This is a genomic window from Pseudomonas sp. GZJR-8, assembly GCF_002916705.1.
Classification (GTDB): domain Bacteria; phylum Pseudomonadota; class Gammaproteobacteria; order Pseudomonadales; family Pseudomonadaceae; genus Aquipseudomonas; species Aquipseudomonas synxantha_A.
Genome location: NZ_JXSI01000004.1, coordinates 454,953 through 566,880, shown reverse-complemented (window position 1 = coordinate 566,880; position 111,928 = coordinate 454,953). Strand labels below are relative to the sequence as shown.

Below are 111,928 nucleotides of genomic sequence, written 5' to 3'. Positions count from 1 at the left end.
GCCTGGTTGGCGAAGCGCCAGTTGAGCTCGGCCTTGCTATCGCAGGTCCAGGTGGTCCACTTGTCGGCAGGCTCTGCGGCCTTGCTGAACATGTTCATGCTGCTGCAACCGGCCAACAGGGCCAGGGCTGCCAGGGCGAAAACGCCTTTCATTGCCAATCCTCGCAGGGCGACCTGGGGCCGCCGTTGCTGTTGGTTAGTGGATCAGACCCGTCAAGGGCAACCCTGTTCCTGACCGTTGGGCGCGGAGTCGTATTTCTCCAGCCGTTCGTTGCCGATGCGCTTGTTGATCACCGGCATGGTCTCGGCTTGCCAGTCAGCCTGGTAACAGCTTTTGTTCAACGGAGCCTTGGCGTTGTCCGCCTCCGGCGCCGCGCTGGGTGTGCCGCTGCAGCCGGCCAACAAGCCCGCTGCGATCACCAGTGCCAACGACTTGATCATGGGAACACTCCTTTTCCTGATCACGCGAGCCTTAGCCCTTGGCTCGGGTTTCCAGCACTTCCACGGCTGGCAAAACCTTGCCCTCGACGAATTCGAGGAAGGCGCCGCCACCGGTAGAAATGTAGGAGATCTGATCAGCAACGCCATATTTATCGATGGCCGCCAAGGTGTCACCGCCGCCGGCGATGGAGAAGGCCGAGCTTTCAGCAATAGCTTTGGCCAGCACTTTGGTGCCGTTGCCGAACTGGTCGAACTCGAACACGCCTACCGGGCCATTCCACAGGATAGTCTGGGATGCCTTGAGCAGTTCGGCGAAGTTGGCCGCAGTTTGCGGGCCGATGTCCAGGATCATGTCGTCAGCGGCCACGTCAGCGATGAGCTTGACGGTGGCTTCGGCGCTTTCAGCGAACTCTTTGGCAACGACCACGTCCACCGGCAATGGCACGCTGACTTTGGCGGCGATGGCGCGCGCGGTATCCAGCAGGTCCGGTTCGTACAGGGACTTGCCCACCGGGTGGCCGGCTGCGGCCAGGAAGGTGTTGGCGATGCCGCCGCCGACGATCAACTGGTTGCAGATCTGGCTGAGGCTATTGAGTACATCCAGCTTGGTGGAGACCTTGGAGCCGGCAACGATGGCCGCCATTGGCTGGGCCGGAGCGCCCAGGGCCTTGCCCAACGCATCCAGCTCAGCAGCCAGCAGTGGGCCGGCAGCGGCAACCTTGGCGAACTTGGCCACACCGTGGGTCGAACCTTCAGCGCGGTGAGCAGTGCCGAAAGCGTCCATCACGAACACATCGCACAAGGCAGCATATTGCTGGGCCAGTTCGTCGCTGTTCTTTTTCTCGCCCTTGTTGAAGCGCACGTTTTCGAACAGCACGATGTCGCCGGCCTTCACATCTACGCCGCCCAGGTAATCCGCGACCAACGGAACGTCACGGCCCAGGGCATTGCTCAGGTACTCGGCGACAGGCTTGAGGCTGTTTTCGGCAGAGAACTCACCTTCGGTCGGGCGACCCAGGTGGGAGCAGACCATCACGGCCGCGCCTTTTTCCAGGGCCAGCTTGATGGTCGGCAGCGAGGCCAGGATTCGCGCATCGCTGGTGACAACACCGTCCTTGACTGGGACGTTGAGGTCTTCGCGGATCAGTACGCGTTTACCTTGCAGATCGAGGTCGGTCATCTTCAACACGGTCATGGGTCGCAGTTCCTGAATTACTGTTGAGGTTGTTTAGAGGCGATGTGCAGATAATGTTCCGCAACATCCAGCATTCGGTTGGCAAAACCCCATTCGTTGTCGAACCAGGCCAGGATATTCACCAGCCTGGGGCCGGAAACGCGGGTCTGGCTGGCATCGACAATCGCCGAATGCGGGTCATGGTTGAAATCGCAACTGGCGTGGGGCAGCTCGGTGTAGGCCAGCAAGCCTTTGAGCGGGCCGCTGGTGGCGGCGTCACGCAGTATCCGGTTGACCTCCGTCGCATCAGTGTCGCTGACGGTTTGCATGGTGATATCCAGGCAAGACACATTCACCGTCGGCACCCGTACGGCTTTGGCCTGGATTCGCCCGGCAAGTTCCGGCAACAGCCGCTCGATGCCGCGAGCTAAGCCTGTGGACACCGGAATCACTGACTGGAACGCCGAACGCGTGCGGCGCAGGTCTTCGTGGTGATAGGCGTCGATCACCGGCTGGTCGTTCATCGCCGAGTGAATCGTGGTGATCGACACATAATCCAGGCCGATCGCCTGATCCAGCAGGCGCAACAATGGCACGCTGCAGTTGGTGGTACACGAAGCGTTGGACACCAGCAGCTCATCACCGGTCAGGCAATCCTGGTTGATGCCATAGACAATGGTGGCGTCGACATCCGCCTCGCTGGCCATCGGCTGTGAAAACAGCACACGCGGCGCACCGGCGTCGAGAAAACGCTGGCCATCGGCACGGGTGTTATAGACACCGGAGCATTCCAGCACCAGGTCGACGCCCAGTGCTTTCCAGTCGATGCCTTCGGGGGTGGCACTGCGCAACACTTGTACGCAGTTGCCATTGATATGCAGACAATCGCCGTCGACTCGCACTTCGCCGGGAAAGCGGCCGTGGGTGGAGTCAAAGCGTGTCAGGTATTCGATGCTGGCCATGTCGGCCAGATCGTTGATTGCAACAATTTCAAACCCGGCTGCCGCCCCTCGCTCGAACAGAGCACGCAAGACGCAACGACCAATGCGGCCGTAGCCGTTGAGTGCAACTTTGTAGGGACGCGGTTGGGGCATGGGGTTCTCGATCAAGGTTAGTGCGGTGTTGAATGTTCTGACGCCATCGCGGGCAAGCCCACTCCCACATTAGACCGCGATCCAAATGTGGGAGCGGGCTTGCCCGCGATAGCGCCAGTGCAGACAACGCAGACTGACTTAGTCTTCCAGCAACTCTTCAGCCTGACCCAGGATGTTTTCCAGGGTGAAACCGAACTCTTCGAACAACGCCGGCGCCGGCGCCGACTCACCATAGGTGGTCATGCCGATCACGCGGCCTTCCAGGCCCACGTACTTGTACCAGTAGTCAGCGTGAGCCGCTTCGATGGCGATACGTGCGCTGACCTGCAACGGCAATACCGATTGCTTGTAGCCGGCGTCCTGGGCTTCGAACACGCTGGTGCACGGCATGGATACAACGCGAACGTTGCGGCCCTGCGCGGTCAGCTTGTCGTAGGCCTGAACGGTCAGGCCCACTTCGGAACCGGTGGAGATCAGGATCAGCTCCGGCTCGCCGATGCAGTCCTTGAGCACATAACCACCACGGCTGATGTCGGCGATCTGCGCGTCGGTACGCACCTGGTGTTGCAGGTTCTGACGCGAGAAGATCAGCGCCGAAGGGCCGTCCTTGCGCTCGATGGCGTGCTTCCAGGCCACGGCGGATTCGACCGCGTCGGCTGGGCGCCAGCAGTCCAGGTTCGGCGTGGTACGCAGGCTGGTCAGTTGCTCGACCGGCTGGTGCGTCGGGCCGTCTTCACCCAGGCCGATGGAGTCGTGGGTGTACACATGGATCACACGCTTCTTCATCAGCGCAGCCATGCGCACGGCGTTACGTGCGTACTCCATGAACATCAGGAACGTCGCGCCGTAAGGCACCAGGCCGCCGTGCAAGGACACGCCGTTCATGATGGCGCTCATGCCGAACTCGCGCACGCCGTAGTACATGTAGTTGCCGCTGGCGTCTTCGGCCGAGACACCTTTGCAGCCTTTCCACAGAGTCAGGTTGGAACCGGCCAGGTCAGCCGAACCGCCGAGGATCTCAGGCAGCAGCGGGCCAAAGGCGTTCAGGGTGTTCTGGCTGGCTTTACGGCTGGCGATGGTCTCGCCCTTGGCCGCGACTTCGGCGATGTAGGCCGAGGCTTTTGCCGAGAAGTCGGCAGGCAGGTCACCGGCCAGGCGACGAACCAGTTCGTTGGCAAGCTCCGGGAATTCGGCGGAGTAGGCCGCGAAACGCTGGTCCCACTCGGCTTCGGTGGCCAGGCCTTTTTCCTTGGCGTCCCATTCGGCATAGATGTCGGCCGGGATTTCAAACGGGCCGTGATTCCACTTCAGCGCTTCACGGGTCAGGGCGATTTCCGCGTCACCCAGTGGGGCGCCGTGGCAGTCTTCTTTACCTTGCTTGTTCGGCGAGCCGAAACCGATGGTGGTCTTGCAGCAGATCAGGGTTGGCTGCGCGCTCTTGCGAGCGGTGTCGATGGCGATCTTGATTTCTTCCGGATCGTGGCCGTCGACGTTGCGGATCACCTGCCAGTTGTAGGCTTCGAAACGCTTGGGGGTGTCATCGGTGAACCAGCCTTCGACTTCGCCGTCGATGGAAATGCCGTTGTCATCGTAGAAGGCAATCAGCTTGCCCAGGCCAAGGGTGCCGGCCAGGGAGGCGACTTCGTGGGAGATGCCTTCCATCATGCAGCCATCACCCAGGAACACATAGGTGTGGTGGTCGACGATGTCGTGGCCAGGGCGGTTGAATTGCGCGCCCAGAACTTTTTCAGCCAGCGCGAAGCCGACAGCGTTGGCCAGGCCCTGACCCAGGGGACCGGTAGTGGTCTCCACGCCTGGGGTGTAGCCGAATTCCGGGTGACCGGGGGTGCGGCTGTGCAGCTGACGGAAGCTCTTGAGGTCGTCGATGGTGACGTCGTAGCCGGTCAGGTGCAGCAGCGAATAGATCAGCATCGAGCCGTGGCCGTTGGACAGCACGAAGCGGTCACGGTCGGCGAACGACGGGTTGCTCGGGTTGTGTTTCAGGTAGTCACGCCAAAGTACCTCGGCGATATCCGCCATGCCCATCGGGGCACCGGGATGGCCGCTGTTGGCTTTTTGCACGGCATCCATGCTGAGGGCACGAATGGCGTTGGCACGCTCACGACGGCTGGGCATCGCTGATCTCCTGGAGTTTACTTATAAAGAAACGGAAAAAAGGACCGGCATTTTCCCTCAGCCACCGCCTGCGGGCAATGACAGATAGTCACTTGAGGGTGTTTTTCCTGTGGTTTGGACGGCAATAGGTTGCAGAAACCTTTAACTGGTTCGTCTAAAGGTTATAGCGGCGGCTTATAACCGCCACTTATCGATCAATATCAAAACTTTTTGATATTGACCTTGCAGGGATTTACACCCGTCACTAGACTGCTGGCCTTATGAACCTACCCGTGCCCTCCCTGCGTCCTGACGACGGCGATGAACTGGCAGCCCTTTGCAAGGCTGCAGGTGATCCGTTGCGCCTGAACGTATTGCGCGCACTGGCCAACGATTCGTTCGGGGTGCTGGAACTGGCGCAGATCTTCGCCATCGGCCAATCCGGCATGAGCCACCACTTGAAGGTGCTGGCCCAGGCCGACCTGGTCGCCACGCGCCGCGAAGGTAATGCGATTTTTTACCGCCGCGCCCTGCCCCATACCGAACAGCTGGGCGGCAAACTGCACGCCGCCTTGCTTGAGGAAGTGGATAACCTGGGCCTGCCGAGCGACGTACAGTCGCGCATCGGCCAGGTCCACGGGCAACGCGCCGCCGCCAGCCAGGACTTTTTCTCCCGGGTTGCCGACAAGTTTCGCGCCCAGCAGGACCTGATCGCCGGCTTGCCCCAGTACCGCGAAAGCGTACTGGCGCTGTTGGACAAGCTGAGCTTCAGTACTGAGGCAACGGCCGTGGAAGTCGGCCCTGGCGATGGCGGCTTTCTGCCGGACCTGGCACGGCGTTTCGGGCAGGTGACGGCGCTGGACAACAGCCCGGCAATGCTTGAACTGGCGCGCCAACTCTGTGAACGCGAAGCCCTGGGCAATGTGCGCCTGCAGTTGGCTGACGCCTTGAATGACACCAGCCTGCGGGCCGATTGCGTGGTGCTGAACATGGTCTTGCACCATTTCGCCGCCCCCGCCGACGCCCTCAAGCAAATGGCCGGGTTACTGCACCCCGGCGGTAGCCTGCTGGTTACGGATTTATGCAGCCACAACCAGAATTGGGCCAAGGAGGCCTGCGGTGATCTCTGGCTGGGTTTTGAACAGGACGATCTGGCCCGTTGGGCCACCGCTGCGGGACTCGTTCCCGGGGAAAGCCTCTATGTAGGTTTACGTAATGGTTTCCAGATTCAGGTCCGCCATTTTCAGCGACCGGCTGGCGACACTCACCATCGGTAAATATCAGGAAAACATCGAGATGAGCGAATACTCCCTTTTCACCTCCGAGTCCGTGTCTGAAGGGCATCCGGACAAAATCGCCGACCAGATTTCTGACGCGGTGCTGGACGCTATCATCGCTGAAGACAAGTTCGCCCGTGTGGCGTGCGAGACGCTGGTGAAAACGGGCGTGGCGATCATCGCCGGCGAAGTCACCACTACAGCCTGGGTCGACCTGGAGCAGATCGTTCGTGACGTGATCACCGACATTGGCTACAACAGCTCCGACGTCGGCTTCGACGGCGCGACCTGCGGCGTGATGAACATCATCGGCAAGCAATCGCCTGACATCAACCAGGGTGTAGACCGTGCCAAGCCTGAAGACCAGGGCGCCGGCGACCAGGGCCTGATGTTCGGCTACGCCAGCAATGAAACCGACGTGCTGATGCCGGCGCCGATCACCTTCTCGCACCAGTTGGTGCAACGCCAGGCCGAAGCACGTAAATCCGGGGTATTGCCTTGGCTGCGCCCGGACGCCAAGTCCCAGGTGACCTGCCGTTACGAAGGCGGCAAAGTCGTGGGTATCGACGCCGTTGTGCTGTCGACCCAGCACAACCCGGACGTGTCCTACGCCGACCTGCGCGAAGGCGTGATGGAGCTGATCGTCAAGCACGTGCTGCCTGCCGAGTTGCTGACCAAGGACACCCAGTTCCACATCAACCCGACCGGACAGTTCATCATCGGCGGCCCCGTGGGCGACTGCGGCCTGACCGGTCGCAAGATCATCGTCGACAGCTACGGCGGCATGGCCCGTCACGGCGGTGGCGCGTTCTCGGGTAAAGACCCGTCCAAGGTTGACCGTTCGGCCGCTTATGCCGGTCGTTATGTGGCCAAGAACATCGTGGCTGCCGGCCTGGCCGAGCGCTGCGAAATTCAGGTTTCCTACGCTATTGGCGTGGCGCAGCCTACGTCGATCTCGCTGAACACCTTCGGCACCGGCAAGATCAGCGACGAGAAAATCGTCAAGCTGGTGCGTGAAATCTTCGACCTGCGCCCCTACGCAATCACCACCATGCTCGACCTGCTGCACCCGATGTATCAGGAAACCGCAGCCTACGGCCACTTCGGCCGTACCCCTGCGCAGAAGACTGTTGGCGATGACACCTTCAGCACCTTCACCTGGGAAAAAACCGACCGAGCCAACGACCTGCGTATCGCTGCCGGCCTGTAAGCGTTCGCGCTGTATACAGAAACACCCGGTAAAAAGCCCCGAGCAATCGGGGCTTTTTTGTGGGCGCCTGGATGACTTAGGCTGGGCTCCCTTTTCGAGCAAGGATGCTCATGATGCATAAGTTCATGGCTTTTTTTCTCAGTGTTTTATCCAGCTGGACGTGGGCAGAAACGTGCCCCGATCACGCTCACCTGCAACTCGACAGCTTGGCCAGGCAGATCAGCCAGTGGGACGACAGTTACCACCGCCAGGGCCAATCCCCCATCAGTGACGAACTCTACGACCAGGCCCGCCAGCGCCTGGCGCAATGGCGTGAATGCACACGCCAAGCCACGCCGAAAGCGGACAACCCGCTGGCCAGTTCACGCGGCACGTTACGGCACCCAGTCGCGCACACCGGCCTGGAAAAGCTGCCGGACGAACCGGCAGTCAAGAAGTGGCTCAGCACCCGCCAGGACGTATGGATCCAACCCAAGGTCGATGGGGTGGCGGTGACGCTCGTCTATCGCGAGGGCCGCTTGCAGCAACTCATCAGCCGAGGCGATGGCGTGCTGGGCCACGATTGGTCGGCCTCGGCCGCCAGGATCCCCGGTATCGTCCAACAGCTGCCAGACGCGATTGATGTGGTGCTGCAAGGCGAACTTTACTGGCGCCTTGATCACCATGTGCAAGCGATAAACGGTGGGCTCAATGCGCGCAGCAAAGTGGCCGGCCTGATGAACCGGCGACAATTGAGCGACGCTGAGGCGGCAGGCATCGGCTTGTTCGTCTGGGCCTGGCCTGACGGTCCGGCGGACTTCACCGAGCGCCTGGCCACCCTGACGCGCTGGGGCTTCAGCGATACACAGCGTTATAGCCACCCCATTGCGCACATCAGCGAAGCCACTCATTGGCGCACGCATTGGTACAACGCACCGCTGCCCTTCGCCAGCGATGGCGTGGTGCTGCACCAGGCTGCACGGGCACCCGCCGAGCGCTGGCAAGCCAGTGCGCCTTATTGGATGGTCGCCTGGAAGTACCCAACCATCAAAGCCCTGGCACTGGTGCGCAAGGTGCAATTCAGGATCGGTCGCACCGGGCGCATCACCCCCATCCTCGAACTGGAACCCGTGTGGCTGGATGATCGGCAGATCAGCCGGGTCAGCGCCGGCTCCCTGAAACGCTGGCAAGCCCTGGATATCCGCCCCGGCGACCATGTGTCGATCAGCCTGGCGGGCCAGGTCATTCCCCGACTGGACGAGGTGATCCTGCGCAACGAAACCCGTGTGGACATGCAGCTACCCAACCCTCGCGATTTTCACGCCCTGAGTTGCTGGCAAATGGAGCCCGGCTGCGAAGATCAATTACTCGCCCGCCTCACCTGGCTGAGCGGCAAACAGGGCCTGGCCTTGCCACATATGGGCCGTGAAACCTGGAACATATTGATCCAGGCCGGTCTAATCGCAGGCTTTCTCGATTGGTTAACCCTGGATGCGGCGCAGCTTGCTACCATTGAGGGCTTCGGTGATCGCACTCGTGAGCGAGTGCTCGACAGTTTTAACAACGCCCGGCAACGCCCTTTTTCACAATGGCTCAAGGCCTTGGGCGTACCGCCAGCGGCGCGCAACAACCTGGAGGGCGACTGGCAGACGCTGGCCGCCAAAGACACCCAAGCCTGGCTGGCCTCAGACGGCATCGGCCCGGGTCGTGCAGCGCAACTGAGCGCGTTTTTTCGCGACCCGCAGGTGCAAGCCTTGGCTGAAACATTACGCGAGGCCGGGATAGATGGGTTTTGAACGCCACCCGGCCACCTGATTGCGACCTTGGAGCTTTATAGATGAAATTTCTCGCCCCCTTTGCCTTGCTGACCCTCGCAAGTTTCACAACCATGCCACTGCTGGCCGCCGAAGAAGCGCAACCGCTCACCGGCTGCGCCGCCAAGCGCCAGGCCATCAGCAGCCAGATCGAACAAGCCAAGGCCCACGGTAACAGCGCCCAACAGGCCGGCCTGGAAAAAGCCCTGAGCGAAGTCACCGCCAACTGCACCGACGCCACCTTGAAAAAAGAACGTGAAAACAAAGTGCTCGACGCCAAGCACGAAGTCTCCCGCCGTCAGGCCGACCTCGACAAGGCCATGAAAAAAGGCGATCCGGACAAGATCAACAAGCGTAAGGACAAACTGGCCGAGTCGCGCAAAGAACTACAGGACGCGGTGGAAGAACTCGACCAGTAAAAACGATCAGTGATCGCGGAACTGTTTATGGCAGGCGCTACAGGCGTCTTCGACTTTTTGCACCGCCGGCTGAAGGTTACTGGCCTTGTAGGGTTGCACTTGGCTGGCGATCACCAATTCACCGGTGGCCGCCTCAAGGTCGCGGGCCAGTTGCTGGAACTGCGCCTGTTTCTGCCACACGTCGTCCCTGGCGCTCGTGTGATCTTCTTCGCGCACGCTTGGGAAGTGCTTCCACGGCTCATGGGACAACGCATCCAGCTTGACCGCGCCTTCTGCAAACCTGGCACCGTCGAACGGGATACGCCCGCGCAACATCCCGCCCAGGTCTTCGCCGGTCTTGAGCATCTGCTTGAAGATCGCCTTGCGTTGGCCCAGTGGGGAATTGGGGTCAACACCGCCACAGGCGGACAAGGCCAGGCAGGCCAGCAGTACAACGGTCAGTTTTTTTAGAATCATGATGGCTTCAGGTCACGGGAAACGGCGGCCAGTATCCTCGCCCCGCCCGCAAAGACCAATAGCCCTATTAATAATAAGGGTTGCCCGAATGCAATGAAGCATGGGTAATCGCTTCAGGAAATGCTTACATGAATATCACCGCGAAACCCTGGAGCCGCCGACTCGCGTGGGCTCTGCCAATGATCGCACTGCTGGCCGGCTGCGATGCAGGTAAAGATTCCGGCAAAGAGGTCGCCAAAGAAGAAGCCAAACCCCATGCGGTCGCCACCTATGTGAGTGCACCCTGGGAAGCCTTGCCGGTGGTCTCCGACAGCGATTTGCTGGCCGGTTTTGAATCCTGGCGCAGCGCCTGCCAGCGCCTCAAAGCCGACCCGATATGGGGCACCACCTGCGCGGCAGCGGCCAGCGTACCGGGCGATGCCGTGGCGGTTCGCGGCTTTCTCAAGGAACACCTCGATGTCTTCGGCTTGCGTTCGGCCAACAACACACCCAATGGTTTGATCACCGGTTATTACGAGCCGGTCTACCCCGGCAGCCTGACCAAAACCGCTACCGCCCATGTGCCGGTCTACGGCGTGCCGGATGACTTGATTATCGTCAACCTCGAAAGCATCTACCCGGAGCTTAAAGGCAAGCGCCTGCGTGGACGCCTGGAAGGTCGGGTACTCAAGCCTTATGACGACGCCAGCACCGTCAACAGCCAGGGCTCCACTGCCAAGCCGATCGCCTGGCTGACCGACCCAATGGACCTGCAATTCCTGCAAATCCAGGGCTCAGGGCGTATCCAACTGGCGGGAGGGCGCCAACTGCGCGTAGGTTACGGCGACCAGAACGGCTACCCGTACCGCCCAATCGGCCGTTGGCTGGTAGAGCAAGGCGAGCTGAAAAAAGAAGAGGTGACCATGGGCGCCATCAGCGCCTGGGCCAAGGCACATCCGCAGCGCATTCCCGAACTGCTGGCGAGCAACCCCAGCTACGTATTCTTCAGCGCACGCCCCGACAGTAACGAAGGCCCACGCGGTTCGCTGAACGTGCCATTGACCGCCGGCTACAGCGTGGCGGTGGACCGCAAGGTCATCCCGCTGGGTAGCCTATTGTGGTTGTCGACCACCAAACCCGATGGTTCATCGATCACCAGACCTGTCGCGGCCCAGGACACCGGCGGCGCAATCACCGGCGAAGTACGGGCAGACTTGTTCTGGGGCACAGGTGATGCGGCGGGAGAGCTGGCAGGAAATATGAAACAACAAGGGCAAATCTGGATGCTGTGGCCCAAAGGCGCGGCGCTGCCGCAAGTACCCGATGCCCCCGCCGGCACCTGACAGACGCTGATAATGAAATGTGGGAGGGGCGGTGCGACGATTCGCCTTGCCCCTCTCCCACAAAGGATTTGCATCAGGCGTTAGATCGAGACAAAGAAGAAACTCGCAATCAACGCCATTCCCACGGCCCACACCAGCGAACGCAAAATCGCCCAATCGGCCAGGTAGCAAATGATGTACAGCAGGCGGCTGGTGATAAACAGCACCGCCAGCACATTGATCGTCACCAGTTCGGCGTTGCCGGCCATGTGCGCAATGACCACCGCCGCGGCAAACGCCGGGGTCACTTCAAAGCTGTTGAGTTGCGCATTGTTGGCGCGCTTGGCGACGCCCTCAACGGTATCGAGGAAAGCACGCGGGTCGTGGTTGTGCCGAGCTCCGAACTTGCCCGTGCTGAACTTGGCGACACCCGTGCATAGATAGGGCAGAAAAATTGCGATCAACACACACCAGAAAGCGACTGTCATCACTCATTCCTTTTTTGGATTTATCCGACGGTTAGAGTTTCATCACGAACATGCCGATCAGCACCAACCCACAAGCTATGAGCCGTGGCCGGCCAAAAGGTTCTTTCAAGTAACACATGCCGAACAGCACCACCAGGATCACGCTGACTTCCCGCAACGCCACCGCCTCGGCAATCGAGTCCAACTGCATGGCCCAAAGCACCAAAGCGTAGCTCAACAACACGCACAATCCCACGCTCAGGCCCAACCGCCATTGAGTGCGCCAGAACAGGCTGAAGGCCGCACGCTTGCGCACCAGCGCCAGCAACGGAAATGGCCAGGCACTGATCAATGTCAGCCACACCAGGTAATCCAGCGGGTGCGACCAGCACCAGGGCTGTCGCTACCACCAGAACCTCCTCAATTGATTCGTGATGTAACTTCACCTGTTTATACTAAACACCACCTCGGCGCCCCCCATGCGCCTACATTTCCCTGCTCCAAGGACCCCGGATGCTCGAACTTGTCGCCGCCTTCATTTGCCTCACCACCCTGCTCACCTATGTGAACTACCGCTTTATCGGCCTGCCGCCGACCATCGGTGTAATGGTCACTGCGCTGCTTTTTTCCCTGATCCTGCAGGGCCTGAGCTTTATCGGCTATCCCGGCCTGGAAGAGCGCATCCAGCAACTGATAGGCCAGATCGACTTCGGCGATTTGCTGATGAACTGGATGCTCTCGTTCCTGCTGTTCGCTGGCGCCTTGCACGTCAACTTGAACGACTTGCGCAGTTACCGCTGGCCCATCGGCCTGCTGGCCACCTTTGGGGTGTTGATCGCCACCGTGGTGATCGGCAGCCTGGCCTATTACATCTTCGCCCTGTTCGGCTGGCACGTGAGCTTCCTCTACTGCCTGCTGTTCGGCGCGCTGATTTCGCCTACAGACCCGATTGCGGTGCTCGGCGTGCTGCGTACCGCCAATGCGTCGAAACCACTGAAGACCACCATTGTCGGCGAGTCGCTGTTCAATGATGGCACCGCCGTGGTGGTGTTTACCGTGCTGTTGGGTATCGCGCAGTTGGGCGAGACGCCCACCGTGGGCGCCACTGCCCTGCTGTTTGCCCACGAGGCCATAGGCGGCGTGGTATTCGGCGGGCTGATCGGCTACCTCGTGTACCTGATGATCAAGAGTATCGAACAGCACCAGATCGAAGTGATGCTGACCCTTGCCCTGGTGATCGGCGGTTCGGCCATGGCTTCGCAACTGCACGTGTCCGCACCGATTGCAATGGTGGTCGCGGGGCTGATCATCGGCAACCTGGGACGCAACCTGGCGATGAACGACATGACGCGTCGCTACTTGGATGGTTTCTGGGAACTGCTTGATGACATGCTCAACGCCTTGCTGTTTGCGCTGATCGGCATGGAGTTGCTGCTGTTGCCATTCAACTGGCTGCACGTATTCGCGGCCAGTTTGCTCGCCGTGGCGATCCTGCTCTCGCGCCTGTTGACGGTGGCCCCGGCGATCTTGCTGCTGCGGCGCTGGCGCACGGTACCGCGCGGTACTATCCGCATCCTGACCTGGGGTGGTTTGCGTGGCGGTGTCTCGGTGGCCTTGGCCTTGGCGCTGCCCCTGGGTCCGGAGCGCGACTTGTTGCTGAGCATCACCTACATCGTGGTGCTGTCATCGATCCTGTTGCAGGGGTTGAGCATCGGCAAGCTGGTCAAACACGTGACCCGGGGCGAACCCCAGGCCACGCCTGAACATCACTGATCTTTTCTAGTCGGCTGCGGATGCCGAGGGTCCGCAGCAGCTTTGCCTGGCAGGCTGCTCTCACTGCGAATCTGCGCATGGCTGATCAGGGCGAAGATAAAACTGCCGCCGATGATATTGCCCGCCAGGGTCGGTCCGGCAAACACCAGCCAGAAATCCTTCCACGGCAGCTCGCCGGCAAACACCAGGTATGACACTTCCGCCGAACCAACGACGATATGCGTGAAGTCACCCAGGGCCATCAGGTATGTGATCAGGATAATGATCCACATCTTTGCGCTTTCCATTGATGGGATCATCCACACCATGGTGGCGATCATCCAGCCGGAAACGATGCCCTTGGCAAACATCTGGCCAGAATCGTTCTCCATGATCTTGCGTCCGATTTCAAGAAAGGCCAGGTCGGTCTTGGTATCGAAAATCGGTAAATGCAACATCACGTAAGCCACCAGCAAAGTGCCGCACAGATTACCTACCAGCACGACTGTCCATAGTCGTAGCAGACGTGCAGCATTGCCCAGAGTGGGCTTGCTCATGACCGGCAGCACCGCGGTCAGGGTGTTTTCGGTGAACAGTTGCTGGCGTGCGAGGATCACCGCCAGAAACCCCGCGCAATAGCCAAAACTGGCTATCACCTTGAAGCCCTCGGCGTCCGGCAGGCGTGAATTGAGCAAACCCATCGCCATCAACGACAGGCCCATGGTGAGTCCGGCGGCCAGTGCCGACCACCATAAGGCGGCGACACTGCGCTCCAGCTCCTGGTCGCCCTGGGTACGGATGATTTCGTGAAGAACCGCCGCACGGGGCGGCTGGTTCTTGTCGACGTCCTGCTGCTCTTCCTGCGACAGGTTGGGGGTCTTGCCGTCTGCTTGAGTGGCCATGATGTACCAAAGTCCGAGGGGTGCCTGAAGCTACGACATGCCGCGACGATGGCTGTTCAATGGCCCGGCAATTAAACCGGAATGCGCCACGCCTTGGCCTGTTCCACGGTGGTGGAACTCACGGGTTTGCTCCAGGGTTTATTGCGCGCTTGATAGTATTTGATGATGCCATCGAGCACGCTATTGAAGTCTTGTGGCGTCTTCGCCTCTTTTAAGTCACGCACCGCACGTTGCAGCAGCTCAACGTTGGATGCCGGCTGGCCAGGACGGTACAGCGATGGGTAGATGACCTCCCGCGTAAAGTTTTCAGCTTTCACCCCGATATCCCGACTTTGCATCTCGGCGACCGCACTGCTCAATACCTTGGACATACTTGGCACACTGCCCGATTTTTGCTTGGCGCCCACCTGTAAAAGCTGCTGGAAATTACGCTGGCCCGGCGTATTCAGACGTTTGCCCAACCACTCGATGTGCTCGGGCCTGCTGGCGAGAGAGTCCAGGTTGCGTAAGGCCGCAGCAATCTTCGGAGTAATCTTCAGGGACGTGTCGGATTGGTTGGCTTCGGTAATTGCACTGTCCAACGCCTCCAACGCCTGTTTCGCCTCATCGCGAAACCGCAGTGCGTCTGCGCTGGCGGGGTCCTTGCGCAATTCACCCTGCACGCTGGCAAGCATTTGATCATCCATCGCCAACACAGCATCGTCCAGGGAGGCGAACTCATGGCGCTCACGTGTCAGTTCACGCTTTTGCAGGTGGCTCGACACCGATTGGCGAGCCTGGGCCTGCAAATGCTGTTTCTGTTCAAGCGTCATGGTGAAGTTGACGGTGCCGTTGAGCAGGCCGCGAAAATCGCCTTTGTTCGAGTTCAACGGCAATGTCACCGTTTGATCCGAAAACGCCTTGAGCCGGTCATCTTGGTAGGTTTCAGCCGCGGTATGCGGCGTGCCTGTGAACTTGTCAGCCAAATGGCTGAAAAAGCCACCGCTCTGGCGCGGTGGTGAACTCTGCTCGGATTCGAACTTGACGATCAGCGATTCGTCCTTGCCCAAAGGGCTCTCCGGAAACGAACGTTCAATGACACCGGGGGCGGGGGTATTGAGGAGCAGCCCTCCGTCTTGAAACGCCGTAACCTCTGCATCCGCCTGAAACCCATGGCCCTGTTCGGACGGGCTCTTGAACAGGCCCGGCAACGCCCCCGAAATAAGCGCAGCACGGGCGATGTCCATATCTGGCGTCAGGCTGGCATTGAACACCACCAACTGTGGACGACCGTCGAACATGCCTGTGCCCGTGATGTTCAGTTGCTTGATCGCCGGAATATGGCGGCTCAACACCTCCAGGTCGCGAAAGGTGGGCCCGGCTCCGGCTTTGAGCCGGTCGGCGATTTGCGTGACTTCAGGCGGGCGGTCCGCCTTAGGCATACGCTCGATATGGGCAAGAATCGATTGACGTGACTGGTTGCGAATCAATTCTTCCAGGGGCTGCCCCTCGGTTTGCAGGCGCGGCAGCAGGGTCAGCAGCAGTTGCGAAATATTGCCGCCCGGGCCAGGTAGATTGCCCGCAAGCTTGCCAAGTTTGGAACTTGCATCCTGCAGCCAGGCCAGGATCGGATCTTTGCTATTGAGCAGGCTGGGCAAGTCGAGGCTGTTCGACAACTGCGTGAACGCCTTCGCGTCCATGCCACTGGCGAGTAACGCTGCAGAAATCGCACCGGCAGACGAGCCCGACACCACCTTGACGCCTTTGAGTTTGTCGGCGTCTTCAAGCGCCTGCACCATCCCGGGAAAGGCAATGCCCTTGGCGCCACCGCCACTGAGCACCAAGTGAGCGGGCGGCGGCGGTGACAGCACCACCTCGACGCGGCCATCGCTATGCCGATAAATACTCAGGTTGCGCTCGCCCACGCCCTTGACCAAAGGCGTCTTCACGTCCTGGCTGAAGGTTTGAGACGAAAGAGGCTTATTTTCTACAACAGAACTGGAGACTTTCATACATGAGGCTCTCTCTACAGGGTGTAGGCCTGAGTGATGAGAGAGCCTCGGAAGGATCCACACGGAATGATTTGGTAACGCAAATCACGTCGCGCAGGTGTTACTCAGAAAGACCGTCGTCCTGGAACTGGTCCTTCACATACTTGATTTCGGTACGGCCATGGGGCGCCGGCAAACCGTCTTCGCCCAGGTTGACGAAGACCATTTTTTCCACCGTCAGGATACTTTTGCGGGTGATCTTGTTGCGCACTTCACAGGTCAGAGTGATGGAGGTGCGGCCGAACTCAGTGGCGGTGATACCCAGTTCAATGATGTCGCCCTGGCGCGAGGCGCTGACAAAGTTGATTTCGGAGATGTATTTGGTCACCACGCGCTGGTTGCCCAATTGGACAATCGCGTAAATGGCTGCTTCTTCATCGATCCAGCGCAGCAGGCTGCCACCGAACAGGGTGCCGTTGGGGTTGAGGTCTTCGGGTTTTACCCATTTGCGGGTGTGGAAGTTCATGATCACTCCAAAGCGTCTTGCCAAATGATGGGCAACATCATGGCAGAGCCAGGGCCCAAGCTCTATGAGCCATTGCCTATCGCCCCCATGCGCGATCTTCATGCCGCCGACAGAAAGGCTTGGGAAGTGCCACATACACGGCTATAATCGCCTCCGTTTCAAAACGGTCATCTTCGATTGATACCGTTCTCCCGCCACCTGTCCGAGGGGCGCTGCAGCAGGTTCAACCTGTCAGGCTCGGATGGGGCGTTGTCCGGCCTGGTTGCCCTGGCCTGATACTAAACGCACAACGGCGCCCATTCGCACACTACGAATGGAGGCTCTCTATGAGCGCTGTAATGACGCCTGCAGATTTCAACGACTACAAAGTCGCCGACATGTCCCTCGCTGCCTGGGGCCGTCGCGAAACCTTTATCGCCGAATCCGAAATGCCGGCCCTGATGGGCCTGCGTCGCAAGTACGCCGCTGAACAGCCGCTCAAGGGCGCGAAGATTCTGGGCTGCATCCACATGACCATCCAGACCGCCGTACTGATCGAAACCCTGGTTGCCCTGGGTGCCGAAGTGCGTTGGTCCTCGTGCAACATCTTCTCGACTCAGGACCAGGCCGCCGCCGCTATCGCTGCCGCCGGTATCCCGGTATTTGCCTGGAAGGGCGAAACCGAAGAAGAGTACGAGTGGTGCCTGGAGCAAACCATCCTCAAGGATGGCGCGCCATGGGATGCCAACATGATCCTCGACGACGGCGGCGACCTGACCGAACTGCTGCACAAGAAGTACCCGCAGATCCTCGACCGCGTCCACGGCGTGACCGAAGAAACCACCACTGGCGTGCACCGCCTGCTGGATATGCTGGCCAAGGGCGAGCTGAAGATCCCGGCCATCAACGTCAACGACTCGGTGACCAAGAGCAAGAACGACAACAAGTACGGCTGCCGTCACAGCCTGAACGATGCGATCAAGCGTGGCACAGACCACCTGCTGTCGGGCAAGCAAGCCCTGGTGATCGGCTACGGTGACGTGGGCAAGGGTTCGTCCCAGTCCCTGCGTCAGGAAGGCATGATCGTCAAGGTCTCCGAAGTTGACCCGATCTGTGCCATGCAAGCCTGCATGGACGGTTTCGAAGTGGTTTCGCCGTTCATCGACGGTATCAACGACGGTACCGAAGCAAGCATCGACAAGGCCCTGCTGGGCAAGATCGACCTGATCGTCACCACCACCGGTAACGTGAATGTGTGCGATGCGAACATGCTCAAGGCCCTGAAGAAGCGCGCCGTTGTCTGCAACATCGGCCACTTCGACAACGAGATCGACACCGCATTCATGCGCAAGAACTGGGCATGGGAAGAAGTGAAACCGCAGGTGCACAAGGTTCACCGTACCGGCGCCGGCAATTTCGACCCGCAGAACGATGACTACCTGATCCTGCTGGCCGAAGGCCGCCTGGTTAACCTGGGCAACGCCACCGGTCACCCAAGCCGCATCATGGACGGCTCGTTCGCCAACCAGGTACTGGCGCAGATCTTCCTGTTCGAACAGAAGTACGCCGACCTGTCGCCAGCCCAGAAAGCCGAGCGCCTGACCGTTGAAGTACTGCCCAAGAAACTCGACGAAGAAGTGGCCCTGGAAATGGTCCGCGGCTTCGGCGGCGTCGTGACTCAACTGACCAAGACCCAGGCCGACTACATCGGTGTGACGGTTGAAGGTCCGTTCAAGCCGCACGCTTACCGCTACTGATACACCTGCTGCCCACTCTCCCTGTGGGGGAACGGGCTTTAATGTGGGAGGGGGCTTGCTCCCGATGGCGGTGGGTCAGTCAATATATTTATTAACTGACACTCCGCCATCGGGAGCAAGCCCCCTCCCACATCGACGGTGTACACACTCCGCAATTCTGGGTTTCAAAGGGTATGACCATGTCCCAAGACCGTCGCTACAGCTTCGAGTTTTTCCCGACCAAGACCGATGCTGGGCATGAAAAGCTGATGGCCACTGCCAAGGTGCTGGCCAGCTACAACCCCGACTTCTTCTCCTGCACCTACGGCGCCGGCGGTTCGACCCGCGACCGCACGATCAACACCGTGTTGCAGCTGGAAAGCGAAGTCAAAATTCCCGCCGCTCCGCACTTGTCGTGCGTGGGCGACAGCAAGGCCGACCTGCGTGGTCTGCTGACCCAATACAAAGCTGCCGGCATCAAGCGTATCGTCGCCTTGCGTGGCGACCTGCCGTCCGGCATGGGCATGGCCAGCGGTGAGCTGCGCTACGCCAATGACCTGGTGAGTTTCATCCGCGAAGAAAGCGGCGATCACTTCCATATCGAAGTGGCCGCTTACCCGGAGATGCACCCCCAGGCGCGCAATTTCGAAGACGATTTGCAGAACTTCGTGCGCAAGGCTAATGCCGGCGCCAACAGTGCGATCACCCAGTACTTCTTCAACGCCGACAGCTACTTCTACTTCGTCGAGCGTGTACAAGCGATGGGTGTGAATATCCCGATCGTGCCGGGTATCATGCCGATCACCAACTACAGCAAGCTGGCACGTTTCTCCGACGCCTGCGGTGCCGAAATCCCCCGCTGGGTGCGCAAGCAACTGGAAGCCTATGGCGACGACGTCAAAAGCATCCAGGCCTTCGGCGAGCAGGTCATCACCGAGATGTGTGAGCAATTGTTGCAGGGTGGTGCGCCAGGGTTGCATTTCTATACCCTGAACCAATCTGAACCCAGTCTTGCTGTCTGGAACAACCTCAAGCTGCCACGCTGAGGTCTGTTCGGTTGTACCAAGGCCCTCAGACGAGGGCCTTTGTCGTTTTACGTGACCCACGGAACCCCGCAGTCCATGAATACAGTGTCCCCGACTTCCCGCCCGCAACTGGTCTATCTGGTCTTCGGTGCCCAGACCTACCACCAGGAAGCGGTATTCAGCATCGCCAGCGCACTGGCGTTCCTGCAGGACACCCCGGACGCGAACGTGGACATCCAGGTGTTCACCGACAATCCCGAGCCTTATCACCTGCTGCCGGTACGCGTGCGTCCACTGGACGAGGCCACTCGCAAACGCTGGAGCGAGCCCCACGGTTATCATTTCCGCACCAAACACGTGGTACTGCGCCAGGTACTGGAAGAGTCGGAGGTGGCGCTGCTGATCGACACCGACACGTTCTTCCACCATTCGCCCATGGCCCTGTTCGAGCGCGTGCAGCCCGGCACCCTGCTGTGCAACGCCTTCTACACCAAGTACGGCGACAACCACGAAAGCATCCTCTACACCGCCCTGCACCAGCGCCTGCTGGAGATGGGCGTGGCCGACGATGACATGATGACCCTCAATTCCGGGGTCATGGGCCTGACCCAACAGGATGCACACATCCTCGACCGCTCCATCGAATTGATGGATGAACTGTTCCCCCACGCCCAGGGCGCCTACACCCTGGAAGAGTTCTGCCTGTCCATCGCCGCCTACCGCACCGTCAACGTGCGCGAATGCCCGGACCTGATCCACCATTACTGGAGCCGCAAACAGCTGTTCCGGGCCAAGGTCAAGGCGTGGATCGCCAAACACGCCAGTGCCCCAACCAGTGCGCAGGCCCTGGCCGATACCCGCCAGGTCTCCTCGCACCTGCCGCGCCCGCCGCGCTTGCAGCGCTTGATGTACAAGCTGATCACCCTGCTGCTGCCCAAGCACCAGCAACAGTTCATTCGTGAAATCCTCTATGGTTGCTACGAGCACGAAAACGAATTCGATCAGGCCTGCGGCCCGGTTTGGTGGGACAAGGCACGACAAAACCAGGAAGAACGCCAGAAGCGCCCACTGGATGCCCACCAACTGGAACACTGGTTCGCCAACCCCGTGGTGCGGCTGATACTGGGCGAGCGTCGCGCCGCGATCCACGAACACTTGCTGGACGCTCCGGCGAAATAACACCGCCCGCCAATGCGCGTGGTAGAGCTTCTCTTTCTGTCGGGAGCGTCGTAACCTCAAGGTATGCCCGCCATTTTCAAGCTACTGACCGCCGTGCTTTTTTCTTGCCTGAGCCTGGTCGCTCATGGCGAGAAACTGCGCATTGTCACCGAGCCCTGGGCGCCCTATGTCTACGACGATAACGGCACCAGGGCCGGCCTGGATTACGAAACCACAGTGACTGTGTTCCAACGTCTGGGCGTGGAAGTGCAATGGCAATTCCTGCCCTGGAAGCGCTGCCTGGCGATGCTCGAGCAGGGTCACGCCGATGGCGCGCTGGATATTTTCCACAGCCATGAACGCGACGCCCAGTTGCTCTACCCCAGTGAACCCTTGTCGGAAGTCGAATTCGTCCTGTTCTACGCCAATGATCGCCCTCACCCCGCCACAACCCTCGATGAGCTGCGTGGCCTGACTGTCGGCATCTCACCCGGCTACCTCTATGGCGAGACGTTCAGTGGGTCCAGCGCATTCGAGCGCGAGCCTGCCCCCAGCCATGAAGCCAATTTCGGCAAGCTGATGCTCGGACGCATCGACATGGTCGTGACTGACCGGCGAGTGGGGCAGCACATCATCAAGACCCTGGGCCTTGAGGGCAAAGTCAGCCAGGCGGCAGTGGTGGTCAGCCGCCAACAACAATTTCTCGCGGTGCGCCGTGGAGCCGGCATGGACCTGTTGGTACAGCGCTTTGCCGCCGAGCTCAAGCGCTTCAAGCAAGAGCCGGCCTATGCCGCCTTGAGCGCCAAATATGGTGGGATGCAGGCGCAAACCTCCCCGATATCAGCCTCCGGACACGCCGTTGAGCAGCAGGAAAGCAGCGCGCCGTGATTGCTCTGTTATACTCCGGCCTTTCCGCCAGGCTTACGCCCGGCCGCTCGGGTCTTGAAAAAGGCACCCAACCCAGCTACTGCGCAGCTTTGCAGCCCGCGCGAGCCGGTGGAGTGCCCGCCAGACACAGCAGGACCGGACGGGATTGCGCTCCCCTAAGCGCCATTCACGCCCGGCAAGATTATCCCTTTGGGCCAAGCCCTAACTAAAACAGGATTACTCATGTCCTTTGCTTCCCTCGGTCTCTCCGAGGCTTTAGTCCGCGCCATCGAGGCAGCGGGCTATACCGAGCCTACTCCGGTGCAACAGCGGGCCATTCCCGCCGTGTTGCAAGGTCGCGACCTGATGGTCGCGGCTCAGACAGGTACCGGTAAAACCGGTGGTTTCGCCCTCCCGATTCTGGAGCGGTTGTTTCCCAACGGTCACCCGGACAAATCCCAGCGTCACGGCCCGCGCCAACCGCGTGTACTGGTCCTGACCCCTACCCGCGAACTCGCAGCCCAGGTCCACGACAGCTTCAAGCTGTACGCCCGCGACCTGAAGTTCGTCAGCGCCTGCATCTTCGGCGGCGTCGGCATGAACCCACAGGTTCAGGCCATGTCCCGTGGCGTTGACGTACTGGTCGCTTGCCCGGGTCGTTTGCTCGACCTGTGCGGCCAGGGCAGCGTCGATTTGTCCCACGTGGAAATCCTCGTGCTGGACGAAGCCGACCGTATGCTCGACATGGGCTTTGTCCATGACGTGAAAAAGGTCCTCGCACGCCTGCCGGCCAAACGTCAGAACCTGCTGTTTTCGGCAACGTTCTCCCAGGACATCACGGCCCTGGCCGGCAAGCTGCTGCACAACCCGGAGCGCATCGAAGTCACGCCACCGAACACCACGGTCGAGCGTATCGAGCAACGCGTATTCCGCCTCGCCGCCAGCCACAAGCGCTCGCTGCTGGCGCACCTGATCACCCACGGCGCGTGGGAACAGGTGCTGGTCTTCACCCGCACCAAGCACGGCGCCAACCGCCTGGCCGAGTACCTGGACAAACACGGCCTCACCGCTGTTGCCATCCACGGTAACAAGAGCCAGAACGCTCGCACCAAAGCCCTGGCCGACTTCAAGGCCGGCACTGTGCGCATCCTGGTCGCCACCGATATCGCCGCCCGCGGCCTGGATATCGACCAGTTGCCACACGTAGTCAACTTCGAGCTGCCGAACGTCGATGAAGACTATGTGCACCGTATCGGCCGTACTGGCCGTGCCGGTCGTTCGGGCGAGGCCATTTCCCTGGTCGCACCGGACGAAGAAAAACTGCTGAAAAGCATCGAACGCATGACCAAGCAGAAAATCGCCGACGGCGACCTGATGGGCTTCGATGCCAGCGCCGTGGAGGCCGAGAAACCTGAAGCCCGCGAGCGTCCGGATGTGCGTAACCCGCGCAACCCACGCGGTCCGAAGGGCGATGGCCCGAACGGCGGCGGTGGTGGCGGTGGTCGTCGCGACAAAGGCAAGGACAAGGGCAAGGAAAAGTCCGCCACCAGCAGCCGAGGTGAACGCCCGGCCCGTGAGCAAAAGCCACGTGAAGGCACCCCGGCCCGCGAACAGCGCCAGCCGAGCCAGCCGCCACGCGCCGCCGCTGACCGTGCCCCGGACGAGTTCCTCGACGACGATGTGGATAACTTCGGTAACCGCGTCGACTACGTGCCCCAGGCCAAGCCGGCCCAGGGCCGTGGCCGTCGTCCAGGTGCCCCGGCACAAGGCGCCGGTGCGGGTGCTCCCCGTGGCGGCCAGCCACAGGGTGGCCGTCAGAACGGCCCGCGCAACAGCAGCGGCGGCAGCACCGGTACTCCGCCTGCCAAGCGCAGCGGCCCGCGTAATGGTGCACCGCGTGACGGCCAGGCGCGTCGCGAAGATTCGCGCAGCAACAACCGCCGCCCGGCCCGTGACGACCAGCCACGCCTGTCCGAGCCAGCGGTGCAAAACCCGCGTGGTGGCCCGGCGCCGAAGATCATCCACAAGGAGTCGAAAGCTGATCGCTTCCCGACACCCGAGCAGTTGGACCAACTGCCAGGCCGTCCTCGTGGTGAGAAACCGGCGCTGCTGACCCGCAACCGCTGAGTTCCAAAGCCATAGGCGTTGACTGTTACAACGCCATCGCGGGCAAGCCCACTCCCACAAGGGAATGCATTTCAATTGTGGGAGCTGGCTTGCCTGCGATGAGGCCCGGCTAGGCAACACGAATCGTCAGCCAAAAAAATGCCCCGCATCTTTCGATGCAGGGCATTTTTTATGTGCGGCGAAAATTACTTCGCTTTCACACCTTCAAACGTGATGTACAGCTGAACGTTGTCAGACTGTGGACCTACATCCATACCGTCTTTGTTGAATTCCTTGCGGCTGATGTTGGTGGTGCCTTCAAAGCCGGCACGGTAGCCGCCCCATGGATCCTTGCCTTCGCCCAGGAACGTGGCTTTGACCAGGATCGGCTTGGTCACACCGTGGAAGGTCAGGTCGCCGGTCACATCAGCAGTCAGCTTGCCATCAGCATTTTTGCCAGTTGGCTTGACGCTGGTGGAGACGAACTTGGCATCAGGGAATTTGCCCGACTCCAGGAAGTCCTTGCTGTTGACGTGCTTGTCGCGCTCGGCGTGGTTGGAGAACACGCTGGCAGTACGCACGTTAACTTCAATCTTGGCGTCTTCCGGCTTGGCGGCGTCAAAGCTGAACTTGCCGTCCAGGTCCTTGAAGGTACCGGTAATGTAGCTGTAGCCCAGGTGGCTGATCTTGAAATCGACGAAGGCGTGCTGGCCTTCCTTGTCGATCACGTAGTCAGCGGCCATCGCCGAACCTGCGGACAGCAGAGCAGAACCGATTGCCAGCGCAGCGAGTGTTTTTTTCAACATGCTTTCTATTCCTTGTGAGTCGAGGTTGAACATCAGGCTTTGCGCCCCAGCATTCGTGTCAGGGTCGCATCACGATCGATAAAGTGGTGTTTCAATGCAGCCACGCCATGCAAACCGGCGAAGACCACCAACACCCAGGCCAGGTACAGATGCACCCAACCGGCTGTGTCTGCCTGGTCCGGTAGACCGGAAACCACGGCAGGAATTTCAAACAGGCCAAACACCGGAATACCGACACCGTCGGCGGTGGAAATCAGGTAACCGGCAATCATCACGGCAAACAGCCCCAGATACAGAAACGCATGGCCAAATGCAGCACCGATCCGCGTCATACGGCTATAGCTGGCCAGCGGCGGTGGCGGCGGGCTGACCAGACGCCAGACGATACGCACCAGCATGATGGCAAACAGCGTGATGCCAATGCTCTTGTGCAAGTCGGGCGCATCTTTGCGCCAGGCGCTGTAGTAGTCGAGGCCGACCATCCACAGGCCCAATGCGAATAAACCAAACACCACCAAGGCGACGCCCCAGTGTAGAACCATGCTGACCCAGCCGTACCGGGCGGGAGAATTGCGTAGCTGCATGTACTTAATCCCGTAAGAACTGTGCCCAAGACTAGCGTTTTACCTATCGAATTAAAGCGGAAAATTTCGCTTTGAAATATCGAGAAATACGATGAAGAGGCTAGGTATCATAAATTAACAAGGGATTAAGACTATTCCCAAGAAACGCGACAGACCGTCCTGCATTTACCGCCAATTGCCCCACAATGGCTTGTGACACGCGCCACCATTGCATAGGCTTGCGCGATTGTTTCGCCTGCGCGCGCCGCAGGATCGCTTCGAGGAGATCACCGATGGGCTTGAACAACCAGTGGATGCAACGCGACCTCGCGGTGCTGTGGCATCCCTGCACCCAGATGAAAGACCACCAGCAACTTCCGCTGGTCCCGATCAAGCGCGGTGAAGGCGTATGGCTGGAAGACTTCGAAGGCAAACGCTACCTCGACGCCGTCAGCTCCTGGTGGGTCAACGTGTTCGGCCACGCCAACCCGCGCATCAACCAGCGCATCAAGGACCAGGTCGATCAGTTGGAGCATGTGATCCTCGCCGGTTTCAGCCACCAGCCAGTGATCGAGTTGTCCGAGCGCCTCGTGCAGATGACGCCTGAAGGCCTGACGCGCTGCTTCTACGCCGATAACGGTTCATCCTGTATCGAAGTCGCATTGAAGATGAGCTTTCACTACTGGCTCAACCGTGGCCTGCCGAACAAGAAGCGCTTCGTCACCCTGACCAACAGCTACCACGGCGAAACCATCGCCGCGATGTCGGTAGGCGACGTGCCGTTGTTTACCGAGACCTACAAGGCGCTGCTGCTCGACACCATCAAAGTGCCAAGCCCCGATTGCTACCTGCGCCCCAACGGCATGAGCTGGGAAGAACACTCGCGCACCATGTTCCTGGCCATGGAACAGACCCTGGCTGACCACCACGATACCGTTGCCGCGGTGATCGTCGAGCCACTGATCCAGGGCGCCGGCGGCATGAGGATGTACCACCCGGTGTACCTCAAGCTGCTGCGCGAAGCCTGCGACCGCTACGGCGTGCACTTGATCCACGACGAAATCGCCGTCGGCTTCGGCCGCACCGGCAGCATGTTCGCCTGTGAACAAGCCGGCATCCGCCCGGACTTCCTGTGCCTGTCCAAGGCCCTCACCGGCGGCTACTTGCCGCTGGCCGCCGTGGTCACCACCGAAGATGTCTACAGTGCCTTCTACGACGACTACCCTACCCTGCGCGCCTTCCTGCACTCCCACAGCTACACCGGCAACCCGCTGGCGTGCGCGGCAGCCTTGGCGACGCTGGATATCTTTGAAGAAGACAACGTCATCGAAAACAACAAGGCCCTGGCCCAGCGCATGGCGACCGCCACCGCGCACCTGGTGGACCATCCTCACGTTTCGGAAGTGCGCCAGACGGGCATGGTGCTGGCGATCGAGATGGTGCAGGACAAAGCCACCAAGGCCGCCTACCCGTGGCAGGAACGCCGTGGCTTGAAGGTATTCGAACACGCACTGGAGCGCGGCGCGCTGTTGCGGCCACTGGGCAGCGTGGTGTATTTCCTGCCGCCCTATGTGATTACACCGGAGCAGATCGACTTCCTGGCCGAAGTGGCCAGCGAGGGGATTGATATCGCCACTAACAGCAACGTCAGTGTGGCGGTACCCAAAGATTTCCATCCAGGCTTTCGTGACCCGGGTTGATACCACCCCCTGTAAGAACCGACTTGCCACAGCAAGCTCGCTCCTGCATACACCTCTTCAGAGAACAGAAATGAGACTGTCCCGCTTTTTCACCGACACCCCGCTGAGCCTCGGCGATCATGAACTTCCTGAAGCCCAGGCGCATTACATCAGCCGTGTGTTGCGCATGGGTGAAGGCGATGCCGTGCAGCTGTTCGACGGCTCTGGCCAGGAGTTCAGTGGCACGCTGCTGGAAGTCGGTAAAAAACGCGTCACCGTGCAACTGACGCAAAGCTTTGCCGGCCAAGATGAATCGCCGCTGCATATCCACCTCGGCCAGGGCCTGTCCCGGGGTGAGCGCATGGATTGGGCGATCCAGAAGGCCACTGAACTGGGCGTCAATGCGATCACACCGATCTTCAGCGAGCGCTGCGAGGTGCGCCTCAAGGACGAACGCGCCGACAAACGCCTGCTGCACTGGCGTCAGGTTGCCGTCAGCGCGTGCGAGCAGTGTGGGCGTTCAACGGTGCCGGTGATTCACGCACCGGTGTTGCTGGCCGACTGGCTGAAGCAAACCGAGGCCGACCTGAAACTGGTGCTGCACCCAGTCGCCGAGCCGATGATCAGTCACGCGAAGCCTTCGAGCCTGGCGTTTCTGATCGGGCCGGAAGGTGGCTTGACCGACGGCGAAGTCGACACCGCCCAAGGCGCTGGCTTCCATGCTGCGCGGTTGGGGCCACGGGTATTACGTACCGAAACCGCGCCCGTGGTGGCGCTGTCGGTCGCCCAGCAACTCTGGGGTGATTTCTAAACGGAGCGATCACTCCACCGGATCACTCACCGGCTTGGCAATGATCGCCTTCAACTCGCTGGTCATTGGGAATTCCAGGTTCAGGCCCTTCGGCGGGATCGGCTGCTCAAACCAGCGCTGGTAAATCCCGTTGATCTCTCCCGAACGGTACAGATCACCCAAAGTCTCGTTGACCACGGCGAGAAACTGCGGGTCGTCTTTGCGCACCATGCAGCTGTAGATCTCCCGCGACTGCTCCTCGCCCACCACCACCCAGTGGTGCGGGTCCCTGGCCTTGGCGCGCTCGCCGTAGAGCAACGCATCATCCATATAGAACGCTACCGCACGGCCGGTCTCGAGCATCTTGAAAGCCTCGCCATGGTCTTTGGCGCTGATCACGAACATATTGGCTTTGTGTTCAGCATTGTAACTTTTGAGGAAGCGTTCATTGGTAGTACCGGCAGTGGTCACCACGTTTTTGCCCTTGAGGTCGGCAAAGCCTTTGATCCCGCTGTCCTTGGCCGTTAGCAACTGCCCCTTCACGTAAATGAACCCGTAGGAAAATGCCACCTGCTTCTGCCGCTCGGCGGTCACGCCGGTGGAGCCGCACTCCAGGTCGACGGTGCCGTTCTGCACCAGCGGAATACGGGTTTGAGAAGTCACCAGGTTGTATTTCACCTTGAGCTCACTCACCCCGATTTTCTGCTGGATGCGCTCGACAATCTTGCTCGCCAGGTCCACCGAGTAGCCCATCGGCTTGCCACTGTTATCCCCAATGTAGGAAAACGGCACCGACGCATCGCGATACCCCAGGGTGATGGCCTTGGCGCTGGCGATCTTGCTCAAGGTGCCCTCCAGAGGCGCTTCGGTCGCATGGGCGTTTGCGCTCAAAAATAGTCCAAGAGCGCAGCCGGTCAACAGGATTTTTTTCATTGTTATTCTCCGTTGGTAGATCGGTTATTTACGTACTGCAATCACGCTGATTTCCACCAGTACACTCGGTCGCGCCAGCTCTGCTTGCAGGGTGGTACGGGTGGGCGCCATGCCTGGCGAAAGCCATGCAGACCAGGCTTCATTCATCGGCTTAAAACCGGTACTGATGTCCTTCAGGTAAATCGTCGCGTTGAGCAGGTGATCCTTGTCACTGCCCGCCTCGGCCAACAGCGCGTCGATCCTGGCCAACACTTCTCGGGTTTGGCTGCCTACGTCCTGGCCATCGCCCGGTACCTGGCCCGAGAGAAACACCAAATCCTTGAAGGTCACGGCAGCGCTAAGACGCTCGTTGCTGTTGATTCGGGTGATAGTCATGGCTGCATCCTCAAGCGGCGCGGGGCGCCAGGCCCTGCATATCAATGGAAGGAACATGCTGGCTGATCAACTCAGCCAATAGCTGGCCACTGCCACAGGCCAGGGTAAAACCAAGCGCGCCATGCCCCAGGTTCAGCCACAAGTTGCGGTAGGCGCTGGCACCGATCAATGGCACGCCCGTCGGTGTTGCCGGGCGCATACCGGCCCACTCGACCGCGTGGGCGTAGTCACCGGCCAAGGGAAACGTCTCCAGCGCCTGGCGCTTTATCAAGGCCAGGCGCTTGGGCTCAAGACGAGCATCAAAGCCGACAATATCCACCATGGCCGCGATCCGCAGTTGCTCACCAATGCGCGCGTAGACGATCTTGCGGTCATAGTCGGTGATGCTCACGTTCGGCGCCTTGTGCTGCGCGCCGATCGGCACGCTCAGGCTGTAGCCCTTGAGCGGGTACAGCGGCAGCGACAAGCGCGGCAACGCCAACTCGGCGCTGCGATGCCCGGCAGCCAGCACCAACTGTTCGACCGGCATCACGTCATGGCCCATTTCGATGGCCTGCACCGCACCGTCGGCGTGACGAATCCCGGTAACCTTGCGACCCAGCAAAAATGTACAGCGCCCTGAAGCCTTTAACCGAGCTGCCAGCCGTTGGCAAAAAGCATGACAGTCCGCCACTTCCTCATTCGGGGTATAGATGCCGCCGACAAACCCACCTGCCGCCAACGCCGGTTCCAGGTGCGTACAATCCACTGCAGACAGCACCTGCTGCTGCAGGACGTCGGTGACCTTGCTGCGTGCACGCTCAAACGTCTCGGCATTGCGAAAGGTCACCAGCTTGCCGTTGCGCCGCCAGTCGAAGCCGTCCAGGCGATCATCGACACGCCATTGCTGCAAGGTGTCTTGGCTCAGGCTCGCCAGCCGCAGCAAGTGGGCAGCGTTGCGCTTGTTCACCGATCCCCGGCAGGCACCGATGAACGCTGCCATCCAGCGCCATTGCTGGAGGTCAAGCCGTGGGCGCAGCTTCAGCGGCGAGTCGCCGCGCAACAGCCACCCAATCGCCTGCAGCGGCACGCCCGCGTCGGCCAATGGCGCAACATAGCGATAGGACAGCTGCCCACCGTTGGCGAAACTGGTTTCGCTGCCCAAGGTATCGCGGGCGTCGATCACCGTTACCTCATGGCCAGCCCGTACCAAAGCATAAGCACTGGCCAAGCCGATAACCCCACCACCGATGATGCAAACCTGCCTGGCCATCCCAGCCCCCGACCGTTGATTAACTGAAGACCAAGCGTAGGCGCAGGTGACAGGCCACCGACAATGAATAAAGATGGGTCACCTATAAACAAAGGTTATGGACTTGCCATGCGCTTGCGTCATATCGAAATCTTCCAGGCCATTCGCCAGACTGGCTCGATCAGTGCTGCCGCGCAGTTGCTGCACGTCTCGCAACCAGCGGTGACCAAAGTGTTGCAGCACGCCGAATTGCAGCTGGGCTTTGCGCTGTTTCTGCGGGTGCGCGGCAAATTGCAGCCCACGCCGGAAGCCCTGGCACTGGAAAGCGAAGTCGAGAAAGTCACCGAGAGCTTGCAAGGTGTAAGGCGTCTAGCCAAGAGCCTGCGCCGCGCCCCAGGGCAAAGCGTGCGCATTGGTGCGATTCCGGCGTTGGCCTTGTCGCTGCTGCCTCCGGCGATTCTGGAATGGAAGCGCGAATACCCCGACATGGCTTGCGAGCTGTCCAGCGACCATAGCCGTGAGCTGGTCCAGAAGCTGCTGATGCGCGAAATCGACCTGGCGCTGACCCTCAACTTTTCCGGCCATCCTGGGTTGACCACCCAGGTGCTGGCCAATGGCGTGCTGGTTGCATTGGCGTCCAAGGGCTATTGGTCGGCGGCTGAAATCAACCAGCCATTGCCGCTGAGCGAACTGGCGGGCGCGCCATTGATCGGGCTTTCCAGTGCTGATCCGCTGGCGACCAAGCTGGACAGCTACCTGGAGAACGTCGATCCACCGCCACGCGTGACCATCTCGGTACAAACCTATTCCCTGGCCCGGGCGATGGTGGAGTCCGGCGCCGGTTTGACGGTCATTGACCCCTTTACCGCCCTCGGCGCATCGACGGCAACCACCTGCATCCGCACCCTCACGCCACCCCTGCCGATCACCCTCTACGCCCTGACCCGTGGCGATGAACCACCGCCGCATATGCTCGCCAAGCTGCTGCAGATCTTCGGCATTCGTGCCTGTGAGCTACTGGCACGTCTCTAATACCACCGAAGCCCCCTCCCACATTCAGAGCACGTAATGCATGATCGCCACAAAATGCAGGAGGCTGCCGCCAATCACAAACAAATGCCAGATCCCATGGGAATGGCGCAGGCGATCTTCCAGGGCAAAAAAGATGATGCCCACGGTGTACAACACGCCGCCCGACGCCAACCAGATAAACCCTGCCGTGCCCAGCGCCGCTATCAGCGGCTTGACTGCCACGAGTACGATCCAGCCCATCACCGCGTAGATCACGATGGACAGAATCCGCGCCTCCGAGCGCGGCTTGATCTCTTGCAGGATGCCGATCACCGCCAGCCCCCACACAATCCCGAACAGCGTCCAGCCCCAGGGCCCGCGCAGAGTCACCAGGCAGAACGGTGTGTAGCTGCCGGCGATCAACAGGTAGATCGAAAAGTGATCGACCTTTTGCATGATCTCTTTTCGCCGCCCCCGCACGCTGTGGTAGACGGTCGACGCGCTGTACAGCACCATCAGGGTAAAGCCATAAATCGCCACGCTGACGATCTTCCAGGGGCTGCCGTCCAGGCTCGCCACCACCAACATCCACACGGCGCCAATACACGCCGCGACTGCACCGAGCAAATGGCTCCAGGCGTTGAACCGTTCCCCGTGATACATCTATCGTTAACCTCCCCTCATCGTTGACGACTGGCGGCAAGCCTCCAGCCTTGCGCATAAGAGTGCAAGCAGCGTGTGACGTTCCAGCGACGAGGGCTGCGTTTGCAGGCACAATCGAGCGCAATCGAACAAGAGCCCACGGCCATGCTGATCGACGAAGAGTTCACCCTCAAGAAGCTGGAAATCTTCCTGGCGTTCATGCGCACCGGCAACCTGGCCCGCGCCGCCGCCGAACTGCAAACCAGCAACGTCAGCGTGCACCGCGCCATCCACTCCCTGGAAAGTGCCTTGCGCTGCCCGCTGTTCAAGCATGAAGGGCGCAACCTCACCCCGCTGGAAAGCGCCTACGTGCTCGAAGAGCGTGCGCAAAAGCTGATAGCCGATGTGGTCGAGGGAGTGCGCCTGACCCGCGAAGCCGCCGGCTTCTGCGCCGAACGCTTCAAGCTCGGCTCGCTGTACTCGCTGACGGTCAAGACCGTGCCGCAACTGATCATGGGCCTGAAGATCCGCCGCAGCGAACTCAATATCGACCTGATCCTGGGCTCCAATTTCGACCTGTTCTACAAGCTCAAGAACATGGAGGTGGATGCGATCCTCATCTCTCTGGACGATCACGCCACCGATCCGGACTGTGAGCAGATCGCGCTGTTCAGCGATGACATCTTCCTTGCCACACCGGCCGATTCCCCCCTGGACCGTCATCAGGAAATCGACCTGGCCGACGTGCGTGACGCCACCTTTATCACCCTCACCCAGGGCTTCGCCACGCACCAGGACGGCAACCGGGTGTTCAAGCAGGCGGGGTTCGAACCGAAGGTGGCGATGCAGGTGAACGATATATTTACCTTGCTGAGCATGGTCAGCTCGGGGGTGGGTTATGCGCTGCTGCCTGGGCGGATTGCGGCGGTGTATGAGAACCGCGTGAAGCTGATACCGCTGCAACCCAGGTATCGGTTGCAGCAGCAGATCGGCGTGGTGTTCTTGAAGGCCAAGGAGCGTGACCCGAACCTGCTGGCGTTGTTGGCGGAGTGTCGGATGTATGCCAATCGCCAGGCTTGAGAATGCCATCGGGGGCAAGTCGAATCGTCGCATCGCCCCTCCCACACTTGACCGCATTCCAACCTGAGAATGCGGTCAAAATGTGGGAGGGGCGGTGCGACGATTCGACTTGCCCCCGATTGCGCCAGACCAGACAGCGAAAATCCCCAGTCAGCCCACCAACCCCCTCATCACCAAAAACAACAACGACGGCCCCAACAAACACCCCAGCGCTGTATAGAACGCCGCGGTCAAACACCCATAAGGCACCAACTTCGGATCAGTCGCCGCCAACCCGCCCGCCACGCCGCTGGAAGTGCCCATCAAGCCACCGAAGATCACCGCACTACGTGGATTGTTCAGCCCGATCAGCGGGGCCACGAACGGTGTCATTACCATCACCAAAATAGCCTTGATCAACCCTGCGGCAATCGACAGCGCCATCACCTCGGAACTGGCCCCAATCGCCGCCCCGGTAACCGGGCCAACGATATAGGTCACGGCACCGGCGCCGATGGTGGTGAGGCTCACCGCATCGGTATAACCAAACGCCATTGCCACCCCTACCCCGGCAACAAACGACGAGCCCACACCGACAAACAGAGCCAGCACGCCGACGTATCCGGCGCGCTTCAACTCATCGACACTCACGCCAAACGCCGTGGCTACAATAGCGAAGTCCCGCAGCATCGCGCCGCCCAACAGGCCAATGCCTGACAACAGTGGAATATCCACCACGCCCTTGGAGCCGCCAGTAAAAGCGCCTCCCACATACGACAACACCAGGCCCAACAGAATGGCAATGGCCGAGCCATGCAGGCGGCCTTTGGTAAAAGTGTCAGAGATCCAGTAGGAAACCCACATGGTCAGGCCGATCACGGCAAAACCACTGATCAATCCGTACCCGGTGATCACTTTCATCATCGATTCGTACATGGCGATCACCCGGCGTCTTTGGTCGGAACAGCTGCAACCGGCTCGCGGTTACCGATACGCACCAGCACCGGTACCAGGGCAAAGCCGAGCACCACGGCGAGGGTCCCGGCCAGAATCGCCATGGGCCCACCACTGATGGCGCCATACACGTTTTGCTGGGCGGCCATCGCCACCACAATCGGGATATAAATCGCAGCCCAGAAGCTCACGCCCTGCTCCGACTTGCCGGTAAACAAGCCACGCTTGCCGAGGTAACTGCCCAGGCCAATCAGCAGCAACATGGCGATACCCACCCCGCCGACGTTAGCCGGGATACCCATCCATTTGCCCAGCAGTTCACCGACAAACAGGCCGGCCAACGTGCACAGCGCCAGAAACGCCACACCGTAGATAATCATGATTGTTGTCCTCAAAGTGCTCGTTCGAAATTGTTGTTGTTGTGCTTCGAAAGCCTTGGGTGTTGCTTTATCGGTGGCGGCGCTCCTCCTCTTGCAGCAGGGCCTGCAAGGTGTCCAGGCGTGCGCCTTCGCAGGCGATCACCGTGCCTTGTTCGAACACGCGGCGTGACAGACCAGTGAGCACCGCGCACGGGGGCAGTTCGATTTGCAGGCGTACGCCACGCTCGTAGGCGCCTTGCACGGTGCCGCGCCAGTCGACGACGCGGCACATGTTGAAGGCCAGGTCATCGCGCAGTTGCTCAGGGTTGTGGATAGGTCGCGCGCGGGTGCTGCTCAGGTAGGTGATGCGCGGCGCCTTGAGTGGGACGAACGCTTGGGCAAGCACCTTGGCCGGCGCTTCCAGCAGCGCACAGTGGGACGGCACGCTCACTGCCAGACGCTTGGCGACGCCGTTGCCTTTGATGCGCTCGGCGACACGCTGCATCGCTTCATTGCTGCCGGCGATCACGGTCTGGTTGTCGGCGTTGATATTGGCCAGATACACCGGAGTTGCGGCGCTGTGGATATCTGCCAGCAAGGCTTCAACCGTGGATAAATCGGGGCCGATCAGGGCGGTCATGCCGTAGCCTTGTGGATAAGCCTGTTGCATCAGCTCGCCACGCAGGCTGACCAGTTTCAGCGCATCGGCGAAGTCCAGGGCGCCGGCGATGACGGCGGCCGGGTAGGCGCCGATCGACAGGCCCGCCACGTAGTCAGGCGTATGGTGCAACTGCTGGGCATGGGCAACGCCGACGATCAGCAGGCACAGTTGCACCGCACGCGTGCTCGCCAAGGCTTGCGCCGAATCGAGCCGACGAACATCTTCACCCAAGGCATCACTGGCTTCTTCCAGAACCTGGGCCGATAGCGCCTGGAGCATGCCCACGCGCTGGGCGCCCTGCCCCGGAAACACCAACAAGCTGCTCATGCCACGGCCTGCCAGGGGTCAAGTACAAGGTGCGCGCCGCCAGTGGTTTTGAGCAGTACGCGGCGTGAGCCTGTGGCCCATTCGCGCAAGGCAACAGCGCCAAACGGGGTTTGCAGTTGCAGGTCCACGGCGCACGGTGCGGTGTCGAATTTCGCCAGCAATGCACGCGCCGCGTTGCGATCAAGCGGTTCGGGAGTGCGCAGGATCAAATCCAGATCACTCATGGCATGCAACGCTTCGACGCCGCTCGCCAATTCAAATCCGGCGCTGCCGCTGACGCCCCAGTGATACTGCGCCAACACTGGCCGCAGTTGATCGAGCGCCCGCAGCGCCGGTAAATCCCGTGGCGAGATCACCTGGCGCAAGTCTTCGGGCGCCACGCGCCGTTGCACCGCAGCAACAGGCATCACCGCCCCATAACGCTGCTCACGCAGACGCCCACGTACGCCAACCGCCACTTGACCTGCTTCGGTAATGGCGCGCCGCACCACTACTGGATGGCCGGCGCTCAGCGCGTCCCGCGCCCAGGCCGGAGCATCCGCAGGCAGGTGCGCCGGGGTCATGCCCCAGAGCAAGTCATGGGCGTTCACCATTGTTCCCGCAGCAGTTGGCGTACATGGCTTGAGGCGGTGCGATTAGTCGCACCGAGACGTCCTTTTAAATCGGGTTGCACGACATCTTTGATCGCCTGCACCAGGCAATCGCTGACCCGCGCCACATCGTCCGTTGTCGGCTGTTCAATCTGGCTCACCGACAAGGTCTCCCAGAGCAAACCCAGGCTGGCATAACTGTCGATGTCATAGGCCATCGGCGGCACACTGGCGGCCAGGGCTTCCAATTCTTCGACGCTACGCAGGGTCACCCGCGCAGCCGAAGCCTTGCCCATGGCATGCACCATCACCCCAGGGTCGCGCAGGGCGATCAAGCGATTGGCCTGGTAACCGTGGGCCAGGAATGCGCCAGACATGGCCTTGCCCACCAGCAGTGCAATCACCGGGTGGCCGGCCAGGCGTGCGCGAGCGTAGCTGTCGGCAGCGGCGGCCAGGGCCTGGTGAATGCCGAGGGCTTCTTCACGACGGCCATAGGCTTGGCTGGGCACATCGACGATGGCGATCAGCGGGCGTTTGTCACCCCTTTCGATGGCTTCATCGACGGCCTTGGCTAGCCCCCAACCTTCCAGCAACCCGACTTCGCCATTGCGCGCACGCGGGAAGCGGTTATTCGGGTCGGTGACCACGGCGATAAAGCGCACCGCCTGTTCACCCAATACGCCGTCTGCGACTTTCAATGAGTCCGGCAAGCCCTCTACGGGTGCTGCGCCAGCGCTCAATGCATTGAACCACTGTAACCCTCTCATGGGCGTTCTCCCTGATACAGAGCGCGAACCGTCGCGGGCTCGATTTGCGCCGCTGTGTCGAGTTCGGCCAGCCGCGCCAGGTAGAAGTCAGCGCGCCGGCTGCGGGGTTGTTCGGGCGCCCCGTGTTGCAACAGCGCGCTCACGGTCTGCTGGATCTGCACCACATCGTCCGCCACGTAACGGTCGGCCAAGCCACTGTTAAAACGTTGTTCGCCGCCCGTAAGGCTCCAGATGAAAGGCCGGTCGCGGGAGTCGTATTCTTCCAGGCCGGCCTCCTGCTCGATCACTTGCGGGCCATTCAAACCCAGGCGCGCTTCGCGGGTGACCACCAGGTAACTGCACAGTCCGGCAGCGATGGACATACCGCCAAAACAACCGACACTGCCCGCCACCACACCGACCACCGGCTGGTACTGGCGCAGGTCGACAATCGCAGCATGGATATCAGCAATCGCGGCCAGCCCCAGATTGGCTTCCTGCAAGCGCACCCCACCGGTCTCCAGCAGCAGCACGGCGCGGGTCGGTATGGCGTTGCGGTTGTCTTCGGCGGCCAGTTCCAGTGCCCCCGCGATTTTTGCGCCACCGACTTCACCGAGGCTGCCGCCTTGGAAATTGCCCTCGATAGCGGCGACCACCACCGGCAAACCGCCGATGCTGCCCTTGGCAATCACCACACCGTCATCCGCCTGGGGCACTACGCCCTGGCGGCTGAGCCACGGCGACATGACCCGTTGGAACGGGTCGATCAGTTCACGATAAGTGCCAGCATCCAACAACGCCTTGGCGCGCTGCCGCGCACCGAGTTCGACGAAGCTGTGTTTGTTGAGCAAATCAGTCATGGCCGACCTCCTCGAAACCTTGCTCCAGGCGCAAACGCACCACGCCGGGGGTGGCGCCGAAATCGTGGATATCGATGTTCAAGGCAGGTGGCGTCTGCTCCTGGAAGATGCGTTCGAACAGGTGCTGCCAACGTTGCTCGGCGCCGTTGACCGAGGTCTGCACTTGGATGGTCAGCGTGCCGGGAGTGCCCGGCTCCAGCAGCACTTCGAGGTCGCCCGAACCGACGCAACCCACCAGCGCGCGGCCTTTTGGCGGCTGGCCCGCGGGGAATTCAAAGGATAAGGTTTCCATCACAACGCTCCGTCGAGGCGGTCGATAAACAGGCAGGCGGCGAGCAAGTCGGCAGCGCCGCCAGGGGAGGCATTCAGGGCCAGGAGTTGCTGGTCCAGTGCGTGCAGTTGGCGACGGCCCGCGAGGGTTGCGCTACCGCCAGCGTCGAGCACGGCCTGGGCGCCTTGCTGCATGGCTTGGAGGCCTTCAGTGCCGGCGCGGTAGAGCACGCAGGTGTCGGCCAGCTCGGTCATGATCGCGAGCAAGGCATCCAGGCGGGCATTCTGCTCACCGGCGTTTTGCCCGCGGCTTTTATGCAGTTGCGGCAGGCCGCGTTGCATCACAGCGGGGAAGCCCAGTTGCGCTTCTTCACGGGCACCGCGTGCGCCGTAGCGCTGGGCGACCTGTGCGCCGTGGCTCAGCGGTTGCGGCGCGAAGCGGTCTTCGAGCAGAGCTAGTTTGGCCGCGGTCAGGGTTACGGCGCGTGGTTGCAGGGCCGCTGCTGCGGTGAGCAAACCAAGAGCCCAGATTGCGCCGCGATGGGTATTTACGCCGTTGGTAGTGATGAGCATCGCTTGCTCGCCTTCGCGGCCAAGACGGCCGAGTGCTTCACGCAAGGGCACACCGACTTCACCGAATTCAAGGGCAGCCTCGGCCATTTCCTTGAACATCGGCCACAGCGACAGCGCCGAGGCGTGCATCAGGCCCAGGTGCAAATCACTGTGGGCGCCGTTGCCGCGCCGGTCTACCAAGGCGGGTTTAGGCGACAAATCCGCTTCATCGATCAGCGCGTCGACGGCCATATCCGCCAGGCGATCAGCCAGGCTCAGTTCATGCTGTTTGAGAGCGTGCATTTACCAGCTCCTGAATTTGGCAGGCGGGTTGTACAAGCCGCCGGACCATTCCACCAGGTCGGCTACGCTCTTGGCAGCCAGCAACTCGCGGGTGGCGTCGGTGCGGCGGATACCCAAGTCTTCGGGCAAGGCGATCAAGCCTTCGCGACGCATACGGGCGGTGTCCTTGGGGTTATGGCGCATACCGATTGCCGTCACCCCGGCGACGGCAGCGATCATTGCCTGGCGCTCTTCCAGGGAGCGCGCCTTGTAGAGGTAGGCGATGCCTTCTTCGGTGAGCAAGTGGGTAACGTCGTCGCCGTAGATCATGATCGGCGCCAGCGGCATGCCGCTTTTACGTGCCACTTCCACCGCGTCGAGGGTGTCGACAAAGGTCGGTTTGCCGCCCTCCTGGAAGGTCTCGACCATTTGCACCACAAGTTTTTTGCCGCGCTCAAGCAAGGCCTCGGGCGCATCGTCATGGCGCATATCCAGCCAGGCCGGTGTGCCGTGCCGACGACCACGTGGGTCGTGGCCCATGTTCGGCGCACCACCGAAACCGGCAAGGCGGCCACGGGTCACGGTGCTGGAATGCCCATCGCCATCCACTTGCAGGGTGGCGCCGATAAACAGGTCCACCGCGTACTGGCCGGCCAGTTGGCAGAACATGCGATTGGAGCGCATCGAGCCGTCGCGGCCGGTGAAGAACACATCCGGGCGGGCGGCGATGTAGTTTTCCATGCCCAGCTCGGTGCCGAAGCAATGCACGCTCTCGACCCAACCGCTTTCAATCGCCGGGATCAACGTGGGGTGTGGGTTGAGGGTCCAGTTGCGGCAGATCTTGCCCTTGAGCCCCAGGGATTCGCCGTAGGTGGGGAGGATCAATTCGATGGCGGCGGTGTTGAAGCCGATGCCATGGTTGAGCGACTGCACATTGTGTTTTTCGTAGATGCCACGGATCGCCATCATCGCCATCAGCACATGCACCGGCTTGATATGGCGCGGGTCGCGGGTGAACAGCGGTTCGATGTAGAAAGGCTTGTCGGCCACCACCACGAAATCCACCCAGCTTGCGGGGATGTCCACACGGGGCAAGTCGGTGACGTCGTCCACCAACTGGTTGACCTGCACAATGACGATGCCATCGCTGAACGCGGCGGGTTCGATCAGCGCCGGGGTGTCTTCGGTGCTGGCGCCGGTGTAGATATTGCCGGCACGGTCGGCCATGAAGCCGGCCGAGAGCACCACGTTGGGGATCAGGTCCACCACCAGGCGCGCATAGAGTTCGATGTAGGTATGGATCGCGCCGATTTCCAGCAGCCCGTCTTCCAGCAACTGGCTGATGCGCAGGGATTGAGTGCCGGCGAAGGAAAAGTCGAGCTTGCGGGCGATGCCCTTTTCAAACAGGTCCAGGTGCTCGGCGCGCCCGACACTGGGCATGATCATGTGCAAATCGTGGAGCTTGGCCGGGTTGGCCTTGGCCAGGGAGCGCGAGAGGAAGTCGGCCTGCTTCTGGTTGTTGCCTTCCAGTACCACGCGGTCGCCGGGGAGGATCAGCGCTTCAAGCGCCTCGACGATCTTGTCACTGGGCAGCACCGCCCCGTCTGCATACTGTTTGACCAGCCCGAGCCGCCGCTGCTTCTCGTCGCGCCGCCGCGTCCAGCGCGAGTCGGGGGTGATGGTTGTTGTCATGGTCGCTCCACGGGGTTTGCTGTCGTGGGGCTGTACCTTAGGAGTGAATTTAGGTGCTATCAATCAAGCTCAGCGGCAGACCGTTACGCCTGGAGTAACAAAGCTCAAAATGTGGGAGGGGGCTTGCTCCCTCCCACATTTGCTCAGCGTTGCTTGTTAGATATCGGTCCCAAACAAGGACCGATCAGTCCCTATTTGGGACCGTTTGAAAATTCCGGCGAATGGCTGATTTGCTCAAGTGCCCTATCGACCAACAACTGACCAAACTCTGCCATTTGCTGAATCCCGAGCATGATGGCGCGCTGGGAAGTGTCCAGGTCAAAGGCCAGGTTGCAGGTGAGTGCGTTGAGGGAGGACAGGGTTTCACTGGCGTTGACCAGCAGGGTTTCGGTGGTTTGGTGGGGGTTGACGGTGAAAAGGGGTGGATTGGGGGTAGGTTTGATCATGATTTACAGCTCCGATATGTGATGGAAGCTGCCCTCTTCCGCTTGCACGCGAATCAAGGTGGCAGCTGTGCGCAGGTGTGCAAGACCGGGCATATCGGACCCCGGCAGACTCCGAAGAGTCTCCCACGCACAGCCGCCATAACGAGTACAGCAGGCATAAAAAACGCCCGTTGAATGGCTATGGGCGTTGGTGCGCCGACATGTAACCGGACTTGCACGTCCGTGTCACCGTTTTTTGCGATGACGGGACGAAGACTAGGCGTGCGGACCTCTCACCACAAGTTCATGCACGGCCCAAAATCTTGCAGGAAAAATCCGAAGCCTTTTATGTCGAAGGGCGTGCAGGAAGTTTCATACAGCGTTTTGGGGTTGTTGCTTGGAACTGGTCCTTCTAGCCTTCGCGGTTGAATGCCCATAGTCGAAGGACGTACCAACATGCCGATGCACAACCCAACTCACCCAGGTGAAATTTTACTTGAGGACGTTATCCCAGCCTTGGGCATCACCATTACCGAGATGGCGCGACGTCTTGGCTTCGCCCGCGAGACTTTTTCAAGGATCTTGCATGGCCACGCCCCGGTCAGCCCGGACCTTGCCGTTCGGTTGGAACGGGCTGGCGTGAGTAAAGCCCAGTTATGGTTGTCGATGCAAAGTGCCTACGACTTATGGCAGGCCGAGCATCGGGAGCAACCGGTAATTGAGCGGTTTGCGCGGATTGATTGAGATCTTGGGCCAAGCACAATTCAGTGTGGGAGCTGGCTTGCCTGCGATAGCGGTCTGTCAAATACAGATGTATTGCTGACCCACCGCTATCGCAGGCAAGCCAGCTCCCACATTGGAATTTCACAAGGCTTATGTTCAGGCCAGGCCGGACTCAACCAACAGCGCCTCCAACCCCATCAAATCCGGCACCTTCGCCACCTGCTCCCCTACCTGCACTGCCGCCAGTTCCAGCGGGCACAGCGGCACATCCACATAGCTCAACTCGCTATCGAGTTTGTACGAGCGGGGAATGCCCTGAATAACCAGCGCAATGAATTTCAACGTGGGCCTGCCCCCCAACGCATTCAACACCACGATCCGCGAGCGTTCGCCGGTCACGCTGGCTTCACCGCACACGGCTTCAAAGCTGATCAAGGGGATTTGCCGATCACGCCAGGTCACTTGCCGCAGGTACCACGGCGGTGCATCGCTGGCCGGTTCGCCGCGCTGGAAGTCGATCAGCTCTGCGATGGCCACGTTGGGCAGCACCAGGTGGCGGTCGGCCAGGGGCAGCAGCAGGCCGGTGAGTTGGCTGGCGCGGTGGTCAAGCATGGGACTTGCTCCAGTAGGCGATGCTTTCCAGCAGCACCGACTCTTGGTACGGCTTGCCGAGGTAGTCGTTGACGCCAATGGCCATGGCGCGGTCGCGGTGTTTCTGGCCGGTGCGCGAGGTGATCATGATGATCGGCAGGCGCATCAGGCGCGGGTCATTGCGTATCTGGATGGCCACTTCGAAGCCGTCCATGCGCGGCATTTCGATGTCGAGCAGCATCAGGTCCGGGGTGTGTTCTTCAAGCACCGCGAGGGCATCAATGCCGTCCTTGGCGGTAAGCACGTTCATTCCATTGCGCTCCAGCAGGCGGCTGGTGACTTTGCGCACGGTGACCGAGTCGTCCACCACCAGTACCAGCAGCGGGCGTTTTTTCAGCGGGTCGTTGAGGACCAGTGGCACATCCACTGCCTGGGCCGGCAAGGCCGGTTGGCGGGCGCGGATATGCGCGAGCAGGTCAATGATCAACACCACGCGGCCATCACCGAGGATGGTCGCACCGGGCACGCCCTGTACCCCGGCAAACTGCGGCCCCAGGCCCTTGACCACGATCTCGCGGGTGCCGGCCATGGCGTCCACATGCACCGCTACGCGCCGTTCATTGCAATGCACCAGCAACACCGGCAGCGGTTGGTATTGGCCGAGCAGTTTCGGGCGGCTGACGGTGTGCAGCAGATCACCCAGGTAAAACAACTCGTAGCGCTGGCCGGCGTATTCATAATGCGGCGGATCTTGCTGGTAGTGCCCGGCCAGTTCGTGGGGCAGTACGCGCACCAGGCCTTCAAGGGTGTTGAGGGGAATTGCGTACTGGTCGTCTGCGCATTGCACCATCAACGCACGGTTGACCGACACGGTAAACGGCAGGCGAATACGAAAGTGCACGCCCACGCCTGGGGTCGAGTCGATCACCATCGAGCCGCCGAGCTGACGCACTTCTTCGTGCACCACGTCCATGCCCACGCCGCGCCCGGAGATCTGGGTGATTTTTTCTGCCGTGGAAAAGCCCGGCTGCAGGATGAACTGCAGCACGTCGCGGTCGCTGATGGTTTGATCCGGGCCGAGCAGGCCGCGCTTGATCGCCTTGCGCCGCACCGCTTCAAGGGGCACGCCGGCGCCGTCGTCACGCATGTCGAAGACGATGTCGCCGCCTTCGTGGGTCAGGTCCAGGGTAATGCGCCCCTTTTCCGGCTTGCCCGCCTGCAACCGCACCTCACGCGATTCCAGACCGTGGTCGACGGCATTGCGCAGCATATGTTCCAGTGGCGCCGCCATGCGTTCGAGCACGTTGCGGTCCATCTCGCCTTCGGCATTGCCGACGATAAACTCAACGTCCTTGCCCAGCTCCTGCGCCACTTGGCGCACGATGCGCTTGAGGCGTGGCAGCATCCGCTCGAAAGGCACCATGCGCGTGCGCATCAGACCCTCCTGCAATTCGGTGTTGATGCGCGCCTGTTGCTGGAGCAAATCGTGGGCATCCTGATGACGCTGCTCCAGGGTGTCCTTGAGGTCGAGCAGGTCGGAGGCCGATTCGGACAGCGCGCGGGACAGCTGCTGCAACTGCGAATGGCGATCCATTTCCAGTGGGTCAAACTCTTCGTAGCCCAGGCGTTCGGCCTCGGCCTGCTGACGGCTGAGCAGGCGCCCCTGGGTTTCGCTGTCGAGCCGGCGCAATTGATCGCGCATCCGCTCGATGGTGGTTTGCACTTCATTCAATGCAATGCGCGCATCGTTGACTTGCTGCTCGATACGGCCACGGAAAATCGAGGTTTCACCGGCGAGGTTAACCAGGTCGTCGAGCAGTTCGGCGGAGATTTTCACCATGTCGGCTGCGGGGTCGACCACCGCTTCAGCCTTGCCCGCAGGCAACGCCACGGGCACCACCGGCTCTACACTGGGGTGCACCAGGCTTTTGATGCGCTCGATAAGTTTGTCCACCGCCCCCACCGGCAGCCCATCCGCTACAGCGTCGACCATCTGTGCCAAACGATCATGGCAACCTTGCAGCAGCGCAAACAGCTCTGGGGTCGGCGCCAGCAACCCGGCGGATAGCCCCTCGTAGAGAAACTCCAGCTCATGGGCCAAATCGCCAATCGGCCCGATCTCTACCATGCGCGCCCCGCCCTTGAGGGTGTGCAGGTCACGCAGCAGGGTTTCGACTTCCTGGCGGTTGCCCGGCTCGGCCTGCCAGCGCAGCAACGCGCTGCCTGAACTGTCGAGGATATCGGCGGCCTCTTCGAGGAAGATATCCAGCAATTCAGGGTCTGCACCTGAGGCCGGCGCCGCCGCAGCCGGAGTCGCCGGCGCGCTGTTCTGGCGCAGCTCACGCAGTTTGGCGATCAGCTCGGCAGCGTCGCTCAAAGGCTGCTGCTGTTGCAGTTCTTCCAGTTGCAAAGCCAACCGTTCGTGGCTGGCCATCAGCACCTGGGACAGCTCGGGGGTGTAACTGTAGCGGCGGTCCACCAGGCCCTCGTACAGGCACTCCAGCTCATGGGCCAAGTCACCCACCGGGTCGATTTCGGCCATGCGCGCACCGCCCTTGAGGGTGTGCAGGTCCCGTTGCAGTGAGGACAACGGCGCGGCGCTTTCGGGCTCCAGCAACCAGCGCTTGAGGGACTGCCCGGCACTGTCGAGGATATCCACGGCCTCCTCAAGAAAGATGTCGACAATCTCATCATCCATGGCTGTTTGCTGATCCAACTGCGCAGTGGCAGCACCCAGTTCCGAAATGCTCAGGGCGCGGCTGCCGTCGCTTTTGATCAGGCCGGTGGCGGACGGGTCCAGCGCGTCATCCAGCAACGCGTGCAAGGCTTGTACCCGCGCAGGTGCCGGGCTGATTTCCTGGCCGGCAGCCAGTTGGTCGAGCATGTTGATCAGCGCCTCATGGGCCTGTTCCGCCTCATGGAAAAACCGCTCGCTGACCGCCAGGCTGCTTTCTTCCACAGCGCCATACAGGTCGAGCAAGGCCTCGCACAACGCGTCGATAGCGTGCAGGTCGGCGATGTGCGCGCCCTCCCCCAAGGTGGTCAGCTCATCCAGCAAGGCGGTCAGTTCCTGGCGTTCGCCGGGATGTTGCTGCCAGCGGCGCAACAGGTTGTCGGCGTCGAGCAGAATGTCCATGCCCTGGGCCAGGAAGTTGGTGATCAAATGCCGATCGCGCTTGATCGGCAGGCCGCTGCCAGGGGCTTCGAGCAGCGCTGCAAGCTGCTGGTCCAACAGGCTTTGGGTGCGTCTGATCAGATCCGCTGCGCCCTGAATGGGTGCCAGGGGATCGCTGTCCAGGTCGCGCAGGCCACGCTGGAACAGCCCTTCGGCTTCCAGCAGCAACTCCACTTCGTCCAGGTCCAGGGGCAAGCGATGGGCCTTGTATTCGCGAGTCAGGTGGTCGAGGGGGCGCGCCAGCTCGGCGATGGGCAACACCCCGGCCATGTAGGCACTGCCCTTGAGCGTATGCAGGGCGCGTTGCAGTTCATCACTGACCTGCAACGGCACCTGTTCGGCGGCGTGGTGCAGGAAGTGGTTGAGGCTGTCCAGATGGCTCTGGGCTTCGTTGCGGAAGATCTCCATCAGCATCGGGTCATGGGGCTCGCCAGCGGTTGTTGCCGCGCCACTGGCCAAGGCATGGGCGCGGGCGGCCAGGGCGTCGACTTCGTCGCGCTGGCGTTGGTCGTCGATGGCAAAATCGGCGATCAATTCCGGCAGCACAGCCACGGCCTCATCCAGCACCTGCTGCACCTCGGCGCCAAGGGCGACGCTGCGTTCCAACACACGGTTGAGCAGGTTTTCCACGGCCCAGGCCAGTTCGGCCAGCACCAGGGCACGGACCATGCGACCGCTGCCCTTCAACGTATGGAAGGCACGGCGCATTTCGCCCTGGGCGGTTTTGTCCGCACTGTTGGGCAGGTTGCGGTGCAGCACGTCGAGAACTTCGTCGGTTTCTTCGAGGAAGACTTCGCGCAGCTCATCGTCAATCGGCTCTTCACCCGCCGGCGGTGGCAGCAGGCTGCCGGGGCGTTGCAGGGCCGGAGGATTAAGGCCTGACGTGGGGCTTGCCAGTGCGTCAAATTGGGATTGGCTCGGTACCTGTTCGGTCGACAGTGCGCCATCGGGCGCGACCAATGCCTGGCGCCAGGGTTTTTCGGCCGGCAGATAACCCAGCGCCGCCAGGCTTTGGGTGGCCCGCTCCAGCACGCGCTCGCCAGCGGCGTCAGGGTCTTGGAGCATGCGTTCCAGGTAATACTCCAGGCTGCTGATCACATCGGCGAACTGCTCCAGTTGCACCGGCGAAGGCGCGACGTCGCTGATCATCAACTGCTCGTCGACATAATCGGTGCAGCCGCGCATCAGGCTCGCCGCACGCGGCAAAGGGATCATCGCCAGCGCGCCACGCACCTGGCTCAGCAATTGCGGCAAGGATTCCAGACGCTGGCGGTCCCAATGGGCTTCGACGCAGTCGATCACCAGTTCCTTGGCTTGTTTGAGGCACTGGCAGGATTCAGCAATCACCAACTGATGGATCTGGGTCAGGTCGGTGGTGGGCAGCCGGCTTTCTTCGCGGCTTTGCGGCTCCACCGTGCCGATCATGCCCGCCAGCGTGGCTTCGACGTAGAGCAACGCGCCTGCCACGTCCATCAGCACCGCGTCATTGGGTTCGCGTTGCCCCTGGGCCAGGCTCAGCACGACGGCCAACTGGTCGATGATCACTTTGCGCGGCTGGCCAAAACCCAGTACGGCGAGGGTGTCGGCGATCTGCCGCAGGGGCGCCAGCAGTGCGTCGAGTTCGTCGATGTGCTGGCGGTCGCTGCGTACGAACAGATCGAGGCGCTCCTTGACCCGCACCAGTTCCTCACACAAGGCACCGAGCACCGACCCCATGGCATTGCGGTCCGGCCCGGCCATTCGCGCACGCTCGGCGTCGACCACGGCGCTGTCGGGCAAAGCTTCATCCAGGCCATAGCGCTCTTTAAGGCTTTGCATGCGCGGCGTCGGTCGGGTGACTTTGGCCACGTAAAACAACAGGCTTTTGAGCAGCTCATCCGGCGCAGGCTGATTGATGCCGTCAATGCCCTGGGCCAGCAGGCGCTTGAGTTGTTTGCCGCTGGCCTTGAGCAGGCTGCGCAGCGCCGGGCTGTTGGCGACCACGCCGGTCAACATGCCCTCGACCAGTGCCGAGGCCACCTGCCACAGCGGTAACAACGGCGCGCCCTGGCACAACGCCTCAAGGCGTGCGAACACCCGCGCCATATCTTCCAGGTTGCTCGGGCCGTGGTCTTCACGCAGCAACCCGGCGAGGGCTTGTTGCAGCAAGGGGTGCCATTGGCGCAACTGCTCATGCAACTGCGGCGTTGCTCGTTGGGCCAGTGTTTCATCAGGCAGCGGCGCGATCGACAGCAGTTGCGGGCTGAACAGGCTGGTTTCAGACAACAGGCTTTCACCCCGCGCAGTGCGCAGGTCGTTGAGCAGCGGCAGTACCACCAGCGGCAGGTCGCGGCGGGCGCTGTGTACGCGATCCAGGTACAGCGGCAACTGGCCGAGGGCCTGTTGCAGCAGGCGGATGCTTTCTTCGCGCTGGCTGACGCGACCGGTCTGGAGCGCCAGGGCCAGTTCCTCGATCTCTTCGGCCAACAGCGCCGCGCCGTAGAACTCGACCATTTGCAGCGCGCCATGCACCTGGTGGATCCCGGCCAGGCAATTGTCGAGGGTGTCGCCGTCGCCGGTTTCAACGTAAGCGTCCAGCGCCGAACGGGCCTGTTTCAGGGTTTCGGCAATGTCGCCCTTGACCCATTCGAGGGCCACGTAGTCGTGCCGATCAACCATAACTGCTCCGCTTAGAATTCGTGGGTTGCTGGTATCTCACAAACAATGGAGATCCAATGTGGGAGCTGGCTTGCCTGCGATAGCGGTGGGTCAGCAATACATCTGTATTTGACAGACCGCTATCGCAGGCAAGCCAGCTCCCACAATTGGACTGTGGCGTTCTTCAGGTCGTATTTCAATCGTCCACCTGCTTGGGTGGCGGCAAGGTGAAACCCGACACCGACCTGCGCAACTGACTGGCCATCTTCGCCAGGTTACCAATGCTCTCGGCGGTCGCGGTCGACCCCGACGACGTCTGTGTGGTGATCTGCTGGATCACATTCATGGTCAGGGAAATCTGCCCGGCCGAAGACGTCTGCTGCTGCGCTGCATTGGAAATGCTCTGGATCAGCGCCGCCAGGGTTTTCGACACGCCTTCGATCTCTTCCAGCGCGACCCCGGCATCCTGGGCCAGGCGTGCGCCGCGCACCACCTCGGTGGTGGTCTGCTCCATGGAGATCACTGCTTCGTTGGTGTCGGCCTGGATCGCCCGCACCAGAGTTTCGATCTGCCGGGTGGCCGCCGACGAGCGCTCGGCCAGGCGTTGCACCTCATCGGCCACCACCGCAAAACCGCGCCCGGCATCGCCTGCCATGCTGGCCTGGATCGCGGCGTTGAGGGCGAGGATATTGGTCTGGTCGGCAATGTCGTCGATCAGGCTGACGATGTCGCCAATTTCCTGGGATGACTCGCCCAGGCGCTTGATGCGCTTGGCGGTGTCCTGGATCTGTTCGCGAATGTTGTCCATGCCATGGATGGTGTTGTGCACCACCTCGTTGCCTTTGTTGGCGATCTCAACCGAGCGCTCTGCCACCGCTGAGGACTCGGCGGCGTTGGCCGATACCTGGTCGATCGACTGCGCCATCTGGTTGATCGCGGTAGACGCTTCGGCAATCTGCTGCGCTTGATGTTCCGACGCCTGGGCCAGGTGCATGGCGGTGGCCTGAGTGTCTTGCACCGCACCGGCGACTTGCCCGGCCGTCAGGTTGATGGTGGCGACCAGGTCACGCAATTGATCCACGGAATAGTTGATCGAATCGGCGATGGTGCCGGTGAAGTCTTCGGTAACCGAGGCGGTGACAGTGAGGTCGCCGTCGGCCAGGTCTTCGATTTCATCCAGCAGGCGCATGATCGCGTTCTGATTGCGCTCGTTCTTCTCGGCGGTTTCACGCAGTTGGCGGTTGGTCTCGCGCACCATCACCAAGCCGATCAGGATGATCGAGGCCAGCGCCAGCAGGCCCAGCAGATAGCCGCCGATGGTGTCGAAACTGCGCCCGCCGGCGAGGTTTTCAAAACCGGTGGCCAGGTGCGAGGCTTCATCGAGCAGGGTTTGCGACAGGTTGAAGATATGGCTCGCCGAAGCCCGCACCTGGAATAACTGCGGCGAGGTTTCGAGGATTTCATCCACGGAGCCTGAGACAAACTCGAACAGCTCGGCAATCTCCACCAGCCGCGTACGGGCGTCAGGGTCTTCGACCTGAGTGATACGCAGCCCGGGGTTGCCGTTGAGCATACCGTTGAGCACCACGCCAAAACGGTTGGCGTCGCGACCGAAGGCATCGGCGGCCTGCACGGCGGTTTCATCGCCCGCAAGCACGGTGTTGACCGCCCCCAGGATCCGTTCGGCCAGCAGCGACTGGCGCTGGGCCAACGCCACCTGGCTGGCCGGGGCGCCGCGTTGCAGCAGGATATCGACGACTTTTTCCGACTCCATTTGCAGTTGCGGCACGGTTTCGGCCAGGGTCGCAGCCACCTGGTGCAGGGACAGAACGGTCTGCTCGCTGGCGAGGATCGCATCGGTGTTTTTCAGCAGCGCTTCCCAGTCGGTCTGCACGGCACGCATTTCGGCGCGCACCGCGCTGGGTGCGGCGGGCAAGCCGGTTTGCGGATCACCCTTTTTCAGGTAGCCCCAGCGCTGGGCAAAATCGTTGCGCGCCTCGCCCAGCAGCTTGAACGCGGCGGCCTTGCCGGCGGCGGCTTCGGTGGCGTTCTTGGCAATGCGCTGGGACAGCACGCGCAGCTCACCGGCGTGGCCGATGTACTGCTTGTCGTAGGTGGACTGGGTGTTGAGGTACGCAAAGTTGGCGAACAGCAACATGATGAACACGATCAAGGCGATAAACAGCACAATGATCTGCGAACGGCTGCGCGAAGCGGCCTGGGGTTTGGGCGTAGTAACGGTGCTCATGCGGCGACATCCATGAAGCCAGGGGCCTGGGCCAAAGCGAAGGGGCTGAAGACTTGCCACTGCGGGTCGCCGTCGAACTGGCCCTGGATAAACGGCGCGCCGGACGCGGTGCTGGCCATCCAGGCATCCAATGGGAAGTGCTGCATACCGACCACTTCGTCTACCAGCAGCCCGACAAACACGTCATTGAACTCCACGACCAGCACCCGCCTTTGCTTGCACGCCTTGGATAACTCAAGGCCAAGGAAACCGCCCAGGTCCAGCACCGGCAGCAAGCGCCCGCGCAGGTTGGCCACGCCCTTGACCCAGGGTTTGACCCCCGGCATCAAGGTGCAGCGCGGTTCATGCAACACCTCGGCGACCTCGCCCATGGGCGCCACGTACCAGTGTGGCCCCAGGCGAAAGCCGATACCGCTCCAGCGTTGCAGGCGGGTTTCCTGGGACGGCAGGTCGGCGGCCAGCAGGCGGCAACGGCGGTCGATGTCCAGCAGCAGCTCGAAGGCGGTTTGCGACTCGGTCATGATCGCGAGCCTTTAGCCGGCCAGTACCTTGTTCAGGGTGGCGATCAGTGTGTCTTCGTCCACCGGCTTGGTCAGGTAATCCTTGGCGCCCTGGCGTGCACCCCAGATCTTGTCGGTTTCCTGGTCCTTGGTGGTGATGATGATGATCGGAATACCGTTGGTTTCCGGCTCCTTGGACAACTGGCGGGTGGCCTGGAAGCCGTTGAGGCCCGGCATCACGATGTCCATCAACACGGCGTCGGGCTTTTCCTGACGAGCCAGCGCTACGCCGTCCGCGCCGTTTTCGGCTTTCAGGACTTGATGGCCGTGCTTTTCCAGCATGCCGGTCAGTTTGTACATTTCGGTCGGCGAGTCGTCGACGATCAGAACACGTGCCATGGTTTTCCCCACTACATTGGTCGGCGCCGGCCCTTGTGGGGTGGCGTCAGTGTGCTTGTTCTACTGCGGCGAAGGCAGGCACATAGGCCTTGATCGCACCCAGCAGTTCTTCCTTGCTGAAAGGCTTGGTCAAAAATTGATCGACACCCACGATGCGCCCCTTGGCCTTGTCGAACAGGCCATCCCTGGAGGACAACATGATCACCGGGATCGCCTTGAACGCCGGGTTGTTCTTCACCAGGGCGCAGGTCTGGTAGCCATCCAGGCGCGGCATCATGATGTCGACAAAGATAATGTGCGGGTGATGATCCACAATCCGCGCCAGGGCATCGAAACCGTCGATGGCGGTGATGACCTCGCACCCCATGTTCTTCAACAGTGTCTCGGCGGTGCGGCGGATCGTTTTCGAATCGTCGATCACCATCACTCTCAAGGCGTTGGAATGCTGTTCCATATCTGCTCTACCATCGCCACAGCGAATCGGTTTTCGGTGTGTACTGCCTGATGTTGCACAGGATGAGCGCCGCAAGCCTTGGAATTCAAGGGCTGCTACGCCGTGGCAGTCTTTTTAGCACAGTCTCCGGGCGCAATCTATCGAGGCACCCACCCGGTGGTTTTTCCTTGACCCACAACAACCACAGCGCCACTCTGACGCCACTTTTATGCGCCCTAATTTGCTAGAGGAAATCCCCCATGAGCGTTCGCGTCGGCATTGTCATGGACCCAATCGCCAGCATTTCCTATAAAAAGGACAGCTCGCTGGCCATGCTCCTGGCCGCCCAGGCCCGCGGCTGGACGTTGTTCTATATGGAACAGCGCGACCTGTACCAGGGCGACGGCGAGGCGCGGGCGCGGATGCGTCCGTTGCAGGTATTCGCCAACCCCGAGAAATGGTTCGAGCTTTCGGATGAAATCGACAGCCCCCTGAGCGACCTCGATGTGATCCTGATGCGCAAGGATCCGCCGTTCGACATGGAGTTTGTGTACTCCACCTACTTGCTGGAACAGGCCGAACGCGCCGGCGTGTTGATCGTCAACAAGCCGCAGAGCCTGCGCGACTGCAATGAAAAGCTGTTTGCCACCCTGTTCCCGCAGTGCACGCCGCCGACCGTGGTCAGCCGCCGCGCCGATGTACTGCGTGAATTCGCTGCCAAGCATGGCGATGTGATCCTCAAACCGCTGGACGGCATGGGCGGCACTTCGATCTTCCGCCACCGCGCTGGCGACCCGAACCTGTCGGTGATCCTCGAAACCCTGACTGCGCTGGGCACCCAGCAGATCATGGGCCAGGCTTACCTGCCGGCGATCAAGGATGGCGACAAGCGCATCCTGATGATCGACGGCGAGCCGGTGGACTACTGCCTGGCGCGCATCCCGGCAGCGGGCGAGACCCGTGGCAACCTGGCGGCCGGTGGTCGTGGTGAAGCACGGCCGTTGTCGGACAAGGACCGCTGGATCGCCGCTCAAGTTGGCCCGACCCTGCGCGAAAAAGGTCTGCTGTTTGTCGGACTCGACGTAATTGGTGAGAACCTCACGGAAATCAACGTCACCAGCCCTACCTGTATTCGCGAGATCGACAATGCATTTGGCACGAACATCGGCGAAATGCTGATGGCCGCCATTGAGCGCAAGCTACAAGCCAAGTGACATAGAACAGCCGGACACACACCAACATTGCGTTATCATGCGCCACCTGTGAAACGCGCGATGTTGGTTTTCTTGTCATGACACTCCCGTCCGATCTGCCCCCAGAACTCACCCACAGAGGCGTGCGCCCGGCTGATCGGCTCGGATTTACCCTGTTTCTCGCCGCATTGATTCACCTCGCCTTGTTGCTGGGCGTGGGCTTCACCATGGTCGAGCCCAAGCAGATCACCAAGACCCTGGAAATCACCCTCGCTACGTTCAAAAGTGAGAAGAAGCCCGAAAAGGCCGACTTTCTTGCCCAGGACAACCAGCAGGGCAGCGGTACGCTCGACAAGAAAGCCGTGCCCAAGACCACTGAAGTAGCGCCCTTCCAGGACAACAAGGTCAATAAGGTCACCCCGCCGCCGGTGCCCAAGCCCGAGGTCAAGCAGGCAACGCTCAAGGCCGCCGTGACCACCGTTGCGCCCAAGCCGCAAAAGGCCCCGACCCAGCGCGAAAAAACCAGGACTGAACCCAAGCCCGAGCCGGTGAAGCCCGCGCCAACCTTCGACAGTTCGACGCTGTCCGACGAAATTTCCAGCCTGGAAGCCGAACTGGCCCACGAACAACAGCTGTATGCCAAGCGCCCGCGCATCTACCGCCTGAACGCCGCGTCGACCATGCGCGACAAAGGCGCCTGGTATAAAGACGAGTGGCGCAAGAAGGTCGAGCGCATCGGCAACCTCAATTACCCGGACGAAGCCCGGCGTCAGCAGATTTATGGCAACTTGCGTTTGCTGGTATCGATCAACCGTGACGGTTCGCTCTATGAAGTGCAGGTGCTGGAGTCCTCCGGCCAACCGCTGCTGGACCAGGCCGCCCAGCGCATCGTGCGCCTGGCCGCGCCTTTTGCGCCGTTCAGCGGCGACTTGAATGACGTGGACCGCCTGGAAATCATCCGCACCTGGAAGTTTGCCAAGGGCGACCGGCTGTCCAGCAACTGACACCGCTCCTACACTTGTCAGTTCGCCCCTCCAACGCCACACTAGCGGACATGAAAAACGTCAGCCCGACCTACCTCAAGCACCAATTCCTGATCGCCATGCCCCATATGGCCGACCCGAACTTTGCGCAGACCTTGACCTATATCGTCGAGCACACGGCCAATGGTGCCATGGGGCTGGTGGTCAACCGTCCACAGGAGCTGAGCCTGGCCGATATCCTTGAGCAATTGCGCCCGGAACTCGACCCACCGACCCGCTGCCAGGATGTGCCGATCTATATCGGCGGGCCGGTGCAGACCGATCGCGGCTTTGTGTTGCACCCCACCGGGCCGCAATACCAGGCCACGGTGGATCTTGAGGGCGTGTCACTGTCCACGTCTCAGGACGTGCTGTTCGCGATCGCCGATGGCGTCGGCCCTGAGCAAAGCCTGATTACCCTGGGCTACGCCGGTTGGGAAGCCGGGCAACTGGAGGCCGAGCTGGCGAGCAATGCCTGGCTGACCTGCCCGTTCGACGCCGACATCCTGTTCAACACCGCCAGCGAACTGCGCCTTGATGCTGCCGCCGCCAAGCTGCGGGTCAACCTCAGCCTGTTGACCAGCCAGGCGGGGCACGCCTGATGGCCTTGCGTCTGATCCTGGGTTTTGACTACGGCACTAAACAGATCGGCGTAGCGGTCGGCCAGGTTATTACCGGCCAGGCCCGCGAGCTGTGCACCTTGAAGGCCCAGAACGGCATACCGGACTGGAACCAGGTTGAAGCCCTTATCAAAGAGTGGAAGCCCGACGCTGTGGTGGTCGGCCTGCCCCTGAACATGGATGGCACCCCCAGCGACATGTGCCTGCGCGCCGAAAAATTCGCGCGCCGCCTCAATGGCCGCTACAACCTGCCCTTCTATACCCACGATGAGCGCCTGACCACCTTTGAAGCCAAGGGTGAGCGTCGTGACCGCGGCGGGCAGAAGGGCAGTTACCGCGACAACCCCGTGGACGCCATCGCCGCCGCCTTGCTGTTGCAGGGTTGGCTGGATGAAAACACCGCTTTATTTGAATCCTGACCCGCCGCGATCCTGTGGGAGCGGGCTTGCCCGCGAAGAACGTTAACGATACCGCGTGAAGGCTGGATGAACGCGGTACCCATGAGTTTTTCGCGAGCAAGCTTGCGCCTACACACTTAAAAAGGAGCCCCCATGAGCCTGCCCAATCCCGCCGAACTGATCAGCCAGATGGCATTACGCCTCAAGGCGCACCTGGAACACCGCGGCATCAGCGAACCGCGCTTTATCGGCATCCGCACCGGCGGTGTCTGGGTAGCCCAGGCGTTACTGGAAGAACTGGGCAGCGATTCGCCCCTGGGTACGCTGGACGTGTCCTTCTACCGCGACGACTTCAGCCAGAACGGCCTGCACCCACAGGTGCAGCCTTCGGCTCTGCCGTTTGAGGTTGAGGGCCAGCACCTGATCCTGATCGATGACGTCCTGATGAGCGGCCGTACCATCCGCGCCGCCATGAACGAACTGTTCGATTACGGGCGCCCGGCCAGCATTACGTTGGTCTGCCTGCTGGACCTGGACGCTGGCGAATTGCCGATCAGCCCGGATGTCGTAGGTGCAACACTGTCTTTGCAAGCCCGGCAGCGGGTAAAATTGTCCGGTCCCACGCCGCTCGAACTCGAACTGCAAGACCTTGCCCTTTAAACCGCCTTGTACAGAGTCCCCGCGATGACGCCTCTAGATGCCAAGCGCCCGCTGCAGCTCAATGCTCAGGGCCAGTTGCAACATTTCTTGTCCCTCGACGGTTTGCCCCGCGAACTGCTCACCGAAATCCTCGACACCGCCGACTCGTTCCTTGAAGTCGGCGGCCGCGCGGTGAAGAAGGTCCCGCTGTTGCGCGGCAAAACCATCTGCAATGTGTTCTTCGAGAACTCCACCCGCACCCGCACCACCTTTGAACTGGCAGCCCAGCGGCTGTCGGCCGACGTGATCACGCTGAACGTGTCCACCTCGTCGGCGAGCAAGGGCGAGACCCTGCTCGACACCCTGCGCAACCTCGAAGCCATGGCCGCTGACATGTTCGTGGTCCGCCACGGCGACTCCGGCGCCGCGCACTTCATCGCCGAGCATGTGTGCCCGCAGGTAGCGGTCATCAACGGCGGCGACGGCCGCCACGCCCACCCGACCCAGGGCATGCTCGACATGCTCACCATCCGTCGGCACAAGGGCAGCTTTGAAAACCTCTCGGTGGCCATCGTCGGCGACATCCTGCACTCCCGTGTAGCACGCTCGAACATGCTGGCCCTCAAAGCCCTGGGCTGCCCGGATATCCGCGTGATCGCGCCGAAAACCCTGCTGCCCATCGGCATCGAACAGTATGGCGTGAAGGTCTACACCGACATGGCCGAGGGCCTCAAGGATGTGGACGTGGTGATCATGCTGCGCCTGCAACGCGAGCGCATGGCTGGTGGCTTGCTGCCGAGCGAAGGCGAGTTCTACCGCCTGTTCGGCCTGACCACCGCACGTTTGGCCGGGGCCAAGCCGGATGCCATCGTGATGCACCCGGGGCCGATCAACCGCGGGGTGGAGATTGAGTCGGCGGTGGCCGATGGCCCGCAGTCGGTGATCTTGAACCAAGTGACCTACGGCATCGCGGTACGCATGGCCGTGCTGTCCATGGCCATGAGCGGGCAGACCGCGCAACGTCAATTCGAGCAGGAGCAGGCCCAGTGAAGCTCAGCATTCTCGGCGCCCGAGTCATCGATCCAGCCAGTGGCCTGGACCAAGTTACCGATCTTTATCTGGACGCCGGCAAGATCATCGCCATTGGCGCCGCACCTGCCGGCTTCAACGCCATCGAAAGCATCAACGCCAAGGGCCTGGTGGCCGCGCCCGGGCTGGTGGACCTGAACGTCGCCCTGCGCGAGCCGGGCTACAGCCGCAAAGGCAACATCAACAGCGAAACCCAGGCCGCTGCGGCCGGTGGCGTGACCAGCCTGTGCTGCCCGCCGAACACCAAGCCGGTGCTGGACACTTCGGCGGTGACCGAGCTGATCCTGGACCGCGCCCGTGAAGCCGGCAATTGCAAGGTGTTTCCCGTCGGAGCCTTGAGCAAAGGCCTGGATGGCGAACAACTGGCCGAACTGATCGCACTGCGCGATGCCGGTTGCGTGGCCTTCAGCAACGGCCTGGAAAGTTTTCGCAGCACCCGCACGCTGTGCCGTGCCCTGGAATACGCGGCCACCTTCGACCTGACGGTGATCTTCCACTCCCAGGACCGCGACCTGGCCGAAGGCGGCCTGGCCCATGAAGGGGCAGTCGCCAGCTTCCTCGGCCTGCCGGGCATCCCGGAAACCGCCGAAACCGTGGCCCTGGCCCGTGACCTGTTGCTGGTGGAGCAAAGCGGCGTACGCGCACACTTCAGCCAGCTGACCAGCGCCCGCGGCGTTGCCCTGATCGCCCAGGCCCAGGCCCGTGGCTTGCCGGTGACGGCGGATGTGGCGTTGTACCAATTGATCCTGACGGATGAGGCGCTGATCGACTTCTCCAGCCTGTATCACGTGCAGCCTCCACTGCGTACCAAGGCCGACCGTGACGGTTTGCGTGCGGCGGTGAAGTCGGGGGTGGTGTCAGCGATTTCCAGCCATCACCAGCCTCACGAGCGTGACGCCAAGTTGGCGCCATTTGGCGCGACCGAGCCGGGTATCAGTAGCGTGGAGTTGTTGTTGCCGCTGGCAATGACCTTGGTGGAAGACGGCTTGCTCGACCTGCCGACGCTATTGGCCCGCCTGAGCGCCGGCCCGGCCGACGCACTGCGCTTGCCGGCGGGCAAGCTTGAAGTCGGTTCGCCAGCGGACCTGGTGCTGTTTGACCTGGGCAGCTCGACGGTGGCAGGGGAGCATTGGTTGTCCAAGGGTGAAAACTGCCCGTTCATTGGCCACAGCCTGCCGGCGACGGTGCGGTACACCTTCATGGATGGGCGGATCACTTACCAGGCCTGAAACCGGTCTAGAGTGAGCGCAGTAAAAAATGTGGGAGGGGGCTTGCTCCCTCCCACATTTTGTTCTCTATAGGGCCGAGAGATCAGCGGCCGTTATTGCGCTCGGCATTGCGGATCGAGATCTGCGTATTCAACGTCCAGAAGTCATACAGCACCCCAATCAGGAACAAACCGCCGGTCAGCAGGTAGATAAGGCCGGTGATCCATTTGCCCTGGTACATACGGTGCACACCGAACAGGCCCAGGAACGCCAACAGGATCCACGCGACGTTGTATTCGATAGGCCCGGCGGTAAAACGCAGGTCGGCTTCACGGTCCATGGCCGGGATGAGGAATACGTCGATCAACCAACCAATGCCCAGCAGGCCGAAGGTAAAAAACCAGATCGTGCCGGTCACGGGTTTGCCGTAATAAAAGCGATGCGCCCCGGTAAAACCGAAAATCCACAGCAGGTAACCGATCACCTTGCTATGGGTATCTTGCTGCTGACCAACCTGTTGATAGGTGTTCATGGAGTACCTCTTTTGCTTCGATAGATAAATTTTTTCATTTTCTTTGTGACTTTTTTACGAGCGCCCGACGTACGGCAAATGGTATCTTCCTGTCCTCAAAGCCTTATGCCACCTGACTTGTGTAGGACAATTGCGGCAATTCGTCGCGTTTTTCCTGGATTTGACCCCAAGGTTCAGTCGACAAACGGCCTGAGAACGACACAAAAAGCTGTTATAAAGTTGCGCGCAAACCCATAAGAGCCACGCCTAATGCGACCATTTTTCAAGACATGGCTGACCATCTGCCTATTAATGCCACTGGCCGCCCACGCCACCAATCGTGAGCAACGACTTCCGAACGTCAATGGTTTCACCCCTAAAGTCCACAGCACAACCACCAAGGCCAAATCGGTAAAGCTGACCGTCAACCGCCCGACTCAACTGAGCAAGGCACACGGTAAAGCAACACCCGGCCTGATGGCTGTCAACACCAAGCAAAGCAGCAACGTCCTCAGCCGTGCCGTCAACGTGCTGGGTACTCCTTATCGTTGGGGCGGCAGCAGCCCAAGTAAAGGGTTCGACTGCAGCGGGCTGGTTAAATATGCATTCAACGATGTAAAAGCGGTGGATTTGCCACGCACCTCCAACGCCATGGCGGCTGGTCACGGCTTGAAGGTTGATCGCAAAGACCTGAAGCCCGGCGACTTGTTGTTCTTCAAGCTCAAGAGCCGCCAGGTCAATCACGTAGCCATCTACCTGGGCAACGACCGTTTTATCCACGCGCCGCGTCGTGGCAAGTCGGTGAGCATCGACACGCTGAAAAAGCCGTTCTGGGACAAGAACTACGTGATTGCCAAGCGTGTGCTGCCTAAAGAACAGAACAGCAACCTGCGGATCGTGCAGCGCTAAGCCAGGCGCCACTGAAGCTCCCCATTTGAAATGCAATCAAATGTGGGAGCTGGCTTGCCTGCGATGACGGTGTGTCAGTTGGCAGAGAGAGCGCCTGACAGCCCGCTATCGCAGGCAAGCCAGCTCCCACATGAGTATCTGTGCGTTTTAGATATCTGCAGGCACCCTCGCCTTCTCCCGCGCCTCTTCCAGGCTGACCAGCCCCGCGCCGACCAACGTCTTCAAACTCATATCCAGGGTCTTCATCCCCAACGCGCCACCGGTCTGAATTGCCGAAACCATCTGCGCCACCTTGTCCTCACGGATCAGATTGCGAATCGCCGGCGTGCCCAGCATGATTTCATGGGCGGCCACACGGCCGCCGCCGACCTTCTTCACCAGTACCTGAGACACCACCGCCTGCAACGACTCCGACAACATCGAGCGGACCATGGCCTTTTCCCCGGCCGGGAAGACGTCCACCAGCCTGTCTACAGTCTTTGCAGCCGATGAAGTGTGCAGGGTGCCAAACACCAGGTGCCCGGTCTCAGCTGCCGTCAAGGCCAGGCGGATGGTTTCCAGGTCGCGCAATTCGCCTACCAGGATCACATCAGGGTCTTCCCTCAGGGCCGAGCGCAGGGCCACGCAGAAGCTGTGGGTGTCGCGGTGCACCTGGCGTTGGGTGATCAGGGCCAGTTTCGGCCTGTGGATAAATTCGATGGGATCTTCAAGCGTGAGGATGTGCTGGCGCCGGTGCCGGTTCAGATAATCGATCATCGCCGCCAGCGTCGTGGACTTGCCCGAACCCGTAGGCCCGGTGACCAGCACCAGGCCACGGGGGAACTGAGCCATACGCTGGAATACCTCGCCCAACCCGAGGTCTTCCAGGCTCTGGACCTCGGTCGGGATGGCACGAAACACCGCGCCTATACCGCGATTCTGGCGGAACACGTTCGCCCGAAAGCGTGCGACTCCCGGCAATTCGAAGGCAAAATCCGTTTCAAGAGATGTTTCGAAATCCTTTTGTTGGTGTTTATTCAACAAAGGGCTCACCAGATCGACCAGTTGCGCTGCGTTCAGCACCGGCTCATCCATCGGCCAGACCTCGCCATCGACTCGCACCATCGGCGCCAGGCCGGCCGACAAATGCAGGTCACAGGCGCCACGGCTTACGCTGGCCGTCAGCAATTGCGTGATATCCATAGGGCTTTCCATTTCCAGTAGAATGCCGCGGACTCCATATCCACGGGCGCATCTTGAATGTCGACGATAGCAGACAACATCGGCCTGGTTAGCCAGCGCATCCGCGCCGCAGCCGACGCCGTGCAACGTGACGCAAGCAGCATCCACCTGCTGGCCGTGAGCAAGACCAAACCCGCACAAGCCGTGCGCGACGCCTATGCCGCCGGGATGCGCGATTTTGGCGAGAACTACCTGCAGGAAGCCTTGGGCAAACAGGCGGATTTAACCGACCTGCCCTTGAGTTGGCACTTCATCGGCCCCATTCAATCGAACAAGACTCGCGCCATCGCCGAGAACTTCGCTTGGGTGCATTCTGTGGACCGCCTGAAAATCGCACAACGCCTGTCCGAACAACGCCCGGCCGACCTGCCGCCGCTGAATATCTGCATCCAGGTCAATGTCAGTGGCGAGGCCAGCAAATCTGGCTGTACGCCGGCCGACCTGCCAGCCCTGGCCAACGCGATCAGCGCCCTGCCGCGCTTGAAGCTGCGCGGCCTGATGGCGATCCCCGAGCCGACTAAAGACCGGGCCGCACAGGATGCGGCGTTTGCCAGCGTACGCGACCTGCAAGCCAGCTTGAACCTGGCGCTGGACACACTTTCCATGGGCATGAGCCATGACCTTGAGTCGGCCATCGCCCAAGGCGCCACCTGGGTGCGGATCGGTACCGCCCTGTTTGGCGCCCGCGACTACGGCCAGCCGCAAAATGGCTGACTTCCCTCGAAAATAAGGACCTGTCATGAGCAACACGCGTATTGCCTTTATCGGCGCCGGTAACATGGCGGCCAGCCTGATCGGTGGCCTGCGGGCCAAGGGCCTGGACGCCGAACAGATCCGCGCCAGCGACCCGGGTGACGAAACCCGCGAACGGGTCAGCGCCGAACACGGCATTGAAACCTTTGCCGATAACGCCGAAGCCATCCACGGCGTCGATGTGATCGTGCTGGCGGTCAAGCCCCAGGCCATGAAGGCCGTGTGCGAGAGCCTGCGCCCAAGCCTGCAGCCGCATCAATTGGTGGTGTCCATTGCCGCCGGCATCACCTGTGCCAGCATGAAAGCCTGGCTCGGTGACCAGCCGATCGTACGTTGCATGCCCAATACCCCAGCGTTGCTGCGCCAGGGCGTAAGCGGTTTGTACGCCACCGCTGAAGTCAGCGCGCAGCAGCGTGACCAGGCTCAGGAGTTGCTGTCTGCGGTGGGCCTTGCCGTATGGCTGGAGCAGGAGCAGCAACTGGATGCGGTCACCGCCGTTTCCGGCAGCGGCCCGGCCTACTTCTTCCTGTTGATCGAGGCCATGACCGCCGCTGGCGTCAAACTGGGCCTGCCCCACGAGGTTGCCGAACAACTGGCTGAGCAAACGGCCCTGGGCGCCGCGAAAATGGCTGTCGGCAGCGATGTCGATGCCGCCGAACTGCGCCGGCGGGTAACGTCGCCGGGCGGCACCACGCAAGCCGCCATTGAATCGTTCCAGGCCGGGGGCTTTGAGGCCCTGGTGGAAAAAGCACTGGGTGCCGCGGCACATCGTTCGGCCGAGATGGCTGAGCAACTGGGCAAATAGTCGTCCCTTACCAAGGTAATCAAACATGCTCGGAATCAATGACGCTGCCATTTTCATCATTCAGACCTTGGGCAGCCTGTACCTGCTGATCGTGCTGATGCGCTTTATCCTGCAACTGGTGCGGGCGAACTTCTACAACCCGTTGTGCCAGTTCGTAGTCAAGGCCACCCAACCGCTGCTCAAGCCACTGCGCCGGGTGATCCCGAGCCTGTTCGGCCTGGACATGTCGTCGCTGGTGCTGGCGTTGCTGCTGCAGATCCTGCTGTTCGTGGTGATCCTGATGCTCAACGGCTACCAGGCGTTCACCGTGCTGCTGTTGCCGTGGGGCCTGATCGGTATTTTCTCGCTGTTCCTGAAGATCATTTTCTGGTCGATGATCATCAGCGTGATTCTCTCGTGGGTCGCACCCGGTAGCCGTAGCCCGGGTGCCGAACTGGTGGCTCAGATCACCGAACCGGTGCTGGCACCCTTCCGTCGCCTGATCCCGAACCTGGGTGGCCTGGATATCTCGCCGATCTTTGCGTTTATCGTGATTCAGCTGCTGCAAAGCTGGGTGATTCCACGCCTGGCGTACTTTGCCTACATGCCCAAAGAGCTGTTCGGCCTGATCTGAATGCCGTAGCCCCTATGGGAGCTGGCTTGTGTGGGAGCTGGCTTGCCTGCGATAGCATCACCTCGGTGTGTCTGAAAACCGCGGTGCCTGCATCGCGGGCAAGCCCGGCTCCCACATCAACCCTTCCCACATTTTGTATCTGCGTACTGGTACAGACCATTGCTTGCCGCTAGGGTCCCCGCTCTTTAGACTTACGCCTCATTTAAACGAGAGCAGGGTCGATGCCAGCTGCCTTCCCCCCCGATTCTGTTGGACTGGTCGTGCCTCAAGTGGCGCACTTCAGCGAACCGCTGGCCCTGGCCTGCGGCCGTTCGTTGCCTGCCTACGACCTGATCTACGAAACCTACGGCCAACTGAACGCCACGGCGAGCAACGCCGTGCTGATCTGCCACGCCCTGTCCGGCCACCACCACGCCGCCGGTTTCCACAGCGTTGACGAGCGCAAACCCGGCTGGTGGGACAGTTGCATCGGCCCCGGCAAGCCAATCGACACCAACAAGTTCTTCGTCGTCAGCCTCAACAACCTCGGCGGCTGCAATGGCTCCACCGGCCCCAGCAGCCTCAACCCGGACACCGGCAAGCCATTCGGCGCGGACTTCCCGGTGTTGACCGTAGAAGACTGGGTACACAGCCAGGCACGCCTGGCCGACCTGCTGGGCATCCACCAGTGGGCCGCAGTCATTGGTGGCAGCCTGGGCGGTATGCAGGCGCTGCAATGGACCATCAGCTACCCGGACCGCGTGCGCCACTGCCTGGCTATCGCCTCGGCGCCCAAGCTGTCGGCGCAGAACATCGCGTTTAACGAAGTGGCACGCCAGGCCATCCTCACCGACCCCGAGTTCCACGGCGGTTCGTTCCAGGAAGCCGGCGTGATCCCCAAGCGCGGCCTGATGCTGGCGCGGATGGTGGGGCATATCACCTACCTGTCCGATGATTCCATGGGCGAAAAATTCGGTCGCGGCCTCAAGAGCGAGAAGCTCAACTACGACTTCCACAGCGTCGAGTTCCAGGTGGAAAGCTACCTGCGCTATCAGGGTGAAGAATTCTCCGGGCGTTTTGACGCCAACACCTACCTGTTGATGACCAAGGCCCTGGACTACTTCGACCCGGCGGCCAACCACGACGACGACCTGGCGAAAACCTTCGAGCACGCCACGGCCAAGTTCTGCGTGATGTCATTCACTACCGACTGGCGCTTCTCGCCGGCCCGCTCCCGTGAGCTGGTGGATGCGCTGATGGCCGCCAAGAAAGACGTCTGCTACCTGGAGATCGATGCACCGCAAGGCCACGACGCCTTCCTGATTCCGATCCCGCGTTACCTGCAGGCCTTTAGCAACTACATGAACCGAATCGCACTGTGAGAACGCCATGAGAGCCGACCTGGAAATCATCCAAGACTGGATCCCCGCCGGCAGCCGCGTGCTCGACCTGGGCTGCGGCGATGGCGAACTGCTGAGCTGGCTGCGCGACAACAAGCAAGTCACCGGCTACGGCCTGGAAAACGACCCGGACAACATCGCCCAGTGCGTGGCCAAGGGCATCAACGTAATCGAGCAGGACCTGGACAAGGGCCTGGGCAACTTCGCCAGCAACAGCTTCGATATCGTGGTGATGACCCAGGCCCTGCAAGCGGTGCACTACCCGGACCGCATCCTCGACGAAATGCTGCGGGTCGGGCGCCAATGCATCATCACTTTCCCCAATTTCGGCCACTGGCGCTGCCGCTGGTACCTGGCCACCAAGGGCCGTATGCCGGTCTCGGATTTCCTGCCGTACACGTGGTACAACACGCCCAACATCCACTTCTGCACCTTCGAAGACTTCGAAGCGTTGTGTGGCGAGCGTGAAGCCAAGGTCATCAACCGCCTTGCCGTCGATCAACAGCACCGCCACGGCTGGGCGAGTAAGCTATGGCCCAATCTATTGGGCGAAATCGGTATTTACCGGGTCAGCAGTCCTGGCCTGACCGACCACAAAGTTGCCGTCTAATCATCTTCAAGAGGGACGTTCATGAGTCGTTTGGTTATTTTTCTATTGACCGCATGCCTGGGCGCAAACGCCATGGCTGCAGACGCTATCGACCCCAATCGCACGAAGGAATTTGGCGATATTACCGTCCACTACAACACCTACACCTCCAGTTTCCTGCAACCGGAGACGGCCCAGGCCGTCGGCATCGTACGCAGCAAGGAGAAGGGCCTGATCAACGTAACCGTGATCAAGGGCGTCACCCCGGTGGCGGCGCAAGTGACCGGCACCATCAAAGACCTGGGCGGCAAAAGCGAGATCCTGACGTTCAAGCAAATCGAAGAGAAAGGCGGCATCAGCTACCTCGCGCCCTACTCGGTGACCCAGCGCGAATACAAGACGTTTACCATCAACGTTGAAACCGGCGGCGAAGCCCATGGTTTCCAATTCAACCAAGAACTGTTTCCGGCCGAATGATGAACCTTACCCAACTCGTACTGGCCAGCCATAACGCCGGCAAACTCAAAGAACTGCAGGCCATGCTCGGTGAGTCCGTGCAACTGCGTTCGATTGGCGAGTTCAGCCAGGTCGAACCGGAAGAAACCGGCTTGTCGTTCGTTGAGAACGCCATCCTCAAGGCGCGCAACGCAGCACGCATCTCCGGCCTGCCGGCCCTGGCGGATGACTCGGGCCTGGCGGTGGACTTTCTCGGCGGCGCGCCCGGCATTTATTCGGCCCGTTACGCTGATGGCAAGGGCGACGCAGCCAATAACGCCAAGCTGCTCGACGCGCTCAAGGACGTGCCCGACGCCGAACGTGGTGCACAGTTCGTCTGCGTGCTGGCCCTGGTGCGACATGCCGATGACCCGCTGCCGATCCTGTGCGAAGGCTTGTGGCACGGGCGCATCCTGCACGCCGCCAGCGGTGAGCATGGCTTCGGTTACGACCCTTTGTTCTGGGTGCCGGAGCGCAATGTCTCCAGCGCCGAACTGAGCCCGGCCGACAAGAACCAGATCAGCCACCGCGCCCGCGCCATGGTGTTGCTGCGCCAGCGCCTGGGCTTGAAATGACCCAGAACACCTCTGCGCAGCCGCTGATCCACGGTGGCGCGCAAACACCACGGGCGGCCCTGCCCCACCTGCCGCCCCTGGCGCTGTACATCCACATCCCTTGGTGCGTGCGCAAATGCCCGTATTGCGACTTCAACTCCCACACCGCCAGCAAGGTGCTGCCGGAAGAAGAGTATGTAGATGCATTGCTGGCGGATCTGGATCAAGACCTGCACGCCGTTTATGGCCGGGAGCTGAGTTCGATTTTCTTCGGTGGCGGCACGCCCAGCCTGTTCAGCGCCGCCGCCTTGGGCCGCTTGTTAAAAGGCGTGGAAGCCCGTATTCGGTTCGCCGCGGATATCGAGATCACCCTGGAAGCCAACCCCGGAACCTTCGAGCAAGAGAAGTTCGTGGCGTACCGCAAACTGGGGATCAATCGCCTGTCCATCGGCATCCAGAGCTTCCAGCAAGAGAAGCTTGAAGCCCTGGGCCGTATTCACAATGGCGATGAAGCCGTGCGCGCCGCTGGCATGGCGCGCCAGGCAGGGTTCGATAACTTCAACCTGGACTTGATGCACGGTTTGCCCAACCAGTCCCTGGACGACGCCCTGGGCGACCTGCGCCAAGCCATTGCGCTCAAGCCGACACACCTGTCCTGGTACCAACTGACCTTGGAACCCAACACCGTCTTCTGGAACCAGCCGCCCGCGCTGCCGGAAGACGACACACTGTGGGACATCCAGGAAGCCGGCCAGGCGCTGCTCGCCGAACACGGTTACGCGCAATACGAGGTGTCGGCCTATGCCCAGCCCGGCCGCCCGGCGCGACACAACCTGAATTACTGGAGCTTTGGCGACTTTATCGGCATCGGCGCCGGCGCCCACGGCAAGCTCAGCCACCCGGACGGGCGCATCGTACGCACCTGGAAAACCCGCGCCCCCAAGGACTACCTCAACCCGGCCAAAAGCTTCCAGGCCGGAGCGAAAGAGCTGACCAACGACGAACTGCCGTTCGAGTTCCTGATGAACGCTCTGCGCCTGACCGAAGGGGTCGATGCCAAGCTCTACGCCGAACGCACCGGCCTTGATCTGGCCAGCCTCGATGAAGGCCGCCGCGAGGCAGAACAAAGTGGATTAATGCAGGTCGAACCGTCACGCCTGGCGGCAACCGACCGCGGGCAACTCTTTCTCAATGACCTGTTGCAGACGTTTTTGAGCTGATCGCTCTTAAGGAAATCGAATGGATCTGGTACTCGACCTGCTCGCCACCGTATCCCGCTGGAGCCGTAGCAACCTGTCGGAAATCTCCCTGGCCCTCGTGGGCTGCTTGTTGGTGCTGTTCGGCGCCGATATCAAGGGCTGGGTCGAAGCGCGCCTGGGCAGCATCGCCGGCGCCCTGCGCGTGCCCTTGATGGCCCTGCTGTGCATGATCGGCAGCGGTGCGGCGTTGATCTACGCTACGCCGTGGATTGTGCGGGGGCTGAGCCAATTCAATAACTACAGCCTGGCGCCGGTGTTGATCGTGGTGCTGGTGTTGATTGGGGTAGTGGCAGACCGGCGCTGATCCCAGGCCCAACACAGATACAAATGTGGGAGGGGGCTTGCTCCCGATTGCGGTGTATCAGCCAAAGATTTGGTGGCTGACACCCTGCTATCGGGAGCAAGCCCCCTCCCACATTTGATTGCATTTCAATGCTGATGACTGTTTAAGCCAACTTCTCGAACTTCAAATCCCACACTCCATGCCCCAATCGCTCGCCGCGGCGTTCGAACTTGGTGATCGGCCGCTCGGCCGGGCGTGGCACGCATTTGCCGTCTTCGGCCAGGTTGCGGTAGCCAGGGGCAACGTTCATCACTTCCAGCATGTATTCCGCGTACGGTTCCCAGTCGGTCGCCATATGCAGGATGCCGCCGACTTTCAGCTTGCTGCGCACCAGCTCCGCGAAGGATGCCTGGACGATACGGCGCTTGTGATGACGGGCTTTGTGCCATGGGTCGGGGAAGAACAGCATCAGGCGGTCGAGGCTGTTGTCGGCGATGCAGCGGTTGAGCACTTCAATCGCGTCGCAGTCGTAAACTCGCAGGTTGGTCAGGCCCTGGGTCAGCACGCCATTGAGCAATGCGCCGACACCTGGACGGTGGACTTCCACACCGATGAAATCCTGCTCCGGCGCGGCCGCGGCCATTTCCAGCAGGGAGTGGCCCATGCCGAAACCGATTTCCAGGGAGCGTGGGGCCGAACGGCCAAACACCTGGTCGTAATCAACCGGCGCATCGGCCAGGGGCAAAACGAACAGCGGCGTGCCTTGCTCCAGGCCCTTTTGCTGGCCTTCGGTCATACGGCCGGCGCGCATCACAAAACTCTTGATGCGGCGGTGCTTGGACTCGTCGCCCGCTTCCACGGTGTTCGGCGTTTCGTTTGATTCAGTCATCAATAGCTCTTACTTGATCAGACCATCCAGCGGCGAAGAGGCGCTGGCATAGAGTTTTTTCGGCATGCGTCCGGCGAGGTAGGCCAGGCGGCCCGCGACGATCGCGTGTTTCATGGCTTCGGCCATCATGATCGGTTGCTGGGCGTGGGCGATGGCCGAGTTCATCAGCACCGCGTCGCAGCCCAGTTCCATGGCGATGGTCGCGTCGGAGGCAGTGCCCACGCCCGCATCCACCAGCACTGGGATCCTGGCTTCTTCAAGGATGATCTGCAGGTTGTACGGGTTGCAGATGCCCAGGCCGGAACCGATCAGGCCAGCCAGTGGCATCACCGCGATGCAGCCGATTTCTGCCAGCTGCCGGGCGATGATCGGGTCATCGCTGGTGTAGACCATCACGTCAAAGCCTTCCTTGACCAGGGTCTCGGCGGCCTTGAGGGTTTCGATCACATTGGGGAACAGGGTTTTCTGGTCGGCCAGCACTTCCAGCTTCACCAGGTTGTGGCCGTCCAGCAACTCACGGGCCAGGCGGCAGGTGCGCACGGCTTCGATGGCGTCGTAGCAACCGGCGGTGTTCGGCAGGAAGGTGTAGCGGTCTGGGGACAGCACTTCGAGCAGGTTCGGTTCGCCTTCAATCTGGCCCAGGTTGGTGCGGCGCACGGCGAACGTCACGATTTCGGCACCCGAGGCTTCGATGGCCTGGCGGGTCTCTTCCATGTCGCGGTACTTGCCGGTGCCGACCAGCAAGCGGGACTGGTAGGTACGACCGGCCAGGACGAAAGGCTTGTCGTTACGAACGATGCTCATGGGAAATCCTCTGTTTGGATGAGGTTCTGCAGAATGCGTTACCGCCGTGGCGGGCTAACCGCCACCGATGGCGTGGACCACTTCGACCTGGTCGTTTTCCTTCAGCGAGGTCTCGGCGTGCTGGCTACGCGGGACGATATCCAGGTTGAGCTCCACTGCGACGCGACGCCCGGTCAGGTCCAGGCGGGTCAGCAGGGCCGCGACGGTTTCACCGTCGGGCAGTTCAAAGGGTTCGCCGTTCAACTGAATGCGCATGCCACGGGCCGCCATCGTTTTTAGGGGCCCGCATTCTAGCGCGATTGGGACCTGCCGGTCAGCTCCAAGCGTCAAGCGGTCAAAGCTGCAAGCGCCACGCTGCCAGGCCAAGGAAGAACCAGCCAAGCAGGAACGCCAGCCCGCCGAACGGCGTAATGATCCCGAGTTTGCTGATGCCAGTCATCGTCAGCACATACAGGCTGCCCGAGAACAGCAGGATACCGACGGTAAACGAGATACCCGCCCAACTGACCAATCGACCGGGAATATGCGCCGCCAGCAACGCCACGCCGAACAACGCCAGGGCGTGCACCAGTTGGTAGGTCACGCCGGTATGGAAGATCGCCAGGTAGTCGGCGCTCAGGCGGTTTTTCAGGCCGTGGGCGGCGAACGCACCCAGGGCGACACCGGTAAAACCGAAAAAGGCAGCCAGCATCAGAAAGCTACGCAGCATGGGGAACTCCAGTCAGACTCATCGGGCAGGGTCTGTATAATGGCCCGCTCAACGGGTTCGGCCAAGCCATCTCTATGCTGCGTGTCCTCTTCAAACGCTTTCTCAACTTCGTGAAATGGTTCGCCATCGGCAGTGTGTTGCTGGTGCTGCTGTTTCGTGTGGTCCCGCCCCCGTTTACCGCGTTGATGGTGGAGCGCAAGGTCGAGTCCTGGATCGACGGCGAACCCATTGACCTGCAACGCAGCTGGGTACCGTGGGATGAAATCAGCGATGACCTCAAAGTGGCGGTGATGGCCGGTGAAGACCAGCGCTTCCCGCAACATTGGGGCTTTGATTTTGGCGCGATCCAGGCCGCGATCCTGCACAACGAACGCGGCGGCTCGATTCGCGGCGCCAGCACGCTGAGCCAGCAAGTGTCGAAAAACCTGTTCCTGTGGGCCGGCCGCAGCTATTTGCGCAAGGGCCTGGAAGCGTGGTTCACCGGGTTGATCGAGGTGCTGTGGCCCAAGAAGCGGATTCTTGAGGTGTACCTCAACAGCGTGGAATGGGATGAAGGCGTATTCGGCGCAGAGGCGGCGGCGCGGCACCATTTTGGCGTGAGCGCCAAGGGGCTTTCGCGGCAACAGACCAGCTATCTGGCGGCGGTGTTGCCTAATCCAAGGGTATGGAGTGCCAGTCATCCGACCGCGTATGTGGCCAGGCGAGCGGCTTGGATTCGCCAGCAGATGAGTCAATTAGGTGGCGCTGGATACCTGACTGAGCTGAACAACTCTCGAAAAGCCCCCTGGTCCAACTGACACAACACAAAACAAATGTGGGAGGGGGCTTGCTCCCGATAGCGATAGATCAGTCACTTTGATGTTGACTGACACTCTGCTATCGGGAGCAAGCCCCCTCCCACATTTTCAAACTAGCATTGCCAGCTGAATTAGGCGGCGATCGACAACTTCAGCTTGTTCATCGCGCTTTTCTCAAGCTGACGAATCCGCTCGGCCGACACGTTGTACTTCTGCGCCAGGTCATGCAGCGTGGCTTTCTCTTCTGCCAGCCAACGCTGGTAGAGAATGTCACGGCTGCGGTCGTCCAGCACTTCCAGCGCTTCATGCAGGTTGTGGTTGGAATTATCGCTCCAGTCGGCGTCTTCCAGTTGACGCGCCGGGTCGTACCGGTGGTCTTCCAGGTAGTTGGCAGGCGATTGGAAGGCGCTGTCGTCATCCGCTTCGGCGGCTGGGTCAAAGGCCATGTCATGGCCGGTCAGGCGGCTTTCCATCTCGCGCACTTCACGAGGCTCCACACCGAGGCTTTCGGCCACGCGGTGGACTTCTTCGTTGTTCAGCCACGCCAGGCGTTTCTTCTGGCTGCGCAGGTTGAAGAACAGCTTGCGCTGGGCCTTGGTGGTCGCCACTTTCACGATGCGCCAGTTGCGCAGGATGAACTCGTGGATTTCCGCCTTGATCCAGTGCACGGCGAACGACACCAGGCGCACACCCATTTCAGGGTTGAAGCGCTTTACAGCCTTCATCAGGCCAACGTTGCCTTCCTGAATCAGGTCAGCCTGGGCCAGGCCGTAGCCACTATAGCTACGGGCGATATGTACGACAAAACGCAGGTGGGCGAGCACCATCTGCCGAGCCGCCCCCAAATCCTGCTCATAGTAGAGACTCTCGGCCAGTTCACGCTCCTGCTCGGGTGTCAGCAATGGAATGCTGTTGACCGTGTGCACATAGGCCTCCAGGTTCGCACCCGGGACCAAGGCATAAGCAGGTTGCAAAGAAGTGGTCATACGAAAAAACCTCCGACTCACATAACTCGTGCAGTTCAGCACTGCGAAAATTGACCTGGGAACCGTAGGACAAGTTCCCTAAACCACTGATACGGTCAATACAAACGAAACCACATTAATCTGGCATTAACTACTTCGGCGCCAGTTCACGTAAATGCCGTGCTACCGCAATCCAGGCACCGATATACCCCAACAACACCGCGCCAAGCAAGAGACTCAGACCATCGGCTACCGGCACCCCGGCCAGGGCAAAATCACTGCCATACAAACCCGCCAGCCCGACAACCGCGTCGTTCAACCAATTCAGGCCAAACGCCAGCACGCCCCAGGACAACACCCCGGCACCCAGGCCATAAAGCGCGCCCATGTACAGGAAAGGACGGCGTACATAGCTGTCCGTGCCGCCGACCAGTTTAATCACTTCTATCTCGGTGCGACGGTTTTCAATATGAAGACGAATGGTATTACCTATCACCAAAAGTAATGCAGACACTAATAACACCGTCAGGCCGAACACAAAGCGGTCACCCAGCTTGAGGATCGCGGCCAGGCGCTCTACCCAGACTAGATCAAGTTGGGCCTGTTGCACCTTGGGCATCTCTGCGAGTTTTTGTCGCAGGGCCTCCAGCGCCGGCTTGTCGACCTCGTTCGGCGTCACCAGCACCACGCCCGGCAGCGGGTTCTGCGGCAGCTCCTTGAGCGCCTCGCCCAGGCCGGACTGCTGCTGGAATTCTTCAAGGGCTTGATCGCGGCTGATGTATTCGGCATCCGCTACGCCCGGAATGTTCTTGATGTCGTCGCGTAGCGCTTCGCCGTCCTTGCTGCTGGTGTCCAGATTCAGGTACAGCGATATCTGCGCCGCCCGCTGCCAGGAACCGCCGAGGCGCTCCACATTATTAAGCAGCAGCGACAAGCCCATCGGCAGGCTCAAGGCTACGGCCATGACCAGGCAGGTGAAAAAGCTGCCGATCGGCTGTTTGCCCAGGCGACGCAGGCTGTCAAGCAGGCTGGCGCGATGGCTTTCGATCCAGGCGCGCAGCAAGGTGCCGAAGTCCGGGCCATCGTCTTCGTCACGCTTTTTCTTCGGCGGTTGCGGATCGGCAGGCTTGGGTGCCACGCGTTCGGATACTTTGGGGCTACGGGTAGCACTCATACGCCAGCCTCCCCATCACCGATCAAGCGGCCACGTTGCAAGGTCAACATACGATGGCGCATACGGGCGATCAGGGCCAGGTCGTGGCTGGCGATCAATACGCTGGTGCCCAGCCGATTGATGTCTTCGAACACCCCCATGATCTCGGCCGCCAGGCGCGGGTCGAGGTTACCGGTGGGTTCGTCCGCCAGCAGCAAGGCCGGGCGGTGGACGATGGCGCGGGCAATACCGACGCGCTGTTGCTGGCCGGTGGACAGGTCCCCCGGGTAAAGGTCGGTCTTGTCCGACAATGCCACGCGCTCCAGCGCCGAATCCACGCGCTTGACGATTTCGGCTTTGGACAGCCCGAGAATCTGCAGCGGCAGCGCGATGTTGTTGAACACCGTGCGATCGAACAGCAGCTGGTGATTCTGGAACACCACGCCGATCTGGCGGCGTAGAAACGGAATTTGCGCATTGCTGATGGTAGCCAGGTCCTGGCCCGCCAGCAGCAACTTGCCGGTGGTCGGGCGCTCCATGGCGAGTAACAGGCGCAACAGCGTGCTTTTGCCAGCGCCCGAGTGACCGGTGACAAACAAGAACTCGCCGCGACGCACTCGAAAGCTCAGCTCATGCAAGCCCACATGCCCGTTGGCATAGCGTTTACCGACCTGTTCGAATCGAATCATGAACGCTCCCGCTCGGCAAACAGTGCCTGTACAAAGGGTTCGGCTTCAAAGGTGCGCAGGTCGTCGATACCTTCACCGACACCGATATAACGAATCGGCAACCCGAACTGTTTAGCCAGGGCGAAAATCACCCCGCCTTTGGCCGTGCCGTCGAGCTTAGTCAATGCCAGGCCGGTCAGCTGCACCGTCTGGTTGAATTGTTTGGCCTGGCTGATGGCGTTCTGACCAGTACCGGCGTCGAGCACCAGCAAGACTTCATGCGGCGCATCGGCGTCGAGCTTGCTGATCACACGGCGCACTTTCTTCAGCTCTTCCATCAGGTTGTCTTTGGTGTGCAGGCGCCCGGCGGTATCGGCGATCAACACGTCGATATTACGCGCCTTGGCGGCCTGCACGGCATCGAAGATCACCGAAGCGGAGTCGGCGCCGGTGTGCTGGGCGATCACCGGGATCTTGTTGCGCTCGCCCCATACCTGCAACTGCTCGACGGCGGCGGCACGGAAGGTGTCACCGGCGGCGAGCATGACTTTCTTGCCCTCGCCCTGCAGCTTCTTGGCCAGCTTGCCGATGGTGGTGGTTTTGCCCGCGCCGTTGACGCCGACCACCAGGATCACGAACGGCTTGTTCGGGGTGATCACCAGCGACGCTTCCACGGGCTTGAGCATTGCAGCCAGTTCGGCCTGCAAGGATTTGTACAACGCATCGGCGTCGGTCAGTTGCTTGCGCGCGACCTTCTGAGTCAGGCTCTGGATGATCACGGCAGTGGCTTCGACACCCACGTCGGCGGTAAGCAGGCGGGTTTCGATGTCTTCCAGCAGTTCATCATCAATGACCTTCTTGCCCAGAAACAGGCTGGCCATACCTTCGCCGATGCTGGCGCTGGTCTTGCTCAGACCCTGCTTGAGGCGGGCGAAAAAGCCGCTCTTGCTGGTTTCGGCAGGCGCGACAGGCTCTTCGATCACCGCAGGCGCGGCAACGACAGCAGGCACTTCAACCGGGATTTCGACCGCTGGCGGCGTCTGGACCACTACCTCTACCGGTGGCGCCACCGGAATGGGCGGCGTCACGTGTTCAGCCTGCACATCTTCAACCAGTGCCACCGGCTCTTCGGCTACCGGTAGCGCAAGCCACGGTTTGTGCTCGGGCTCGGGCTCGGGCTCCGGCTCGGGTTCTGCCTCGACCACCGGCTGCAATACCGGCTCCGCGATGGGCAACACCACCGGCGCCGGCGTCTCGGCAACCGGCTCGGCTTCTACTATAGGCTCTGGAATAGGCTCAGCTTGAACCTGCGGCTGTTCGACGACGGTTTCCTGCGGCTTTTTGCGCAGCCATCCGAACAGGCCTTTTTTCTCGCCAGCCGCAGCTGGGCTCTTCTTGTCGTCGTTGGAACCAAACATGGAGGACGGCTATCTCAAAGTAGCGATGCGCCAGGGCGCCTCGGTAAATAAATTCGATGCAGAACAGACTGCTTTAACGCCCGCTTGTTCATGCGCAACATTTTGTAAGGCGTAAATAAGTGCCTTGGCAAATCGTTTCAATATGGGACTGAAGCGATAAAATCGGCGAAACGTGGAAGATTGTCGGGGAAAAACGCCAACTACTCCAACTTTCCTACGACTGAACCCAGGACTAGATGACGACCGCAGTGGCCGTCCCTAAATCGGATCAGTATCCTAGCACCTCCTCGCCCGCCGACGCTAAGACCAAGCGGGCAGCCCAACAGGTTAAAAAACGAATGAATGCTCTAGCCCGCCGCGCCGCAGGCCTGCTGCTCAGCACAGTTTGTCTGCCCCTTTCAGCCTTCGCTGCCGACCCACAACCCACTCATGAATTCACTCTGGATAACGGCCTTAAAGTGGTCGTGCGCGAAGACCATCGCGCGCCAGTGGTGGTTTCCCAAGTCTGGTACAAGGTTGGTTCAAGCTACGAAACCCCAGGCCAGACCGGTTTGTCCCACGCCCTTGAACACATGATGTTCAAAGGCAGCGCCAAGGTCGGCCCCGGCGAAGCCTCGCTGATCCTGCGTGACCTGGGCGCCGAAGAAAACGCGTTCACCAGCGATGACTACACCGCGTATTACCAGGTGCTGGCCCGCGACCGCCTGGGCGTGGCCTTTGAGCTGGAAGCCGACCGCATGGCCAGCCTGCGCCTGCCCGCCGACGAGTTCATCCGCGAAATCGAGGTAATCAAGGAAGAACGCCGCCTGCGCACCGACGACAACCCGATGTCCAAGGCCTACGAACGCTTCAAGGCCATGGCCTTCCCGGCCAGCGGCTACCACACGCCGACCATCGGCTGGATGGCTGACCTTGAGCGCATGAAGGTCGAGGAGCTGCGCCACTGGTACCAATCCTGGTATGTGCCCAACAACGCTACCCTGGTAGTGGTCGGCGATGTGACCCCGGACGAGGTGAAAAGCCTGGCCCAGCGTTACTTCGGCCCGATCCCCAAGCGTGATGTGCCACCGGCGAAGATCCCGCTGGAGCTGGCCGAACCCGGCGAGCGCCTGCTGACCCTGCGGGTGCAGACCCAACTGCCAAGCGTGTTCCTGGGCTTCAACGTACCGGGCCTGGCCACCGCCGAAGACAAACGCTCGGTGCAAGCCTTGCGCCTGATCTCGGCCCTGCTGGACGGCGGCTACAGTGCACGTATCTCCGAGCAACTGGAACGTGGTGAGGAGCTGGTATCCGCCGCGTCCACCAACTACGACGCCTATACCCGTGGCGATACGTTGTTCATGCTCTCGGCCACGCCCAACCAGCAGAAACAAAAGACCGTCGCCCAAGCCGAAGCCGGCCTGTGGCGCCTGCTTGATGAGTTGAAAGCCAAGCCGCCGACCGCTGAAGAACTGGAGCGCATCCGGGCCCAGGTCATTGCCGGCCTGGTGTACCAGCGTGACTCCATCACCAGCCAGGCCACTGCCATCGGCTCCCTGGAAACCGTCGGCCTGTCCTGGAAGCTGATGGACACCGAACTGGCTGACCTGCAAAGCGTGACGCCAGAAGATATCCAGAAAGCCGCGCGCACCTATTTCACCCGCGAACGTCTGAGCGTCGCCCATGTTTTGCCTGAGGAGACCGCTCATGAGTGATCGTAAAAGCAGCCGCCTGATCCTGCCCAGCCTGATCGCAGTCACCCTGGTTGCGGCCAGTGCCGTGTATTTCCTGCGCCCGAGCGAGTCGGTCGCCAGCCAGGCTCTGGAAAAGACCCAATCGGCCAGCACCCTGCAGTCGCTGGCGGAACTGGACGGCAAGGCGCCAACCAACCGCAAGCTCGATGTGCAAACCTGGACCACCGCCGAAGGCGCCAAGGTGCTGTTTGTCGAAGCCCATGAACTGCCGATGTTCGACATGCGCATCCTGTTCGCCGCCGGCAGCAGCCAGGATGGCGACATACCGGGCCTGGCGCTGATGACCAACGCCATGCTCAACGAAGGCGTGCCGGGCAAGGATGTCAGCCAGATCGCCAGTGGTTTTGAGGGCCTCGGCGCCGACTTCGGCAATGGTGCCTACCGCGACATGGCGCTGGTCACCCTGCGCAGCCTCAGCGACAGCGATAAGCGCACCGCAGCCCTGGCACTGTTCGACCAGGTTATTGGCCAACCGACGTTCCCGGCAGACTCCCTGGCGCGGATCAAGAACCAGATCCTGGCCGGCTTCGAGTATCAGAAGCAGAACCCCGCCAAGCTGGCGAGCATCGAACTGTTCAAGCGCCTGTACGGCGATCACCCTTACGCGCACCCGAGCGAAGGCACCCCCGAGAGTGTGCCGAAGATCACCCTGGCGCAGTTGAAGGCATTCCACGCCAAAGCCTACGCGGCGGGTAATGCTGTGATTGCGGTGGTCGGCGACCTGACTCGCGCTGAGGCCGAGGCCATGACGGCCAAAGTGTCGGCCTCGCTGCCCAAAGGGCCCGCCATGGCCAAGATCGCTCAACCGACCGAGCCAAAAGCCGGCCTGAGCCGTATCGAGTTTCCCTCCAAGCAAACCCACCTGCTGTTTGCGCAATTGGGCATCGACCGCGCCGATCCGGACTACGCAGCTCTGTCCCTGGGCAACCAGATCCTTGGCGGCGGTGGCTTCGGCACCCGCTTGATGAGCGAAGTGCGCGAAAAACGCGGCCTGACCTACGGCGTGTACTCCGGTTTCTCGCCGATGCAGGTGCGCGGCCCGTTCATGATCAACTTGCAGACCCGCGCCGAAATGAGCGGCGGCACCCTGCGCCTGGTTGAGGATGTACTGGCTGACTACCTCAAGAACGGCCCCACGCAAAAAGAACTGGACGACGCCAAGCGCGAACTGGCCGGCAGCTTCCCGCTGTCCACCGCGAGCAACGCCGATATTGTCGGGCAACTGGGCGCCATGGGTTTTTACAACCTGCCGCTGAGCTATCTGGAAGATTTCATGAAACAATCCCAGGCCCTTACCGTAGAGCAGGTCAAGGCTGCAATGAACAAACACTTGAGCGCCGACAAGATGGTCATCGTGACCGCCGGCCCGACGATTGCGCAAAAGCCACTACCGCCCCCCACTGATAAACCTGCCGAGCAGCCGCTCGGGGTTCCGGAGCATTAATGGCCAGTTCATCTCGCCCGAAAAAACCTGTCCACAACGTGCATAACGGTGTGGGCCAACTGCGCATCATTGGCGGTGAATGGGGCAGCCGCAAGCTGAGCTTCCCCGACGTCGTAGGCCTGCGCCCGACGCCGGATCGCGTGCGTGAAACCCTGTTCAACTGGCTTGCGCCATACATCGGCGGGGCCAAGGTGCTGGACCCGTTCGCCGGCAGTGGCGCGCTGTTCCTGGAGGCGCTGTCGCGTGGCGCGGCCCAGGGCCAGGCGTTGGATGCCAGTAATGTGGCGGTGTCCAGCCTCAAGGAACACCTGGGCACGCTGCGTTGCACCACCGGCCAGGTGCAGACGGCCGACGCGCTGCGCTACCTGGAAACCCAGGCGGTGACTGAATACGACGTGGTGTTCCTCGACCCGCCGTTCAACCAGAACCTGCTGCCGACTGTGTGTGCTTTGCTCGAAGAGCGCCAGTGGCTGGCACCGGATGCCTGGATCTACACTGAAAGCGAGACCGCGCCGTCAACGCTCGGCCTGCCGGGCAGTTGGCGCCTGCATCGGGAGCAAAAGTCCGGACGGGTGTATTACGCGTTGTGGCATCGCCTGGTCGAAAACGCCGCTTAACCTGTGGCAGGGGAGCTTGCCACGGCGAGCTCACTGGCTACCGAGAGTTTCATGACCCCCTCTTCCGATCTGTTCAAACCCGCCTTCGGCCTCGGCAACCCTCACCTGCAAACACTGTGGGGGCCGCTGTTGCGCCCAACGACCCATATCGAACGCCAACGCGAACGTCTATGGCTGGAAGACGGCGACTTCCTCGACCTCGACTGGCATGGCCCCCATGACCTGCACGCACCGTTGGTACTGGTGCTGCATGGACTGACCGGTTCGTCCAATTCGCCCTATGTGGCCGGCCTGCAACAAGCCCTCGCCGGCCAAGGTTGGGCCAGCGTTGCGTTGAACTGGCGCGGCTGCTCGGGCGAGCCCAACCTTCTGGCGCGCAGTTATCACTCCGGGGCCAGCGAAGACCTGGCCGCGGCGATTGCCCATCTGCGCGCCAAACGGCCACTGGCACCGCTGTATGCCGTGGGGTATTCCCTGGGCGGCAATGTGTTGCTCAAGCACTTGGGCGAAACCGGCGTGACTTCGGGGCTGCAAGGCGCGGCGGCGGTCTCGGTACCGTTTCGCCTGGACCAATGCGCTGATCGCATCGGTCTGGGGTTTTCGCGGATCTACCAGAAGCACTTCATGCGCGAGATGCTGGCGTACATTCGCGTAAAGCAACGCCAGTTTTTGCAAGATGGACGTGAGGAAGGACTGAAAACCCTGGAGGCACTGGGCTCCCTGGAGAAGATGCGCACGTTCTGGGACTTCGATGGGCGAGTGACTGCGCCGTTGCATGGCTTCTTGAGTGCTGAGGATTACTATCGCCGCGCATCCAGTCGCTACTACCTGGGCGATATCCGCACACCAACACTGATCATCCAGGCCGCCGATGATCCGTTTGTGTTTGCTCATAGCCTGCCGGAAGCGAGTGAGCTGTCGGAGTGCACCGAGTTTGAATTGCTGACAAAGGGTGGGCATGTGGGCTTTGTGGAGGGTTCACTGAAACGTCCCGGCTATTACTTGGAACGCCGCATCCCACAGTGGTTACTGACACAACGCAGTTAAAAATGTGGGAGGGGCGGTGCGACGATTCGACTTGCCCCCGATAGCGGTGGATCAGTTACAGATACTGAGACTGACACACTGCAATCGGGGGCAAGCCCCCTCCCACATTTTGATTGGGTTTACAGGGCCAATTGCTCAGTCGCCTGTTGCAATTTCCCGCGCCGGATCCGTAATCCACTCACTCCACGACCCCGCATACAACTTGCCCAACGGATATCCCGCCAACGCCAGGGCAAACAGGTTATGGCATGCCGTCACCCCCGAACCGCAGTACGCCACCAACTCCTCCGGCGGGCGCCCCTGCAACTGCGCAGCAAAGCGTTGCTTGAGCTGCTCGGCCGGCAGGAAGCGCCCGTCACTGCCCAGGTTTTCATTGAATGCTGCGCACTGCGCGCCGGGAATATGCCCGGCAATCGGGTCTATGGGCTCTACTTCGCCACGAAAACGCGGCTGGGCGCGGGCGTCGATCAAGGTCAGGCCGGGCTGACCCAGGCGTTTTTGCAAATGCTCGGCATCCAGCACCAGCCGATTATCCGGCGTACCAGTGAAGGTGCCCGGCTCGGTCACCGGCGCATCCAGGCTCAAGGGGAAACCGGCGCTGTGCCAGGCCTTGAGGCCACCATCGAGAATAAACACCCCATCACGCTTGCCCAGCCAGGCCAGCAGCCACCAGGCACGGGCGGCATAGGCACCGGGGCCGTCGTCATACAGAACCACATCGGTGTCGGCGCTGATGCCCCAAGCTCGCAACTGTTTGGCGAAGGTGTCCGCCGCAGGCAAAGGATGGCGGCCGGTCAAGCCCTTGGTCACCGGACCGCTGAGGTGGCGCTCCAGGTCGGCGTATTGCGCGCCCTCGATATGCCCTTCGGTGTAGCTGCACAGGCCGTAATCCGGGTCTTCCAGGGCAAAGCGGCAATCCAGGATCACCAGCCCTGCCGACTTCTGGCGCTCGGCCAATTGCGGGGGGCTGATCAGTTGGGCAAGCGGCATGACTGACTCCTGTGAATACAAAGGGGAAAGGTCTTACTTCACTTCTTCCAGTGCCTGGTTCAGGGGCACGTAAAATTCCTTGAACAACGCATCCACCGCTTCTTTGGCCTGGGGCGTGACAAACCCCGCCTCCAACACCAGCACCTGGTACACCCCGCGCTTGATCGCCTCGGCGCTCAGGTGGGTGGACTTTTCGTTGGTGGTGCACAGGAACCGCACCCAGGAGGTCAGGATGATCCAGGCATTCAGGGTCAGGGCTTCGGTTTGCACCGGGTCCATATTCAGAATGCCGGCATCGACAAACCCCTGGTAAATGGCACCGCCCTGGATCAGGCAACGCTGGGAAAACCGCCGATAGCCCGTGGCCAGTTCCGGATCGCTCTCCAGCAGATGTTCGAGGTCGCGGTGCAGGAAACGATAGCGCCACATGCCCGCCAGCACGGCTTGCAGATAAAAGCGCTTGTCCTCCACCACCATCGTGCGCCCCTGGGGCGGGCGCAGGAAACTGTCCACCAGGGCTTCATATTCGCGAAACAGCACGGCGATGATCGCCTGCTTGTTGGGGAAGTGGTAGTACAGGTTGCCCGGAGAAATCTCCATATGGGCGGCGATATGGTTGGTGCTGACACTGCGCTCGCCCTGCTGGTTAAAAAGCTCCAGGCTGGTTTGCACAATGCGCTCGCTGGTCTTTACTCGTGGTGCCATGGGGGATCAGCTTCCAAACACGGGATGGGGCATCTTACGGCCTATGCCGGCCAGGTTAAATCTGGATGTTACTGCAATGTTATTTGACAATTTAGAGCAATGACTCTAAAAATCCAGGCAGACCTATAACAATCGGGAACTGCGCCATGTCTGCCAACGTTGCCTACCTGCAAGATGCCCAGGCCTTGGACCACCTCCAGGAGCTGTTCGAAGCCCAGCGTCGCGCCTACGCCGCCAACCCGATGCCACCGGCTGCGCAACGCCAACAATGGCTCAAGGCCCTGCGCGATGTGCTCAGCGACGAACGCCAGGCGCTGATCACTGCGATCAGCCAGGACTTCAGCCATCGCAGCGCAGACGAAACCCTGTTCGCCGAATTGATGCCCAGCCTGCATGGCATTCACTATGCCAGCAAACACCTCAAGGGCTGGATGAAACCCTCCCGTCGCGCTGTAGGCATTGCCTTCCAGCCCGCCTCGGCCAAAGTCATTTATCAACCGTTGGGCGTCGTCGGCGTCATCGTGCCGTGGAACTACCCGTTGTATCTGGCTATCGGCCCGCTGGTCGGGGCTTTGGCCGCCGGCAACCGGGTGATGCTCAAGCTCAGCGAGTCCACACCGGCCACCGGCGAACTGCTCAAGGCGCTGCTGGCCAGGATCTTTCCCGAGGACCTGGTGTGCGTGGTGCTGGGCGAAGCCGAAGTGGGCATGGCGTTTTCCAAATTGCGCTTCGATCACCTGCTGTTTACCGGTGCCACCAGCATTGGTAAACACGTGATGCGTGCGGCGGCCGAAAACCTCACGCCGGTCACCCTGGAACTGGGCGGCAAGTCGCCAGCCATCGTCTCGGCCGATGTACCGCTCAAGGACGCCGCCGAGCGTATCGCCTTCGGCAAAGCCTTGAATGCCGGGCAAACCTGTGTGGCGCCAGACTATGTGCTGGTGCCGGAGGACCGCGTCGCAGGGTTTGTCGAGGCGTATTCCAAGGCCGTGCGTGGGTTTTATCCGACCCTGGCCGACAACCCGGACTACACCGCCATCATCAACGAGCGGCAACTGGCCCGGCTCAATGCCTACGCCAAGGACGCTACCGACAAGGGCGCCACCCTGGTCCCACTGTACGAGCAAGGCCAGGCTCGACGTATGGCCCACAGCCTGCTGCTGAATGTCAGCGACGACATGACAGTCATGAAGGACGAGATTTTCGGCCCGCTCTTGCCCATCGTGCCGTATCGCGGCCTTGACCAAGCCTTTGCCTACATCAACCAGCGTCCACGCCCACTGGCCCTGTACTACTTCGGCTACAACAAGAACGAGCAGGAGCGTGTGCTTCACGAAACCCATTCCGGCGGCGTATGCCTGAACGACACCTTGCTGCACGTTGCCCAGGACGACATGCCTTTTGGTGGCATCGGCCCGTCGGGCATGGGCCATTACCACGGCCATGAAGGCTTCCTGACATTCAGCAAGGCCAAGGGTGTGCTGGTTAAACAGCGCCTGAACGCGGCGAAGTTGATCTACCCCCCTTACGGCAAATCGATTCAGAAATTGATCCAGAAGTTGTTTATCCGCTGATAACCGTCACCTTCAGGACGATAAAAACAATGAACCCCAGCCTGAACGATTCACCCGCACTGTCTCGGCGCGGCGTCTTGAAAATCGGCCTGTGCGCCAGCGCTTTCCTCGCCACGGCCGGGCTTGGCGCCAGTCTCAGCGGTTGCTCCAGCAGTACGCCGGCCAGCGGCTTCGCGATGTTGCGCGCCGGTGATTTGCCGTTCTTGCGCGCGGTGATCCCAGTGCTGCTGGAGGGTGCGGCCAGCGCCGAGACAGTGGTCGCAGGCATTGAAGACACCCTGAAAAAACTCGACTACAGCCTGCAAAACTTGTCGCCGGAGATGTTCAAGCTCACCCAGCAGTTATTCGACGTGCTGGGCATGGGCATCACCCGCGGCCCGCTGACCGGTATCTGGGGCAGTTGGGAAAATGCCAGCAGCGAGCAGATCCGCAACTTCCTGCACCGCTGGGAAAACAGCTACCTGAACCTGCTGCGCATGGGACAGGGCTCGCTGCTCAAGTTGGTGATCATGGCCTGGTATTTTCGGCCCGCCTCCTGGGCCCATTGCGGTTATCCCGGCCCACCGAAGATCTGATTCGCATCCCTCACAATAAAAACCAGAGACGACCCTGATGCCCGTACCCGATCTGTTCCGCGATGGCCTGGCCCGTGGCTGGAAAACCCACAATGGTGCCGCCCTCGACAACGACCTGACCTTGGAAGCCGATGTAGCCATTATTGGCAGCGGTGCCGGTGGTGGCACCACCGCCGAGATCCTCAGCGCCGCTGGCTACAAGGTGTTGCTGATCGAAGAGGGCCCACTCAAGACCAGCAGTGACTTCAAGCTGCTCGAAGACGAAGCCTACGCCAGCCTCTACCAGGAAGGCATCGGCCGCATGAGCAAGGACGGCGCCATCACCATCCTGCAAGGTCGGGCGGTGGGCGGCACCACCTTGATCAACTGGACCTCCAGCTTTCGTACACCCGACGCCACCCTCGCCCACTGGGCCAGCGAATACGCGGTGAAGGGCCACAGCAGCACCGAGATGGCGCCCTGGTTCGAAAAAATGGAGCAGCGCCTGGGCATCGCACCCTGGGCGCTTCCACCGAATGCCAACAACGATGTGATCCGCAAAGGCTGCGAAAAGCTTGGCTACAGCTGGCATGTGATCCCGCGCAATGTGCGCGGCTGCTTCAACCTGGGTTATTGCGGCATGGGTTGCCCGGTGAACGCCAAACAATCGATGCTGGTGACGACTATCCCCTCCACCCTGGAGAAAGGCGGCGAACTGCTGTACCTCGCCCGCGCCGAGCAGCTCAAATACAGCGGCGACACCATCAGCAGCCTGGAATGCGTGGCCATGGACGAGCGCTGCGTGGCGCCGACCGGGCGCAAGATCACCGTAAAAGCCAGGCATTACGTGCTGTCGGGCGGCGGTATCAATAGCCCGGCCCTGCTGATGCGCTCGGACGCGCCCGACCCGCATTCGCGGCTGGGCAAGCGGACCTTCTTGCACCTGGTCAACTTCTCGGCGGGGCTGTTCGACGAAGTGATCAACCCGTTCTACGGTGCGCCGCAATCGATTTACTCCGACCATTTCCAATGGCAGGACGGCACTACCGGCAAAATGTCCTACAAGCTCGAAGCGCCACCCTTACACCCAGGATTGGCCAGCACCTTGTTTGGCGGTTACGGCAAACAGAACGCGTTGGACATGAACCAACTGCCTCACACCCACGCCATGCTCGCCCTGCTGCGCGACGGCTTTCACCCCGACAGCCCGGGCGGCAGCGTGGATTTACGCGGCGATGGCACACCCGTGCTCGACTATCAGGTTTCGCCCTACGCCTGGGACGGCCTGCGCCGGGCCTTCCACAGCATGGCCGAGATTCAGTTCGCGGCAGGGGCCAAATCGGTCAAGCCTTTGCATCACGACGCACGGTACGTGAACAGCCTGGCCGAAGCGCGCAGCATGATTGACGGTTTGAACCTGGAGTTGCACCGCACAACACTCGGCAGCGCCCATGTGATGGGCGGCTGTGCCATGGGCGAAGATCCGAAGCATGCGGTAACCGACAGCCTCGGTCGCCACCACCAACTGCGTAACCTGTCGATTCATGACGGCTCGCTGTTTCCTACCAGCATCGGGGCAAATCCCCAGTTGTCGGTGTATGGATTGAGCGCCCAACTGGCGTCAGCCTTGGCCGAACGTCTGAAAACAGCGTGAAAAACCGTTCGATTCACGGCATTTATCTACGTAAGTCGACTTGGCCGACCGGGATGGCTGCGATACCATCCGGTTCCCCAACGGACTCCGCCAGGACGACGCGATGAACCGAGTGTTGTACCCAGGTACCTTCGACCCGATTACCAAAGGCCATGGCGATCTGGTCGAACGCGCCTCTCGCCTGTTCGACCATGTGATCATCGCGGTCGCAGCCAGCCCCAAGAAAAACCCGCTGTTTCCCCTGGAACAACGTGTGGAGCTGGCGCAAGAGGTCACCAAGCACCTGCCGAATGTGGAAGTAGTGGGCTTTTCGACATTGCTGGCGCATTTCGCCAAGGAGCAGAACGCCAATGTGTTCTTGCGCGGCTTGCGGGCGGTGTCGGATTTCGAATACGAATTCCAACTGGCCAACATGAACCGCCAACTGGCGCCGGACGTGGAAAGCCTGTTCCTCACACCGTCGGAGCGTTATTCGTTCATTTCCTCGACGTTAGTTCGTGAAATTGCTGCTTTGGGCGGAGATATCACCAAGTTCGTGCATCCTGCCGTGGCGGACGCACTGACATTGCGCTTCAAGAAGTAAGACCGCTCAATCGGTGCCTGCTCGCACTGCGGGCGCCAATGCGGCACAATTGCGCGCATTAGTTTTCAGATGCCTTGGCAGAGTGCCCTGGCAGGAGTTTCCATGTCCCTGATCATCACCGACGATTGCATCAACTGCGACGTCTGCGAACCCGAGTGCCCGAACGCCGCCATTTCCCAGGGCGAAGAGATCTACGTGATCGACCCCAACCTGTGCACCCAGTGCGTCGGCCACTACGACGAACCGCAGTGCCAGCAGGTTTGCCCGGTTGATTGCATTCCGCTGGATGAAGCGCACCCAGAGACTGAAGAGCAGTTGATGGAGAAGTACCGCAAGATTACCGGTAAGGCCTGAGTTTTTTAGTGCCTGTGAGGGCCTCATCGGGGGCAAGCCCCCTCCCACATTTTGAATGTGTTCACAAATCAAAGTGTGGGAGGGGGCTTGCCCCCGATGACAATCTCAGCCATCACAAAGCTATCAGCTCTGGCACTTGGGGCAAAACACACTCGCCCGCTGCCCCAGCACCACATTGCGCAACTCGCTCCCGCAGACCTTGCACGCCTCGCCGCCACGGCCATACACGAACAGTTCCTGCTGGAAATACCCCGGCTGCCCATCACCGCCGATAAAGTCGCGCAGCGTGGTGCCGCCCCGCTCGATAGCGGCGGCCAGCACCCGTTTGATCTCAATCGCCAGCTTCAAATAGCGCCCGCGTGAAATGCCACCGGCGGCACGCCGCGGATCAATCCCCGCCGCAAACAACGCCTCTGTCGCATAGATATTGCCCACGCCCACCACCACCGCGTTGTCCATGATGAACGGCTTCACCGCCATGGACTTGCCGCGTGACAGCTGGAACAAACGCTCGCCATCAAACAGCTCGGTCAACGGCTCCGGGCCCAGACGCAGCAGCAGCTCGTGGTTGTGCGGATCCTGGCTCCAGAGCATCGCGCCGAAACGCCGAGGGTCGGTGTAGCGCAGGGCCATCCCCGATTCCAACTCGATATCCACATGTTCATGCTTGGCCGCGGGCATACCGACCTCAACCAGACGCAGGTTGCCCGACATACCCAAGTGACTGATCAAGGTGCCCACTTCGGCATTGATCAACAGGTACTTGGCCCGCCGTTCCACCAGCACGATGCGCTGCCCGGACAGGCGCACATCCAGGTCTTCCGGGATCGGCCAGCGCAGGCGCCGCTCACGCACCACCACGCGACTGACGCGTTGGCCTTCCAGGTGCGGGGCAATGCCGCGTCGGGTGGTTTCGACTTCAGGTAACTCGGGCATGTGTACCTCTTGAATGACGGTTCAGTGCGCACCCAGTTCGCGGATCGACAACTTCAGGCTTTCGAAGTCGTAATCCGACAGGCCCACGTAATCCAGCACCAGATGGCCGATTGCATTCCACTCATGGTCCACCGCCTGGCTCCCCAGTACGCGAAACGACGAACAGATATGCTCGGCCATCTTCAAGATAGCCAGCAGGTTCTTGAGCTGCGGGTTGCGCGACGACTCATCACTGAAAATCGCCAGAGCGTTGTGGTGATTGGCGATGGCGTCGGTGACATGCTCCGGCAGGCGCCAGGACTTGGCGGTGTAGTAGCCGACCACTGCATGGTTGGTGTGGAACGCGTTGTTTTCGGTGTCGACCACGCGGCAATCCGGGCCGGCGTTGGCGTAAGCCTGTTCCAGCACGGACATGTAGTTGGGAAAACGCTTGAGCATCAACGGTACGCCGCAATCGTGGAACAGGCCCAGGGCATAGGCTTCGTCGACGGTTTGCGAGCCGGTGCGCTTGGCCAGCGTGAGGCAGGTCATCGCCACATCCTGGGCGGTGTCCCAGAAACGGTTGAGGGTAACGATGGTGTCGTCGCTCATCTCGCCCTTGATCGACTGCGCGTTGATCAAGTTGATGATCGAGCGGCTGCCCAACAGGTTTACCGCACGCTGGATCGATGCAATTTTGTTGCTCAGGCCGTAATACGGCGAATTGACGATCTTCAGCAGCGCACCAGACAAGCCCGGGTCCTGGGAGATCAACCGTGCGATCACTTCCAGGTCCGGGTCGGGCATGTACTGCTCCATCTGCAAATCCACCATGATTTGCGGTTGGGGCGGCACGCTGATGCCTTGCAGGGCCTGTTGAATCTGCTCGGCGGAAAGCTCTTGGGACATAAATACACACTCTGGACTAGGCGCGAATTCTACCCCTTATGCAGCCGTGACCGACACCCAAAAACCCAAGTGAAACCCGATCGAATGTGGGAGCTGGCTTGCCTGCGATAGCATTACCACCGTACGTCTGATACACCGCACCGCCCGCATCGCAGGCAAGCCAGCTCCCACATGAAAGAGTGCGCAAAGGGTATACTCCCGCTCTTTTTTCCGGAGCGACGTCATGTCCCTGCCAAGCCTGCGTCTCAAAGCCAACGCCGATCGTCGTTTGCGCAACGGCCACCTGTGGGTCTACAGCAACGAAATCGACGTGGCCGCCACCCCACTTCACGGCTTCCAGGCAGGCGACCAGGCTATCCTGGAAGCAGCCGGCGGCAAGACCCTGGGCATCGTGGCCATGAGCCCGAACAACCTGATCTGCGCCCGCCTGCTGTCGCGCGACATCAAGTTGCCGCTGGACAAGTCGCTGCTGGTGCACCGCCTCAACGTCGCGCTGTCCCTGCGTGATCGCCTGTTCGACAAGCCGTTCTACCGCCTGGTCTACGGTGATTCCGACCTGCTGCCGGGCCTGGTGGTCGACCGTTTCGGCGACATCCTGGTGGTGCAGATCGCTTCGGCGACCATGGAAGCGCATAAAGAAGACGTGATCGCGGCCCTCACCCAGGTGCTCAAGCCCAGCGGCATCCTGTTCAAGAATGACTCCGCCGCACGCGACGCCGAGGGCCTCAACCGCTACGTCGAAACGGTTTTCGGCCTGGTGCCGGAGTGGGTGGCGCTGGAAGAGAACGGCGTGAAATTCGAAGCCCCGGTGATCCAGGGCCAGAAAACCGGCTGGTTCTACGACCACCGCATGAACCGCGCCCGCCTGGCCCCGTATGCCAAAGGCAAGCGCGTGCTCGACCTGTACAGCTACATCGGCGGCTGGGGCGTGCAAGCTGCAGCCTTTGGCGCCAGTGAAGTGTTCTGCGTCGACGCTTCGGCCTTCGCCCTCGACGGCGTAGAGCGCAACGCCGCGCTGAACGGCTTTGCCGAGAAGATGACCTGCATCGAAGGCGACGTCTTTGAAGCGTTGAAAGAACTGAAAGCCAGCGAAGAGCGCTTCGACGTGATCGTCGCCGATCCACCGGCCTTCATCAAACGCAAAAAAGACATGAAGAATGGCGAAGGCGCCTACCGCCGCCTCAACGAGCAAGCCATGCGCCTGCTCAGCAAGGACGGCATCCTGGTCAGCGCTTCGTGCTCGATGCACCTGCCGGAAGACGATCTGCAAAACATCCTGCTGACCAGCGCCCGTCACCTGGATCGCAATATCCAGATGCTCGAACGCGGCGGCCAGGGCCCGGACCACCCGGTGCATCCGGCGATTGTCGAGACGCGGTATATCAAGAGCATTACTTGTCGCTTGCTGCCTAATAGCTGACAGCGGGATGCTCCCCGTAGGAACAGTCAACGACTGATCCTACGGGCCTTTCAGCTGTTTCCCACTGCCATTTCCATTGACTTCCCTTGCCGTCACACCGACTCTCCTCCCCCCAGCAAGGAAGGATAGAGCGGTCCGGTTGATGCCTATTAGTACAGCCACACCAAACAAGTCATATTTCATCGTACTGTTGATGACCATGACCCTGCTCGCAGTCTTCCCCCTCGACGTAGTCCTGCCATCCTTTCCCGCCCTCTCCAATCACTTTGGCCACACGCCTTCAGAAATCGCCCAGTCCGTCAGTATTTTTGCCATTGGCCTGGCCGTCTCGTTACTGCTGATAGGCCCGTTGTCTGACATGTTCGGCCGCAAAAAACTGCTGCTGGCAGGTATTGCCTTATCGGCGCTGGGTGCAGCCGGTTGTTTGCTGGCCCCGGATTTCAATTGGTTTATCGGCTTTCGCGTGGTTCAGGCCGTAGGGTGCGGGGCGTTTGCCCTGTCGCAGGCGCTTATCCAGGACTTGTTTACAGGACGGGAGCTGCAACGGATTCGAATCTGGATGACCACCGCCGGCGGAGTGTTCATCTCAAGCTCGCCACTGATGGGCACCTGGCTGCAAATTTATGGCGGATGGCAGGCGAGTTTTTACGTGTTTATCGTGTTAGCCACAGTGGTGTGGCTCTGGTCCGCACGCCTGCTGCACGACTCGCGCAGCAGCCATCGCCCTTCACCGCTACAATTCTTCAACGGCTATTGGCTGCTGTTTTCCGACCTCCGTTTCGTCAGCTATTGGTTGATTTCCGCCCTGGCCTTTGCCTGCCATTTCTCGTTTATCGTGATGTCGCCCCTGATCTTCATGGAGCGCTTGAACCTGTCGACGTATCAATTCGCCTGGGCATTGCTGCTATATGGCGCGGCCTACGTCTGCGGCGGAGTGATTGCCAGTATCCTGCATCGCAAAATGGACGCCGACCGGCAAATCAACACTGGCCTGTTGCTGATCACTGTTTCAGGTCTGGTCATGCTCTGGCTGGCCTGGCAGTTCGGCCTGTCGGCCGCCACGGTGCTGATCCCGATGTTGATCTGCACAGCCGGCACCACCATCTGTCGACCCATCGCCAACTCCAAGGCCATGAGCCTCTACCCGCAACTGGCTGGCACGGCGACCTCTGCCGGTAGCTTGCTGATTTTTATGTGCGGCGGCCTGATCAGCCTGGTGATCAACCTGGCCACCGCCAACCTGACCACCGCGCTAGCCCTGTGCTTTCTAACCCTGAGTGCCGCCGGGCTCGCCCTGAATGCGCTGATCAAGCAGCGCCCACATGTCCTGTAGCGGCTATCTTCAAGGTTACGGCCATTCCCTCCAGCCGCCAGCGGTGTAGAATCGGCCCTATTCATCGCCAGTCATCCCCCGGCGGGTTTATGAGCTCGAGGCCCAAGCAAGCGGCGATCCCGCGATGCGAGTGGCAACTTCCGGACACACGGCCATTTTTCGGGTGTTCCAGTCGTCAATTAGAAGCTCACTCCCCTTTGCACCTGATTAATAAGTGATTAGCCGCCCGGAGTGCTCCATGCCAGATTACCGCTCGAAAACATCCACCCACGGCCGCAACATGGCCGGCGCCCGCGCACTGTGGCGTGCCACGGGGATGAAGGATGACGACTTCAAGAAGCCGATCATCGCGATTGCCAACTCGTTTACCCAGTTCGTACCGGGCCACGTCCACCTCAAGGACCTCGGCCAACTGGTCGCCCGCGAAATCGAACGGGCCGGCGGCGTGGCCAAGGAATTCAACACCATTGCCGTGGACGACGGCATCGCCATGGGCCATGACGGCATGCTGTATTCCCTGCCGAGCCGCGAGATCATCGCCGACTCCGTGGAGTACATGGTCAACGCCCACTGCGCCGACGCCATCGTGTGCATCTCCAACTGCGACAAGATCACCCCCGGCATGTTGATGGCTGCCTTGCGCCTGAACATCCCGGTGATCTTCGTCTCCGGCGGCCCGATGGAAGCCGGCAAGACCAAGCTCGCGTCCCACGGACTCGACCTGGTTGACGCCATGGTGATCGCCGCCGATTCCAGCGCTTCTGACGAGAAGGTCGCGGAATACGAGCGCAGCGCCTGCCCGACCTGCGGTTCGTGCTCCGGCATGTTCACCGCCAACTCGATGAACTGCCTGGTAGAAGCCTTAGGTCTCGCCTTGCCGGGTAACGGTTCCACACTGGCCACCCACAGCGACCGCGAGCAACTGTTCCTGCAAGCCGGCCGCACCATCGTCGAGCTGTGCAAGCGTTACTACGGTGAGAACGATGAGTCGGTGTTGCCGCGCAATATCGCCAACTTCAAGGCGTTCGAAAACGCCATGACCCTGGACATCGCCATGGGCGGTTCCACCAACACCATCCTGCATTTGCTGGCTGCCGCCCAGGAAGCCGAGATCGACTTCGACCTGCGCGACATTGACCGCCTGTCCCGCCACGTGCCGCAACTGTGCAAGGTCGCGCCGAACATCCAGAAGTACCACATGGAAGACGTGCACCGCGCCGGCGGGATCTTCTCGATCCTCGGTTCCCTGGCCCGTGGCGGCCTGCTGCACACTGACCTGCCGACCGTGCACAGCAAGTCGATCGCCGAAGGCATCGCCAAATGGGACATCACCCAGACTGACGACGAAGCCGTACACACCTTCTTCAAGGCTGGCCCGGCCGGCATCCCGACCCAGACCGCATTCAGCCAGTCGACCCGTTGGGATACGCTGGATGACGACCGTGAAAACGGCTGTATCCGCAGTGTCGAGCACGCCTACTCGCAAGAAGGCGGCCTGGCCGTGCTGTACGGCAACATCGCCCTGGACGGCTGTGTGGTGAAAACGGCAGGTGTGGATGAATCCATCCACGTTTTCGAAGGCCGCGCCAAGATCTACGAAAGCCAGGACAGCTCGGTGCGCGGCATCCTCGCTGACGAAGTCAAGGAAGGCGACATCGTAATCATCCGCTACGAAGGCCCCAAAGGCGGCCCGGGTATGCAGGAGATGCTCTACCCCACGTCCTACCTGAAATCCAAAGGTCTGGGCAAAGCCTGCGCGCTGCTGACCGACGGGCGCTTCTCCGGCGGCACCTCGGGCCTGTCCATTGGCCACGCTTCCCCGGAAGCCGCTGCCGGTGGCGCGATTGGCCTGGTGCAGGATGGCGACAAGGTGCTGATCGACATTCCGAACCGCTCGATCAACCTGTTGATCAGCGATGAAGAACTGGCGGCACGCCGGGTTGAGCAGGACAAAAAGGGTTGGAAGCCGGTAGAAAAGCGCCCGCGAAAAGTCACTACCGCGTTGAAGGCTTACGCATTGTTGGCCACCAGTGCCGACAAGGGTGCTGTACGTAACAAGGCAATGCTCGACGGCCTGTAAGCCTCGCGCATCAAAATGCCCCGCCAGGTGCGGGGCATTTTTTTGCTTGGAGATAACCCCAAGCACAATGATGATCAAAATGTGGGAGGGGGCTTGCCCCCTCCCACAGAAGTGATGCGTCAGGCTTTAGAACTGTGGGGTGTAGGTCATGCTGAACATCACATTACGCGGGTCGCCATAGTAGTTGCTGCCCCACGTCGCGTTATACGCAGGGATGTAGTACTTCTTGTCGAACATATTGTTCAGGTTCGCCGCAACTGTGAACTCCTGGTTGATCTTGTAGGCCACCCGCGAATCCCACAGTGCATTGCCGGGTACGCTGAAGTTGCGGTCGTAGGCTTCAGTGCTGCTTTGTGCGGTTACGCCGGCACCGACACTGAACTGCTGCCAATCGCCCGGCAACTGGTAGTCACCCCAGACCTTGAGCAGGTGCTTGGGTGTCCAGGTGCTGAAGATCTTCCCTTCGTAAGTGTCGTCTTTGAGGAATTTGGTGGTGTTGTAGGTGTAGCTGGAGACCAGTTGCAAACCCGGCAGCACTTCGCCGCTCAAAGTGGCTTCGAAGCCTTGGCTGCGAACCTTGCCCGAGGCGAGCGAGCAGTACCAGCCGCCGCAGACTTTGCCGCCTTGCAGGTCTTGAGCCGCACGGTTTTCCTGGTCATAACGGAAGATGGCGAACGAGGTATTCAGACGACCGTCCGCCAGTTCACCCTTCAGGCCCAGTTCGTAGTTCTGGCCTTCGATGGGCTTGAGCACGGTCAAAGACGTGGTCAGGTTGGTTTGCGGTTCGAACGCGTCAGCGTAGCTGGCGTAGGCCGACCATTGATCATTGAGGGCGTACACCAAGCCGGCGTACGGGGTAACGTGACCATTGCTCTGCGTGGTGCTGCGGGTTGGGTCGCCATACACACCCCGGGAACCGCTCTCGTCGGTGTAGCCATAGTCATACCAACTGGTACGTGCACCGAGAATCAAGGTCAGTGGGTCCACAACCTTGACGCGCCAAGTGCCATAAACCCCTTTCTGGCGAATGTCATACCAACTTTTCGTAGCATTGCCCGCCTGGAACAGCTGGTTTTTATCGCGCTGTGGACGGTTGTGATCGATGTTGAAAATGTCCGCGCCGGCCGTCGCTGCTCGCGCCCACTGGTCGTTGGTGGTGAGTTTGGAATAGTTGGCGCCCAGTACCATCTCCTGTTGCAAGCCCAAACCTTCAAACTTGCCGTTCACGTACACATCCACGCCGCGGCTCTTGGTATTGAAGTCGGTGACCCAATCCACATAACGCACATTGCCGGCGGTGCCGGGGTTGGGAATCTCATCCCAGGTCGCCTGGTAGGTCGCGTCGTTGTGTTCATCCATGGCCACGAGGGCAGCTTTCACCTTCCAGTCATCGTTGAAGCGATGCTCGATATCGGCAAACACCTGGGTCTGGTTATTGACGTTGCGGTTCCAGCTGGCGCCGACAAAAGTCGAGCGCGGCAGGCCGATATCGCTGCCATTGGCGTAACGGGGCAGTGACATGAAGTTGGGGCGCGAGTGGCCTTTCTGGTTGCTGACCCCCACACCGACGGTGGTGTCTGGCGTGAAGTCGTAGTCCACGGCGGCATACACCGTCTGATTCCAGCCACCGGCATAGTCAACGAACGAGTCCGTCGTGTCGTAATCCGCCACAAACCGGCCGCGCAGGGTGCCTTCGGCATTGAGCGGGCCACCGGCATCGACCTGGGTGCCGTAGTGGTCCCAGGAGCCGGCTTTTGCGGTGATCGTCACGGTCGGGTCCTGCTGGCCACGCTTGCGCACCAGGTTCATGGTGCCGCCCGGGCTGTTGGCGCCTTGCAGCAAGGCGGCCGGCCCGCGCAGGGTTTCTACACGGTCATAGATGGCCATGTTTTCAGTGAGGTAGCTGCCCAACGCATAGGTGTTACGCGGGATGCCCACGCCATCGTATTGCAGGGTGCCGACCTCAAAGCCACGGGAGAAAATGAACATACCGGGCCCAGGGGATTTGGTCGCTGTCAGGCCGGGGGTGCGCTTGACCACTTCGGACAGCTTGGTGGTGTTCTGGTCATCCATCTGTTTACGGGTCATAACGCTGACCGATTGCGGGATGTCCTTGAGCTTCTGCTCGCCCTTGCCCAGGGTCACCGCACCGGTGGTGTAGGAGCCACTGCCTTCGGTCGTGGCGCCCAGTCGTTCAGCGCTGATGGTAGTGGCGCCGACTTCGATAGCGCCGCCGGTGGCTACGCGCTTCTCCAGGGTCACGGTGTCGGCGTTGATAAACGCCGCACTCAAGCCCGTACCGCCAAGCAATTGCGCCAAGGCTTCGCGCTGGCCGAGATGGCCACTCACACCGGGCGACACCACCCCTTGGGTCACCTCACCGGACACCAGCACCTGCACGCGCGTCACCGCTGAAAATGCCGCCAGCGCGCCGTCGAGGCTTTGCCCGGGGATATCGAAACGGTAAGCCTGGGCCTGGGTGACCTCGGCAGCTTGCAGGGATAGCGACGCAGTGCCGGTCAAGCAAATGACCAGCGCGAGCAAGGGCGATGCGGCGAAACGGTGTGCCATGGGTGGAGCTCCCCGGTGCAAAAAGTCTGTGATCGGCGCGGCACTACTTGAGAGTGCTTACTATTTACGCCTCAGTGATCAAGGACGAATGCTCACCGGGAATCCCTGAAAGTATTTTCAAAAAGTTGCGACTACGACGCCTTACCCTCGCGCAGCACCAGCAAATACGGGGTGTAATGCTCGGCGCGCAGGTTGAGGGTGTATTCCAGCGCCTTGATCACCGCGTCGGGTTTATCGATTTCAAACACGCCGGAGACCACGCGATTGCGCAATGCGTCGCCCAGTATCAGGGTCTTGCCCGGCCAATAACGGTTCAGCTCGCTGACCACGTCCGAGAGCGGTTGCTGGCGAAACACCAGTTGCCGCTGGCGCCAGGCAAACCCGCTGGCCGCGTCGAAACCGCGGACTTCAGCCAGGTGTTCCTGGTACTCCACCGCCCGTCCCGGCTCCAGATACACCGGTGTGCCACTGCCGGAACTGACCTGCACCTTGCCCTGCGCTACCTGCACGAGGGTTTGCGCATCGCGTCGCGCCACACTGAACCGGGTGCCGACCACCTTCACCCAGCCGTCGCCGGACTGCACCACGAACGGTCGCGCCGGGTCCTTGGCCACCTCGAAGAAACCTTCGCCACGCAACAACCGCACCTGGCGCTCGCCCGCACTCATGCGCACCTGTATGGCACTGTCGGTATTGAGCTGCAGGTGGGAGCCATCGGCCAGCTCGATGCTGCGTGACTCGCCGGTGCCGGTGGCATAGTCCGCACGCATGCGGTCAAGCCAAGGTGTGTTCTGCACAGTCAGGCCCACCGCCAGCAGCACGGCCGCGGCGCAGGCCCAGCGCGACCAACGCCGTGCGGGCTTGCGCCAGGCAGCCTGTTCGGCGCGGCGAACGACCCGCGCCGGTTCATGCAAGCCTCCGAGCATCGCCTGCACTTCCTGCCAGGCGGCATCCTGGGCATCACCCTGCTCCAGCCAGATGGCAAAAGCCTGCAGTTCGCCAGGCGTGACATCCTCGGCCTGCAGGCGGAAATACCAGGCGGATGCTTCGTCGAACAGTTCGTCGGCTGTGGGGGTAGCGGTCATGACCGACGTCCTTGTTCATCGCAGGCAAGCCGCTTCTTGATAAAGCCACGGCATTCAATCAAGGCGCGACGCAATTGGTATTCCACACTGCGCGGGCTGATCGACAGGCGTTCGCCGATCTCGCGATAGGAGAGTTCGTCGACATGATAGAGCAGGAAGATCTGTCGAGTCGCTTCAGGCAACGCCAAAATCGCGTCCTGCATCAACTGTTGCTGTTGATAGGCAGCCAATTGCTCATCGATACCCGGGTTGCTGCACGGCAATTCTTCGCTGGGCTCGCCGGCATCCAGGCGTTCGCGGCGAATGGCCTGGCGCTGGTGATCGCGCACCAGGTTGCTGGCGATGGTGAAGAGGAACGCCGGGAGATTGTCGATTTTATCGCCACAGTCCATGCGAGCGAGGCGCAGGAACGACTCCTGAGTCAGGTCGGCGGCCACTTGGGCACTGCCGGTGCGGCGAGTGACGAAGGCTTCGAGGGCTTTCTTCTGCTCCGCGAACAGGCGCGCGATCTGCGAATTCCAGGAGAGCACGGCACTACCTTGAAAAGAACATGGGGTTCAGGAGGTGTGCACGCTAGCAGAGGATGAGATTGGTTCGCAATTGATATCTATTTTTGCATAGATACTGCTGTGTACTTGAGGCTGCCTTCGCGAGCAAGCCCGTCCCACATTTGACCGTATTCTCAGGTTGAAACTCGGTCGAATGTGGGAGGGGGCTTGCCCCCGATGGCAGGCGATGCGGTCCTACTGAATCTCCTCCGGCTTGACGATCACCCAGTTCTTGTCCGCCGTCACCGGCAACCCTTCCTTGGCTTGAGCCGCCGCGTGCTTGGCGATCATGCCGTTGAGCTGGGTCATGTACTTGTCTTTACGGTTGATCCACAAATGGATGCCACCCTTGGCCACATCCACATCGTGGAACAGCATGTAACCATCGCTGGTCGGGGTATCACCGCCGACGATCACCGGCTTTTTCCACTCGTCGATGTAGGTGAGGATCGCCGCGTGCTTGCCGGCCATCCAGGTCGCCGGGGTCCACAGGTAGGGCGTCAGCTCCAGGCCGAGGTTGGCCTTCTCGTCATATTTACCCGCGGTGATCTGCTTGCGTGCGGTGGTCAACTCGCCGGTCTTGCGGTCCTTGAGCATCATGGTCACGCCGATGACGTTCTCGGGCTTTACGTTGTAGCCGTACTTCGGATCGGCCGCGACCATGCGCACCAGTTCCTCGGACGCGGCGGTCATCACATACACCTCGATGCCGTTTTCCATCAGTTTGTTGTAGAGCTCGGCCTGGCCAGTGAAGACTTTCGGTGGCTGTATCTCGGTTTTTTTCACCACGTCGCCTTCAAAATAGCTGACGGGTACGGGCTTGCCGGAGGCCATCAGCTCGTCGACCTGCACCTTGAGTTCCTTGAGGGTGAAGCCGGAAAAAATCTGCGCAACCCAGGGGTAGCAGACCATGTCGTCGACTTCGCACAGGCGGTAGTAGTAGCTGAACAGACTTTCCTTATGGTCGGCGGTGTCTTTGAAGGGGATAAGCTTGAGCGATGGGTCCATGGTTTCGCGGGTGATCAGGCCCTTGTTTTCCATGTACGGCAGCAGCGACTCTTCAAGGTCGTAGCGGTAGCTGGTGTTGTCCATGTCGAACACCGCATAGTTACCCTTGTTGGCGTTGGCGGCGATCATTTCGTTGAGTTGCTTGGCGGCCGGTGCCGGCCAATGTTTCAACTCGGTGGCGGCAAACGCCTGGCTGGCGAGTCCGAGGCAAAAGGCTGCGGATAAGAGTAGTTTCGGCGCGAGCTTCATAGGCGTTGTCTCCCTCAAGTGAAAGACATCGACGCTAACAAATCCCTGTGACACTTATCACCCGAGCGCGACGGCTTTGGTTCTGATTCCGCCACGGCCATGCGCAGCAGCGTCAGACGCTTATTCCAAAAACGACAGTCACCATTCCATATTGGTATTAAATCAATATATTTCAAGCTGTTAGGCTTGCCGGTTCGCAATCGCAGGCTGACGCGATTGGCTGCCTTATCAACGGAGCTTCAATGAATCTGCCCCTGATTCTCAATTTATTGGTGTTCGTGGCCCTGTTGCTGGGCCTTGCACAAACTGGCCGTACTAACTGGAGCCTGGCCAAGAAGGTCCTGTTCGCCCTGGTCCTGGGCGTGCTGTTCGGTGCGGCCTTGCACACCATCTATGGCGACGGCAATCCAGTGCTCAAAGCCTCCATCGGCTGGTTTGATCTGGTCGGCAATGGGTATGTGCAGTTGCTGCAAATGATCGTGATCCCGCTGGTGTTCGCTTCGATCCTCAGTGCCGTGGCGCGCCTGCATAACGCCTCGTCCCTGGGCAAGATCAGCTTCCTGACCATCGGCACGCTGTTGTTTACCACGGCCATCGCGGCGCTGATCGGCATCGGCCTGACCAACCTGTTCGGCCTCACCGCCGAGGGCCTGGTGGCCGGCACCCAGGAAATGGCGCGCCTGCAAGTGATCCAGAGTGATTACGCAGGCAAGGTCGCCGACCTGAATATCCCGCAGTTGCTGCTGTCGTTCGTGCCGGCCAACCCGTTCGCCGACCTGGCCCGGGCCAAGCCGACGTCGATCATCAGCGTGGTGATTTTTGCCGCGTTCCTCGGGGTAGCCGCGCTGCAACTGCTCAAGGATGATGTGGAAAAGGGCCAGAAGGTCATCAACGCCATCGACACCCTGCAAGCCTGGGTGATGCGCCTGGTGCGCCTGGTGATGAAGCTGACCCCGTACGGCGTGTTGGCGCTGATGACCAAGGTGGTCGCCGGTTCCAACCTGCAAGACATCATCAAGCTGGGCAGTTTCGTGGTGGTGTCGTACCTGGCCCTGGGCCTGATGTTTGTGGTGCACGGCCTGCTGCTGTCGTTGGCCGGGATCAACCCGCTGCGCTTTTTCCGCAAGGTGTGGCCGGTACTGACCTTTGCCTTCACCAGCCGCTCCAGCGCCGCCTCGATCCCCTTGAGTATTGAAGCGCAGACCCGCCGCCTGGGTATCCCCCAGTCGATCGCCGGTTTCGCCGCTTCGTTTGGCGCGACCATCGGCCAGAACGGTTGCGCCGGTCTTTACCCGGCGATGTTGGCGGTGATGGTCGCACCGACCGTAGGCATCAACCCGTTGGATCCGCTGTGGATCGCGACGCTGGTGGCGATTGTGACCTTGAGTTCGGCGGGCGTCGCCGGTGTGGGCGGTGGTGCGACCTTCGCCGCGCTGATCGTACTGCCGGCCATGGGCTTGCCGGTGTCACTGGTGGCGTTGCTGATTTCGGTGGAACCACTGATCGACATGGGCCGTACAGCGTTGAACGTGAATGGTTCGATGACGGCGGGGGCGATTACCAGCCAGATCATGGGGCAGACGGATAAAGCGTTGCTGGATGCCGATGAGCATGCCGAGTTAGCGCAGGTCTGATAGACCGCTATCGCAGGCAAGCCAGCTCCCACATTTGAATGTATTCACACATCAAAATGTGGGAGCTGGCTTGCCTGCGATGCTTTTAGGCTTTTTCCCACACTTCGAAGTTGTAGGCCGGTTTATCACCTTCGGCCGGATTCTCGACATTCGACACCAGCTTCCACTGGTTCCTATCAAACTCTGGAAACCACGCATCCCCTTCCGGGCTCAGCGCCACCCGCGTCAGGTACAGGCGATCGGCCTGTTCCAGCCCCTGCGCGTAAAGCTGCGCGCCGCCGATCAGCATCAGCTCGTCCGCGCCCTGCGCCTTGGCCCATTCCTCAGCCCGTTCTACCGCCGCTTCCAATGACGGAAAAACTTGCGCACCTTCAAGCGTCAGATCGGTCTGACGGCTGACCACTATGTTCAAGCGCCCTGGCAGCGGTCGACCCAAGGAATCCCAGGTCTTGCGCCCCATGATGATCGGCTTGCCGAGCGTGGTGGCTTTGAAATACTTGAAATCCCCCGGCAAATGCCAGGGCATGCTGTTGTCGACGCCGATCACACGGTTTTCACCGAGGGCTGCGATCAGGCTTAAAGGGAGAGTTTTTTTCATGGCGACGAGAATACCAGAGCCGCGAGTCAGCGGTTATGCTCCACCTTCACTGAAACAACAGGATGGCGCGTGACTGCACTGACTCCTCTGCACACACTCTGGCTGACAGAAGCCGTGCGCCTGCGTGAAGAACACGCCGGCTCCCTGGAAGACCTGGAAGCCAACCGCCTGGCCCGCACGGCCGGGGGCGACCTGTCGACGCGTATTACCCAGCGCGCCTTGCACCTGGCCGAGCGCGATGGCCTGACCGGTGCCCTCACACGCTGGCTGCAAGGCGCGCGCCTGGCGCTGATCTTACTGGCGGTCGTGGCCGTGATCAGTGGCGCCGGCCTGGCATTCGCTGCGCTGGGCAATGGCCTGACGCCGGTGAACGTGTTCTGGGCCCTGGGCAGCCTGCTCGGGTTGAACCTGATCCTGCTGGTCAGTTGGGCCCTGGGGCTGCTGTTTGCTGGCGAACACAGCGCCAGCCTTGGGCGCCTGTGGTTATGGCTCAGCGAGAAACTGGCGCGTGACGCCAAAGCCGCACAATTGGCGCCAGCGTTGCTGCTGTTGTTGCAACGGCAAAAACTCAATCGCTGGGCGGTGGGTGTGTTGGTCAACAGCCTGTGGCTGCTGGCGTTGCTCAGCGCTATGGTGATCCTGCTGACCCTGCTCGCCACCCGTCGTTACGGCTTTGTGTGGGAAACCACCATTCTCGGCGCCGACACGTTTGTCGCCGTGACCCAGGCCCTCGGCAGCCTGCCCGCTTTGCTGGGTTTCAATGTGCCAACCGTCGACATGATCCGCGCCAGCGGTGATTCAGCCCTGAATATCGAAAACGCCCGCCAAGCCTGGGCCGCCTGGCTGGTGGGCGTGTTGCTGGTCTACGGCCTGCTGCCCCGGTTGATCCTCGCCCTGTTCTGCCTGTGGCGCTGGAAAATCGGGCGTGCGGCGTTGCGCCTGGACCTCAACCTGCAAGGCTACGCCCAACTGCGCGAACGCCTGATGCCTAGCAGCGAACGGCTTGGGGTCAACGATGCCGCGCCCGAACAGCTGCACCACGTCAGTGGCGGCGTCAGCGAGATGGACAGCGACGGCGCCTTGCTGGTGGCCATCGAACTCGACGATCACCACCCGTGGCCACCCAAACTGCCCAGCAACGTTAAAAACGCCGGCATCCTCGACAGCCGTGAATCGCGGAACAAGCTGCTGGAACAACTCAGCCGTTTCCCGCCCGCACGTCTGGTCATCGTCTGCGACCCGCGCCGCTCGCCGGACCGTGGCAGCCTGGCGTTGATCGCCGAACTGGCGCGCAGCGCCACCGCCACCCGTGTATGGCTGCTGCAAGCGCCGCCGGGCCAGGCGCTGGATGCCGAGCGCTTGGGTGACTGGCACACCGCACTGCAACAACTTGAGCTGCCCTTTGCCGATTGCGCACCGTTGAACTGGCTGGAGGCCGGGCATGACTAAACCGCTGAAACTCGCCGTGGTCGGCCACACCAATGTCGGCAAGACCTCGCTGCTGCGCACCCTCACCCGTGACGTGGGCTTCGGCGAAGTCTCCCATCGCCCCAGCACCACGCGGCATGTCGAAGGCGCGCGCTTGTCGGTGGATGGCGAAGCCTTGCTGGAGCTGTACGACACGCCTGGCCTGGAAGACGCCATCGCCCTGCTCGACTATCTGGAGCGCCTGGATCGCCCCGGTGAACGCCTGGACGGTCCCGCTCGCCTGGCGCGTTTTCTGGAGGGTAGCGAAGCACGCCAGCGGTTCGAACAGGAAGCCAAGGTGTTGCGCCAATTGCTGGCCTCGGACGCCGGCCTGTATGTGATCGACGCCCGCGAGCCGGTGCTGGCCAAGTACCGCGATGAGCTGCAAGTGCTGGCCAGTTGCGGCAAACCCTTGTTGCCGGTGCTCAACTTCGTCACCAGCAGCGACCAGCGCGAGCCGGACTGGCGCGAAGCCCTGGCCCGCCTCGGCCTGCACGCGCTGGTGCGCTTCGACAGCGTGGCGCCGCCGGAAGATGGTGAACGTCGCCTGTATGAAAGCCTGGCCCTGCTGCTGGAAAACTCCCGCCCGCAGTTGGAACGCCTGATCCTCGATCAAGAGGCCCAACGCCAGGCCCGCCAGCAAAGCGCCGCACGCTTGATCGCCGAACTGCTGATCGACTGCGCGGCCTGCCGTCGCAGCGTTGTCACCGAAGATGAACAGCAAGCCATCGGCGATCTGCGCAAAGCGGTGCGCCAACGGGAGCAAAAGTGTGTTGAAGCCCTGCTCAAACTGTTCGGCTTTCGCCCACAGGATGCCGCCGCCAGTGATCTACCGTTGCTCGACGGTCGCTGGGGCGATGACTTGTTCAACCCCGAAACCCTCAAGCAACTTGGCGTGCGGGTCGGTGGCGGGATCGCCGCCGGTGCCGCTGCCGGTGCTGGCGTGGACCTCCTGGTCGGCGGCCTGACCCTCGGCGCTGCGGCCCTGGCCGGTGCAATTGCCGGTGGTGCGTTGCAAACCGCACGCAGCTACGGCAGCCGCCTGCTGGGCAAGATCAAAGGCCAACGCGAGCTGACCGTCGACGACAGCGTGCTGCGCCTGCTCGCCTTGCGCCAACGTCAGTTGCTCAAGGCCCTTAGTCTGCGCGGCCATGCGGCGATGCACAGCATCAAGGTCGATACGCCCCAGGATAAAACCTGGCGTGAAGGCAAGCTACCCGACGCGCTGCACAAGGCCCGCGCCTACCCGCAATGGTCGTCCCTCAACCCGCAGCCGAAGCTGAGCCAGGCCGAGCGTCAGGAACAGGTCGAAACATTGGCTGAACAGCTCAACGAAGCGTGACGCGCTTAAAGCACTTACCAATTCAACCCCAGGAACGCCTTGCATAGCGAGCGAACCAGCTCTTTATCAGCGTTTTCAGCTACCCCGTTGCGGTCGATATCACTATTGGTGGTAGCGGTTTCCAACACGCTGTCGCTGTCGACGTCATAGTCCATGGTTCTGGAGACCAGTAATGTTTTCCCCTCGGACACCTTGCTCTCACGGAACTCCAGCCTCACCGAATCCGGCCGTCCCGCGTCGCTGAAATCATCCACATAGATGACGAGCGCACACTGCCAATGGCTTGCCGGGTTAAACCAATTGAGTTTCACGAAGCTGTCGGCGAAAGTCGCGATCCGGCGCTTATCCAGGTCCAGCGAACCGGGTTTACTATGCCCTCCCCATTTTGCATTCGAGGTCATTTCCTGTCCGACGATATCGTGGATCAGCTCATCGGGACGACCCGGCCGTTGCTGATAGAAATGCAAAATGACCGTATCGGCATGACCGTTGCCTTGCAGGTCTTGGGCGATGGCTTTCAAATAGTGCATCAGTGTTGCTCTCTTAATGGGTGAAGCAAGCACCTTAGTGAGGTAACAACAAGGGCTCCAGGCGGCGTATCGGCTTATTGTGTAAGGCCCATCTTCGCTGCCAGTAGCCTCGCCGCCTTGGCCTTGAGTACATCAAGGTCGAGCACCGGGCTCATCACGTCTCTCCCCACAAGGTACTGATATTTCGCTCGGCCATCGCCGGCCCCACGCTCATGCCCACGCCGGTGTGCATCAACGCAGCGCTGACACCGGATGCTGCCTGCACAAACGAGAACGGCCCGGGCCCGCGAGCGCCGTAGACGCCTTGCCAGCGTTCGACCACCTGGATTTTGCAGCCCAGGGTCTGTTCGGCCAGCTCGATCATCCAGTCATCTACCTGCTCGGCATTGAAGGGCGACGGGTCGCTGTCGTAATGGTGGGAGTCACCGATGATCAGTTCGCCATGGGGTGTAGGGCTGATCAACAGGTGAATGCCGTGTTCCTGCAGATGCGGCGTTTCGCGCAGGATCTGCGCCTGCACTGCGGCAGCCTCCGGCAGGTCGGCGAAGGCGCCGTAGTGCACGCAGCTCAGGCCGGTGAGCAGGGCGTGTTGCAGGTTCAGGTTGACCACCGGCCGGGCGCGCAGCATTTGCAGGCGGCAGGTTTGCGGGTTGAGCGGGGCGATGGATTCGGCCAACAGGGTCTGATAGTCGTGGCCGGAGCAGACGATGATCTGCTCGCCGCGAAAGCTGCCGGCCGTGCTGTGCAATTGGCCCGGTTCGACGTCGCGCACCAGAGTGGAAAAGTGAAACTCCACCTTCAACGCCTGACTCAGGTACTGGATCAGCGCCGGGATCGCCTCGCGGGAATACAGTTGCTGGTCATCCTTACCGTGCAGCGCCGCGCGGTGGTGGCGGAACTGGCCGGCATACAGGTCCTTCATCGCAGCGCCTTGCAGCAGCTCGACGTTGTAGCCGTGTTCGCGGGCACGCCCGGCGCAGAAGGCTTCGAGCAGATGTTCTTCAGCTTCCGTGCGGGCAAACAGGTAAGAACCATTGCGCTTGAGCGCAAGGCCCGCCGTTTGCGCCCATTGGCCCCAGATCTCGCGGCTCTGGCGGGCCAGGTCCAGCATCGGCCCCGGCGGCTGGCCAGTGACCAGGGCTTGGCCGAAGTTACGCACAGAAGCGCCCAATGGCGTGGCGCTGCGCTCGAACACCTTGACCTTGAGGCCGCGTTTGGCGGCGGCATAAGCGTGGGACAGGCCGAGGATGCCGGCGCCGATGATCAGCAGGTCGCTGTGGTGTGTCATGGAGTGATGTCCTGAATTCGAAGCCACTATCGCAGGCAAGCCAGCTCCCACATTTTGATGTGTGAATACCTTCAAATGTGGGAGCTGGCTTGCCTGCGAAGGGGCCATAAGCCCTAACGAAAACCTTACTGACCCGCCACCTTCTCCGACTTACCGTCATAGCGCTTGCGCCATTCAGTCAGGATGCTGTCGCGGTTTTTCGAGGCCCAGGCAAAGTCGTTCTTGATCAGGCGCTGCTCGTAGTCGGCCGGCAATTCGGTCTGCGGCTTGGCGATACCCGGCTGGGCGAGGATGGCGAAGTTAGCCTTGTACAGCTCCATCGCCGCTGGGCTGGCGGAAAAGTCAGCGAGTTTTTTTGCCGCATCGGCGTGTGCGCTGCCCTTGACTACGGCGGTGGCTTCGATCTCCCAGCCCAGGCCCTCTTTCGGCAGGATGATGTCCAGCGGCGCACCCTGGCGTTTGAGCTGAACCGCCGGGTATTCAAAGGAAATACCAATCGGGAACTCACCGGACGCCGCCAACTTGCACGGCTTGGAGCCGGAGTGAACGTACTGGCCGATGTTCTGGTGCAGGTCGTCCATGTACTGCCAGCCCTGCTTCTCGCCGAAGGTCTGCAACCAGGCGCTGACATCCAGGAAGCCGGTGCCGGAGGACGCCGGATTGGGCATCACGATCTTGCCCTTGTATTCAGGCTTGGTCAGGTCCTGCCAGCTCACCGGTTTGGTCAGGCCCAGCTTTTCGGCTTCGATGGTGTTGAAGCAGATGGTCGCGGCCCACACGTCCATGCCGACCCAGGCGGGCGGGTTGGCGGCGTCGCGGTAGTGCTGGCCGATCTTGTCCAGGTCCTTGGGCGCGTAGTTGTCCAGCATCCCCTGCTGGTCGAGGATCGCCAGGCTGGAGGCGGCCAGGCCCCACACCACGTCAGCTTGCGGGCGGTCTTTTTCAGCCAGCAGCTTGGCGGTGATAATGCCGGTGGAATCGCGTACCCACTTGATCTCGATGTCGGGGTTGGCCTGCTCGAAGGCTTTTTTGTAGGTCTTCAATTGCTCGGCTTCGAGGGCCGTGTACACGGTCAACTCGGTCTTGGCGAAGGCATTCAGGCTGAATGCCGTGAGTACCGCAGCGACCAGCGCCAGGGGCTTGAACATGGAGCACCTCCTTCAGGGATGTTTTATTGGCCGGGCGCGGTCTGGCGCCAGGCTTGGGAGCGACGCAGCGCGCCACGTGAGGCCCACGCCAGCAACAGCGAGACGCCGACTGAGGTGAACAGGATCAGGGTCGACATGGCCGCCGCGCCGCCCACGTTGCCGGCGTCGTCCATGTTCAGCACGGCGACGGCGGCGAGGATGGTGTCGGGGCTGTAGAGAAAGATCGCGGCGGACACGGTGGTCATCGCCGACACAAACAGGTAGCGCAGGATATCCAGCAGCGCCGGCAGGCAGATCGGCACCGTGACGCGCCAATAGTGGCGGTACAACGGCGCCTTGAGCGACAACGCCGCCGCTTCGAACTCGGCGTCCAGCTGGCGCAGGGCGGTGGTCGCGGTCATCTGCGCGGTGGTCAGGTAGTGCGCAATGGTGCACACCACCAGCAACGCCATGCTCCCGTAGAGCACGTGCAGCGGGTTGCCGTTGAGGTTGAAAAAGAACACGTAGCCCAAGCCAAGCACCAGCCCCGGCACCGCCATCGGTACGAAGCTGAGCATGCGCAGCGCCAGGTTCAGGCCCTTCTGGCCCTTGGTCTTCTCCATCAGGTAGGCACCGGTGAAGATCAACACACTGCCGATCAACGCCGTGCACAGCGCCATGGTCAGGCTGTTGCGGTAGGCCAGCCAGCCGCCGCCGGCGGTGTCTTCGAACTGGTAGTGGTTGAGCGATAGCGACAGGTTGTACGGCCAGAACTTCACCAGCGACGAATACACCGCCATGCCGAACACCAGCAACAACACCGCGCAAATCAGCAACACGATGGCCAGGTAGCAACCGTCGCGCAGCCGCGATGGCGCAGGCAGAAACACCTGGGCGCGACCGCTCATCGAGTCGCCATGCCGACGGCGCAACCAGGCATCCACGCCGAAGCTGAACAGTGCCGGCAGCAGCAACACCATGCCGATCAACGCGCCGCGCCCGAACTGTTGCTGACCGACCACCGCCTTGTAGGCTTCCAGCGCCAACACCTGGTAGTCGCCGCCCACCACCACCGGTACACCGAAGTCGGTGATGGTCAGGGTAAACACCAGGCAGAACGCGGCGAACACCGCCTGGCGCGTGGCCGGCCAGGTGATGCTGCGAAACGCCCGGGCCGGGCTGGCGCCCATGCTCGACGCCGCATCGAACAAGCGTGCATCCGCCAGGGACAGCGCCGAGAGCAAGATCATCAAGGCATGGGGAAAGGTGTAGATCACTTCACCGAGCACAATGCCCCAGAAGCCGTAGATATTGTCCGAGAGCAAGCCGCGCAACATGCCCTGGTTGCCGAACAGATAGACCAGGGCAATGCCCGGCAGCATCGACGGCGCCATCAAGGGCAGCAATGACAAACCGCGCCAGACGGTCTTGCCGGGAATCAGCGTACGTTGCAGGGCGTAGGCAAACAGGTAAGCCAGCGGTACGACGATGGCCGCCACGCTGAGGGAAACTTTCAGGCTATTGCCCAGCAACCAGTGGAAGTTGGCGCTGGTCAGCAGCTCCCGCGCTGCAACCAGGCCACCGCCCTGCCCGGCTTCGCTGCTGAAGCCGCGCCAGAAGATCGCCAGCAGCGGCAGCAGGACCGCCACCACCAGCAGGCCGAGCCAGAGCCATTTACCGCCGACCACAAAGAGGCGGTCGCCCCACTCGGCGCGGGACACCTGACGCGGTACCGGCAATGTCATGACGGCGGCCATCTCAGGCAAACACCTGCAGGCTGCGCGGCGGCAAGGCCACCCAGATGTCCTGGGCGCCCAGGCGCGGCATGGCTTCGGGCGCCAGTTCGGCCAGCAACGGATGGCCCGGCAACTGCTCCAACTCAAAGCTCATGCGGCAGCGGTTGCCGAGGAAAGTAATTTCGCGAACCTTGGCCGGGAACAGGTTTTCTTCATGCACCGTCGGGTTGACGCTGATCGCTTCCGGGCGACAGAACAGGCGGCCGGACCGGGCCACACCGGCATCGTCGGCCAGGCGCATATTCATTCCGCCGACCTGGGCATGGCTGGCGCTGCTACGGCTGAACGGCAACCAGTTGCCCTGGCCAACAAACTCGGCCACGAAGGGTGTGGCCGGGCGGTCGTAGATCTCCTGGGGCGTGGCGTACTGCTCGACCTTACCGTTATTCATCACGGCAATGCGGTCGGCCATCAACATGGCTTCGTCCTGGTTGTGGGTCACCATCAAGGTGGTAATACCCAGGCGCCGCTGCAATTGGCGCAGCTCGGTGCACAAATGCTCGCGCACACGGGCGTCGAGGGCCGACATCGGTTCATCCAGCAGCAACAGCGAAGGAGCCGGCGCCAATGCCCGGGCCAGGGCCACCCGTTGCTGCTGGCCGCCGGAGAGTTGACCGGGGTATTTCTTTTCGCTGCCGACCAGGCCGACGAGTTCAAGCATCTGCCCGACGCGCTTGCGCACTTCATCGCGGCCGCTGCCTGTGAGGCCGTAGCCAATGTTTGCTTCAACCGTGAGATTGGGGAACAACGCGTAGGACTGAAACAGGATGCCGTAGTCTCTCGCCTGGGGCGGCAGCAGGGAAACGTCCCGCTCGCCCAGGTAAAGCTCACCGCTATCCTGACGCTCCAGGCCGGCGATGCAGCGCAGCAACGTGGTCTTGCCGCAGCCGGACGGGCCCAGCAGGCACACCAGCTCGCCGGCGGCGACGTCCAGGGACACGTTGTCCAGCGCGGTGAAAGCGCCAAAGCGTTTCTGGATCCCGCGCACCTTCATGGGCGCGCCGGGTTGGGTCAGGGCTGTGTTCATGCAAGGCACCTCATCGAACGGATGAAGGCCATGCTAGGGAGGCAATACGTAGTTGGTGTGGCAGAAAGGCAAAACGGGGTGATAGTGGTATTGGTGGATTTGTGTAGGACTCATGGAGATGAGTTGCCTGGCCTACCGCTATCGGGAGCAAGCCCCCTCCCACAGTTGACCGGGTTCCAACATGAGAATGCGGTCAAAATGTGGGAGGGGGCTTGCTCCCAATTGGCCCTCAAGCCAGCCGCAGAACTTAAATTGGCGACATTTCCTGAGCCAGGCCAAGGAACGCTGCCGGCAGCCGAGCACCTTTACGCTCCTTGAGGCAATACAGATACTCCGGAATCTGCGGTGCATTCTCGATGGTCAGCACACGCAATTGCGGATCATGGGGCACTTCCTGGCGAGCGATGATGCTGATGCCGATATTGCGCAGCACCGCCTCGCGAATCGACTCACGGCTGCCAATCTCCAGCAACGGCCCATACCCTACGCCGCCGCTCTTCAAAAGCTCTTCGGTCAGCCTGCGGGTGGTGGAGCCGGCTTCACGCATCAACAGCGTATGCCCGGCCAGCGCGCTCAACGACACATGCTCAAGCTTGGCCAACGGGTGATTGCGATGTACCGCCAGCACCAGCGGGTCGGTGCCCAGCACGCGGCGGATCAGGCGCGGGTCGTCCAGCAATTGCGAAGAGGCCGCAACGTCGACGCGGTAATCATCCAACGCTTCGAGCACCTGCTGGGAGTTGCCGATTTCCACCGACACTTCCACGTGCGGCAGGCGTTCACGAAAGGCTTTGACCAGGTCGAGAATGTAATACGGCGCCGTCGCGGCAATCCGCAGCGCGCCCTGGACCTGACCATTGTTGCGCAGGAAAAACTCGATATCCGCTTCCTGCTGCAACAGCGTCTTGACCATCGGCAACAGCCGCGCACCTTCGTCGCTGACCGTCAGGCGACGGCCGCCGCGATAGAACAGCTCAACGCCGTATTGGCTTTCCAGGTTGCGAATCTGGGTGGTCACCGTGGGCTGGCTCAGGCCGAGTTTTTTCGCCGCCTGGGTGATACTGCCCAGGCGGGCGACCATGAAAAACGCCTTTAACTCAGCACTCAGCACACCACCCTCTCATCCTCTATTTGCGCAACAGGCGCAGGCCATTGAACACCACCAGCAAACTCACGCCCATGTCGGCGAAGACCGCCATCCACATGGTCGCCATGCCCATGAAGGTCACGGCCAGGAAAATCGCCTTGATCACCAGCGCCAGGGCGATGTTCTGCTTGAGGATACTCGACGTTTGCCGCGACAGCCGAATGAAAGCCGGAATCTTGCGCAGATCATCATCCATCAGCGCCACGTCGGCAGTCTCGATAGCCGTGTCAGTGCCCGCCGCTGCCATGGCAAAGCCGATCTCGGCCCGCGCCAGGGCTGGAGCATCGTTGATGCCATCGCCGACCATGCCCACCCGATGGCCTTGGCCGTAGAGGGTTTCGATGGCTTGCAGCTTGTCGGTGGGCAACAGGTCACCCTGGGCCTGGTCGATGCCGACTTGGGTCGCAATCGCCTGGGCGGTGTGGGTGTTGTCGCCGGTGAGCATCAGGGTTTTGATGCCCAGGTCGTGAAGTTGCTGGATGGCTTCGCGGCTACTGTCCTTGACCGTGTCGGCCACGGCAAACAGCGCCAGGGGGCCGGACTTGTCCAGCAGTAGCACGACGGACTTGCCTTGTTTTTCCAGGGCGAAGAGTTTTTCTTCCAACGCCTCTGAGCACAGGCCGAGGTCTTCCACCAAGCGGTGGTTGCCCAAGTGATAGGTCTGGCCGTTGATGTCGCCGCGCACACCGCGCCCGGCCAGAGCCTCGAAGTTATCCACAACGTGAAGCGCCAGGTTTTTATCCACAGCTGCGTTGGCGATCGCCAGGGACACCGGGTGGTCGGAACGCCCAGCCAAACTGGCGGCCAGGGCCGGGGCGCTGTCTTCAAGATTCGGGAACAGCGGCAGGTAATCGGTTTGCACCGGTTTGCCGTGGGTGATGGTGCCGGTCTTGTCGAGCGCCAGGTAGTCGAGCTTGTAACCGCCCTCCAGGTACACGCCGCCCTTGATCAGGATGCCTTTGCGCGCTGCGGCGGCCAGGCCGCTGACGATGGTCACCGGTGTGGAGATCACCAAGGCACACGGGCATGCCACCACCAGCAGCACGAGGGCGCGATAGATCCAGTCGAACCACACGCCCGCCATGAACAGCGGCGGAATCACCGCCACACCCAGGGCAAACAGGAACACCGCCGGGGTGTAGACCTTGGAAAAGCTGTCGACAAAACGCTGGGTCGGCGCCCGTGCGCCTTGGGCTTGTTCCACGGCGTGGATGATTCGCGCCAGGGTCGAGTTGTTGGCCGCCGCAGTGACTTTGTACTCCAGGGAACCGGCCTGGTTGATGGTGCCGGCGAAGACTTTATCGCCGATGGTCTTTTCAATCGGCAGGCTTTCCCCGGTGATCGGTGCCTGATCGATGGTGGATTGACCGGCAGTGACTTCACCGTCCAGGCCGATACGCTCGCCGGGTTTTACTCGGACGATCGCACCAAGTTCAATGCTTTTGACCTCTTGTTCCATCCATGAGCCGTCAGCCTGGCGCACGGTGGCCTGCTCCGGGGTCATCTGCATCAAGCCGCTGATGGCATTGCGCGCCCGGTCCAGGGACTTGGCCTCAATCAACTCGGCTACCGTAAACAGGAACATCACCATCGCCGCTTCCGGCCACTGACCAATCAGGATGGCGCCGGTCACCGCGATGCTCATCAGCGCGTTGATGTTCAGGTTGAGGTTTTTCAGGGCAATCCAGCCCTTTTTGTAGGTGGTCAAGCCGCCGCTGAGGATCGACACCAGCGCCACCAGTGCGATCACCCAAGTCGGTGCCACACCGGTGAAGTGCAGCACTTCGGCACCCAGGGCGCCCACGCCCGACACTGCCAATGGCCACCAATGCTTCTTGGCCGGCGGCGCGGCGGTGGGGCTGCCTTCCTCGATAGGGTCGGCCTGCATACCGATGGACTTGATCGCCGCAATGATCGGCGCCGTGCTCGGCAGGTCATGGGTGACACCGAGGATGCGGTTGATCAGGTTGAATTCCAGTTGCTGCACGCCGGCGAGCTTGCCCAGTTTGTTCTGGATCAGCGTCTGCTCGGTGGGGCAGTCCATGGCTTCGATGCGGAAAGTGCTCAGGCGCGAGCCGGCGGTGGGCGCTTCGCTCAGGGTCACCACGGCAGGCCCGGCAGCGCCGGAACAGCAGGAGCCTGAGTGGCCGTGGCTATCCACCGGCGTGAGTTTTGCCGGGGCGTGATCATGTGGGTGATCGTGACCATGATCGTGCGGGTGGTCATGAGCATGGTCATGATCGTGCTTGTGGTCGTGCTTGTGCGGGGTGTGAATGGAGTGGCTCATCAGGTCGCGTCCGTAAAGGTGCCTGTTGCCAAGTAAAGACCCTGTAGCCACTATAGGGTCAAGCACCCATTTGGAGATTGCTGCGATGA

Annotated in this window: 108 protein-coding genes, 1 pseudogene and 1 riboswitch (2 of these 110 only partly in view); of the genes and pseudogenes, 50 read left to right on the top strand and 59 right to left on the bottom strand. The window is 61.0% G+C overall.

Going from position 1 to position 111,928, the window contains the following annotated elements:
- The 5 genes from TK42_RS11725 to tkt all read right to left on the bottom strand — a co-directional run.
- On the bottom strand, positions 1–152 hold the 5' end (the start) of the coding sequence (locus TK42_RS11725) for an MliC family protein (RefSeq protein ID WP_005792196.1). It extends 184 nt beyond the left edge of the window; the window shows 152 of its 336 coding nt (coding positions 1–152); it begins with the start codon at positions 150–152; its stop codon lies off the left edge, out of view.
- Positions 153–212: 60 nt separating this feature from the next.
- Positions 213–440, bottom strand: coding sequence for a hypothetical protein (locus TK42_RS11720; protein ID WP_005792197.1), 228 nt, complete (start codon positions 438–440; stop codon positions 213–215).
- Positions 441–471: 31 nt separating this feature from the next.
- Positions 472–1,635 (bottom strand): phosphoglycerate kinase, encoded by a 1,164-nt coding sequence (locus TK42_RS11715; RefSeq protein ID WP_103734254.1) that lies wholly within the window; start codon positions 1,633–1,635, stop codon positions 472–474.
- Between the two features lie 17 nt (positions 1,636–1,652).
- Positions 1,653–2,708, bottom strand: a complete 1,056-nt coding sequence (gene epd, locus TK42_RS11710) for an erythrose-4-phosphate dehydrogenase (protein ID WP_103734253.1) — start codon at positions 2,706–2,708, stop codon at positions 1,653–1,655.
- Between the two features lie 138 nt (positions 2,709–2,846).
- Positions 2,847–4,844, bottom strand: a complete 1,998-nt coding sequence (tkt, locus tag TK42_RS11705; RefSeq protein WP_005792201.1) for a transketolase — start codon at positions 4,842–4,844, stop codon at positions 2,847–2,849.
- A gap of 260 nt (positions 4,845–5,104) precedes the next feature.
- On the opposite strand from tkt, the gene TK42_RS11700 reads away from it, so the two are divergent.
- The 4 genes from TK42_RS11700 to TK42_RS11685 all read left to right on the top strand — a co-directional run bounded on the left by TK42_RS11700 (position 5,105) and on the right by TK42_RS11685 (position 9,522).
- Positions 5,105–6,100 carry a metalloregulator ArsR/SmtB family transcription factor gene (locus TK42_RS11700; protein ID WP_032878998.1) on the top strand — a complete coding sequence of 332 codons (996 nt, stop codon included), beginning with the start codon at positions 5,105–5,107 and terminating at the stop codon, positions 6,098–6,100.
- 19 nt (positions 6,101–6,119) lie between these two features.
- Entirely contained in the window at positions 6,120–7,310 is a 1,191-nt protein-coding gene (gene metK, locus TK42_RS11695; protein ID WP_032878996.1) for a methionine adenosyltransferase, read from the top strand.
- Positions 7,311–7,420: 110 nt separating this feature from the next.
- On the top strand, positions 7,421–9,085 hold the full coding sequence (gene ligB, locus TK42_RS11690; protein ID WP_177464450.1) for an NAD-dependent DNA ligase LigB: 1,665 nt from the start codon (positions 7,421–7,423) through the stop codon (positions 9,083–9,085).
- Positions 9,086–9,126: 41 nt separating this feature from the next.
- On the top strand, positions 9,127–9,522 hold the full coding sequence (locus TK42_RS11685) for a DUF1090 domain-containing protein (RefSeq protein ID WP_103734251.1): 396 nt from the start codon (positions 9,127–9,129) through the stop codon (positions 9,520–9,522).
- Between the two features lie 6 nt (positions 9,523–9,528).
- Here TK42_RS11685 and TK42_RS11680 read toward each other — a convergent pair whose 3' ends face one another.
- Entirely contained in the window at positions 9,529–9,978 is a 450-nt protein-coding gene (locus TK42_RS11680; protein WP_032878990.1) for a cytochrome c, read from the bottom strand.
- Between the two features lie 128 nt (positions 9,979–10,106).
- Between TK42_RS11680 and TK42_RS11675 the strand changes: the two genes are divergently transcribed.
- Positions 10,107–11,300 (top strand): murein transglycosylase A, encoded by a 1,194-nt coding sequence (locus tag TK42_RS11675; protein WP_103734250.1) that lies wholly within the window; start codon positions 10,107–10,109, stop codon positions 11,298–11,300.
- An 80-nt stretch (positions 11,301–11,380) separates the two neighbouring features.
- Here the strand turns inward: TK42_RS11675 and TK42_RS11670 are convergent, their stop codons facing one another.
- Positions 11,381–11,767 carry an MAPEG family protein gene (locus tag TK42_RS11670; RefSeq protein WP_032878985.1) on the bottom strand — a complete coding sequence of 129 codons (387 nt, stop codon included), beginning with the start codon at positions 11,765–11,767 and terminating at the stop codon, positions 11,381–11,383.
- 31 nt (positions 11,768–11,798) lie between these two features.
- A pseudogene (locus TK42_RS11665) lies at positions 11,799–12,134 on the bottom strand (EamA family transporter); the annotation flags it as partial.
- A 125-nt stretch (positions 12,135–12,259) separates the two neighbouring features.
- Between TK42_RS11665 and TK42_RS11660 the strand changes: the two are divergent.
- Complete coding sequence (locus tag TK42_RS11660) at positions 12,260–13,519, top strand: sodium:proton antiporter (RefSeq protein ID WP_032878983.1); 1,260 nt, start codon at positions 12,260–12,262, stop codon at positions 13,517–13,519.
- Here the strand turns inward: TK42_RS11660 and TK42_RS11655 are convergent.
- The 3 genes from TK42_RS11655 to TK42_RS11645 form a co-directional block, all read right to left on the bottom strand.
- On the bottom strand, positions 13,513–14,400 hold the full coding sequence (locus tag TK42_RS11655) for a formate/nitrite transporter family protein (RefSeq protein WP_005792214.1): 888 nt from the start codon (positions 14,398–14,400) through the stop codon (positions 13,513–13,515). The genes TK42_RS11660 and TK42_RS11655 overlap by 7 nt on opposite strands.
- A gap of 71 nt (positions 14,401–14,471) precedes the next feature.
- Entirely contained in the window at positions 14,472–16,391 is a 1,920-nt protein-coding gene (locus tag TK42_RS11650; RefSeq protein ID WP_103734249.1) for a patatin-like phospholipase family protein, read from the bottom strand.
- A gap of 100 nt (positions 16,392–16,491) precedes the next feature.
- Positions 16,492–16,896 (bottom strand): acyl-CoA thioesterase, encoded by a 405-nt coding sequence (locus tag TK42_RS11645; protein ID WP_032878978.1) that lies wholly within the window; start codon positions 16,894–16,896, stop codon positions 16,492–16,494.
- A gap of 198 nt (positions 16,897–17,094) precedes the next feature.
- Positions 17,095–17,201, top strand: a riboswitch (S-adenosyl-L-homocysteine riboswitch).
- A gap of 21 nt (positions 17,202–17,222) precedes the next feature.
- Here TK42_RS11645 and ahcY point away from each other — a divergent pair.
- The 5 genes from ahcY to TK42_RS11620 all read left to right on the top strand — a co-directional run bounded on the left by ahcY (position 17,223) and on the right by TK42_RS11620 (position 23,788).
- Positions 17,223–18,632, top strand: a complete 1,410-nt coding sequence (gene ahcY / locus TK42_RS11640; RefSeq protein ID WP_005792218.1) for an adenosylhomocysteinase — start codon at positions 17,223–17,225, stop codon at positions 18,630–18,632.
- 179 nt (positions 18,633–18,811) lie between these two features.
- Positions 18,812–19,657, top strand: coding sequence for a methylenetetrahydrofolate reductase [NAD(P)H] (gene metF / locus TK42_RS11635; protein ID WP_005792219.1), 846 nt, complete (start codon positions 18,812–18,814; stop codon positions 19,655–19,657).
- A 75-nt stretch (positions 19,658–19,732) separates the two neighbouring features.
- Complete coding sequence (locus TK42_RS11630; protein WP_032878976.1) at positions 19,733–20,815, top strand: hypothetical protein; 1,083 nt, start codon at positions 19,733–19,735, stop codon at positions 20,813–20,815.
- Positions 20,816–20,878: 63 nt separating this feature from the next.
- Positions 20,879–21,682 (top strand): ABC transporter substrate-binding protein, encoded by an 804-nt coding sequence (locus TK42_RS11625; protein ID WP_103734248.1) that lies wholly within the window; start codon positions 20,879–20,881, stop codon positions 21,680–21,682.
- Positions 21,683–21,904: 222 nt separating this feature from the next.
- Positions 21,905–23,788 carry a DEAD/DEAH box helicase gene (locus TK42_RS11620; RefSeq protein WP_032878973.1) on the top strand — a complete coding sequence of 628 codons (1,884 nt, stop codon included), beginning with the start codon at positions 21,905–21,907 and terminating at the stop codon, positions 23,786–23,788.
- 185 nt (positions 23,789–23,973) lie between these two features.
- Here TK42_RS11620 and TK42_RS11615 read toward each other — a convergent pair whose 3' ends face one another.
- Together TK42_RS11615 and TK42_RS11610 are read right to left on the bottom strand one after the other, a co-directional pair.
- Complete coding sequence (locus TK42_RS11615; protein WP_014720298.1) at positions 23,974–24,573, bottom strand: YceI family protein; 600 nt, start codon at positions 24,571–24,573, stop codon at positions 23,974–23,976.
- A gap of 32 nt (positions 24,574–24,605) precedes the next feature.
- Positions 24,606–25,157: a cytochrome b gene (locus TK42_RS11610; protein WP_032878972.1), complete on the bottom strand. Its 552-nt coding sequence runs from the start codon at positions 25,155–25,157 to the stop codon at positions 24,606–24,608.
- A gap of 272 nt (positions 25,158–25,429) precedes the next feature.
- Here TK42_RS11610 and TK42_RS11605 point away from each other — a divergent pair, with 272 nt between their 5' ends.
- Together TK42_RS11605 and TK42_RS11600 are read left to right on the top strand one after the other, a co-directional pair.
- Entirely contained in the window at positions 25,430–26,836 is a 1,407-nt protein-coding gene (locus TK42_RS11605; protein WP_103734247.1) for an adenosylmethionine--8-amino-7-oxononanoate transaminase, read from the top strand.
- Between the two features lie 70 nt (positions 26,837–26,906).
- Positions 26,907–27,626 (top strand): 16S rRNA (uracil(1498)-N(3))-methyltransferase, encoded by a 720-nt coding sequence (locus tag TK42_RS11600; protein WP_078822545.1) that lies wholly within the window; start codon positions 26,907–26,909, stop codon positions 27,624–27,626.
- A 9-nt stretch (positions 27,627–27,635) separates the two neighbouring features.
- Here TK42_RS11600 and TK42_RS11595 read toward each other — a convergent pair whose 3' ends face one another.
- The 3 genes from TK42_RS11595 to TK42_RS11585 are packed head-to-tail and all read right to left on the bottom strand — an operon-like array spanning position 27,636 to position 30,165.
- Complete coding sequence (locus TK42_RS11595) at positions 27,636–28,538, bottom strand: transporter substrate-binding domain-containing protein (protein WP_078822546.1); 903 nt, start codon at positions 28,536–28,538, stop codon at positions 27,636–27,638.
- A gap of 24 nt (positions 28,539–28,562) precedes the next feature.
- Positions 28,563–28,913 carry a RidA family protein gene (locus TK42_RS11590; protein ID WP_103734246.1) on the bottom strand — a complete coding sequence of 117 codons (351 nt, stop codon included), beginning with the start codon at positions 28,911–28,913 and terminating at the stop codon, positions 28,563–28,565.
- Positions 28,914–28,923: 10 nt separating this feature from the next.
- Entirely contained in the window at positions 28,924–30,165 is a 1,242-nt protein-coding gene (locus TK42_RS11585; protein ID WP_103734245.1) for a D-amino acid dehydrogenase, read from the bottom strand.
- A 108-nt stretch (positions 30,166–30,273) separates the two neighbouring features.
- Between TK42_RS11585 and TK42_RS11580 the strand changes: the two genes are divergently transcribed.
- A complete protein-coding gene (locus TK42_RS11580) occupies positions 30,274–31,176 on the top strand; it encodes a LysR family transcriptional regulator (RefSeq protein WP_032878961.1) in 903 nt (300 codons plus the stop codon).
- Positions 31,177–31,200: 24 nt separating this feature from the next.
- On the opposite strand, the gene TK42_RS11575 is transcribed toward TK42_RS11580, so the two are convergent.
- Positions 31,201–31,818: a hemolysin III family protein gene (locus tag TK42_RS11575; protein ID WP_005792233.1), complete on the bottom strand. Its 618-nt coding sequence runs from the start codon at positions 31,816–31,818 to the stop codon at positions 31,201–31,203.
- 144 nt (positions 31,819–31,962) lie between these two features.
- On the opposite strand from TK42_RS11575, the gene TK42_RS11570 reads away from it, so the two are divergent.
- Positions 31,963–32,877, top strand: a complete 915-nt coding sequence (locus TK42_RS11570) for a LysR substrate-binding domain-containing protein (protein WP_032878959.1) — start codon at positions 31,963–31,965, stop codon at positions 32,875–32,877.
- A 150-nt stretch (positions 32,878–33,027) separates the two neighbouring features.
- Here TK42_RS11570 and madM read toward each other — a convergent pair whose 3' ends face one another.
- From madM to TK42_RS11520, 10 genes are all read right to left on the bottom strand, one after another.
- The gene (gene madM, locus TK42_RS11565; protein WP_032881185.1) at positions 33,028–33,792 is read right to left on the bottom strand and encodes a malonate transporter subunit MadM; all 765 of its coding nucleotides are present in this window, start codon (positions 33,790–33,792) and stop codon (positions 33,028–33,030) included.
- Positions 33,793–33,797: 5 nt separating this feature from the next.
- Positions 33,798–34,190 (bottom strand): malonate transporter subunit MadL, encoded by a 393-nt coding sequence (gene madL, locus TK42_RS11560; RefSeq protein ID WP_103734244.1) that lies wholly within the window; start codon positions 34,188–34,190, stop codon positions 33,798–33,800.
- 67 nt (positions 34,191–34,257) lie between these two features.
- Positions 34,258–35,157, bottom strand: coding sequence for a malonate decarboxylase subunit epsilon (mdcH, locus tag TK42_RS11555; protein WP_103734243.1), 900 nt, complete (start codon positions 35,155–35,157; stop codon positions 34,258–34,260).
- Positions 35,154–35,750, bottom strand: a complete 597-nt coding sequence (locus TK42_RS11550) for a malonate decarboxylase holo-ACP synthase (protein ID WP_032878954.1) — start codon at positions 35,748–35,750, stop codon at positions 35,154–35,156. The genes mdcH and TK42_RS11550 overlap by 4 nt, the downstream gene beginning before the upstream one ends.
- Positions 35,744–36,514: a biotin-independent malonate decarboxylase subunit gamma gene (mdcE, locus tag TK42_RS11545; RefSeq protein ID WP_032878953.1), complete on the bottom strand. Its 771-nt coding sequence runs from the start codon at positions 36,512–36,514 to the stop codon at positions 35,744–35,746. Before mdcE ends, TK42_RS11550 begins: the two co-directional genes overlap by 7 nt.
- Positions 36,511–37,353 (bottom strand): biotin-independent malonate decarboxylase subunit beta, encoded by an 843-nt coding sequence (locus tag TK42_RS11540; RefSeq protein WP_103734242.1) that lies wholly within the window; start codon positions 37,351–37,353, stop codon positions 36,511–36,513. Before TK42_RS11540 ends, mdcE begins: the two co-directional genes overlap by 4 nt.
- Positions 37,346–37,645, bottom strand: a complete 300-nt coding sequence (locus tag TK42_RS11535) for a malonate decarboxylase subunit delta (protein ID WP_025857695.1) — start codon at positions 37,643–37,645, stop codon at positions 37,346–37,348. The genes TK42_RS11540 and TK42_RS11535 overlap by 8 nt, the downstream gene beginning before the upstream one ends.
- The gene (locus tag TK42_RS11530) at positions 37,645–38,478 is read right to left on the bottom strand and encodes a triphosphoribosyl-dephospho-CoA synthase (protein ID WP_103734241.1); all 834 of its coding nucleotides are present in this window, start codon (positions 38,476–38,478) and stop codon (positions 37,645–37,647) included. Before TK42_RS11530 ends, TK42_RS11535 begins: the two co-directional genes overlap by 1 nt.
- The gene (mdcA, locus tag TK42_RS11525) at positions 38,479–40,149 is read right to left on the bottom strand and encodes a malonate decarboxylase subunit alpha (protein WP_103734240.1); all 1,671 of its coding nucleotides are present in this window, start codon (positions 40,147–40,149) and stop codon (positions 38,479–38,481) included. It lies immediately after the preceding gene.
- A 191-nt stretch (positions 40,150–40,340) separates the two neighbouring features.
- Positions 40,341–40,595, bottom strand: coding sequence for a DUF6124 family protein (locus tag TK42_RS11520; protein WP_103734239.1), 255 nt, complete (start codon positions 40,593–40,595; stop codon positions 40,341–40,343).
- Between the two features lie 435 nt (positions 40,596–41,030).
- Between TK42_RS11520 and TK42_RS11515 the strand changes: the two genes are divergently transcribed.
- Positions 41,031–41,318: a HigA family addiction module antitoxin gene (locus TK42_RS11515; protein WP_103734238.1), complete on the top strand. Its 288-nt coding sequence runs from the start codon at positions 41,031–41,033 to the stop codon at positions 41,316–41,318.
- Positions 41,319–41,453: 135 nt separating this feature from the next.
- Here TK42_RS11515 and TK42_RS11510 read toward each other — a convergent pair whose 3' ends face one another.
- From TK42_RS11510 to pilG, 6 genes are all read right to left on the bottom strand, one after another.
- Positions 41,454–41,909, bottom strand: coding sequence for a chemotaxis protein CheW (locus TK42_RS11510; RefSeq protein ID WP_005792246.1), 456 nt, complete (start codon positions 41,907–41,909; stop codon positions 41,454–41,456).
- Positions 41,902–47,721 (bottom strand): Hpt domain-containing protein, encoded by a 5,820-nt coding sequence (locus TK42_RS11505; RefSeq protein ID WP_103734237.1) that lies wholly within the window; start codon positions 47,719–47,721, stop codon positions 41,902–41,904. The genes TK42_RS11510 and TK42_RS11505 overlap by 8 nt, the downstream gene beginning before the upstream one ends.
- Positions 47,722–47,896: 175 nt before the next feature.
- Complete coding sequence (locus tag TK42_RS11500; protein ID WP_032878941.1) at positions 47,897–49,948, bottom strand: methyl-accepting chemotaxis protein; 2,052 nt, start codon at positions 49,946–49,948, stop codon at positions 47,897–47,899.
- Entirely contained in the window at positions 49,945–50,469 is a 525-nt protein-coding gene (locus TK42_RS11495; RefSeq protein WP_103734236.1) for a chemotaxis protein CheW, read from the bottom strand. The genes TK42_RS11500 and TK42_RS11495 overlap by 4 nt, the downstream gene beginning before the upstream one ends.
- Positions 50,470–50,481: 12 nt before the next feature.
- A complete protein-coding gene (pilH, locus tag TK42_RS11490; RefSeq protein ID WP_003234583.1) occupies positions 50,482–50,847 on the bottom strand; it encodes a twitching motility response regulator PilH in 366 nt (121 codons plus the stop codon).
- A gap of 46 nt (positions 50,848–50,893) precedes the next feature.
- Entirely contained in the window at positions 50,894–51,301 is a 408-nt protein-coding gene (gene pilG, locus TK42_RS11485; RefSeq protein ID WP_005792254.1) for a twitching motility response regulator PilG, read from the bottom strand.
- A 239-nt stretch (positions 51,302–51,540) separates the two neighbouring features.
- On the opposite strand from pilG, the gene gshB reads away from it, so the two are divergent.
- From gshB to TK42_RS11450, 7 genes are all read left to right on the top strand, one after another.
- On the top strand, positions 51,541–52,494 hold the full coding sequence (gene gshB / locus TK42_RS11480) for a glutathione synthase (protein WP_005792255.1): 954 nt from the start codon (positions 51,541–51,543) through the stop codon (positions 52,492–52,494).
- 77 nt (positions 52,495–52,571) lie between these two features.
- Positions 52,572–53,477 (top strand): energy transducer TonB, encoded by a 906-nt coding sequence (locus TK42_RS11475; protein ID WP_103734235.1) that lies wholly within the window; start codon positions 52,572–52,574, stop codon positions 53,475–53,477.
- Between the two features lie 50 nt (positions 53,478–53,527).
- Entirely contained in the window at positions 53,528–54,097 is a 570-nt protein-coding gene (locus tag TK42_RS11470) for a YqgE/AlgH family protein (protein ID WP_005792257.1), read from the top strand.
- Positions 54,097–54,534 (top strand): Holliday junction resolvase RuvX, encoded by a 438-nt coding sequence (ruvX, locus tag TK42_RS11465; RefSeq protein ID WP_005792259.1) that lies wholly within the window; start codon positions 54,097–54,099, stop codon positions 54,532–54,534. Before TK42_RS11470 ends, ruvX begins: the two co-directional genes overlap by 1 nt.
- 132 nt (positions 54,535–54,666) lie before the next feature.
- Positions 54,667–55,173, top strand: coding sequence for a bifunctional pyr operon transcriptional regulator/uracil phosphoribosyltransferase PyrR (gene pyrR / locus TK42_RS11460; protein WP_005792260.1), 507 nt, complete (start codon positions 54,667–54,669; stop codon positions 55,171–55,173).
- Positions 55,174–55,197: 24 nt separating this feature from the next.
- A complete protein-coding gene (locus TK42_RS11455) occupies positions 55,198–56,202 on the top strand; it encodes an aspartate carbamoyltransferase catalytic subunit (RefSeq protein ID WP_032878936.1) in 1,005 nt (334 codons plus the stop codon).
- Positions 56,199–57,470, top strand: coding sequence for a dihydroorotase (locus TK42_RS11450; protein ID WP_103734234.1), 1,272 nt, complete (start codon positions 56,199–56,201; stop codon positions 57,468–57,470). Before TK42_RS11455 ends, TK42_RS11450 begins: the two co-directional genes overlap by 4 nt.
- 82 nt (positions 57,471–57,552) lie before the next feature.
- On the opposite strand, the gene TK42_RS11445 is transcribed toward TK42_RS11450, so the two are convergent.
- Positions 57,553–57,981, bottom strand: a complete 429-nt coding sequence (locus TK42_RS11445; protein ID WP_032878933.1) for a TM2 domain-containing protein — start codon at positions 57,979–57,981, stop codon at positions 57,553–57,555.
- A 249-nt stretch (positions 57,982–58,230) separates the two neighbouring features.
- Between TK42_RS11445 and TK42_RS11440 the strand changes: the two genes are divergently transcribed.
- A complete protein-coding gene (locus TK42_RS11440; protein ID WP_005792265.1) occupies positions 58,231–58,869 on the top strand; it encodes a C40 family peptidase in 639 nt (212 codons plus the stop codon).
- Positions 58,870–59,016: 147 nt separating this feature from the next.
- Here TK42_RS11440 and TK42_RS11435 read toward each other — a convergent pair whose 3' ends face one another.
- Entirely contained in the window at positions 59,017–60,051 is a 1,035-nt protein-coding gene (locus TK42_RS11435; RefSeq protein WP_103734233.1) for a type IV pilus twitching motility protein PilT, read from the bottom strand.
- Between the two features lie 57 nt (positions 60,052–60,108).
- Between TK42_RS11435 and TK42_RS11430 the strand changes: the two genes are divergently transcribed.
- From TK42_RS11430 to TK42_RS11390, 9 genes are all read left to right on the top strand, one after another.
- Entirely contained in the window at positions 60,109–60,804 is a 696-nt protein-coding gene (locus TK42_RS11430) for a YggS family pyridoxal phosphate-dependent enzyme (RefSeq protein ID WP_032878930.1), read from the top strand.
- 25 nt (positions 60,805–60,829) lie between these two features.
- Positions 60,830–61,648 (top strand): pyrroline-5-carboxylate reductase, encoded by an 819-nt coding sequence (gene proC / locus TK42_RS11425; RefSeq protein WP_032878928.1) that lies wholly within the window; start codon positions 60,830–60,832, stop codon positions 61,646–61,648.
- Positions 61,649–61,673: 25 nt separating this feature from the next.
- Positions 61,674–62,261, top strand: a complete 588-nt coding sequence (locus TK42_RS11420; protein ID WP_003195087.1) for a YggT family protein — start codon at positions 61,674–61,676, stop codon at positions 62,259–62,261.
- Between the two features lie 221 nt (positions 62,262–62,482).
- Entirely contained in the window at positions 62,483–63,622 is a 1,140-nt protein-coding gene (locus TK42_RS11415; RefSeq protein WP_005792271.1) for a homoserine O-acetyltransferase, read from the top strand.
- 7 nt (positions 63,623–63,629) lie between these two features.
- A complete protein-coding gene (gene metW, locus TK42_RS11410) occupies positions 63,630–64,250 on the top strand; it encodes a methionine biosynthesis protein MetW (protein WP_005792273.1) in 621 nt (206 codons plus the stop codon).
- 21 nt (positions 64,251–64,271) lie between these two features.
- Complete coding sequence (locus TK42_RS11405) at positions 64,272–64,706, top strand: DUF4426 domain-containing protein (protein WP_103734232.1); 435 nt, start codon at positions 64,272–64,274, stop codon at positions 64,704–64,706.
- Entirely contained in the window at positions 64,703–65,299 is a 597-nt protein-coding gene (rdgB, locus tag TK42_RS11400; RefSeq protein WP_103734231.1) for an RdgB/HAM1 family non-canonical purine NTP pyrophosphatase, read from the top strand. The genes TK42_RS11405 and rdgB overlap by 4 nt, the downstream gene beginning before the upstream one ends.
- Complete coding sequence (hemW, locus tag TK42_RS11395) at positions 65,296–66,498, top strand: radical SAM family heme chaperone HemW (RefSeq protein ID WP_078822559.1); 1,203 nt, start codon at positions 65,296–65,298, stop codon at positions 66,496–66,498. Before rdgB ends, hemW begins: the two co-directional genes overlap by 4 nt.
- Before the next feature lie 19 nt (positions 66,499–66,517).
- Complete coding sequence (locus TK42_RS11390; RefSeq protein WP_043046299.1) at positions 66,518–66,841, top strand: DUF3392 domain-containing protein; 324 nt, start codon at positions 66,518–66,520, stop codon at positions 66,839–66,841.
- Positions 66,842–66,983: 142 nt separating this feature from the next.
- Here TK42_RS11390 and trmB read toward each other — a convergent pair whose 3' ends face one another.
- From trmB to TK42_RS11370, 4 genes are all read right to left on the bottom strand, one after another.
- A complete protein-coding gene (gene trmB / locus TK42_RS11385) occupies positions 66,984–67,709 on the bottom strand; it encodes a tRNA (guanosine(46)-N7)-methyltransferase TrmB (RefSeq protein ID WP_032878921.1) in 726 nt (241 codons plus the stop codon).
- Between the two features lie 9 nt (positions 67,710–67,718).
- Positions 67,719–68,513, bottom strand: a complete 795-nt coding sequence (locus TK42_RS11380) for a thiazole synthase (protein ID WP_032878919.1) — start codon at positions 68,511–68,513, stop codon at positions 67,719–67,721.
- A gap of 54 nt (positions 68,514–68,567) precedes the next feature.
- Positions 68,568–68,768, bottom strand: a complete 201-nt coding sequence (gene thiS / locus TK42_RS11375; RefSeq protein WP_032878918.1) for a sulfur carrier protein ThiS — start codon at positions 68,766–68,768, stop codon at positions 68,568–68,570.
- Between the two features lie 79 nt (positions 68,769–68,847).
- Positions 68,848–69,222 (bottom strand): DUF423 domain-containing protein, encoded by a 375-nt coding sequence (locus TK42_RS11370; protein WP_005792284.1) that lies wholly within the window; start codon positions 69,220–69,222, stop codon positions 68,848–68,850.
- 74 nt (positions 69,223–69,296) lie between these two features.
- On the opposite strand from TK42_RS11370, the gene mtgA reads away from it, so the two are divergent.
- Positions 69,297–70,019 carry a monofunctional biosynthetic peptidoglycan transglycosylase gene (mtgA, locus tag TK42_RS11365; protein WP_103734230.1) on the top strand — a complete coding sequence of 241 codons (723 nt, stop codon included), beginning with the start codon at positions 69,297–69,299 and terminating at the stop codon, positions 70,017–70,019.
- A 131-nt stretch (positions 70,020–70,150) separates the two neighbouring features.
- On the opposite strand, the gene rpoH is transcribed toward mtgA, so the two are convergent.
- The 4 genes from rpoH to ftsY form a co-directional block, all read right to left on the bottom strand.
- The gene (rpoH, locus tag TK42_RS11360) at positions 70,151–71,005 is read right to left on the bottom strand and encodes an RNA polymerase sigma factor RpoH (RefSeq protein WP_003176698.1); all 855 of its coding nucleotides are present in this window, start codon (positions 71,003–71,005) and stop codon (positions 70,151–70,153) included.
- A gap of 130 nt (positions 71,006–71,135) precedes the next feature.
- On the bottom strand, positions 71,136–72,158 hold the full coding sequence (ftsX, locus tag TK42_RS11355) for a permease-like cell division protein FtsX (RefSeq protein WP_032878914.1): 1,023 nt from the start codon (positions 72,156–72,158) through the stop codon (positions 71,136–71,138).
- A complete protein-coding gene (ftsE, locus tag TK42_RS11350; RefSeq protein ID WP_003213784.1) occupies positions 72,155–72,826 on the bottom strand; it encodes a cell division ATP-binding protein FtsE in 672 nt (223 codons plus the stop codon). The genes ftsX and ftsE overlap by 4 nt, the downstream gene beginning before the upstream one ends.
- Positions 72,823–74,223, bottom strand: a complete 1,401-nt coding sequence (gene ftsY / locus TK42_RS11345; RefSeq protein ID WP_103734229.1) for a signal recognition particle-docking protein FtsY — start codon at positions 74,221–74,223, stop codon at positions 72,823–72,825. The genes ftsE and ftsY overlap by 4 nt, the downstream gene beginning before the upstream one ends.
- 338 nt (positions 74,224–74,561) lie before the next feature.
- Between ftsY and TK42_RS11340 the strand changes: the two genes are divergently transcribed.
- Genes TK42_RS11340 through TK42_RS11325 form a run of 4 tightly spaced genes read left to right on the top strand, consistent with a single transcriptional unit; the run spans position 74,562 to position 79,064 of the window.
- Positions 74,562–75,917 carry a pitrilysin family protein gene (locus TK42_RS11340; protein ID WP_032878908.1) on the top strand — a complete coding sequence of 452 codons (1,356 nt, stop codon included), beginning with the start codon at positions 74,562–74,564 and terminating at the stop codon, positions 75,915–75,917.
- A complete protein-coding gene (locus TK42_RS11335; RefSeq protein ID WP_103734228.1) occupies positions 75,910–77,400 on the top strand; it encodes a pitrilysin family protein in 1,491 nt (496 codons plus the stop codon). Before TK42_RS11340 ends, TK42_RS11335 begins: the two co-directional genes overlap by 8 nt.
- Complete coding sequence (rsmD, locus tag TK42_RS11330) at positions 77,400–78,017, top strand: 16S rRNA (guanine(966)-N(2))-methyltransferase RsmD (protein WP_005792291.1); 618 nt, start codon at positions 77,400–77,402, stop codon at positions 78,015–78,017. Before TK42_RS11335 ends, rsmD begins: the two co-directional genes overlap by 1 nt.
- A 51-nt stretch (positions 78,018–78,068) precedes the next feature.
- A complete protein-coding gene (locus tag TK42_RS11325) occupies positions 78,069–79,064 on the top strand; it encodes a hydrolase (protein ID WP_032878905.1) in 996 nt (331 codons plus the stop codon).
- A 135-nt stretch (positions 79,065–79,199) separates the two neighbouring features.
- On the opposite strand, the gene TK42_RS11320 is transcribed toward TK42_RS11325, so the two are convergent.
- On the bottom strand, positions 79,200–80,054 hold the full coding sequence (locus TK42_RS11320) for a sulfurtransferase (protein ID WP_103734227.1): 855 nt from the start codon (positions 80,052–80,054) through the stop codon (positions 79,200–79,202).
- 33 nt (positions 80,055–80,087) lie between these two features.
- A complete protein-coding gene (locus tag TK42_RS11315) occupies positions 80,088–80,759 on the bottom strand; it encodes a TetR/AcrR family transcriptional regulator (protein WP_005792294.1) in 672 nt (223 codons plus the stop codon).
- 146 nt (positions 80,760–80,905) lie between these two features.
- Between TK42_RS11315 and TK42_RS11310 the strand changes: the two genes are divergently transcribed.
- From TK42_RS11310 to TK42_RS11290, 5 genes are all read left to right on the top strand, one after another.
- Positions 80,906–82,333 carry a coniferyl aldehyde dehydrogenase gene (locus tag TK42_RS11310; RefSeq protein ID WP_103734226.1) on the top strand — a complete coding sequence of 476 codons (1,428 nt, stop codon included), beginning with the start codon at positions 80,906–80,908 and terminating at the stop codon, positions 82,331–82,333.
- A 29-nt stretch (positions 82,334–82,362) separates the two neighbouring features.
- Positions 82,363–82,908 (top strand): twin-arginine translocation pathway signal protein, encoded by a 546-nt coding sequence (locus TK42_RS11305; protein ID WP_103734225.1) that lies wholly within the window; start codon positions 82,363–82,365, stop codon positions 82,906–82,908.
- Between the two features lie 37 nt (positions 82,909–82,945).
- Positions 82,946–84,541 (top strand): GMC family oxidoreductase, encoded by a 1,596-nt coding sequence (locus tag TK42_RS11300; RefSeq protein ID WP_103734224.1) that lies wholly within the window; start codon positions 82,946–82,948, stop codon positions 84,539–84,541.
- Positions 84,542–84,644: 103 nt separating this feature from the next.
- A complete protein-coding gene (coaD, locus tag TK42_RS11295; protein WP_003195136.1) occupies positions 84,645–85,124 on the top strand; it encodes a pantetheine-phosphate adenylyltransferase in 480 nt (159 codons plus the stop codon).
- Positions 85,125–85,226: 102 nt separating this feature from the next.
- Positions 85,227–85,478 (top strand): YfhL family 4Fe-4S dicluster ferredoxin, encoded by a 252-nt coding sequence (locus TK42_RS11290; RefSeq protein ID WP_003195146.1) that lies wholly within the window; start codon positions 85,227–85,229, stop codon positions 85,476–85,478.
- A gap of 123 nt (positions 85,479–85,601) precedes the next feature.
- Here the strand turns inward: TK42_RS11290 and mutM are convergent, their stop codons facing one another.
- Together mutM and TK42_RS11280 are read right to left on the bottom strand one after the other, a co-directional pair.
- Positions 85,602–86,414 carry a bifunctional DNA-formamidopyrimidine glycosylase/DNA-(apurinic or apyrimidinic site) lyase gene (gene mutM, locus TK42_RS11285; protein ID WP_005792299.1) on the bottom strand — a complete coding sequence of 271 codons (813 nt, stop codon included), beginning with the start codon at positions 86,412–86,414 and terminating at the stop codon, positions 85,602–85,604.
- A 21-nt stretch (positions 86,415–86,435) separates the two neighbouring features.
- Entirely contained in the window at positions 86,436–87,248 is an 813-nt protein-coding gene (locus tag TK42_RS11280) for an HDOD domain-containing protein (RefSeq protein ID WP_177464458.1), read from the bottom strand.
- A gap of 277 nt (positions 87,249–87,525) precedes the next feature.
- Between TK42_RS11280 and TK42_RS11270 the strand changes: the two genes are divergently transcribed.
- From TK42_RS11270 to ilvD, 3 genes are all read left to right on the top strand, one after another.
- Positions 87,526–88,722 (top strand): class I SAM-dependent rRNA methyltransferase, encoded by a 1,197-nt coding sequence (locus tag TK42_RS11270; protein WP_005792302.1) that lies wholly within the window; start codon positions 87,526–87,528, stop codon positions 88,720–88,722.
- A 142-nt stretch (positions 88,723–88,864) separates the two neighbouring features.
- A complete protein-coding gene (locus TK42_RS11265; protein ID WP_032878899.1) occupies positions 88,865–90,055 on the top strand; it encodes an MFS transporter in 1,191 nt (396 codons plus the stop codon).
- A 238-nt stretch (positions 90,056–90,293) separates the two neighbouring features.
- Positions 90,294–92,135, top strand: coding sequence for a dihydroxy-acid dehydratase (gene ilvD / locus TK42_RS11260; RefSeq protein ID WP_003195159.1), 1,842 nt, complete (start codon positions 90,294–90,296; stop codon positions 92,133–92,135).
- Positions 92,136–92,261: 126 nt separating this feature from the next.
- Here the strand turns inward: ilvD and TK42_RS11255 are convergent, their stop codons facing one another.
- The 4 genes from TK42_RS11255 to TK42_RS11240 form a co-directional block, all read right to left on the bottom strand.
- A complete protein-coding gene (locus TK42_RS11255; protein WP_103734221.1) occupies positions 92,262–94,706 on the bottom strand; it encodes a TonB-dependent siderophore receptor in 2,445 nt (814 codons plus the stop codon).
- Between the two features lie 131 nt (positions 94,707–94,837).
- Complete coding sequence (locus TK42_RS11250) at positions 94,838–95,791, bottom strand: FecR family protein (protein ID WP_103734220.1); 954 nt, start codon at positions 95,789–95,791, stop codon at positions 94,838–94,840.
- Positions 95,788–96,321: an RNA polymerase sigma factor gene (locus tag TK42_RS11245; RefSeq protein ID WP_005792307.1), complete on the bottom strand. Its 534-nt coding sequence runs from the start codon at positions 96,319–96,321 to the stop codon at positions 95,788–95,790. Before TK42_RS11245 ends, TK42_RS11250 begins: the two co-directional genes overlap by 4 nt.
- A 213-nt stretch (positions 96,322–96,534) precedes the next feature.
- Positions 96,535–97,596 carry a phosphorylcholine phosphatase gene (locus TK42_RS11240; RefSeq protein ID WP_103734219.1) on the bottom strand — a complete coding sequence of 354 codons (1,062 nt, stop codon included), beginning with the start codon at positions 97,594–97,596 and terminating at the stop codon, positions 96,535–96,537.
- Between the two features lie 242 nt (positions 97,597–97,838).
- On the opposite strand from TK42_RS11240, the gene TK42_RS11235 reads away from it, so the two are divergent.
- Entirely contained in the window at positions 97,839–99,230 is a 1,392-nt protein-coding gene (locus tag TK42_RS11235) for an L-cystine transporter (RefSeq protein WP_032878897.1), read from the top strand.
- Positions 99,231–99,315: 85 nt separating this feature from the next.
- On the opposite strand, the gene TK42_RS11230 is transcribed toward TK42_RS11235, so the two are convergent.
- The gene (locus TK42_RS11230; protein ID WP_032878896.1) at positions 99,316–99,828 is read right to left on the bottom strand and encodes a dihydrofolate reductase; all 513 of its coding nucleotides are present in this window, start codon (positions 99,826–99,828) and stop codon (positions 99,316–99,318) included.
- A 69-nt stretch (positions 99,829–99,897) separates the two neighbouring features.
- On the opposite strand from TK42_RS11230, the gene TK42_RS11225 reads away from it, so the two are divergent.
- Positions 99,898–101,277: a DUF2868 domain-containing protein gene (locus TK42_RS11225; RefSeq protein WP_103734218.1), complete on the top strand. Its 1,380-nt coding sequence runs from the start codon at positions 99,898–99,900 to the stop codon at positions 101,275–101,277.
- Positions 101,270–102,637 carry a DUF3482 domain-containing protein gene (locus TK42_RS11220; RefSeq protein ID WP_078822570.1) on the top strand — a complete coding sequence of 456 codons (1,368 nt, stop codon included), beginning with the start codon at positions 101,270–101,272 and terminating at the stop codon, positions 102,635–102,637. Before TK42_RS11225 ends, TK42_RS11220 begins: the two co-directional genes overlap by 8 nt.
- A gap of 14 nt (positions 102,638–102,651) precedes the next feature.
- Here TK42_RS11220 and TK42_RS11215 read toward each other — a convergent pair whose 3' ends face one another.
- The 7 genes from TK42_RS11215 to TK42_RS11185 all read right to left on the bottom strand — a co-directional run bounded on the left by TK42_RS11215 (position 102,652) and on the right by TK42_RS11185 (position 111,839).
- Complete coding sequence (locus TK42_RS11215; protein WP_032878892.1) at positions 102,652–103,167, bottom strand: hypothetical protein; 516 nt, start codon at positions 103,165–103,167, stop codon at positions 102,652–102,654.
- Between the two features lie 154 nt (positions 103,168–103,321).
- The gene (locus TK42_RS11210; protein WP_103734217.1) at positions 103,322–104,455 is read right to left on the bottom strand and encodes a TIGR03364 family FAD-dependent oxidoreductase; all 1,134 of its coding nucleotides are present in this window, start codon (positions 104,453–104,455) and stop codon (positions 103,322–103,324) included.
- A 125-nt stretch (positions 104,456–104,580) separates the two neighbouring features.
- Positions 104,581–105,603 carry a putative 2-aminoethylphosphonate ABC transporter substrate-binding protein gene (locus tag TK42_RS11205; RefSeq protein ID WP_103734216.1) on the bottom strand — a complete coding sequence of 341 codons (1,023 nt, stop codon included), beginning with the start codon at positions 105,601–105,603 and terminating at the stop codon, positions 104,581–104,583.
- A gap of 23 nt (positions 105,604–105,626) precedes the next feature.
- Positions 105,627–107,339: a putative 2-aminoethylphosphonate ABC transporter permease subunit gene (locus TK42_RS11200; RefSeq protein ID WP_103734215.1), complete on the bottom strand. Its 1,713-nt coding sequence runs from the start codon at positions 107,337–107,339 to the stop codon at positions 105,627–105,629.
- Position 107,340: 1 nt separating this feature from the next.
- Complete coding sequence (locus tag TK42_RS11195) at positions 107,341–108,405, bottom strand: putative 2-aminoethylphosphonate ABC transporter ATP-binding protein (protein ID WP_078822573.1); 1,065 nt, start codon at positions 108,403–108,405, stop codon at positions 107,341–107,343.
- A gap of 247 nt (positions 108,406–108,652) precedes the next feature.
- Positions 108,653–109,516, bottom strand: a complete 864-nt coding sequence (locus TK42_RS11190) for a LysR family transcriptional regulator (RefSeq protein WP_005792324.1) — start codon at positions 109,514–109,516, stop codon at positions 108,653–108,655.
- 16 nt (positions 109,517–109,532) lie between these two features.
- Entirely contained in the window at positions 109,533–111,839 is a 2,307-nt protein-coding gene (locus tag TK42_RS11185; protein ID WP_032878887.1) for a heavy metal translocating P-type ATPase, read from the bottom strand.
- 85 nt (positions 111,840–111,924) lie between these two features.
- Between TK42_RS11185 and cadR the strand changes: the two genes are divergently transcribed.
- Positions 111,925–111,928, top strand: the 5' portion of a protein-coding gene (gene cadR, locus TK42_RS11180; RefSeq protein WP_103734214.1) for a Cd(II)/Pb(II)-responsive transcriptional regulator. It continues 437 nt past the right edge of the window; only the first 4 of its 441 coding nucleotides appear in the window; its start codon is at positions 111,925–111,927; its stop codon lies beyond the right edge, outside the window.

What these genes read in the sequence shown, in the direction of transcription:
- TK42_RS11380 (WP_032878919.1), bottom strand. Translation starts at nt 68,513, where the DNA reads ATGAGCATCGTTCGTAACGACAAGCCTTTCGTCCTGGCCGGTCGTACC.
- TK42_RS11610 (WP_032878972.1), bottom strand. Translation starts at nt 25,157, where the DNA reads ATGCAGCTACGCAATTCTCCCGCCCGGTACGGCTGGGTCAGCATGGTT.
- TK42_RS11210 (WP_103734217.1), bottom strand. Translation starts at nt 104,455, where the DNA reads ATGACACACCACAGCGACCTGCTGATCATCGGCGCCGGCATCCTCGGC.
- TK42_RS11430 (WP_032878930.1), top strand. Translation starts at nt 60,109, where the DNA reads ATGTCGACGATAGCAGACAACATCGGCCTGGTTAGCCAGCGCATCCGC.
- mutM (WP_005792299.1), bottom strand. Translation starts at nt 86,414, where the DNA reads ATGCCCGAGTTACCTGAAGTCGAAACCACCCGACGCGGCATTGCCCCG.
- TK42_RS11655 (WP_005792214.1), bottom strand. Translation starts at nt 14,400, where the DNA reads ATGGCCACTCAAGCAGACGGCAAGACCCCCAACCTGTCGCAGGAAGAG.
- TK42_RS11215 (WP_032878892.1), bottom strand. Translation starts at nt 103,167, where the DNA reads ATGCACTATTTGAAAGCCATCGCCCAAGACCTGCAAGGCAACGGTCAT.
- pilH (WP_003234583.1), bottom strand. Translation starts at nt 50,847, where the DNA reads ATGGCACGTGTTCTGATCGTCGACGACTCGCCGACCGAAATGTACAAA.
- TK42_RS11455 (WP_032878936.1), top strand. Translation starts at nt 55,198, where the DNA reads ATGACGCCTCTAGATGCCAAGCGCCCGCTGCAGCTCAATGCTCAGGGC.
- TK42_RS11255 (WP_103734221.1), bottom strand. Translation starts at nt 94,706, where the DNA reads ATGGCACACCGTTTCGCCGCATCGCCCTTGCTCGCGCTGGTCATTTGC.
- rsmD (WP_005792291.1), top strand. Translation starts at nt 77,400, where the DNA reads ATGGCCAGTTCATCTCGCCCGAAAAAACCTGTCCACAACGTGCATAAC.
- gshB (WP_005792255.1), top strand. Translation starts at nt 51,541, where the DNA reads ATGAGCGTTCGCGTCGGCATTGTCATGGACCCAATCGCCAGCATTTCC.
- ruvX (WP_005792259.1), top strand. Translation starts at nt 54,097, where the DNA reads ATGGCCTTGCGTCTGATCCTGGGTTTTGACTACGGCACTAAACAGATC.
- TK42_RS11670 (WP_032878985.1), bottom strand. Translation starts at nt 11,767, where the DNA reads ATGACAGTCGCTTTCTGGTGTGTGTTGATCGCAATTTTTCTGCCCTAT.
- TK42_RS11205 (WP_103734216.1), bottom strand. Translation starts at nt 105,603, where the DNA reads ATGTTCAAGCCCCTGGCGCTGGTCGCTGCGGTACTCACGGCATTCAGC.
- TK42_RS11720 (WP_005792197.1), bottom strand. Translation starts at nt 440, where the DNA reads ATGATCAAGTCGTTGGCACTGGTGATCGCAGCGGGCTTGTTGGCCGGC.
- TK42_RS11390 (WP_043046299.1), top strand. Translation starts at nt 66,518, where the DNA reads ATGGATCTGGTACTCGACCTGCTCGCCACCGTATCCCGCTGGAGCCGT.
- metF (WP_005792219.1), top strand. Translation starts at nt 18,812, where the DNA reads ATGTCCCAAGACCGTCGCTACAGCTTCGAGTTTTTCCCGACCAAGACC.
- TK42_RS11195 (WP_078822573.1), bottom strand. Translation starts at nt 108,405, where the DNA reads ATGAACACAGCCCTGACCCAACCCGGCGCGCCCATGAAGGTGCGCGGG.
- TK42_RS11715 (WP_103734254.1), bottom strand. Translation starts at nt 1,635, where the DNA reads ATGACCGTGTTGAAGATGACCGACCTCGATCTGCAAGGTAAACGCGTA.
- ftsX (WP_032878914.1), bottom strand. Translation starts at nt 72,158, where the DNA reads ATGAGTGCTACCCGTAGCCCCAAAGTATCCGAACGCGTGGCACCCAAG.
- TK42_RS11660 (WP_032878983.1), top strand. Translation starts at nt 12,260, where the DNA reads ATGCTCGAACTTGTCGCCGCCTTCATTTGCCTCACCACCCTGCTCACC.
- TK42_RS11250 (WP_103734220.1), bottom strand. Translation starts at nt 95,791, where the DNA reads ATGACCGCTACCCCCACAGCCGACGAACTGTTCGACGAAGCATCCGCC.
- TK42_RS11615 (WP_014720298.1), bottom strand. Translation starts at nt 24,573, where the DNA reads ATGTTGAAAAAAACACTCGCTGCGCTGGCAATCGGTTCTGCTCTGCTG.
- ligB (WP_177464450.1), top strand. Translation starts at nt 7,421, where the DNA reads ATGATGCATAAGTTCATGGCTTTTTTTCTCAGTGTTTTATCCAGCTGG.
- TK42_RS11440 (WP_005792265.1), top strand. Translation starts at nt 58,231, where the DNA reads ATGCGACCATTTTTCAAGACATGGCTGACCATCTGCCTATTAATGCCA.
- TK42_RS11240 (WP_103734219.1), bottom strand. Translation starts at nt 97,596, where the DNA reads ATGAAGCTCGCGCCGAAACTACTCTTATCCGCAGCCTTTTGCCTCGGA.
- TK42_RS11435 (WP_103734233.1), bottom strand. Translation starts at nt 60,051, where the DNA reads ATGGATATCACGCAATTGCTGACGGCCAGCGTAAGCCGTGGCGCCTGT.
- TK42_RS11580 (WP_032878961.1), top strand. Translation starts at nt 30,274, where the DNA reads ATGCGCTTGCGTCATATCGAAATCTTCCAGGCCATTCGCCAGACTGGC.
- mtgA (WP_103734230.1), top strand. Translation starts at nt 69,297, where the DNA reads ATGCTGCGTGTCCTCTTCAAACGCTTTCTCAACTTCGTGAAATGGTTC.
- TK42_RS11685 (WP_103734251.1), top strand. Translation starts at nt 9,127, where the DNA reads ATGAAATTTCTCGCCCCCTTTGCCTTGCTGACCCTCGCAAGTTTCACA.
- TK42_RS11265 (WP_032878899.1), top strand. Translation starts at nt 88,865, where the DNA reads ATGCCTATTAGTACAGCCACACCAAACAAGTCATATTTCATCGTACTG.
- TK42_RS11585 (WP_103734245.1), bottom strand. Translation starts at nt 30,165, where the DNA reads ATGGCCAGGCAGGTTTGCATCATCGGTGGTGGGGTTATCGGCTTGGCC.
- TK42_RS11310 (WP_103734226.1), top strand. Translation starts at nt 80,906, where the DNA reads ATGTCTGCCAACGTTGCCTACCTGCAAGATGCCCAGGCCTTGGACCAC.
- TK42_RS11700 (WP_032878998.1), top strand. Translation starts at nt 5,105, where the DNA reads ATGAACCTACCCGTGCCCTCCCTGCGTCCTGACGACGGCGATGAACTG.
- TK42_RS11520 (WP_103734239.1), bottom strand. Translation starts at nt 40,595, where the DNA reads ATGATCAAACCTACCCCCAATCCACCCCTTTTCACCGTCAACCCCCAC.
- TK42_RS11200 (WP_103734215.1), bottom strand. Translation starts at nt 107,339, where the DNA reads ATGGCCGCCGTCATGACATTGCCGGTACCGCGTCAGGTGTCCCGCGCC.
- TK42_RS11540 (WP_103734242.1), bottom strand. Translation starts at nt 37,353, where the DNA reads ATGACTGATTTGCTCAACAAACACAGCTTCGTCGAACTCGGTGCGCGG.
- ftsE (WP_003213784.1), bottom strand. Translation starts at nt 72,826, where the DNA reads ATGATTCGATTCGAACAGGTCGGTAAACGCTATGCCAACGGGCATGTG.
- rdgB (WP_103734231.1), top strand. Translation starts at nt 64,703, where the DNA reads ATGATGAACCTTACCCAACTCGTACTGGCCAGCCATAACGCCGGCAAA.
- coaD (WP_003195136.1), top strand. Translation starts at nt 84,645, where the DNA reads ATGAACCGAGTGTTGTACCCAGGTACCTTCGACCCGATTACCAAAGGC.
- pyrR (WP_005792260.1), top strand. Translation starts at nt 54,667, where the DNA reads ATGAGCCTGCCCAATCCCGCCGAACTGATCAGCCAGATGGCATTACGC.
- hemW (WP_078822559.1), top strand. Translation starts at nt 65,296, where the DNA reads ATGACCCAGAACACCTCTGCGCAGCCGCTGATCCACGGTGGCGCGCAA.
- TK42_RS11325 (WP_032878905.1), top strand. Translation starts at nt 78,069, where the DNA reads ATGACCCCCTCTTCCGATCTGTTCAAACCCGCCTTCGGCCTCGGCAAC.
- TK42_RS11270 (WP_005792302.1), top strand. Translation starts at nt 87,526, where the DNA reads ATGTCCCTGCCAAGCCTGCGTCTCAAAGCCAACGCCGATCGTCGTTTG.
- TK42_RS11300 (WP_103734224.1), top strand. Translation starts at nt 82,946, where the DNA reads ATGCCCGTACCCGATCTGTTCCGCGATGGCCTGGCCCGTGGCTGGAAA.
- TK42_RS11535 (WP_025857695.1), bottom strand. Translation starts at nt 37,645, where the DNA reads ATGGAAACCTTATCCTTTGAATTCCCCGCGGGCCAGCCGCCAAAAGGC.
- TK42_RS11590 (WP_103734246.1), bottom strand. Translation starts at nt 28,913, where the DNA reads ATGACTATCACCCGAATCAACAGCAACGAGCGTCTTAGCGCTGCCGTG.
- ahcY (WP_005792218.1), top strand. Translation starts at nt 17,223, where the DNA reads ATGAGCGCTGTAATGACGCCTGCAGATTTCAACGACTACAAAGTCGCC.
- TK42_RS11420 (WP_003195087.1), top strand. Translation starts at nt 61,674, where the DNA reads ATGCTCGGAATCAATGACGCTGCCATTTTCATCATTCAGACCTTGGGC.
- TK42_RS11675 (WP_103734250.1), top strand. Translation starts at nt 10,107, where the DNA reads ATGAATATCACCGCGAAACCCTGGAGCCGCCGACTCGCGTGGGCTCTG.
- TK42_RS11595 (WP_078822546.1), bottom strand. Translation starts at nt 28,538, where the DNA reads ATGAAAAAAATCCTGTTGACCGGCTGCGCTCTTGGACTATTTTTGAGC.
- TK42_RS11185 (WP_032878887.1), bottom strand. Translation starts at nt 111,839, where the DNA reads ATGAGCCACTCCATTCACACCCCGCACAAGCACGACCACAAGCACGAT.
- mdcH (WP_103734243.1), bottom strand. Translation starts at nt 35,157, where the DNA reads ATGAGCAGCTTGTTGGTGTTTCCGGGGCAGGGCGCCCAGCGCGTGGGC.
- TK42_RS11315 (WP_005792294.1), bottom strand. Translation starts at nt 80,759, where the DNA reads ATGGCACCACGAGTAAAGACCAGCGAGCGCATTGTGCAAACCAGCCTG.
- proC (WP_032878928.1), top strand. Translation starts at nt 60,830, where the DNA reads ATGAGCAACACGCGTATTGCCTTTATCGGCGCCGGTAACATGGCGGCC.
- TK42_RS11630 (WP_032878976.1), top strand. Translation starts at nt 19,733, where the DNA reads ATGAATACAGTGTCCCCGACTTCCCGCCCGCAACTGGTCTATCTGGTC.
- TK42_RS11445 (WP_032878933.1), bottom strand. Translation starts at nt 57,981, where the DNA reads ATGAACACCTATCAACAGGTTGGTCAGCAGCAAGATACCCATAGCAAG.
- mdcE (WP_032878953.1), bottom strand. Translation starts at nt 36,514, where the DNA reads ATGAGAGGGTTACAGTGGTTCAATGCATTGAGCGCTGGCGCAGCACCC.
- TK42_RS11645 (WP_032878978.1), bottom strand. Translation starts at nt 16,896, where the DNA reads ATGAACTTCCACACCCGCAAATGGGTAAAACCCGAAGACCTCAACCCC.
- TK42_RS11505 (WP_103734237.1), bottom strand. Translation starts at nt 47,721, where the DNA reads ATGGTTGATCGGCACGACTACGTGGCCCTCGAATGGGTCAAGGGCGAC.
- mdcA (WP_103734240.1), bottom strand. Translation starts at nt 40,149, where the DNA reads ATGACAACAACCATCACCCCCGACTCGCGCTGGACGCGGCGGCGCGAC.
- TK42_RS11320 (WP_103734227.1), bottom strand. Translation starts at nt 80,054, where the DNA reads ATGCCGCTTGCCCAACTGATCAGCCCCCCGCAATTGGCCGAGCGCCAG.
- trmB (WP_032878921.1), bottom strand. Translation starts at nt 67,709, where the DNA reads ATGACTGAATCAAACGAAACGCCGAACACCGTGGAAGCGGGCGACGAG.
- TK42_RS11230 (WP_032878896.1), bottom strand. Translation starts at nt 99,828, where the DNA reads ATGAAAAAAACTCTCCCTTTAAGCCTGATCGCAGCCCTCGGTGAAAAC.
- TK42_RS11620 (WP_032878973.1), top strand. Translation starts at nt 21,905, where the DNA reads ATGTCCTTTGCTTCCCTCGGTCTCTCCGAGGCTTTAGTCCGCGCCATC.
- TK42_RS11495 (WP_103734236.1), bottom strand. Translation starts at nt 50,469, where the DNA reads ATGACCGAGTCGCAAACCGCCTTCGAGCTGCTGCTGGACATCGACCGC.
- epd (WP_103734253.1), bottom strand. Translation starts at nt 2,708, where the DNA reads ATGCCCCAACCGCGTCCCTACAAAGTTGCACTCAACGGCTACGGCCGC.
- TK42_RS11650 (WP_103734249.1), bottom strand. Translation starts at nt 16,391, where the DNA reads ATGAAAGTCTCCAGTTCTGTTGTAGAAAATAAGCCTCTTTCGTCTCAA.
- TK42_RS11515 (WP_103734238.1), top strand. Translation starts at nt 41,031, where the DNA reads ATGCCGATGCACAACCCAACTCACCCAGGTGAAATTTTACTTGAGGAC.
- TK42_RS11550 (WP_032878954.1), bottom strand. Translation starts at nt 35,750, where the DNA reads ATGGTGAACGCCCATGACTTGCTCTGGGGCATGACCCCGGCGCACCTG.
- TK42_RS11415 (WP_005792271.1), top strand. Translation starts at nt 62,483, where the DNA reads ATGCCAGCTGCCTTCCCCCCCGATTCTGTTGGACTGGTCGTGCCTCAA.
- madM (WP_032881185.1), bottom strand. Translation starts at nt 33,792, where the DNA reads ATGTACGAATCGATGATGAAAGTGATCACCGGGTACGGATTGATCAGT.
- TK42_RS11235 (WP_032878897.1), top strand. Translation starts at nt 97,839, where the DNA reads ATGAATCTGCCCCTGATTCTCAATTTATTGGTGTTCGTGGCCCTGTTG.
- TK42_RS11510 (WP_005792246.1), bottom strand. Translation starts at nt 41,909, where the DNA reads ATGCTTGACCACCGCGCCAGCCAACTCACCGGCCTGCTGCTGCCCCTG.
- metW (WP_005792273.1), top strand. Translation starts at nt 63,630, where the DNA reads ATGAGAGCCGACCTGGAAATCATCCAAGACTGGATCCCCGCCGGCAGC.
- TK42_RS11340 (WP_032878908.1), top strand. Translation starts at nt 74,562, where the DNA reads ATGAATGCTCTAGCCCGCCGCGCCGCAGGCCTGCTGCTCAGCACAGTT.
- TK42_RS11405 (WP_103734232.1), top strand. Translation starts at nt 64,272, where the DNA reads ATGAGTCGTTTGGTTATTTTTCTATTGACCGCATGCCTGGGCGCAAAC.
- TK42_RS11500 (WP_032878941.1), bottom strand. Translation starts at nt 49,948, where the DNA reads ATGAGCACCGTTACTACGCCCAAACCCCAGGCCGCTTCGCGCAGCCGT.
- madL (WP_103734244.1), bottom strand. Translation starts at nt 34,190, where the DNA reads ATGATTATCTACGGTGTGGCGTTTCTGGCGCTGTGCACGTTGGCCGGC.
- TK42_RS11475 (WP_103734235.1), top strand. Translation starts at nt 52,572, where the DNA reads ATGACACTCCCGTCCGATCTGCCCCCAGAACTCACCCACAGAGGCGTG.
- TK42_RS11605 (WP_103734247.1), top strand. Translation starts at nt 25,430, where the DNA reads ATGGGCTTGAACAACCAGTGGATGCAACGCGACCTCGCGGTGCTGTGG.
- TK42_RS11570 (WP_032878959.1), top strand. Translation starts at nt 31,963, where the DNA reads ATGCTGATCGACGAAGAGTTCACCCTCAAGAAGCTGGAAATCTTCCTG.
- TK42_RS11680 (WP_032878990.1), bottom strand. Translation starts at nt 9,978, where the DNA reads ATGATTCTAAAAAAACTGACCGTTGTACTGCTGGCCTGCCTGGCCTTG.
- ftsY (WP_103734229.1), bottom strand. Translation starts at nt 74,223, where the DNA reads ATGTTTGGTTCCAACGACGACAAGAAGAGCCCAGCTGCGGCTGGCGAG.
- pilG (WP_005792254.1), bottom strand. Translation starts at nt 51,301, where the DNA reads ATGGAACAGCATTCCAACGCCTTGAGAGTGATGGTGATCGACGATTCG.
- TK42_RS11290 (WP_003195146.1), top strand. Translation starts at nt 85,227, where the DNA reads ATGTCCCTGATCATCACCGACGATTGCATCAACTGCGACGTCTGCGAA.
- TK42_RS11470 (WP_005792257.1), top strand. Translation starts at nt 53,528, where the DNA reads ATGAAAAACGTCAGCCCGACCTACCTCAAGCACCAATTCCTGATCGCC.
- ilvD (WP_003195159.1), top strand. Translation starts at nt 90,294, where the DNA reads ATGCCAGATTACCGCTCGAAAACATCCACCCACGGCCGCAACATGGCC.
- TK42_RS11220 (WP_078822570.1), top strand. Translation starts at nt 101,270, where the DNA reads ATGACTAAACCGCTGAAACTCGCCGTGGTCGGCCACACCAATGTCGGC.
- TK42_RS11530 (WP_103734241.1), bottom strand. Translation starts at nt 38,478, where the DNA reads ATGCACGCTCTCAAACAGCATGAACTGAGCCTGGCTGATCGCCTGGCG.
- rpoH (WP_003176698.1), bottom strand. Translation starts at nt 71,005, where the DNA reads ATGACCACTTCTTTGCAACCTGCTTATGCCTTGGTCCCGGGTGCGAAC.
- thiS (WP_032878918.1), bottom strand. Translation starts at nt 68,768, where the DNA reads ATGCGCATTCAGTTGAACGGCGAACCCTTTGAACTGCCCGACGGTGAA.
- TK42_RS11600 (WP_078822545.1), top strand. Translation starts at nt 26,907, where the DNA reads ATGAGACTGTCCCGCTTTTTCACCGACACCCCGCTGAGCCTCGGCGAT.
- TK42_RS11305 (WP_103734225.1), top strand. Translation starts at nt 82,363, where the DNA reads ATGAACCCCAGCCTGAACGATTCACCCGCACTGTCTCGGCGCGGCGTC.
- TK42_RS11575 (WP_005792233.1), bottom strand. Translation starts at nt 31,818, where the DNA reads ATGTATCACGGGGAACGGTTCAACGCCTGGAGCCATTTGCTCGGTGCA.
- metK (WP_032878996.1), top strand. Translation starts at nt 6,120, where the DNA reads ATGAGCGAATACTCCCTTTTCACCTCCGAGTCCGTGTCTGAAGGGCAT.
- TK42_RS11625 (WP_103734248.1), top strand. Translation starts at nt 20,879, where the DNA reads ATGCCCGCCATTTTCAAGCTACTGACCGCCGTGCTTTTTTCTTGCCTG.
- TK42_RS11370 (WP_005792284.1), bottom strand. Translation starts at nt 69,222, where the DNA reads ATGCTGCGTAGCTTTCTGATGCTGGCTGCCTTTTTCGGTTTTACCGGT.
- tkt (WP_005792201.1), bottom strand. Translation starts at nt 4,844, where the DNA reads ATGCCCAGCCGTCGTGAGCGTGCCAACGCCATTCGTGCCCTCAGCATG.
- TK42_RS11335 (WP_103734228.1), top strand. Translation starts at nt 75,910, where the DNA reads ATGAGTGATCGTAAAAGCAGCCGCCTGATCCTGCCCAGCCTGATCGCA.